This window comes from Bacillus sp. MZGC1 (genome assembly GCF_002998605.1).
Lineage (GTDB): Bacteria > Bacillota > Bacilli > Bacillales > Bacillaceae > Bacillus.
The window spans coordinates 634,385-749,727 of record NZ_PVRE01000001.1 but is presented as its reverse complement, the minus strand read 5'-3'; the positions used below and the strand labels follow the sequence as shown (position 1 = coordinate 749,727).

At 41.6% G+C, this 115,343-nt stretch carries 110 protein-coding genes, 1 other RNA gene and 1 riboswitch (2 of these 112 running past the window's edge); of the genes, 26 read left to right on the top strand and 85 right to left on the bottom strand.

What is annotated here, in order from left to right; genetic code table 11:
- Positions 1-209: the 5' end (the start) of a YusW family protein gene (locus tag C6Y06_RS03675; protein ID WP_170965972.1), read on the bottom strand. 238 nt of this gene lie to the left of the window's left edge; the window shows 209 of its 447 coding nt (coding positions 1-209); it begins with the start codon at positions 207-209; the stop codon falls past the left edge of the window.
- Between the two features lie 110 nt (positions 210-319).
- Here C6Y06_RS03675 and C6Y06_RS03670 point away from each other — a divergent pair, with 110 nt between their 5' ends.
- A complete protein-coding gene (locus tag C6Y06_RS03670) occupies positions 320-1,165 on the top strand; it encodes an oxidoreductase (protein WP_060597271.1) in 846 nt (281 codons plus the stop codon).
- Positions 1,166-1,210: 45 nt separating this feature from the next.
- Here C6Y06_RS03670 and C6Y06_RS03665 read toward each other — a convergent pair whose 3' ends face one another.
- Positions 1,211-2,581 (bottom strand): S1C family serine protease, encoded by a 1,371-nt coding sequence (locus C6Y06_RS03665; protein WP_003213179.1) that lies wholly within the window; start codon positions 2,579-2,581, stop codon positions 1,211-1,213.
- A gap of 336 nt (positions 2,582-2,917) precedes the next feature.
- On the opposite strand from C6Y06_RS03665, the gene C6Y06_RS03660 reads away from it, so the two are divergent.
- Positions 2,918-3,595 (top strand): response regulator transcription factor, encoded by a 678-nt coding sequence (locus C6Y06_RS03660; protein WP_003212732.1) that lies wholly within the window; start codon positions 2,918-2,920, stop codon positions 3,593-3,595.
- Entirely contained in the window at positions 3,592-4,923 is a 1,332-nt protein-coding gene (locus C6Y06_RS03655; protein WP_106032222.1) for a sensor histidine kinase, read from the top strand. The genes C6Y06_RS03660 and C6Y06_RS03655 overlap by 4 nt, the downstream gene beginning before the upstream one ends.
- Positions 4,924-4,943: 20 nt before the next feature.
- Here C6Y06_RS03655 and spxO read toward each other — a convergent pair whose 3' ends face one another.
- The gene (gene spxO / locus C6Y06_RS19990) at positions 4,944-5,108 is read right to left on the bottom strand and encodes an anti-adapter protein SpxO (protein ID WP_003212782.1); all 165 of its coding nucleotides are present in this window, start codon (positions 5,106-5,108) and stop codon (positions 4,944-4,946) included.
- Positions 5,109-5,300: 192 nt separating this feature from the next.
- Here spxO and C6Y06_RS03650 point away from each other — a divergent pair, with 192 nt between their 5' ends.
- Positions 5,301-6,179: a TetR/AcrR family transcriptional regulator gene (locus C6Y06_RS03650; RefSeq protein WP_050944099.1), complete on the top strand. Its 879-nt coding sequence runs from the start codon at positions 5,301-5,303 to the stop codon at positions 6,177-6,179.
- Positions 6,180-6,200: 21 nt separating this feature from the next.
- Here the strand turns inward: C6Y06_RS03650 and C6Y06_RS03645 are convergent, their stop codons facing one another.
- The 3 genes from C6Y06_RS03645 to C6Y06_RS03635 all read right to left on the bottom strand — a co-directional run bounded on the left by C6Y06_RS03645 (position 6,201) and on the right by C6Y06_RS03635 (position 8,311).
- On the bottom strand, positions 6,201-6,506 hold the full coding sequence (locus C6Y06_RS03645; protein WP_223251427.1) for a hypothetical protein: 306 nt from the start codon (positions 6,504-6,506) through the stop codon (positions 6,201-6,203).
- A gap of 153 nt (positions 6,507-6,659) precedes the next feature.
- Complete coding sequence (gene fumC, locus C6Y06_RS03640; protein ID WP_034659931.1) at positions 6,660-8,054, bottom strand: class II fumarate hydratase; 1,395 nt, start codon at positions 8,052-8,054, stop codon at positions 6,660-6,662.
- Positions 8,055-8,143: 89 nt separating this feature from the next.
- A complete protein-coding gene (locus C6Y06_RS03635; RefSeq protein ID WP_003213147.1) occupies positions 8,144-8,311 on the bottom strand; it encodes a YvzF family protein in 168 nt (55 codons plus the stop codon).
- Positions 8,312-8,424: 113 nt separating this feature from the next.
- Between C6Y06_RS03635 and C6Y06_RS03630 the strand changes: the two genes are divergently transcribed.
- From C6Y06_RS03630 to C6Y06_RS03615, 4 genes are read left to right on the top strand one after another with little or no spacing between them, the layout of a single operon-like run.
- Positions 8,425-9,849, top strand: coding sequence for a spore germination protein (locus C6Y06_RS03630; RefSeq protein WP_066030421.1), 1,425 nt, complete (start codon positions 8,425-8,427; stop codon positions 9,847-9,849).
- Positions 9,836-10,930 carry a GerAB/ArcD/ProY family transporter gene (locus C6Y06_RS03625; protein ID WP_060597275.1) on the top strand — a complete coding sequence of 365 codons (1,095 nt, stop codon included), beginning with the start codon at positions 9,836-9,838 and terminating at the stop codon, positions 10,928-10,930. Before C6Y06_RS03630 ends, C6Y06_RS03625 begins: the two co-directional genes overlap by 14 nt.
- Positions 10,927-12,045 carry a Ger(x)C family spore germination protein gene (locus C6Y06_RS03620; RefSeq protein ID WP_060597276.1) on the top strand — a complete coding sequence of 373 codons (1,119 nt, stop codon included), beginning with the start codon at positions 10,927-10,929 and terminating at the stop codon, positions 12,043-12,045. Before C6Y06_RS03625 ends, C6Y06_RS03620 begins: the two co-directional genes overlap by 4 nt.
- Positions 12,046-12,085: 40 nt before the next feature.
- Positions 12,086-12,454 carry a hypothetical protein gene (locus C6Y06_RS03615; protein WP_034659936.1) on the top strand — a complete coding sequence of 123 codons (369 nt, stop codon included), beginning with the start codon at positions 12,086-12,088 and terminating at the stop codon, positions 12,452-12,454.
- A gap of 47 nt (positions 12,455-12,501) precedes the next feature.
- Here C6Y06_RS03615 and liaR read toward each other — a convergent pair whose 3' ends face one another.
- The 20 genes from liaR to C6Y06_RS03515 all read right to left on the bottom strand — a co-directional run bounded on the left by liaR (position 12,502) and on the right by C6Y06_RS03515 (position 34,024).
- Complete coding sequence (gene liaR, locus C6Y06_RS03610; RefSeq protein WP_034659937.1) at positions 12,502-13,137, bottom strand: two-component system response regulator LiaR; 636 nt, start codon at positions 13,135-13,137, stop codon at positions 12,502-12,504.
- Complete coding sequence (gene liaS / locus C6Y06_RS03605; RefSeq protein WP_034659938.1) at positions 13,134-14,198, bottom strand: two-component system sensor histidine kinase LiaS; 1,065 nt, start codon at positions 14,196-14,198, stop codon at positions 13,134-13,136. Before liaS ends, liaR begins: the two co-directional genes overlap by 4 nt.
- Entirely contained in the window at positions 14,195-14,986 is a 792-nt protein-coding gene (gene liaF / locus C6Y06_RS03600) for a cell wall-active antibiotics response protein LiaF (RefSeq protein WP_181185435.1), read from the bottom strand. Before liaF ends, liaS begins: the two co-directional genes overlap by 4 nt.
- Positions 14,987-14,989: 3 nt before the next feature.
- The gene (gene liaG, locus C6Y06_RS03595; protein WP_060597277.1) at positions 14,990-15,859 is read right to left on the bottom strand and encodes a LiaG family protein; all 870 of its coding nucleotides are present in this window, start codon (positions 15,857-15,859) and stop codon (positions 14,990-14,992) included.
- Positions 15,860-15,970: 111 nt separating this feature from the next.
- Positions 15,971-16,633, bottom strand: coding sequence for a stress responsive protein LiaH (gene liaH, locus C6Y06_RS03590; RefSeq protein ID WP_060597278.1), 663 nt, complete (start codon positions 16,631-16,633; stop codon positions 15,971-15,973).
- Between the two features lie 15 nt (positions 16,634-16,648).
- Positions 16,649-17,041: a membrane protein gene (locus tag C6Y06_RS03585; protein ID WP_034659942.1), complete on the bottom strand. Its 393-nt coding sequence runs from the start codon at positions 17,039-17,041 to the stop codon at positions 16,649-16,651.
- 216 nt (positions 17,042-17,257) lie between these two features.
- Positions 17,258-17,830 carry a cob(I)yrinic acid a,c-diamide adenosyltransferase gene (locus tag C6Y06_RS03580; protein WP_060597279.1) on the bottom strand — a complete coding sequence of 191 codons (573 nt, stop codon included), beginning with the start codon at positions 17,828-17,830 and terminating at the stop codon, positions 17,258-17,260.
- A 123-nt stretch (positions 17,831-17,953) separates the two neighbouring features.
- Positions 17,954-19,240, bottom strand: a complete 1,287-nt coding sequence (locus C6Y06_RS03575; RefSeq protein ID WP_106036527.1) for a heme ABC transporter ATP-binding protein — start codon at positions 19,238-19,240, stop codon at positions 17,954-17,956.
- Positions 19,237-20,295, bottom strand: coding sequence for a FecCD family ABC transporter permease (locus C6Y06_RS03570; protein ID WP_106036526.1), 1,059 nt, complete (start codon positions 20,293-20,295; stop codon positions 19,237-19,239). Before C6Y06_RS03570 ends, C6Y06_RS03575 begins: the two co-directional genes overlap by 4 nt.
- On the bottom strand, positions 20,261-21,211 hold the full coding sequence (locus C6Y06_RS03565; protein ID WP_060597282.1) for an ABC transporter substrate-binding protein: 951 nt from the start codon (positions 21,209-21,211) through the stop codon (positions 20,261-20,263). The genes C6Y06_RS03570 and C6Y06_RS03565 overlap by 35 nt, the downstream gene beginning before the upstream one ends.
- 176 nt (positions 21,212-21,387) lie before the next feature.
- On the bottom strand, positions 21,388-22,776 hold the full coding sequence (locus C6Y06_RS03560) for a glycoside hydrolase family 28 protein (protein WP_060597283.1): 1,389 nt from the start codon (positions 22,774-22,776) through the stop codon (positions 21,388-21,390).
- A gap of 20 nt (positions 22,777-22,796) precedes the next feature.
- Entirely contained in the window at positions 22,797-24,290 is a 1,494-nt protein-coding gene (locus C6Y06_RS03555; protein ID WP_106036525.1) for a UxaA family hydrolase, read from the bottom strand.
- Entirely contained in the window at positions 24,287-25,744 is a 1,458-nt protein-coding gene (locus C6Y06_RS03550; protein WP_060597285.1) for a tagaturonate reductase, read from the bottom strand. The genes C6Y06_RS03555 and C6Y06_RS03550 overlap by 4 nt, the downstream gene beginning before the upstream one ends.
- A 59-nt stretch (positions 25,745-25,803) precedes the next feature.
- Positions 25,804-26,814, bottom strand: a complete 1,011-nt coding sequence (locus tag C6Y06_RS03545) for a LacI family DNA-binding transcriptional regulator (protein ID WP_060597286.1) — start codon at positions 26,812-26,814, stop codon at positions 25,804-25,806.
- Positions 26,815-26,882: 68 nt separating this feature from the next.
- Entirely contained in the window at positions 26,883-28,319 is a 1,437-nt protein-coding gene (gene uxaC / locus C6Y06_RS03540; protein WP_060597287.1) for a glucuronate isomerase, read from the bottom strand.
- Positions 28,320-28,456: 137 nt separating this feature from the next.
- On the bottom strand, positions 28,457-30,211 hold the full coding sequence (locus tag C6Y06_RS03535) for a HAMP domain-containing sensor histidine kinase (protein WP_066030418.1): 1,755 nt from the start codon (positions 30,209-30,211) through the stop codon (positions 28,457-28,459).
- A gap of 3 nt (positions 30,212-30,214) precedes the next feature.
- A complete protein-coding gene (locus C6Y06_RS03530; RefSeq protein WP_034659958.1) occupies positions 30,215-30,937 on the bottom strand; it encodes a response regulator transcription factor in 723 nt (240 codons plus the stop codon).
- Between the two features lie 176 nt (positions 30,938-31,113).
- A complete protein-coding gene (locus C6Y06_RS03525) occupies positions 31,114-31,929 on the bottom strand; it encodes an ABC transporter ATP-binding protein (protein WP_060597288.1) in 816 nt (271 codons plus the stop codon).
- Positions 31,930-31,948: 19 nt separating this feature from the next.
- Complete coding sequence (locus C6Y06_RS03520) at positions 31,949-32,971, bottom strand: FecCD family ABC transporter permease (protein ID WP_034659961.1); 1,023 nt, start codon at positions 32,969-32,971, stop codon at positions 31,949-31,951.
- On the bottom strand, positions 32,972-34,024 hold the full coding sequence (locus C6Y06_RS03515; RefSeq protein ID WP_060597289.1) for a FecCD family ABC transporter permease: 1,053 nt from the start codon (positions 34,022-34,024) through the stop codon (positions 32,972-32,974).
- Between the two features lie 259 nt (positions 34,025-34,283).
- On the opposite strand from C6Y06_RS03515, the gene C6Y06_RS03510 reads away from it, so the two are divergent.
- Complete coding sequence (locus tag C6Y06_RS03510) at positions 34,284-35,222, top strand: iron-hydroxamate ABC transporter substrate-binding protein (RefSeq protein WP_060597290.1); 939 nt, start codon at positions 34,284-34,286, stop codon at positions 35,220-35,222.
- Between the two features lie 36 nt (positions 35,223-35,258).
- Here the strand turns inward: C6Y06_RS03510 and C6Y06_RS03505 are convergent, their stop codons facing one another.
- The 3 genes from C6Y06_RS03505 to C6Y06_RS03490 form a co-directional block, all read right to left on the bottom strand.
- Positions 35,259-36,665 (bottom strand): amino acid permease, encoded by a 1,407-nt coding sequence (locus C6Y06_RS03505; protein WP_060597291.1) that lies wholly within the window; start codon positions 36,663-36,665, stop codon positions 35,259-35,261.
- 192 nt (positions 36,666-36,857) lie between these two features.
- Positions 36,858-37,036, bottom strand: a riboswitch (Lysine riboswitch).
- Positions 37,037-37,157: 121 nt separating this feature from the next.
- Entirely contained in the window at positions 37,158-37,301 is a 144-nt protein-coding gene (gene sspJ, locus C6Y06_RS03495; protein ID WP_034659969.1) for a small acid-soluble spore protein SspJ, read from the bottom strand.
- 82 nt (positions 37,302-37,383) lie between these two features.
- The gene (locus C6Y06_RS03490; RefSeq protein WP_034659971.1) at positions 37,384-37,812 is read right to left on the bottom strand and encodes a MarR family winged helix-turn-helix transcriptional regulator; all 429 of its coding nucleotides are present in this window, start codon (positions 37,810-37,812) and stop codon (positions 37,384-37,386) included.
- A gap of 171 nt (positions 37,813-37,983) precedes the next feature.
- Between C6Y06_RS03490 and C6Y06_RS03485 the strand changes: the two genes are divergently transcribed.
- From C6Y06_RS03485 to modB, 4 genes are all read left to right on the top strand, one after another.
- A complete protein-coding gene (locus C6Y06_RS03485) occupies positions 37,984-38,475 on the top strand; it encodes a metal-dependent hydrolase (RefSeq protein ID WP_060597293.1) in 492 nt (163 codons plus the stop codon).
- 125 nt (positions 38,476-38,600) lie between these two features.
- Entirely contained in the window at positions 38,601-40,451 is a 1,851-nt protein-coding gene (locus C6Y06_RS03480) for an LTA synthase family protein (protein ID WP_066030417.1), read from the top strand.
- A 151-nt stretch (positions 40,452-40,602) separates the two neighbouring features.
- Positions 40,603-41,379, top strand: a complete 777-nt coding sequence (gene modA, locus C6Y06_RS03475) for a molybdate ABC transporter substrate-binding protein (protein WP_060597294.1) — start codon at positions 40,603-40,605, stop codon at positions 41,377-41,379.
- On the top strand, positions 41,379-42,044 hold the full coding sequence (gene modB / locus C6Y06_RS03470; RefSeq protein WP_066030416.1) for a molybdate ABC transporter permease subunit: 666 nt from the start codon (positions 41,379-41,381) through the stop codon (positions 42,042-42,044). The genes modA and modB overlap by 1 nt, the downstream gene beginning before the upstream one ends.
- A 40-nt stretch (positions 42,045-42,084) precedes the next feature.
- Here the strand turns inward: modB and C6Y06_RS03465 are convergent, their stop codons facing one another.
- From C6Y06_RS03465 to C6Y06_RS03430, 7 genes are all read right to left on the bottom strand, one after another.
- Positions 42,085-42,930, bottom strand: a complete 846-nt coding sequence (locus C6Y06_RS03465; RefSeq protein WP_034659979.1) for an aldo/keto reductase — start codon at positions 42,928-42,930, stop codon at positions 42,085-42,087.
- Between the two features lie 69 nt (positions 42,931-42,999).
- The gene (locus C6Y06_RS03460) at positions 43,000-43,869 is read right to left on the bottom strand and encodes an ROK family protein (protein ID WP_060597712.1); all 870 of its coding nucleotides are present in this window, start codon (positions 43,867-43,869) and stop codon (positions 43,000-43,002) included.
- A 63-nt stretch (positions 43,870-43,932) separates the two neighbouring features.
- Positions 43,933-45,948 (bottom strand): Na+/H+ antiporter, encoded by a 2,016-nt coding sequence (locus C6Y06_RS03455; protein ID WP_034659982.1) that lies wholly within the window; start codon positions 45,946-45,948, stop codon positions 43,933-43,935.
- Positions 45,949-46,269: 321 nt separating this feature from the next.
- Complete coding sequence (locus C6Y06_RS03445) at positions 46,270-46,881, bottom strand: trimeric intracellular cation channel family protein (RefSeq protein WP_003212961.1); 612 nt, start codon at positions 46,879-46,881, stop codon at positions 46,270-46,272.
- Positions 46,882-47,027: 146 nt separating this feature from the next.
- Entirely contained in the window at positions 47,028-47,441 is a 414-nt protein-coding gene (locus C6Y06_RS03440; protein WP_060597297.1) for a disulfide oxidoreductase, read from the bottom strand.
- Complete coding sequence (locus C6Y06_RS03435; RefSeq protein ID WP_060597713.1) at positions 47,438-48,124, bottom strand: DsbA family protein; 687 nt, start codon at positions 48,122-48,124, stop codon at positions 47,438-47,440. Before C6Y06_RS03435 ends, C6Y06_RS03440 begins: the two co-directional genes overlap by 4 nt.
- 142 nt (positions 48,125-48,266) lie before the next feature.
- The gene (locus tag C6Y06_RS03430) at positions 48,267-50,366 is read right to left on the bottom strand and encodes a heavy metal translocating P-type ATPase (protein ID WP_066031734.1); all 2,100 of its coding nucleotides are present in this window, start codon (positions 50,364-50,366) and stop codon (positions 48,267-48,269) included.
- 427 nt (positions 50,367-50,793) lie between these two features.
- On the opposite strand from C6Y06_RS03430, the gene C6Y06_RS03425 reads away from it, so the two are divergent.
- The 3 genes from C6Y06_RS03425 to C6Y06_RS03415 are packed head-to-tail and all read left to right on the top strand — an operon-like array spanning position 50,794 to position 53,361.
- Positions 50,794-51,537 (top strand): metal ABC transporter ATP-binding protein, encoded by a 744-nt coding sequence (locus C6Y06_RS03425; RefSeq protein WP_060597298.1) that lies wholly within the window; start codon positions 50,794-50,796, stop codon positions 51,535-51,537.
- The gene (locus C6Y06_RS03420; RefSeq protein ID WP_066030413.1) at positions 51,537-52,409 is read left to right on the top strand and encodes a metal ABC transporter permease; all 873 of its coding nucleotides are present in this window, start codon (positions 51,537-51,539) and stop codon (positions 52,407-52,409) included. Before C6Y06_RS03425 ends, C6Y06_RS03420 begins: the two co-directional genes overlap by 1 nt.
- A gap of 13 nt (positions 52,410-52,422) precedes the next feature.
- The gene (locus tag C6Y06_RS03415) at positions 52,423-53,361 is read left to right on the top strand and encodes a metal ABC transporter substrate-binding protein (RefSeq protein WP_106036523.1); all 939 of its coding nucleotides are present in this window, start codon (positions 52,423-52,425) and stop codon (positions 53,359-53,361) included.
- A 37-nt stretch (positions 53,362-53,398) separates the two neighbouring features.
- Here the strand turns inward: C6Y06_RS03415 and C6Y06_RS03410 are convergent, their stop codons facing one another.
- A complete protein-coding gene (locus tag C6Y06_RS03410) occupies positions 53,399-53,947 on the bottom strand; it encodes a hypothetical protein (protein ID WP_106036522.1) in 549 nt (182 codons plus the stop codon).
- A gap of 89 nt (positions 53,948-54,036) precedes the next feature.
- On the opposite strand from C6Y06_RS03410, the gene C6Y06_RS03405 reads away from it, so the two are divergent.
- Entirely contained in the window at positions 54,037-54,645 is a 609-nt protein-coding gene (locus C6Y06_RS03405; protein WP_060597301.1) for a TetR/AcrR family transcriptional regulator, read from the top strand.
- A 16-nt stretch (positions 54,646-54,661) separates the two neighbouring features.
- On the opposite strand, the gene C6Y06_RS03400 is transcribed toward C6Y06_RS03405, so the two are convergent.
- From C6Y06_RS03400 to C6Y06_RS03355, 10 genes are all read right to left on the bottom strand, one after another.
- Complete coding sequence (locus C6Y06_RS03400) at positions 54,662-55,594, bottom strand: response regulator (protein WP_066030411.1); 933 nt, start codon at positions 55,592-55,594, stop codon at positions 54,662-54,664.
- A complete protein-coding gene (locus C6Y06_RS03395; RefSeq protein WP_060597303.1) occupies positions 55,591-56,907 on the bottom strand; it encodes a sensor histidine kinase in 1,317 nt (438 codons plus the stop codon). The genes C6Y06_RS03400 and C6Y06_RS03395 overlap by 4 nt, the downstream gene beginning before the upstream one ends.
- Before the next feature lie 116 nt (positions 56,908-57,023).
- Complete coding sequence (gene aspA, locus C6Y06_RS03390; RefSeq protein WP_060597304.1) at positions 57,024-58,469, bottom strand: aspartate ammonia-lyase; 1,446 nt, start codon at positions 58,467-58,469, stop codon at positions 57,024-57,026.
- 16 nt (positions 58,470-58,485) lie between these two features.
- Positions 58,486-59,763, bottom strand: coding sequence for a cation:dicarboxylate symporter family transporter (locus tag C6Y06_RS03385; protein ID WP_003213370.1), 1,278 nt, complete (start codon positions 59,761-59,763; stop codon positions 58,486-58,488).
- A 175-nt stretch (positions 59,764-59,938) separates the two neighbouring features.
- Positions 59,939-60,073: a hypothetical protein gene (locus tag C6Y06_RS20425; protein ID WP_258182048.1), complete on the bottom strand. Its 135-nt coding sequence runs from the start codon at positions 60,071-60,073 to the stop codon at positions 59,939-59,941.
- The gene (locus C6Y06_RS03375; RefSeq protein WP_106036521.1) at positions 60,070-62,505 is read right to left on the bottom strand and encodes a heavy metal translocating P-type ATPase; all 2,436 of its coding nucleotides are present in this window, start codon (positions 62,503-62,505) and stop codon (positions 60,070-60,072) included. Before C6Y06_RS03375 ends, C6Y06_RS20425 begins: the two co-directional genes overlap by 4 nt.
- A gap of 81 nt (positions 62,506-62,586) precedes the next feature.
- Positions 62,587-62,793, bottom strand: a complete 207-nt coding sequence (gene copZ, locus C6Y06_RS03370) for a copper chaperone CopZ (RefSeq protein WP_024423475.1) — start codon at positions 62,791-62,793, stop codon at positions 62,587-62,589.
- Between the two features lie 84 nt (positions 62,794-62,877).
- A complete protein-coding gene (locus C6Y06_RS03365; RefSeq protein ID WP_034659999.1) occupies positions 62,878-63,183 on the bottom strand; it encodes a metal-sensing transcriptional repressor in 306 nt (101 codons plus the stop codon).
- A 101-nt stretch (positions 63,184-63,284) separates the two neighbouring features.
- On the bottom strand, positions 63,285-63,740 hold the full coding sequence (locus C6Y06_RS03360; protein WP_106036520.1) for a DUF6376 family protein: 456 nt from the start codon (positions 63,738-63,740) through the stop codon (positions 63,285-63,287).
- A gap of 276 nt (positions 63,741-64,016) precedes the next feature.
- Complete coding sequence (locus C6Y06_RS03355; RefSeq protein ID WP_106036519.1) at positions 64,017-65,606, bottom strand: histidine kinase N-terminal 7TM domain-containing diguanylate cyclase; 1,590 nt, start codon at positions 65,604-65,606, stop codon at positions 64,017-64,019.
- Positions 65,607-65,851: 245 nt separating this feature from the next.
- On the opposite strand from C6Y06_RS03355, the gene C6Y06_RS03350 reads away from it, so the two are divergent.
- On the top strand, positions 65,852-66,106 hold the full coding sequence (locus C6Y06_RS03350) for a hypothetical protein (protein WP_106036518.1): 255 nt from the start codon (positions 65,852-65,854) through the stop codon (positions 66,104-66,106).
- Positions 66,107-66,329: 223 nt separating this feature from the next.
- On the opposite strand, the gene C6Y06_RS03345 is transcribed toward C6Y06_RS03350, so the two are convergent.
- The 13 genes from C6Y06_RS03345 to C6Y06_RS03285 form a co-directional block, all read right to left on the bottom strand.
- Entirely contained in the window at positions 66,330-69,284 is a 2,955-nt protein-coding gene (locus tag C6Y06_RS03345; RefSeq protein WP_106036517.1) for a restriction endonuclease, read from the bottom strand.
- A 12-nt stretch (positions 69,285-69,296) separates the two neighbouring features.
- Positions 69,297-71,216, bottom strand: coding sequence for a site-specific DNA-methyltransferase (locus tag C6Y06_RS03340; RefSeq protein WP_106036516.1), 1,920 nt, complete (start codon positions 71,214-71,216; stop codon positions 69,297-69,299).
- Positions 71,209-71,937, bottom strand: a complete 729-nt coding sequence (locus tag C6Y06_RS03335) for a DUF4391 domain-containing protein (protein ID WP_189288302.1) — start codon at positions 71,935-71,937, stop codon at positions 71,209-71,211. The genes C6Y06_RS03340 and C6Y06_RS03335 overlap by 8 nt, the downstream gene beginning before the upstream one ends.
- Positions 71,937-75,185, bottom strand: coding sequence for a helicase-related protein (locus tag C6Y06_RS03330; protein WP_106036514.1), 3,249 nt, complete (start codon positions 75,183-75,185; stop codon positions 71,937-71,939). Before C6Y06_RS03330 ends, C6Y06_RS03335 begins: the two co-directional genes overlap by 1 nt.
- 18 nt (positions 75,186-75,203) lie before the next feature.
- Positions 75,204-76,934 carry a DUF1998 domain-containing protein gene (gene drmB / locus C6Y06_RS03325; protein WP_106036513.1) on the bottom strand — a complete coding sequence of 577 codons (1,731 nt, stop codon included), beginning with the start codon at positions 76,932-76,934 and terminating at the stop codon, positions 75,204-75,206.
- The gene (gene drmA / locus C6Y06_RS03320; RefSeq protein ID WP_223249908.1) at positions 76,931-80,041 is read right to left on the bottom strand and encodes a DISARM system helicase DrmA; all 3,111 of its coding nucleotides are present in this window, start codon (positions 80,039-80,041) and stop codon (positions 76,931-76,933) included. Before drmA ends, drmB begins: the two co-directional genes overlap by 4 nt.
- A gap of 274 nt (positions 80,042-80,315) precedes the next feature.
- Positions 80,316-80,678, bottom strand: a transfer-messenger RNA (tmRNA) gene (gene ssrA / locus C6Y06_RS03315).
- A gap of 176 nt (positions 80,679-80,854) precedes the next feature.
- Complete coding sequence (smpB, locus tag C6Y06_RS03310) at positions 80,855-81,325, bottom strand: SsrA-binding protein SmpB (RefSeq protein WP_060597311.1); 471 nt, start codon at positions 81,323-81,325, stop codon at positions 80,855-80,857.
- Between the two features lie 139 nt (positions 81,326-81,464).
- Positions 81,465-83,807: a ribonuclease R gene (gene rnr / locus C6Y06_RS03305; RefSeq protein ID WP_106036511.1), complete on the bottom strand. Its 2,343-nt coding sequence runs from the start codon at positions 83,805-83,807 to the stop codon at positions 81,465-81,467.
- Positions 83,808-83,826: 19 nt separating this feature from the next.
- Positions 83,827-84,573, bottom strand: coding sequence for an alpha/beta hydrolase (locus C6Y06_RS03300; protein WP_034660008.1), 747 nt, complete (start codon positions 84,571-84,573; stop codon positions 83,827-83,829).
- 124 nt (positions 84,574-84,697) lie between these two features.
- Positions 84,698-84,931: a preprotein translocase subunit SecG gene (gene secG / locus C6Y06_RS03295; protein WP_003212746.1), complete on the bottom strand. Its 234-nt coding sequence runs from the start codon at positions 84,929-84,931 to the stop codon at positions 84,698-84,700.
- A 186-nt stretch (positions 84,932-85,117) separates the two neighbouring features.
- Positions 85,118-85,408, bottom strand: a complete 291-nt coding sequence (locus tag C6Y06_RS03290) for an AbrB/MazE/SpoVT family DNA-binding domain-containing protein (protein WP_003213714.1) — start codon at positions 85,406-85,408, stop codon at positions 85,118-85,120.
- A 26-nt stretch (positions 85,409-85,434) separates the two neighbouring features.
- The gene (locus C6Y06_RS03285) at positions 85,435-85,668 is read right to left on the bottom strand and encodes a helix-turn-helix domain-containing protein (protein WP_024426059.1); all 234 of its coding nucleotides are present in this window, start codon (positions 85,666-85,668) and stop codon (positions 85,435-85,437) included.
- A 152-nt stretch (positions 85,669-85,820) separates the two neighbouring features.
- Between C6Y06_RS03285 and C6Y06_RS03280 the strand changes: the two genes are divergently transcribed.
- The 3 genes from C6Y06_RS03280 to catR all read left to right on the top strand — a co-directional run bounded on the left by C6Y06_RS03280 (position 85,821) and on the right by catR (position 87,160).
- The gene (locus C6Y06_RS03280; RefSeq protein ID WP_034660010.1) at positions 85,821-86,225 is read left to right on the top strand and encodes a helix-turn-helix domain-containing protein; all 405 of its coding nucleotides are present in this window, start codon (positions 85,821-85,823) and stop codon (positions 86,223-86,225) included.
- Positions 86,226-86,355: 130 nt separating this feature from the next.
- Positions 86,356-86,757 (top strand): helix-turn-helix domain-containing protein, encoded by a 402-nt coding sequence (locus tag C6Y06_RS03275; RefSeq protein ID WP_106036510.1) that lies wholly within the window; start codon positions 86,356-86,358, stop codon positions 86,755-86,757.
- An 82-nt stretch (positions 86,758-86,839) separates the two neighbouring features.
- A complete protein-coding gene (gene catR, locus C6Y06_RS03270) occupies positions 86,840-87,160 on the top strand; it encodes a catDE operon transcriptional regulator CatR (RefSeq protein ID WP_034660013.1) in 321 nt (106 codons plus the stop codon).
- An 81-nt stretch (positions 87,161-87,241) separates the two neighbouring features.
- Here the strand turns inward: catR and C6Y06_RS03265 are convergent, their stop codons facing one another.
- The 4 genes from C6Y06_RS03265 to C6Y06_RS03250 are packed head-to-tail and all read right to left on the bottom strand — an operon-like array spanning position 87,242 to position 90,699.
- Positions 87,242-87,931, bottom strand: a complete 690-nt coding sequence (locus tag C6Y06_RS03265) for an ABC transporter permease (protein WP_034660014.1) — start codon at positions 87,929-87,931, stop codon at positions 87,242-87,244.
- 21 nt (positions 87,932-87,952) lie between these two features.
- Positions 87,953-88,870 carry an osmoprotectant ABC transporter substrate-binding protein gene (locus C6Y06_RS03260; RefSeq protein WP_034660015.1) on the bottom strand — a complete coding sequence of 306 codons (918 nt, stop codon included), beginning with the start codon at positions 88,868-88,870 and terminating at the stop codon, positions 87,953-87,955.
- Positions 88,871-88,883: 13 nt separating this feature from the next.
- Positions 88,884-89,537, bottom strand: a complete 654-nt coding sequence (locus C6Y06_RS03255) for an ABC transporter permease (RefSeq protein ID WP_003213477.1) — start codon at positions 89,535-89,537, stop codon at positions 88,884-88,886.
- Positions 89,538-89,550: 13 nt separating this feature from the next.
- Positions 89,551-90,699, bottom strand: a complete 1,149-nt coding sequence (locus C6Y06_RS03250; protein ID WP_034660016.1) for a betaine/proline/choline family ABC transporter ATP-binding protein — start codon at positions 90,697-90,699, stop codon at positions 89,551-89,553.
- A 269-nt stretch (positions 90,700-90,968) separates the two neighbouring features.
- Here C6Y06_RS03250 and C6Y06_RS03245 point away from each other — a divergent pair, with 269 nt between their 5' ends.
- A complete protein-coding gene (locus tag C6Y06_RS03245; protein WP_034660700.1) occupies positions 90,969-91,505 on the top strand; it encodes a GbsR/MarR family transcriptional regulator in 537 nt (178 codons plus the stop codon).
- 56 nt (positions 91,506-91,561) lie between these two features.
- Here C6Y06_RS03245 and C6Y06_RS03240 read toward each other — a convergent pair whose 3' ends face one another.
- On the bottom strand, positions 91,562-92,194 hold the full coding sequence (locus tag C6Y06_RS03240) for a MarC family protein (RefSeq protein WP_106036509.1): 633 nt from the start codon (positions 92,192-92,194) through the stop codon (positions 91,562-91,564).
- Positions 92,195-92,348: 154 nt separating this feature from the next.
- Between C6Y06_RS03240 and C6Y06_RS03235 the strand changes: the two genes are divergently transcribed.
- Positions 92,349-92,738 (top strand): hypothetical protein, encoded by a 390-nt coding sequence (locus C6Y06_RS03235; RefSeq protein WP_223251426.1) that lies wholly within the window; start codon positions 92,349-92,351, stop codon positions 92,736-92,738.
- Positions 92,739-92,787: 49 nt separating this feature from the next.
- Positions 92,788-93,252 (top strand): GNAT family N-acetyltransferase, encoded by a 465-nt coding sequence (locus C6Y06_RS03230; RefSeq protein ID WP_080869547.1) that lies wholly within the window; start codon positions 92,788-92,790, stop codon positions 93,250-93,252.
- A 22-nt stretch (positions 93,253-93,274) separates the two neighbouring features.
- Here C6Y06_RS03230 and C6Y06_RS03225 read toward each other — a convergent pair whose 3' ends face one another.
- From C6Y06_RS03225 to C6Y06_RS03165, 13 genes are all read right to left on the bottom strand, one after another.
- Positions 93,275-93,556: a hypothetical protein gene (locus tag C6Y06_RS03225; protein WP_034660018.1), complete on the bottom strand. Its 282-nt coding sequence runs from the start codon at positions 93,554-93,556 to the stop codon at positions 93,275-93,277.
- Complete coding sequence (locus C6Y06_RS03220; RefSeq protein WP_034660019.1) at positions 93,553-93,921, bottom strand: membrane protein; 369 nt, start codon at positions 93,919-93,921, stop codon at positions 93,553-93,555. The genes C6Y06_RS03225 and C6Y06_RS03220 overlap by 4 nt, the downstream gene beginning before the upstream one ends.
- Positions 93,918-95,315, bottom strand: coding sequence for a hypothetical protein (locus C6Y06_RS03215; protein ID WP_034660020.1), 1,398 nt, complete (start codon positions 95,313-95,315; stop codon positions 93,918-93,920). The genes C6Y06_RS03220 and C6Y06_RS03215 overlap by 4 nt, the downstream gene beginning before the upstream one ends.
- Entirely contained in the window at positions 95,287-96,054 is a 768-nt protein-coding gene (locus C6Y06_RS03210) for an ATP-binding cassette domain-containing protein (protein WP_034660021.1), read from the bottom strand. The genes C6Y06_RS03215 and C6Y06_RS03210 overlap by 29 nt, the downstream gene beginning before the upstream one ends.
- A gap of 58 nt (positions 96,055-96,112) precedes the next feature.
- Complete coding sequence (locus C6Y06_RS03205; RefSeq protein ID WP_034660022.1) at positions 96,113-96,382, bottom strand: hypothetical protein; 270 nt, start codon at positions 96,380-96,382, stop codon at positions 96,113-96,115.
- A 256-nt stretch (positions 96,383-96,638) separates the two neighbouring features.
- The gene (gene eno / locus C6Y06_RS03200; protein WP_003212752.1) at positions 96,639-97,931 is read right to left on the bottom strand and encodes a phosphopyruvate hydratase; all 1,293 of its coding nucleotides are present in this window, start codon (positions 97,929-97,931) and stop codon (positions 96,639-96,641) included.
- 29 nt (positions 97,932-97,960) lie between these two features.
- Positions 97,961-99,496 (bottom strand): 2,3-bisphosphoglycerate-independent phosphoglycerate mutase, encoded by a 1,536-nt coding sequence (gpmI, locus tag C6Y06_RS03195; RefSeq protein ID WP_034660023.1) that lies wholly within the window; start codon positions 99,494-99,496, stop codon positions 97,961-97,963.
- Positions 99,489-100,250 (bottom strand): triose-phosphate isomerase, encoded by a 762-nt coding sequence (tpiA, locus tag C6Y06_RS03190; protein WP_034660024.1) that lies wholly within the window; start codon positions 100,248-100,250, stop codon positions 99,489-99,491. The genes gpmI and tpiA overlap by 8 nt, the downstream gene beginning before the upstream one ends.
- A 30-nt stretch (positions 100,251-100,280) precedes the next feature.
- Complete coding sequence (locus tag C6Y06_RS03185) at positions 100,281-101,465, bottom strand: phosphoglycerate kinase (RefSeq protein WP_034660025.1); 1,185 nt, start codon at positions 101,463-101,465, stop codon at positions 100,281-100,283.
- Between the two features lie 213 nt (positions 101,466-101,678).
- Positions 101,679-102,686 carry a type I glyceraldehyde-3-phosphate dehydrogenase gene (gene gap, locus C6Y06_RS03180; protein ID WP_012011304.1) on the bottom strand — a complete coding sequence of 336 codons (1,008 nt, stop codon included), beginning with the start codon at positions 102,684-102,686 and terminating at the stop codon, positions 101,679-101,681.
- A gap of 31 nt (positions 102,687-102,717) precedes the next feature.
- Entirely contained in the window at positions 102,718-103,755 is a 1,038-nt protein-coding gene (locus C6Y06_RS03175) for a sugar-binding transcriptional regulator (RefSeq protein WP_106036508.1), read from the bottom strand.
- A gap of 314 nt (positions 103,756-104,069) precedes the next feature.
- Positions 104,070-105,455 carry an amino acid permease gene (locus C6Y06_RS03170; RefSeq protein WP_045210184.1) on the bottom strand — a complete coding sequence of 462 codons (1,386 nt, stop codon included), beginning with the start codon at positions 105,453-105,455 and terminating at the stop codon, positions 104,070-104,072.
- Between the two features lie 139 nt (positions 105,456-105,594).
- A complete protein-coding gene (locus C6Y06_RS03165; protein ID WP_066030356.1) occupies positions 105,595-106,788 on the bottom strand; it encodes an ornithine--oxo-acid transaminase in 1,194 nt (397 codons plus the stop codon).
- A 209-nt stretch (positions 106,789-106,997) separates the two neighbouring features.
- Here C6Y06_RS03165 and C6Y06_RS03160 point away from each other — a divergent pair, with 209 nt between their 5' ends.
- Positions 106,998-108,440 (top strand): sigma-54 interaction domain-containing protein, encoded by a 1,443-nt coding sequence (locus C6Y06_RS03160; RefSeq protein WP_095285772.1) that lies wholly within the window; start codon positions 106,998-107,000, stop codon positions 108,438-108,440.
- Between the two features lie 27 nt (positions 108,441-108,467).
- Here C6Y06_RS03160 and C6Y06_RS03155 read toward each other — a convergent pair whose 3' ends face one another.
- Both C6Y06_RS03155 and rpoN read right to left on the bottom strand, forming a co-directional pair.
- Positions 108,468-109,205, bottom strand: coding sequence for a FadR/GntR family transcriptional regulator (locus tag C6Y06_RS03155; protein ID WP_034660028.1), 738 nt, complete (start codon positions 109,203-109,205; stop codon positions 108,468-108,470).
- 172 nt (positions 109,206-109,377) lie between these two features.
- Positions 109,378-110,676: an RNA polymerase factor sigma-54 gene (gene rpoN, locus C6Y06_RS03150; protein ID WP_106036507.1), complete on the bottom strand. Its 1,299-nt coding sequence runs from the start codon at positions 110,674-110,676 to the stop codon at positions 109,378-109,380.
- Positions 110,677-110,746: 70 nt separating this feature from the next.
- On the opposite strand from rpoN, the gene yvfG reads away from it, so the two are divergent.
- Complete coding sequence (gene yvfG, locus C6Y06_RS03145; RefSeq protein ID WP_003213121.1) at positions 110,747-110,962, top strand: protein YvfG; 216 nt, start codon at positions 110,747-110,749, stop codon at positions 110,960-110,962.
- A gap of 24 nt (positions 110,963-110,986) precedes the next feature.
- Here the strand turns inward: yvfG and C6Y06_RS03140 are convergent, their stop codons facing one another.
- The 5 genes from C6Y06_RS03140 to nikB all read right to left on the bottom strand — a co-directional run.
- Complete coding sequence (locus C6Y06_RS03140) at positions 110,987-112,312, bottom strand: MATE family efflux transporter (protein WP_034660030.1); 1,326 nt, start codon at positions 112,310-112,312, stop codon at positions 110,987-110,989.
- A 62-nt stretch (positions 112,313-112,374) separates the two neighbouring features.
- Entirely contained in the window at positions 112,375-113,190 is an 816-nt protein-coding gene (gene nikE / locus C6Y06_RS03135; RefSeq protein ID WP_034660031.1) for a nickel import ATP-binding protein NikE, read from the bottom strand.
- Positions 113,191-113,203: 13 nt separating this feature from the next.
- The gene (locus tag C6Y06_RS03130; RefSeq protein ID WP_170938419.1) at positions 113,204-114,019 is read right to left on the bottom strand and encodes an ABC transporter ATP-binding protein; all 816 of its coding nucleotides are present in this window, start codon (positions 114,017-114,019) and stop codon (positions 113,204-113,206) included.
- Between the two features lie 4 nt (positions 114,020-114,023).
- Complete coding sequence (gene nikC, locus C6Y06_RS03125; protein ID WP_034660032.1) at positions 114,024-114,857, bottom strand: nickel ABC transporter permease subunit NikC; 834 nt, start codon at positions 114,855-114,857, stop codon at positions 114,024-114,026.
- Positions 114,854-115,343 carry the 3' portion of a nickel ABC transporter permease subunit NikB gene (nikB, locus tag C6Y06_RS03120; protein ID WP_095285770.1) on the bottom strand. It continues 455 nt past the right edge of the window, so 490 of the gene's 945 nt are visible here — the last part of the coding sequence; its start codon lies off the right edge, out of view; its stop codon occupies positions 114,854-114,856. Before nikB ends, nikC begins: the two co-directional genes overlap by 4 nt.

The following is a 115,343-nucleotide window of genomic DNA, read 5'->3' as shown; positions in this document are numbered from 1 at the left end:
TTCGCCTGACGATAGGTGGCTTCGTATAATTCGCTTTTCTGCCCGTATTGAACATGCAGGTGGAGATGCTCAAATGGAAGTTCCTTCATTTGAACCGCTGAGAGACTCTCTGCTTCTGCTTCCTTTGTTTGTTGCAGCGGTTCGATTGATTGGCAGCCAGACAGCATAAAAAGCAGCACTCCTATTTGTCCCGCCTTCTTCCAACACATCATGTGCTTCCTCCTATTTCTTATCATCGCTTTTTATTCTTCTCCATCCTGCTTTTCGTTATTCAATAAAACAGCGGACTATGGTAGATTGAAACAAAAAGGAGAACGAGATGATGAAAAGAACAGCCATTGTAACTGGTGCCAATAGCGGCTTCGGCAAGCTCATCACGATAGGTCTCGCCAAGCAAGGCTATACAGTGATTGCAGGGGTCAGGCAGGAAGCCAATGCAAAAAAGCTTGCCGAAGAGATCAAGCAAGCCTCTTTATCCGAAGCGATACATATTGAAGCATTAGATGTGACAGATACGCAGTCGATTCAAGCATTTCAGAAAAAGCTACATGCTTACGCCCCCATAACCTTGCTTGTCAACAATGCGGGAACAGCCTATGCGGGTTTTGCTGAAGAAGTTCCTGTTGACACGTACCGCCAGCAATTTGATGTAAACGTCTTCGGAGTCATGGAAGTGACACAAGCCGTCCTTCCGTTTATGACAAATGGTGCAAAGATATTCAATATGAGCAGCATCAGCGGATTAATGGGAATGCCCGCGCTTTCTCCATATGTATCCTCCAAGTTTGCTTTGGAGGGCTATACAGAGAGCTTGCGCATTGAACTGGCCTCGTTCGGTATACAGGCAGCCTTGATCGAGCCAGGCTCTTTCCAAACAAATATTTGGAACACGTCTATGAACGAGCACATGTTGCAGCCAGGGGAAGGATCGAAATACACAAGCATCTATCAAAAGATGATGGTTTATATCAATGCCCAGAAAACCAACTACGGTGACCCGCGTGAAGTCGCAGAGCTTGTGATTCGATTAGCCGAGAAGAAACGGCTGAAAAAGCTGAGATATCCGATTGGGAAAGGGGTGCGACTTTCATTCACAGCAAAGCAGCTCTTGCCTTGGAGCATGTGGGAAAAGATCATATTACGTACACTCTCTTCAAAAAAATAAGCATAAAAAAACAGGTAGACCTTTAACGTCCACCTGTTTTTTCATTTATTCGGTTTCAGACTGTCCAAGGGTAATGTCTAGATTTTTATTTTTCCCTTCACGAATGACAGTCATTGTCGTTTTATCGCCGACTTTTGTTTCTTTGTACAAAATTTCTTTCAGCTGAGAGCTGTTTGCCACGTTTTTCCCTTTGAATTTGATGATGACATCTCCAGATTTCAAGCCTGCTTTTTGTGCAGGTGATCCTTTTGATACATCTTTTACATAAATCCCTTTGCCGATTTGTTTATCAAATAAGCCGAGCGTATTTTCTTGATACGTTTCAGGCACTTGCTCAAGGTCAATCATTTGTACGCCAAGGTAAGGACGTTCAACCTTTCCATTTTTCAACAGCTCATCTACAATCGGTTTGACATCGTTACTTGGAATCGCAAAGCCAAGTGATTCCACACCGCTTTCGCTAATTTTTAAACTGTTGATGCCAATCACTTGACCATCTGTATTGATAAGCGGTCCCCCGCTGTTCCCGGGGTTAATCGCTGCATCTGTTTGCAGTACATTCATTTCCACCGTACCAGATGATGTGTTCGCTTCAACTGTACGATCAAGACCACTAATAATCCCTTCTGTCACAGTACCAGAGAACTGTGCACCGAGCGGGTTCCCAATTGCGATCACTTTGTCTCCAGCACGGAGCTTAGAAGAATCACCAAAGCTCGCCACTTTATCAATGCCGTCTGCATTGATTTCGACAACAGCTAAATCTGTCATCACGTCACTGCCGACAAGCTTCGCGTCTTTTGTTTTTCCGTCATAAAGTGTGACCTTCAATTTATTGGCACCCTCGACTACGTGGTTATTTGTAATAATGTACGCTTTTTTGCCATCTTTTTTAAAGATGACACCAGAACCCGTGCCAGCTTCAGCTTCTGTTGAATCACCGCTAAGGCCAAACGAATTTTGGGTAGATTGATAGTTTGAGACTCCCACAATGGTTGGCTCTAAATCTTCTACCATATCAGAGACATTCGTGGCATTGGTGATTTGTTTTGTTGAGAAATTTTCAGAGGCTGCCGGTTCACTTGACGCTGTTTGCGTTTGAGTGTTTGCTGCTGTGTTCTGTGACTGCGGCAAAAGCGGTGTAATGCCAAGCACAAGGCCTCCGCCAATAATTCCTCCAAGGATCGGACTGAGCCATGCTGCTTTCCGCTTTTTCTCCTTTTTCGACACACGGTCATCCTCCATTTGAGGAGAATGGTTTGTCACACTCTCCTGAGTGGCAGAAGCTTCGTTTTCATGAGGTTGAAAAACGAGTTCCTTTTCTTTTTCAGGTTCGTCTATTTGTTTCTCATTCTCTTGATGTACATCTTCTTGTTGATTCAACTTCTTCTCTTCATCTTCTCTTCGGAAATCCATCGCTTACACTCCTTTACATCATGTTCATGACTTGCTTGATTCATATGTGTAGATCGGACTCATGTCCTCTTAATGGCAACATCATTGAAAATACTACATGACAATATGTCAAATTATATAATACTTATTCATAGAAAAAAAGCAAGGTGCGCACATTCGTGAAAAGCACCTATTGATCTGCCTTTTGTCTATGCCCTTTTTTCCCTTGAGCTTATCATAAACAAACATTATGGGATAATAATGAGAAGAATATGTGAAATTGTGAAAAAAGCATGTGATTGTTGACATGCCGCCTTTGTATCCCGTTATAATGACGTTGAGAGGATGTGGAAGACTTTGTCGTACACCATTTATTTAGTGGAAGATGAACAAAACTTAAACGAACTTTTAACCAAATATTTAGAAAGTGAAAATTGGAATGTCTCCTCTTTTTTAACCGGAGAAGCGGCACGCGAAGCAATGAATAAACCGCCGCATCTATGGATTTTAGATATCATGCTGCCTGATACAGATGGCTACACACTGATTAAAGAAATCAAAGCCGCATCACCTGACGTACCGGTCATTTTCATTTCAGCACGCGACGCTGATATTGATCGTGTCCTCGGTTTAGAGCTGGGAAGCAGTGATTATATTGCGAAACCATTTCTTCCGCGCGAGCTGATCATTCGGGTGCAAAAGCTGCTTGAGCTTGTGTATAAAAACAGCGATACTCCGCAGCAGCAAAGTGTTACACCCGTCTCCTCCTATGTCATTCATGAGGATGTAAGAGAGGTGTATGAAGGAGATCAGCTGATTAACTTAACTTCTAAGGAATTTGACTTGCTGCTTTTATTTACACATCATCAAGGACATGCTTTTTCTCGTGAAGATATTCTCGTCAAAATTTGGGGACACGATTACTTTGGGACAGATCGTGTGGTGGATGACCTTGTCAGACGATTGCGCAAAAAAATGCCCGACTTAAAGGTCGAGACCATCTATGGATTTGGCTATAGGATGCTAAAAGGATGAAGAACAAACCACTCGCTTTTCAAATTTGGATCGTCATCTCTGGTATTTTACTCACCATCTCGATTGTTCTGATCATCCTATTTTCCAATACATTACGAAATTTTTTCACGAATGAGATTTATAAAAATATCGAAAATGAACAGCAGGTGCTCACAGAATATCCGTTGAACCGAGACGGCTCGCCAAAGTCGACACCGGAAAACCGCTCGGTGCAGCACATTCTGATTCCGTCAGATGAATTAAACCAAATGGGGCAGTTTTTCCCACACGCCTTTATTGAGAAAATCCAAGCCTTTGTGAAAAAACAAAAAAGCGCAACGAAACGCTATTCTGAAGAGGTGAATGGCCAGCACATCTTTTTTGTCATCAAAAAAGTATCAACAGGCAATACACAATATATTCTTTTGTCTTATGCGCCAGACTCTTATCGAGATGACCTGTCCTTTACGCTGTTTAAACAGCTGATCTTTATCTTGGGCACCGTTATTTTATTAAGCTGGATTCCATCGATTTGGCTTGCCCGCTACTTATCCCGTCCAATCGTTGCGTTTGAAAAACACGTGAAGCGGATTGCACAAGAGGACTGGGACGATCCTGTCATCGTTGACCGGCAAGATGAAATTGGAAAGCTTGGTCATACCATTGAAGAAATGAGACAAAAACTCATTCAAAAGGATGAAACAGAACGGACTCTTTTGCAAAATATATCACATGACTTAAAGACACCTGTCATGGTCATCCGCGGCTATACGCAGTCGATTAAAGATGGTATTTTTCCTAAGGGAGATCTTGAACAAACAGTGGAAGTCATTGAAGGTGAAGCGGAAAAGCTTGAGAAGAAAATCAAGGATTTGCTGTACTTAACAAAGCTTGATTATTTATCAAATCAACACCCTGCACATGCTTCCTTCCTACTCAGTAATACGATGCTGGAAGTGGTCGACCGAATACGCTGGTCGAAAAATGAATTACAGTGGAACGTGGACTTAGATGATGAGGCTGCTCTTGAAGGCGATCCAGAACAATGGAGCAAATTATTTGAAAATGTCCTAGAAAATCAACTTCGCTACGCAAAAAGGAAAATTGATATTCAAATGAAACAGGAAGAGGATCAAATACGCATTGTCATTCGTAATGACGGTCCTCCAATTGAAGAACATATGCTATCCAGCCTATACGAACCTTTTAGTAAGGGAAAAAAGGGCGAATTCGGTATTGGATTAAGCATTGTCAAAAAAATTCTCTCCATGCATCAAGCGTCTATATCAATTGAAAATGATGATCTAGGTGTACGTTATACGATCACGGTTCCAAAGAAGAGACTGTAGGTTTTTGACCGCAGTCTTTTTTAGATGAATGAATACCCATTGAAATCACGGTATGTGGCTTTGATTTTCTTGCCAGCTTGATACATCCATTTCTTTTCAATGGTTGTCTCTTTCGGCATTTTGACTTTTTCTACTTGAATTCCTTTTGTTCGCAAGCGTCTTATCATATCATCGATTTCTCTCATGGAACATCATCCTTTCACATTTTTTGACCAGTTGGTCACCTTACTTTATAATATAAAGAATTACACTGTAAAAAACAAGTTACAATCTGATTAATTTTTGAAAACTTTCGTCGTTTATGACCGATAAGTCACATCTCTTTGCGCACGTTTCCTAAGACATTTGTCTCTCGGTAAGAAAGGATGACATTCATATTGAAAAAGAAAGAGAAAATGATCATTGAGGCTGGCATGAAATTGTTTGCCAGTAAAGGCTACAATACAACGTCTGTTCAGGAAATTGCGGATGAATGCCACATGTCAAAGGGTGCTTTTTATCTTTATTTTAAATCAAAGGAAGCACTGCTCATTTCAATCTTACATTACTATTACGATAAGGTATTTACCCGGATCCACGAGGTTCAAACAGAGGGCGGCACACCAAAGGAAGCCTACCGCAAGCAGCTTACTGTCTACTACGATAATATTTTGCAGCAAAAGGATTTTATTAAAATGCAGCTGAGCGATCGAGCACTGCCAATGAATGAAGAAACGCAGCAGCTCGCAAAACAAATCAGACTTGCCACCATTCAGCTTCACATTGATAACATTAAGCAGGTATATGGAGATGCAGCGATTCCTTATATGGCTGATCTTTGTTTGACAATTGAGGGCATGAGCCACGTTTATTTCGAGCTTGCGATTTTATATGATTTTCAGCTGGAGGCTGAGGAGCTAGCCGCAACGATGATTCACCGTATCGATGATTTGATGGGCGGTATGATGGCGCGACATGATCTTCCGCTCATCTCTGTAGATCAAGCGAGCGATTGGTTTGGTCCTATTTATGAACGGTCATTCGACCCGCTGACAGAATCTCTTTTAAAAGAATTAAGAGAGCAAGCTGAAGCACACTATGAAGTGAAAGACGAGCCTGATTTATTTGAAGCACTCGGCATTCTAGAAAATGAATTAAACAAACAAAAACCTAGACAAGTCATCGTGAAAGGTATGCTGCATCAACTGAAATTGTTCGCACCGCTCCAATCCGTATCTGAGTCACTTTTGCGTATTTTGAAAGAGGATCATTTGTAGAACCCAAGGCAGTCCCTGGGTTTATTGTTGTGATAAAAAATCAAAATCTTTATATGTCAGTTCAGGAAGTTTGTTAGCTTGGACTCTTTTTAGCAAGTCATCTACATATCTTTGAACAGCAAGCATGTCACAAGGAAAATCAAATTCAAATTCTTCCTCTACCGACAGTGTGACCATACAATACGAACAGGTTGGTTTAAAGCCAAGCATATCGTCATTGAAACTTAAAACATCTTCATACGACTCTTCTGATAGCTCAAAATGAGAAATCAACAATATATCAATATGATTCCCACCTTCAGGTCGTCTTTGATCAATATATAACAAAAAGGCTGACTCCTCCGTCCCCTGCGACATTACTTGAAAAAATTCTACATCACGTGTCCGCAACCATCTAATAAACCTTGTCTTTAACGTTCTCACAATTATTCTCCTCAATATTTTCCCATATAAAAACCAGGGGCTGCTGCCCCTGGTTTCTTATTTTGCTTTCGGTGTCACCATTTCTTCTGGTTTCACAAACTCTTCAAACTGCTCTTCTGTTAAGAGCTCTAATTGAAGTGCTGCTTCTTTTAATGTTAAACCTTCTTTGTGAGCAAGCTTTGCAATTTTCGCTGCATTTTCATATCCGATGTGCGGGTTGAGTGCCGTCACAAGCATCAATGAATTGTTCAAGTTTTTCTCGATTGTTTCTAGGTTTGGTTCAATTCCAACTGCACACTTGTCATGGAATGAGTTCATGCCGTCAGCAAGTAATTCAACTGATTGTAAGAAGTTATAAATGATGACCGGCTTAAATACGTTCAGCTCAAAGTTTCCTTGGCTAGCGGCAAAACCGATTGTTGCATCATTCCCCATGATTTGTGCTGCAATCATTGTTAAAGCTTCACTTTGAGTTGGGTTGACTTTACCTGGCATAATTGAGCTTCCTGGTTCATTTTCAGGAATGATCAATTCACCAATTCCGCAGCGCGGACCACTTGCCAGCCATCTCACATCATTGGCAATTTTCATTAAATCAGCTGCAAGTGCTTTTAGGGCACCGTGTGCATACGTAATTTCATCATGGCTTGTCAGCGCATGGAATTTGTTTGGTGAAGAATTGAATGTTTGACCTGTCAGTTGGCTGATTTCCTCAGCGACATATTGTCCGAACTCAGGATGTGCGTTAATCCCTGTACCAACAGCTGTTCCGCCAATCGCAAGCTCTCTCATTTTTTCAGTTGATTCTAGGATCATTTCTTTTGAACGATCCAGCATGTACACCCAGCCGCTAATCTCTTGACCTACTGTCAGTGGTGTTGCGTCTTGCAAGTGCGTACGACCGATTTTAACAATCTCTTGATACGCTTTTGCTTTCTCATCAAGAGTGGCTCTTAATTGATCAATCGCCGGCAATAATTTTTTATACACAGCTAAAACAGCTGCCACGTGCATAGCAGTTGGGAATGTGTCGTTTGAGCTTTGGCTGCGGTTGACATCATCATTCGGATGAATGCTGAACTCACTATTTTTATCTTTCAAGTAAGCAGTTGCTCTATTTGCAACAACTTCGTTCATATTCATGTTACTTTGTGTTCCACTGCCTGTCTGCCATACAACAAGCGGGAAATGCTCGTCATACTTTCCGCTGATGATGTCATCACATACAGCAGCAATTGCTTCTGCTTTTTCGCTCTCAAGGTTGCCAAGACGTTCGTTGGCAATCGCTGTGCTACGTTTCAAAATTGCAAACGCATTCACAACTTCCTTTGGCATTTTCTCAGAACCGATTTTGAAATTTTCTTTGCTTCGTTGTGTTTGTGCACCCCAGAACTTGTCCTTTGGCACCTTGATTTCGCCCATTGTATCTTTTTCGATTCTAAATTCCGTCATTATGTATCCCTCCATAGCTTCTCATCACTCAACTCTATTCTATACAAAAAACCAAAATCCTTTAAGCGTTTTCAATTAAAATTTTATCTTTATTTTAATTTTAGTTCAATATAAACGCGGACATCTTTCGAATATTTGTATTTTGGGTTCGTTTTTCCGTAATCCTTTGATGTATATGTCACTTCATAATGCTTGTCAAACGACTGTAGAATACGGTCAATCTCCTCTTTTGTTCCTGCTAAACGAATTTGTGCCATCTTGTTTCCTCCAAAACCCTCATTCTTTCTTTTACCACAAAATAATGTAACACAGAATATTGTTTTTTCAAGCAGGTAATGCTAAGAAAAAGTTATTGAGGCGGGTGATCCTTTTGAATCAGACTCCATTGAAAGAGCACTTATACGATAATCTCTCCGTCATTCTCCCGCAATTAAAGGAAATGGACGATTTGGTTCATGAGAAAAAAACGCTGCCTCACGGGCAAGTCGTTTACTATTTATACATAAAAGAAATGAACGAAAAGATGGAGATTCAAACCTTTTTGAAGCTGCTTCTCCAAGATCATACGTCTCTCACAAAAGAGAAGCTGGAATCCAATTTATCGATGATGACCACACGTTCGGTGAAGACCTCTGAACAATTGGTCGATGCGATTTTTGAAGGGCATTGCGTGGTGCTCATTAATGGATTTCAGCATGCGTATATTTTAGAAACGCATGGAACGAAGAAACGCAGTTTAGGGGATGCTACCTCTGAAACAGTCGTGAGAGGACCCAAAATTGGCTTTATTGAAGATTTAAATACGAATTTAGCGCTTGTAAGACAGCGCTTGAAAAATCCTGATCTCAAAACCGTCGATATGAAGATTGGTCTACAGAAATACACCCAGGTGACCATCATGTACATCGACGGTATCGTTCAAGTGCCTGTTTTAAAGGAAGTCAAAAAACGGCTCAAGCAAGTCACCATTGATGATATACAAGACTCTGGTGTTCTTGAGGAGCTCATTGAAGACAATGTGTATTCTCCTTTTCCACAAATTCAAAACACAGAACGGCCGGATAAAGTGGCGTCTGCTTTAAATAATGGCCGGGTCGCCATCTTTGTCGATCATTCACCTTTTGTGTTAATTGTACCTGCATCCCTTGCGACAATTATGCAATCACCCGATGATTATTATGAAAGATGGATCGCCGCCTCTCTTATTCGCTTGCTGCGGTTTACCTCGATCTTTCTGACGTTATTTCTATCAGCCATTTATATTGCGCTTGTGTCGTTTCATCAAGGTCTTTTGCCAACCACTTTGGCTATTACAATCTCGAGCACAAGGGAAAATGTCCCCTTTTCACCCATTGTCGAGGCACTCATCATGGAGATGACCATTGAGCTGCTGCGGGAAGCTGGCTTAAGGCTGCCAAATCCGCTCGGTCAAACGATCGGACTTGTTGGCGGGGTTGTCATTGGACAGGCTGCCGTTCAGGCACATATTGTCAGCTCAATTATGGTGATTATCGTTAGTGTCATCGCACTTGCATCCTTTACTGTTCCTCAATATGGGATGGGCATGTCCTTTCGCGTGCTCCGCTTTGTGTCCATGTTTACTGCGGCTACCTTTGGTTTATATGGGATTGTGCTGTTTATGCTTGTACTCCTTACTCATCTCACGCGGCAAAAAAGTTTTGGCACGCCTTATTTCTCACCAGATTTTGTGTTCAGCTATAAAAACGAAGACAATTCCATTATTCGATTGCCTTTAAAAAATCAACAGAAAGGAGAACGACATGGTCAATCATAAAGAGTCGATTACCAGCTATCAGGCAAGTGCCATTATTGCCAATACAACACTAGGCGCAAGTATGATGATTCTGCCAAGATCAATGGCTCAGGCTGCGGCTACACCTGACGGCTGGATTGCACTCTTACTCATGAGTGTCATTTACATTGTGTTTATTTTTGCAAATGTCCTCATGATGAAAAAAGTCCCCTTCTCCTCTTATTATGATTATACGAACGAGGGGCTTGGAAAATGGATTGGCGCTCTTGCCAACCTCTTGATTATTATTTATTTTCTTGGCGTCGCCAGCTATGAAGTACGAGCGATGTCGGAAATGGTGAAATTCTTTTTGCTTCAAAACACGCCTGTAGCGGTGACAATGATCAGCTTTATTATAGTTGGTTTTTATCTTGTGATTGGCGGGATTGGTGATTTAGCCAGGCTTTTTCCTTTTATTTTGATTGTGACGCTCATCATCTTATTTGTCGCTTACGGACTTAGCTTGCAAGAATTTAAGTTAGATAACCTCCGGCCCGTTTTAGGAGAGGGGTTCTCCCCTGTCTTCAATTCCTTTAATGCATCAGCCATATCGTTTGTCGGCATTGAAATGATGCTGTTTATGCCTGCTTATATGAACACGCAAAAACACACTTTTGCTTATGGAACAGTCGGCTTTTTGATTCCTGCGATTATTTATATTTTCACTTATATTCTTGTGATAGGTGCGCTGACGGTCAAAGAAACGGCGACTTTGACTTGGCCGACCATTGCCTTATTCCAATCGTTTGATATTCAGGGGATTTTTATTGAACGAATTGAATCATTTTTGCTTATCGTTTGGCTGGTTCAGCTGTATACAAGCTTTGTCGGATATACATTTTTTGCCGCAATCGGGGTATCCAGACTGACCAAGTTTCCTAAAAAGGTAGTCGTCGCTCTAATGGGAATTGTCATTTACTTTGCAGCGATTTTCCCAAAGGATGTCGATACAGTGCGAGATTATTTAACCTATGTGAACAACCTCTTTTTCCTGCTGTTCGGCATTCTCCCGTTTCTCTTATTTATAATCGTTTTTTTCAAAAGGAGGCGGAAAACAGCATGAAAAAGAAGGCAGCTTGTGCTCTTTTGATGCTGGTTCTATTAAGTGGTTGCTGGGATAGTACAAATATTGAGGAGCTCAACATGGCGATTGGGTTTGCAGTAGATAAAGGGGACCAAGGACATAAATTAAAGCTGTCTATGCAAGTCCTCGTTCCTCAAAAGATCGATCAGGAAGCAAGCATCAAAGACCCTACGAAAATCATTGAAACAAGCGGGGATTCTATGCATCAAATTTTCCGCACAACGGCGCTGAAAAGCCACCGCATTTTTGCGCAGCAGCTAAGAGTGTATTTATTTTCTGAGGAGCTCATCAATGAGAATAATTTTGACCTCGTCATTAATCAATTCATTCGAGACAATGAAACGCGGAGAGGCAGCCTCGTCTTTATGACCTCTGAGAAACCTGGGGACATGCTGAAAATCAATGACGACGGACAGCCAGCCTCTTCGACCTTATACGATCTTTCAGAAAACAGAAAAACGACCATTTCCATGTTCAAGACGGTCTCATTAGGAGATATTTCTTCTGCCATGCAAAACAATGTATCCTTTGCTCTTCCGAAAGTCAGCGTCGATCAAGGAAAATTAATGATCGACGGTGCCTCTATTATTAAGAATAGACGATTTCTCACCAATATCTCTCCGTCAGCAGTGGAGTCATACAATTTGTTAACTGGGGACGGAGAAGGCGGAGTCATACAATTTGAATATGATCACAGCCTCTACTCTTTTGAGATTTTCAAAATCAAGCACCATATCAAAACCCATAAATCAGCCAGTGGAAAATATCAATTTGATGTGTCAGTGGATCTTGATGGGCGATTGTCTGAGGATTGGAATGAACGCGAAAACGCTTTTAATGAAAAGTATCTCAGAGAAATTGAAGGCGTTGTCAAGCGTCGATTAGAGAAAAACGTAAAGGATTTCATCGGAGAATTACAGCATGAGATTAAAGCAGATATTTGCGGGTTTTATCAAAAGGCGAGTATTGCCTACCCAAAGGACTTTCGAAAAGAAGCAAAACATTGGGATGAGATTTTTAGTGAATCAGATATTCGTTACAAAGCAAATGTGAAAATCCGTGACTTCGGGACTAAGGGCGCAACACAATCCTGATAGAGTATGTTAAAATGGTAAGAAAAAAAGGGTGTCAATCATGAAACGAGCTTTACTTTCGGCCGGCATTCTATTTTTGATTCTAGGAATACTCCTGTTAGTCGTTGTATTCATGCAATCAAAAGAAGATTTCTTCATTGAAGCCGACAGCTTTTCGAGCACATTTTTGATCGTGATTTATTATGGACAAACCCCTGCGCTCCTTCTTATTGGAGGCGGTTTATTCGTCGGACTTTCACAGATCATTGGTTTGCAGGAGAAAAAAGCAGCAGTGGCAAAGGAGAGCGTACAGCTATTATCCGAGATGAAGAAAGCCCTAGAAGACAAATCGGCCGAGGAGCAGGAGGCTTTTCCAGTTCCTGAGCTCCATCAACTATCCGAACGTCCGATCACAGGACAGAAGGACTAATTTTACGCATGTTCTAGCAGCTTTCATTTGAAAGCTGTTTTTTTATTTTATTGAATCAGCTTATGACGATGCGCATACACAGCCGCTTGTGTTCGATCTTCTACATCGAGTTTGGAAAGAATGTTGGTAATGTGTGTCTTCACTGTTTTAATTGTAATAAATAGTTCCTCGGCAATGACCTTATTCGATTTTCCATCCGCAATCAGCTTCAAGATTTCCATTTCTCTTGCTGTTAATGCATCATGAAGGATCGATCCATTTGAGGAATGACGGAGTTTATTCATCACCTTTCCAGCCACTTTTGATTCAAGTCTTGGTTCGCCGATACTTGCAGACCGAATGGCATCCGCAATTTCTCCTGCCTTGGATGTTTTTAATAAATAGCTTAAAGCACCTGCTTCAATCACTGGATAGACTTTATCATCGTCAATAAAGCTCGTCAGAACAATAATTCGAGCATCTTCAATTTCCTGACAAATTCTTTTCGTTGCTTCGATGCCATCCATTCCTTCCATGACAAGATCCATTAAAATCACATCTGGCTTTAATTCAACCGCAAGCTCTACACCTTTTTGTCCATCTGACGCTTCACCAATGACTTCAATATCAGCCTGCGCCTCTAAAAAGGCAGCAAGCCCCATTCTCACCATTTCGTGATCGTCGATTAAAAGTACTCGAATCATCGAACGTTCTCTCCTTTTCCTTCATCAAAAATGGGGACCTTCACATCGATTTGTGTTCCTTTTCCCTCAAATGACATAATCTCTGCGACACCGCCTACTTCACTTGTTCTTTCACGAATCGATTCAAGTCCGTAGGAAGCTGTCTTCACATGATCTGTTTGAAAACCGATCCCATTGTCGATAATCTTCAGCTGCACCTGCCGATTTCGAATGAGCAGACGTACCGTCACCTTTGTCGCCTTTGCATGCCTGAACACATTTGATAGGGCTTCCTGTACAATTCGGAAGAGGTGATCCTCTACTCCTTTAGACAGCGGAACATCATCTTCTATTTCCCAATCAATATCAATCGGCTGCTTTGCTTGAAATTCATTTAGGAGTTCAATCAAGCCTTTTTTCAAGTCTTTTCCTTCAAGGGTGATCGGTCTTAGATGAAGCAAAAGCGCACGCATTTCATTTTGTGCATCGCCAGCCATTCGTTCGACTAGGCGCATTTGCTTTAAAATCTTTTCATCCTTTTCCTTCATGCCTTCAAGAATCGCAGAGGTCATCATCGAAATCGCAAACAACTGCTGGCTAACCGCATCATGCAGTTCTCGTGCTAGACGCTGACGTTCTTCTGAAACGACGGATTTCTTCATTTGCACCTGCCATTCAGCCCGTTCATTCGAGAGCTTTTGCAAAGAAGCTACTTGCCCTTCAACTCGTTTGGCCATTTCATTTAATTGATCTGCCGCTAAGCCAATTTCATCGTCGCCAAGAGACGGCAGTCTGTATGCAAAGTTCCCATTTTCAAACTTTAAAATCGACTCTACAAGCTGATCGAGACGCTTCTTATGCTGATAGCCAAATACATGCGAGGCAGAAACCCCAATGACAAGACTAATGATCAGTAAAATACAAAAAAACGGGATGCCGAACCAGCGGGTAGAGAGGAGAATCATCGGATCAAGCTGATAATAAAAAAACATGGGCAGCATCGTCATGATGACAACACCAAGCGAGATCCCTACTCCAAGACGAATAGATTGCCACTGGATACCTAGATGGAGTTTCCTCATAAGTATCTCACATCCACATCTCCAATCAGTAAAGAGATGGAGATTTTCACTTTTCGTTTGCTCTCATCGTAATTGTTGGTCATCACATACACTTTACTGCCGAATCCGCTTCTTTTTTCATCGATAATTTTCATATCACCAATTGCAGCTGAAGCACTCACACATACTTCAATATCCTGCGGTACGTAAATATCCACATCTCCGATGAGCCCGCTAATCACGATCGTGCTCTCTTCTTCTGCGATAATGGCCTTTGATAAGTCGATTTTGACATCCCCGATAAACCCTGAAATCGTCAAATCACTTAATTGAAACGGCTTTTTCATCAGCCTGACCTCACCGATAAAAAAGTCATGCTCTTTGCGCGGCTTTGTCTGGCTCTTTGTTTTCTTTTGGTCGCCCTCTTTTTCAAGATTGACTTTCAGTGAAGGCTTTCCATCGTCCGATGCTTCCTTTTTATCGACATCAAAAACGGGTTTGTTTTTCAATAAACGATAGCCGGCATATATCAAAAAGGCCGCAAATAAATATCCTGTGAGACTAAATGTAATATTGAGCAGAAATTTTAAAAAGAGAAAGCCGGCAAAAATATAGGAAACTGAACCGAGCCAACGTTTGGATCTTGAGTGCAGCCAATAGCCAGCCAGCGCAAAAAACACAGGCCAAAACAAATCGGCTCCGATCCCAATAATTTTGAGAAATAGATTAATACCAAAAATCACGACAATGATGCCTAAAATTTGATTCCTTGAAAAACGCAGTTGACTCGCCTCCTTCCTTTCTTCCATTCATTACCGCAGCTTTAAGTTTCCACTTGTCATTTCAATATCGACTAAGTGTGTTCCTTTTCCCCGCGTGCCTGTAAAGCCTCGTCCTTCACTATCCGCTTGATCAAAGTGATAGGAGTGATCGACACTTCCACTTGTTTTTTTCACCCGGACATTGAAATCTCCTTCATCCGGTAAATTAAATTTGGCACTGCCTGATGTCATATGGAAGGAGACAGGTGACGCAATGGTATCAAAACTTGCCGTTAATCTACCGCTTGTCATGCCTAGTTGCAGCTCCCCTTTGACATCTTTAATATCGGCACGTCCCGAGGTTGCCCCAATATCACTATTTTTCGCATCGATGTGAGACACGGAGAGTCTGCCCGATGTCGCTTTGATTTCTACATTTTTTGCTGAGAAATTCTCGGCTTTGAGGTTTCCGCTTGTTGATTTGAGCGTCACATCTTGAAGAGACAGCTTCCCTTCGCCATCCATCTCGCTGACCCCGCTTCCACCCGTAATCTTCACATTTTTATGATAATCTGTTGGAATTTTGACTAAGAGTTCTCCTTTTTCAAATGAGGAGAAAAACAAGAATCCTTTATTTTCAGCACGGACGTTGAATGTACTGCCTGTTTGGTCCGCATACATTTTCCCTTTCCCATTAACGACAATCACGGAAATATCGGAACGATTTTCAGGCTTTACCTTCACGCGAAACCCAGAAAGAGAGATATCTAATTGATCAATTTCATCTTTTTTCGCTGAAGCTGTTGTGACTGCTTTTTCACGGGAGAAACTCAAATGAAAGAGATCTTCATTTTTGAAAAGCATCCCAATCATTAAAAAGACACCTACAAGTATACAAATTAGACCGATTAACCGCTTCATTCGTACCATCCTTTTATCTTCTGACCTTTTCATTATAAGTAAAAGCGAAACAGAAAGAAATCAAATATCGGAAGAAAAATCCTGCTTTTCTTCCGATCTGACATCGATTCCTTAGTTTGCTTGCTGCTCAGGCTTCTTCTCCAGCTTGAGCTTCTGCCATTCTTTTTCAACCTCATCCGCATAGTCTAGATGAGCATATGCTCCTTGATCGGCAAATTGTGCATAGCTGCCCGCTTTTGTCTCCATTTCTTCGATACGGTTCTCCATTCGAAGAAATTCCTTATATGCACTTTCACTGTCTACTTTGTTCATGGATTCGTTCATATGCTGCTTTGCCTGTGCAGCATTTGCTCTTGCAATCAGAGCCTGCTTCTTGTCTTTAATATCACGCAGCTTCGTTTCTAACTGCTGCAATTGCTCTTTCAGCTCTTTCAATTGTTTCACAGAGTGCTGATAAGCTTCCTGATATTCCTGGTGCTTTTCTTCAAAATACTTCATTTCTGTGAGCGCTTTTCGTGCAAGTTCCTCTTCTCCCGCATGATATGCCAGCTCAGCCTGCTTCTTTCTTTTATCAGCAAATGCTTCTGTCTCTTCTGCTTTGTGCAGGAAGCCTTGTTGAATCGTTTGCTGTTTGATGATCGCATGTTTCGCTTTGGCAATATCGTCCTCCATATCACGAACGTACTGATTCAGCATGACACGCGGATTCTCCAATTTATCTAAGCCTTCATTGACCGTTGCAACAAACATATCTCTTACTCTTCTGAATACCATTTGATATTCCTCCTCTTATTTTTTCTTTAAAAAGTCTTCCCATTCTTGATCAAATGACGTGTGAATAGGTTCTTCCATTTTCGGTGCCGTGTTTGGCTCCATATATGATCTGCTTGATGATTCTTTTGCCTGTTCACCATTGATCATCGTCCAGCCGAAGTAGAGAAGCCCCCCAGCCAATGCGATTCCAAGGATAAATGGCAGAGATTGCACAACAATCAGTACACCAATGACCGCTAGAATGACACCGAAGGTTTGACTGCCTTTCTCATATTTCTTTACACCTACATAGATGAGCCATGCCCCAATCAGAATCGGGATCAGCCCTCCTAGTGAACCACCGAAGAAGATGGATAGACCGACAAACATTAAAATCGAACCGATGATGGTTTTACTTGTTATTTTCATCTTCATGCCTCCTTTCTTGCTCCTTGCTTTTACTTTAGTCAAAAAAGAGAGCTGGCAAAACGTGTCGCAGATTGATCTTTCATTGCGACCAGAGTCGTAACTTCGCTCAGACTAAGCGATAGAACCTAATAAAAAAGCACTCTTCTCATTCGAAGAGTGCTTCAGATTGTTGACAAAGGGCTAAAATGATCTTTATTTTAGCCCTTTGTCTTCTTTTCAGCGTGTAGACCGAAACACGTCTGCGCTTCGTTCATATTCAACATCAGCTTCACCGAGCCGATGATTCACGACTCGTGCGGCTGCAAATAAATAGTCGGATAGACGGTTCACATAGGTGAGTGTAACCGCTGGAATCTCCTCCTGCTTCGCAAGCGTCACAATATGCCTCTCTGCTCTTCTGACGACTGTCCGCGCCACATGTAAGAGAGCTGCTCCTGCCTGGCCGCCCGGTAAAATAAACTTTGTGAGAGGCGTGGCTTCTTCTACATAGATATCCATTCTTTGTTCAAGGACTGCCACTGATGCTTCAGTTAATTTGCCTTCTTTACGTGGTTTGACTGCTGCCAAATCACCGCCGCAGTCAAAGAGCTCGTGCTGTATCACAATCAGCTCTGACAAAATGTCTTGAAACAATTCTCCATGCTGACGTAAATGTGCATGTGCGAGTCCAATGAAGCTATTCGCCTCATCTAACGTGCCGTACGCCTCGACTCTTACATCATCTTTATCGGCTCTCCCGCCGATCAAGCCTGTTTGGCCTTGATCCCCTGTTTTTGTATAAAGTTTCATCGGTGTTCCTCCTTGTCTATTGCTTTGTCCTTTTAGTATAACCTGAAGTGAAAAGGATGTATTTGTTTAACTAAAGCACTGTGATTTTCATCGCATCATAAACAAAAAAGCGAACCCTTTGGTTCACTTTTGAATGGCATTCAATGTATAAAGAAGACGGTGCACTTTCTGTTTTAATCTATCATGTAAATGCTCATCATCTTCTGTTTCCTGCATACCCGCAGCAGCGATACAAAGATGATGAATGGACATGCTCGTCTCCTGTTTAATCATGTGGACAAGCTGCCCCATGAGCTGAACAGACGATCCGTCTGATAAAGATTCTTTCAGTACAAGCCAAATGGTCAGCTCTTCTTGATGACGCATGCCGTAAAGCACCATGTCGTTTTCTGTGTCTTCAGCAGCAAATTGGTTTGGTCTACTCGTTTGGTCGTAAAACAATATTCCTTCACGATCATCCAGCTCGTCACGAAGTATCTCAGTTCCTGTTCCGAGAGATCTTTTCCAAAAGAAGCCGCCCCTTTTCTGATGTGAGGAAAGGACGCGGAGCGGCTGTTTGAGGGAAAACGTCATTCCTTCTGAGCCATACGTTTTCCAGCCATCCGCTAACTTTGCATTTGATGCTATAGAAGCCCCCGCAGGCTCAATGATCAGCTGAGGGTTTGCTCTTCGCGGGTGTTGGAGCGGTGTTACCTCTGTTTCATACACACGGTTGATTCGCTCAGGCGTCAAGACGTGATGCGGCAGTCCTATCATTTCCGTCTTTCCTTCATCAAGCAGCAGCAGCCGGTCACAATATAAACTGGCGATGTTCACATCATGAAACACGCCGATCACCGTTAGCCTAGAGGAAGTGGTCTCTTCTTTAATTAAATCAAGCAAGTCTTTTTGATAGGCCAAATCAAGAAAACTGGTTGGTTCATCCAGCAATAAATATTCAGGCTGCTGGGCTAATGCCTGTGCCAAGTACACACGCTGCTGTTCTCCCCCGCTCAACTCATGAATGGATTGATCCTTAAATTGTGCAACATCCGTTTGTTCCATTACTTTGTTTACGACCTGCATATCTTCTCGAGTAACAGATTGCAGCCATCCTTTTTGATATGGGTAACGACCGAATTGAACCGTTTCTTCCACTGTAAATGAGAAGGCTTGGTCCGTTTTCTGCGGTAGAACAGCCATTTTTTGCGCAAACGCCTTTGGACGGTAGGATTGAACCAATTGACCGCTCAGGCGTACCTCGCCACTCTCAGGTGCCAGCATCCCAGAAATCATTTTAAGCAAGGTCGACTTCCCGCTTCCATTTGGGCCAAGTATACCGAGAAATTCTCCTTGCTTTACCTCAAGACTGATGCCACGTATGACCTCTTTCTCTCCATATCCACCTCTGATTTCCTTCACTTGAATCATAGATGTGTCCCTCCTCTATATTTACGGATGAGGATGATGCCGAATACAGGGGCACCAATTAACGCAGTAATGATGCCAATCGGTAATTCAGTCGGTTCAATGATCGTACGGGATAACACATCTGCTAAGACGAGAAAGGAAGCGCCGTTCAGCATAGACAAAGGCAGGAGGTGCCGGTGGTCTGTGATGGCTAAGAGGCGAATAAAATGCGGAATCACAAGTCCCACAAATCCGATCGTCCCTGACACCGCTACCGCACTACCAGTCAGAATTGAGCCAGCAAGCAGCACTATATATTTGCTCCTTTTCACATGTACACCTAATAGCTGTGCCTTCTCCTCGCCATACGTCATGACATTCAAATCTCGTCCCATCAGCACTAATGCAAAGGTCCCCACAAGAAAGAAAGGAAGGAAAAGCGCAATATAGCGCCAGCCCCTCATGGACACACTGCCGAGAAGCCAATGAATAATCTCTTTTAGATCATCACCTGTTAAAGCAATCATCAATGATATAAGCGCACTCAAAAAAGAGCTAAAAATCACCCCTGTTAAAATTAAAGAAGAGATGCTCATCCCCCGATGAACAAGACGCGCAAAAAAGAGGACGAGACATAGGGTCACAAGCGCTGTTGTCATACTGAAAAAAGGCAGTGTGAAACTGCCGAGCAAAGGGAGCTGCAAGCTGAAAAATAGTGTCGCGACGGCTCCAACTGATGCCCCTTGAGATACACCTAGCGTATATGGGTCAGCGAGAGGATTTTTTAATAAACCTTGAAAGGCTGCACCTGATAACGCCAGCGCTGCTCCGACTAGTGCCGCTAATATCACTCTCGGCAGCCGGATATTCATCATAATATTGCGATCAATTGAATCTATTGTGCCAATCTGCACCCCGAATAGTTCATGAACAAATATACGGAGAATAGAAGGAATGGGAATCCCTAAGCTTCCAAAGGAGATTCCCATTCCAATGCTCACCACAAGAAGTAAAACACTTAGTGTGTATGCGATGATGAATTTATTTGAACGTGTCAGGATAGATGCTTTTCGCAAGAGCCTCGACTCCTTCAACCAATCGCGGTCCCGGTCTTGATGCGAGATCCGTATTCAATTGAAAGACTTGTTTTTCCTTCACTGCTTTGATCGCATTCCAGCCGTCTCTCTTTTTCAGATCAGCTAAGCTGGAACCATCAATTGTGACGATCACATCAGGATTTCGTTTGATAATCGCTTCTTCTGTCATTTGCACCCAGCCAGTTTGATCGCCAGCAGCATTTTTCGCATGGATAACAGAAAGCATTTCGTCCATAAATGTATTTGTACCTGTTGTATAGATTTCAGGCGCACCTGATACTTCGACAAAGACTGTTTTTTGTTCGTCTTTGGAGATCGCCTCTGCTTGTTTCTTGATGTCATTCAATTTTGTTTTCATCTCATCTACAAGCTTTGTTGATGCTTCTTTTACACCTGTTGCTTCACCGATCAAATTGATCGATTTGTACACATCCTTAAAGGAGGTGGCATCATTTACAGTCAGTACTTGAATTCCTGCATCTTCAAGCTGTTTAAATCCATCTTTTGATCCCATCTGCGATGCATGAGCTAATACTAGATCAGGCTTTAAGGAAATGACCTTCTCGACATTGAATTCAAGTCCGCCAATCTTCTCTACCTTTTCAACTTCCTTTGGATAATTGTCAAAATCTGATCGTCCAACCATTTTATCGCCAAGACCAAGCGCATAGGCAACCTCTGTATTACTTGGAATTAATGAAACAATACGCTTAGGCTGCTCTTTGATTTCGACTGTTTTACCAGCTGCATCTTTAATCGAGACAGGAAATGCCGCAGCCGCTGTTTCGTTATTTTGTGAACTCTTTGCTTTATGGTCTGTCTCAGCACCTGCACATCCTGCTAAAACACCCATCACAAGCAATAGCGATAGCCAAATGGCCGTTAACTTTTTCATGAATGAACCCCCTGGTTTATGTACTGCTTGACGTCATCTCTTCCGTCAATTCTTTTCTAATTTCGGGAATATTATACTACAGTGCAGATAGGTTGTATATGTGATTTCTAAAAGCGTCTTTTTCGTTCTTACTAAAAGAAAAACAGCCTCCGAAAAGACTGTTTTTCACTCATCTATCAATTGATTTGTTCCCCATTGATGACGACTTTCTGAAAAGAAGGAGATACTGCATGCTCCAAAGAAAGTGGATACGTCACATGATCTATGACACAATTTTTCATGTTGAAGTGTGTAACGGGGGAATGTGAGTAGGCGGCTATTTTCACACCATATCGTCCGCCGCTGCTTTTCAGTCCTTCTACTTCAATATGACGCACAACAGGACGATGTGGACCCGCATCCCCTTCCTCATACATCATGTCGATACAGACCACTTCATGCTTTAAGCTTTTGACTGTGTTGTTTTTAAAGTAAATATGTTCAATGGTACCGCCTCTGACAGAGTTGGTTTTAATACGCAGTGCCCGGTCAAGGTTCGGACTATCCATTACATTATTCTCTGCATATACATACCTGACCCCGCCAGAGATTTCACTCCCGATCGTCACTCCGCCGTGTCCATCACGCATCTCATTTCTACGAATGACAATGTTTTCAGATGAAACCCCTATTCTCCGCCCGTCCTCGTTTCTGCCAGATTTGATGGCAATACAATCGTCTCCATTATCAAAATAACAATCTTCAATGAGCACATTCCGGCAAGACTCCGGATTAACACCATCTGTATTTGGTCCATGCCCGATGATATGGACTCCACGGACGATGACATTTTCACTTAGCACAGGATGAATTTGCCACATCGGTGAATCCTTCACTGTCACTCCTTCAATGAGAACTTGCTGGCATTGGTAGGGCTGGATAAAGCTTGACCTTAAATAATGGCCTTCTCCAAACACTCTTTCTTCTACTGGTATCCTCTTTTCAGCCATTTCAAATAGAAGCTGCCGATCCCGGTCCTGAGACGGCTGGCCATTCGTGCCATACTTCCAAGGCCACCAATGATGTTCATCCCCTCTGCCATCAAGCGTTCCAGCTCCTGTGATGGCGATATTTTCTGCATGGTGTGCATAAATGAGAGGTGAATAATTATAAAGCTCAATCCCTTCATATCTTGTCAGTACAATCGGCAGATAATCCTTTGGATCTTGGCTGAATGCCACATAGGCTTTCTCATGCAAATGCAGCTCTACATGACTCTTCAATTCTAGAGCACCTGTCACAAACGTCCCTTCTGGAATAAGCACACGTCCCCCTTTCAAACGGTGCGCATCATCAATCGCAGACTGGATAGCATCTGTTGAAAGCTCTATCCCTTTCCCATCTGCACCATAATGAACCACATTAAATTCACGATCAGGGAACAGCGGCGCTTTTATCTGCTTTAACACTTGATCGATTCCGTTTGCTTTTTTGTCTTTCTTCTCTTGCCTTGCTAAACGCGTGAGTCCGATTCCTGTGAGTATCGTTCCTGCTGTGATATACATCAAATCCCGCATTTTAAACACGTTCTCATCCCCCAGTCGCCTTAAAGTGTGACACCTGTTTTGAAAATAGCCAGCTCTCTAAAATTGTTTTTTTCATGATTTAATAGCTTTCCGCTCGCCACATCAATGACAGTTGAAATGAATTTTTCTAATACAACATCTTCTGGTACATCTTCAAGCAGTTCTCCCGCATTAAAGTCAATCCAGTGCTTTTTTGTTTCATATAAGGCTGTATTCGTCGAGACTTTCATTGTAGGGACAAACGTACCAAATGGTGTCCCTCTGCCTGTTGTAAAAAGGACCAACTGACAGCCGGAAGCAGCAAGTGCGGATGAAGCAACCAAATCATTACCTGGCGCACTTAATAAATTCAGGCCCTTTCGCTTCAGCAATTCCCCGTATCTCAATACATCTTGAATGTCAGAAGTCCCTGCTTTTTGTGTACAGCCGAGAGATTTATCCTCTAATGTCGAAATTCCACCAGCTTTATTTCCCGGGGAAGGATTTTCATATACTGGCTGTCGATGATCCATGAAGTATTGTTTAAAGTCATTGATCATTTGCACAATATTGTCGAAAGTCGCTTCTGATTCCGCTCTCTCCATTAAAATCGTTTCAGCTCCAAACATTTCGGGCACTTCTGTTAACACTGTCGTGCCGCCTTGAGCAACAATAAAATCGGACAGCCTTCCTAAAAGCGGATTTGCGGTAATGCCGGAGAATCCATCTGATCCTCCGCACTTCAAGCCGATTTTCAGCTCAGATAACGGGATCTCTTCACGGTTATCTTCTTTCGCCGCATCATAAATTTCCTTGAGTAAAGCGACTCCCGTCTCAATCTCATCTCCTACTTCTTGGCTTCTTAAAAATTTCACTCTCTCATGGTCATATTCACCTAATGTGGACTGAAAATCTTCAATATCATTATTTTCACAACCAAGTCCAAGGACGAGCACCCCTCCAGCGTTAGGATGCTTCACGGCATTTTGTAAAATGGTTTTTGTATTTTCATGATCGTCCCCAAGCTGGGAGCATCCATAATTGTGCTTTAATACGAGAGCTGTTTCAAACGGATGGATGTTTCCGCCCATTTCAGCGGTGAATATTTGGATGATATGATCGGCAATGCCATTCACGCATCCAACGGTTGGGACAATCCAAAGCTCATTGCGAATCCCGCTTTCCCCATTTTTTCGTTTATATCCTTTAAATGTAAGATTCGTTTTTTCATAGGGGTTGTCTGTGAATGAAGGCTCGTATTCGTAATCGAGCTTTCCTGATAGATTGGTTTTGATATTATGCGTATGCACCCATTCTCCAGCAGAAATGGCAGTCGTTGCATGCCCAATGGGGTAGCCATATTTCATGATATTCTCTCTTTGCTTGATATCAGCCAAAGCAAACTTATGACCTTTGGGAACGTTCTCTTTTAAGACAACAGAGTGTCCTTGATGGTGCAGCTCATCCCCTTGCTCAAGCACTTTTAAAGCAATACCGACATTATCTGAAGGGTGAATCACAATAAAATCTTTCATGCCTTCTCCCCCTGACTTTCATATTGATGATGCAGCATTCGTTGAACAGCCGCTCTCATCCCTTGCTCCTGTATGAAGGTAAGCTGATCAGCTACAGCGTGACTCAAATCATCTACATCCGTTAAATTTTTCCCCCATAATGGCTCGCATGATAGAATCCTGGCTGCGATCGCTTCATTGGATTGGTTCTCCCCTTCCCAGGCTTCCTTCATAAATGCCATTACAGTCTCATCATCCTTTATCCTTTCTGCATATGCTCTGTAAAAATAAATGAGACTGCTGAGTGAAAACACGAGTTTCATTGGCAGCTGTTTCTTTTGCTCAACATAATCAAGCAATGACGGAAGAACTCGGGTTCGGAACTTGGATATACCATTGAGCGCAATATCGAGCAATTGATGCTTCACAAATGGATTGCAAAAACGATCCCAAACCGATTGTGTATAAAGAAGAAGCTCATCTTGAGAGAGCTCAAGCCCTGGCAGTACTTCCTCCTCCAGCATACGCCGGATGAACGGACCAACATGCTTGTCATCCACAGCTTCTTTTACAGTGTCTATACCACATGAGTAAGCGATTGGCACCATTGCTGTATGTGCACCATTTAAAATTCGTACCTTGCTCATGCGATAAGGCGCAATATCTTCTACAAAAAGGACATTTAATCCTGCTTTTTGAAAGGGAAGCTCTTTTTGTACGAAGGCAGGTGCTTCAATAACAAAGAGGTGATAATATTCTGCCGTGACAAGCAACTCGTCGATATACCCATCTTCCTTTTGGACAATTTCAGCTGCTTCCTTAGAAAACCCAGGAACAATCCGATCCACAAGCGTATTACAAAACGTGTTGGCTTCTTTGATCCATGTGATAAACGCAGGCGGCAGGTCCCACTCAGCTGCCATGTCTATCACATATTCCTTCAAACGGTCACCGTTATGTTCGACCAGTTCACATGGAAGGATGATCAGCCCTTTTTGTTCATCTCCAGTAAATGCTTTAAACCGGTGATATAAGAACGCTGTCAGCTTTCCTGGAAAACTGGCTTGCGGTCGATCCTCCAAGCGATCCTCCTTTCTGAACATAAGTCCTGCCTCTGTCGTGTTTGAGAAGACAAAGCGGAGATCGGGGTTTTCAGCTACGTATAAAAAACCATCGTAATCCGTATACGTACTGATTCCTCTGCTGATCGATTGAATGATCATGCGCTCATTCATTTCTTGCTGGTCATGATAGCCCTGTATACATAAAGTATATAAGCCATCTTGTTCATTTAAAGCCGCAACGGATCCTTTTCGCGGAGGAACAACAACAGCTCTTCCTTTAAAATCTGTGCAGTCGTTCAGCTTCTGGATGTGCCAATTAATAAATCCTCGCATAAAATTCCCTTCACCGATCTGTAAAATCGTTTCCGGATACTCAGGCGCCGGGTACATGGCTTTTGATAAACGTTTCAAATGGATTCCCCTCTCTTCGTGATATGCACACGTGAACATTTATCTTTAAAAGGTGCTGATTACTGCACCTTTTTGACTGAATCTCTGATCATCAGCTCTGTGTGGACATAGATTTTTCCCATTTGATCTTCTTCCTGCTCTTCACCGTTTATGACTGATAGGATGGCTTCTGCTCCAAGTGCACACATTTTTTCGATAGGCTTTTTTACCGTTGTCAGTGCAGGCGTGGTGTAGGATGAGAATGCTATGTCATCAAAACCGATAATAGAGATATCACCTGGACATGTCTTGCCTTTTGCATATAAAGCATTCATCGCACCAATGGCCATGTCATCGTTAGAGCAAAAAAGCGCTGTTGGCGGATGATCAAGGGTCAGGAGGGATTCCATTGATTCATAGCCGCTTTTCATGTGGTAGTCACCTGTGATCATATATTCTTTCTTCATAGGAATATGGTGATCAATTAACGCTTGAAGAAAGCCGGCTTTTCTCTCCTGAGTCGATTTAAAGCCTTCTTTTCCTTCAATGATGGCGATTTGATGATGGCCTTGCTGAATGAAATAGTGCGCTGCCTGATATGCTCCTTGACTATCATCTGCTAATATATTCATCACTTCATTACTTTCTACACGGCGATTCAGCACAATGATTGGAATGCCCTGTTTCTTGACATGATGGATAAACGCTTCATCGTGCTCGCTTTGACTCATAAGCAAAATGCCATCGTAGCGCTGTTTATGAATGGTTGTGTAATCGTGAAAGTCGTCAATTCCCCTTACAAACAGATTATAATGCTCAGTCATCACGCTATTGACGCCCTTTAACGCATCTACAAAGAAGCTTGAAGATGTGCCTTCTGTTAAACTCGTAAAAAACAGACCGATTGTAAACGATTTTTGTGATACAAGGCCTCTGGCATGGACATTCGGTGAATAATTCAGCTGTTTTGCAATCGACAAAATCTTTTGTTTTGTCTTCTCTTTAATAAAAGGACTGTTATTCAAAGCCCTTGATACCGTAGTATGAGAGACGTTTGCCAATTTTGCTATGTCTTTAATTGTGACTGTCATGCTATTCCGCCTTTTATGATTTTTTTCCATCTTATCATAAAACCGCTTTCATTTTCTCACCTTTTTCTTCATGTGATTTTACTTTGGTGATGGAGCTGCTTTGCCCGGTCAAATTGAAAATATTGCTTGGCATTTTCATAGCTGATTCCTTTCACGATCCCCCCTAACAGCTCAAGGTCATAGGGGACTTCTCCTTTTTCTACCCAATCTCCGATGATATCACAAAGCAGTCTTCGGAAATATTCATGCCTTGTATACGACAAAAAGCTTCGTGAATCAGTCAGCATCCCGATGAAACGGCTGATCAGTCCAATACTGGAAAGAGCCATCATCTGCTCTGTCATTCCTTGCTTCGTATCATTAAACCACCAGGCTGTGCCGTGCTGCATCTTCCCCGGTGTCTTCCCGTCTTGAAAGCTTCCAGCCAATGTTGATATCACCACATTGTCCCTAGGATTCAAGGAATAGAGAATGGTGTTTGGCAATGCATCTTCTTGTTCTAAACGATCTAATATTCGGCAAAGCGGCTTTGCAATGTCCTCATCATTCATCGCATCATACCCCGTATCTGGTCCGAGCCGCTCAAACATTTTCGTATTGTTGTTTCTAAGCGCATTGATATGAAGCTGCATCGCCCAGCCACGCTCACAGTATGCCTGACCTAGCATAATGAATGTCTCTGTTTTAAACTTGATCTTCTCTTCTTCCGTCAATGGATGACCAGACATTCTTTTATGAAAGATGGTCTCCACTTCTTCTTCTGACGTTTCTTCATATGTCATTTCATTTATAGCATGATCTGAGATCAAACAGCCGTGTTCATGGAAGAAATCAATTCTTGCACGGAGTGCTTTTAAGAAGTCTTGGTAGGATTGTATTGGAGTAGCTGAAACCTCTGCCAGCTCGTGAACATATTTTGCAAACAGATCATTCGCTATATCGAGTGCTTTATCAGGTCGAAACCCTGGGAGCACTTGTACAGAGAATTCCTCTTCCCGCAGTTTTTGATGATAGTGAAGCGAATCGACCGGATCATCTGTTGTCACAACGGTTTCAACGTTTGATTTCACAATGAAGTCCCTCGCACCAAATCCCTCTCCTTGCAGCTTTTCATTGACTTTCTTCCAAATAATGTCTGCGTTTTTTTCGTTTAATAGGTCTTCGACTTCAAAATATCGTCTTAGCTCTAGATGAGTCCAGTGATAGAGTGGATTTCCAATGGTCATGGGTACGGTCTTCGCCCACGCCAAAAATTTCTCATGATCTGATGCATCCCCCGTAATGTGCGTTTCAGGGATGCCATTTGTTCTCATGGCACGCCATTTGTAATGATCTCCATAAAGCCATGCTTCGGTGATATTTTGGAAGGTTTTATTTTCATAGATGTCTTTAGGACTTAAATGACAATGGTAATCTATAATTGGAAGGTCCTTTGCAAACTCATGGTATAGCTTTTCCGCCGTTGGACTGTTTAGTAAAAACTGCTCATCTAAAAAGGCTCTCATCAAATTCCCCCATCCCTCTTATCGTATGAAAAATAATTTGTTCACGTTAACAATTTAATTGTAATCGTTTACAAAGTTGATTTCAATCCTAAAACAGGAAAAAACGATCTCCTTAAGAAAGGAAAATCGTTTTTTGCCTATTTTACAGAAGGTGATTTTTTTAGGATAATCGCAATAGTTGTTCCAGCACCTAGTTCGCTTTCCACTTGAATATCACCGTCATGCAGCAAGACAAGCTCTTTTGCTATTGCCAGCCCAAGTCCTGTTCCATTCGTTGGGTCATTTGTATTTGTCCCTCTGTAGTAGCGGTTAAATAAGTGATCTACCGTTTCTTGTGCCATTCCGCATCCGTTGTCTTTCATTTCGATCCGAACTTCTTCATTTGTTTCAGATAAAACAGCTGTAATATGAGTGCCTTTTTGGTTATGCTTGACTGCATTCGCCAGCAGGTTCTCAATCACTCGTCTGAACCAGGCTTTGTCGATCTCAAACATGACACCGTTTGTTTGATCTTCAAAAGAGGATGAAAAATCCTCAGAAAAGGAGCTTCTTGAAAACTCGTCCATAATAGAGGCTAAAAATTCACCCAGCTCGACCGGCTTTCGATTAATAGGCAAGGCCCCATTTTTCAATCGGTACGTGAGGTTTAAATCCTCAATCAAGGTCGACATGTATTCTGATTTCTCACGAATCACCTGTCCCATTTCCATGACTTCTTCCTTGGACCATTGATATTGATCAGATTCAAGCATGAGCCCATAGCCGTAAATCGTACTAAGAGGTGTTTTCAAATCATGAGACAATCCTGCAATCCATTCTTCCCTTGTGGTTTGAATTTTTCTTCGGTTTGCTTCATTCTCTTTTAATGTAAGCGTGAGCTGATCCATTGTTTTTAGGATATCCTCAAATAATCGGTATTCCCGCTTAATACGACCTTTTTTATTTTTACTGATTGGAATTCCTTTTCTATTTGTTGGTTCCTGCAATTTATTTCTAGATAAGAAAATCAGCCAGCGGATAATGTGATAGATCGGCAGACCATAGCGATACGAGTACCATAATGTCATGACGATAATAATAGTGAGTGCAAGACCTGCAATCAAGATGGTTCTATATTGATTTAAAGCATCTGTCTCTTTATCATACAATTCGTCTGGGCTATATACTTTGTTTGGTACCGAAACGATCAAATATAGACTTTTATTCACTCTGATATAAGATAGGTCACTTCTAAACTCCCAAGGCTTCGATTGGTACTTAAGCAATTCAACATCTGTTACGTTATGTTTCAAATCGTTTTTGGCTCGAATGCCTTTTAAGTATTTTCCTTCTTCATTAAACAGGTGTACCGATCCATTCATTCTTTTCAAGAATTCTATCGTTTCAAGCGAATATTGAGAAAGTGCAGCCAGATTTTTCTCATGCTGCTTAAGATAATTGGCTACCTTTGTGCTGTTCGTTTTGAACCCATATAACACGATAAAGCTTTCTTGATCAATCTCAATTGGCCAGAAGTACATCTTGTAATCTTTAAATTGTCTTTTTTCAAAGATCTTGATCATTTCATCCTTTTGATAGGATGTTGGAATATTTTTAGGAAGGTGATAGCTATATACGTTATGTTTTTTTGAATCAATCACTTGCAGCCAGCCGTCACGTTTTTTCACTGCTTGCTTGAGTTGATCTTCGGCTTCCATTTTGCCATCCTCGTTAAAATAGAGCCAGCTCATGAGTGTGTCCCCATCAGCCTTTGTTAAACCAGTTTCGGTCATATTCTCATAGTATTTTTTATAATATAGATTCTCAGTAAACGTATTCCCGATCAGCAGAATCGCAATGACGATAAACATCTGTCCGACAAAGTGAAAGAAAAGTTTTGTTCGTAAATTCATGAATTAATTAAGAACCTTCACAGGGTGCGGAATAAATTTATATCCCATACCACGGATGGTCACAATATATTCAGGCTGACTTGGATCTAATTCAATTTTTTCTCTCAGCTTTCGAATATGAACCATGACGGTGTTGTTATCACCATACGACGGGACGCCCCATACTTTCTCATAGATTTGATCTTTTGAAAGAACCACATTCGGATGATCACAAAAGTACTTCAGCAAGGATAGAAGCTGAGCTGAGCATGCCGTCATCTCTCCTCTCACTTTCAGTTCGGCTGAATGAGGATGATATGAGAAATGGGCATATTCATATTGGTTTTGAGCCTCTTCTTGCTCTTCCTGTAAGGAGATATATGTTCGGTTTAAGTGAGCCTTAATTCTAGCCACAAGCTCTAGCGGATTAAATGGCTTTGTAATGTAATCATCTGCCCCCTGCGCAAAGCCGGTCAGTTTATCTACATCAGACGTTCTTGCAGTTAAATAGAAAATGGGTGCTTTCGTATATTTTCTCATTTCAGGAAGAACATCAAAGCCAGACTTACCGGGCATCATCACATCTAGAAGTAAGAGGTGGATGTCCTCGTTTTTGACAACATCTAATGCTTCATCTGCATGGTAGGCTTTATAAATATGCTTGAATCCTTCTTTTTTTAATACGCGTTCAACCATTTTTACAATTGCTTCTTCGTCATCTGCAATCAATATTTTTGCTGTTTCCACGCATCTCTTTCCTTTCTAGCTATGATCTCTAACCGTATATTACCATTGTCTAAAGTAAAAAAGTACCTCTTTTCTGCATAAAAGCGAAAAAATATCAACTGGAGAAAATGGCAGTACTAGGAAGTTTCAGAGACGCAAAAAAACTCGGCTATTCCACCGAGTTCCTTTTACTTTTATTATCCATTCACAGCTTCTAGCTTTCTTTCATGATTCATTAAGTCATATGTTAAACAGATCGGCTTATTTGTTCTAGGATCAAGTACAATTTCTGCATCAATGTGGAATACCTGACCAAGCACCTCTTTGGTCATGACCTCATGAGGCGTCCCATCTTTGATGACTTTTCCTTGATTGAGGGCAATCATGTAATGAGAAAAACGTGCCGCATGATTCAAATCATGAATGACCATCAACACAGTTCGTCCCTGCTCTCTGTTTAACCGTTCTAACAGCTGAAGAATCTCGAGCTGATGCGCAAGATCCAAATACGTCGTTGGCTCATCTAATAGAAGCAGTTCTGTTTCCTGGGCAAGTGCCATCGCAATCCATACACGCTGACGCTGTCCACCGGAAAGTGCTTCAATTGGCCGGTCATGAAAAGCGATCATGCCCGTTTCCTCAAGTGCCCATCTGATGATTCGTTTATCTTCATTTGATAAGCGACCAAATCCATTTTGATGTGGGAAACGTCCATATGACACAAGCTCATACACTGTCAGTCCGCTTGGTGCTTCGGGCGTTTGCGGTAAGATCGCCATTTGTTTTGAAATTTCTTTTGTAGGCGTTTGATGAATAGCCTGACCATTTAAGTAAACAGCTCCTTGATGGGACTTCATGATCCGGGACATTGTTTTTAAAATCGTTGATTTCCCGCATCCATTCGGCCCGATCAGTGTTGTCACCTTGCCTTTTGGGATACTGATATTTAAATCATCTACAATCAAACGGTCCTGATAACCGATACAAAGCTTTTCTGTTTCGAGCGATTTCATATGTTTTTCTCCTTCCTCATTAGTTCGTTTTCATCAATAAGTAAATGAAGTAAGGTGCGCCTAAAGCAGAAACGACAAGGCCAACTGGCACCTCTGATGGTGCAAGTATGACGCGGCCAAGTGTATCTGCCAGTAATAATAACAGTGCGCCAATCAACGCGGAGGCCGGTATCATTCCTTGATGCTTTGGCCCAACAAGCTTTCTCGCCAAGTGCGGTGCGGCTAACCCTAGGAACGAGATACTACCTGCAACAGCGACACTTGCACCTGCTAATGCAACGGCAATCAGCATCAGAAAGCTTCTTTCTTTATGAACCGAGATCCCTAAGCCATAGGACAGCTGGTCACCTAAATTCATGATATTTAGGTAGCGTGCTCTCACAAGCGCTAACACAAGGAAAATGAGCATCCATGGCAGAACAGACAGGACATACGTCCAGCTTGAGCCCCAAATGCTTCCTGATAACCACACGATGGCTTGGTTAAAGTCATTTGGGCTCATTTTTAATTGGATGACCACAATCGCTGCTGAAAACGCAGCATTAACGCCAATTCCCGTTAAAATCAATCGAACAGGTGTGATGCCTTTTTTCCACGCTAACACATAGATGAGAAATGCAGCAAAGCCTGCACCTGCAAATGCGAAAAGCGGCAGTACAAAAATCGTCAAATTACCTAAGTTCGACATCGTGCCTTGGAATGCAAAGATAAAGAGCACAACGGCAAATCCTGCGCCCGCATTCACACCAAGAATACCGGGATCAGCCAAGCCGTTTTGAGAAACACCTTGCCAGATAGCTCCTGATACAGCGATGGAAGCACCAACAAGTAAAGCGATGATCATTCTTGGAAGTCTGAATTCGAACAGCACAAGCTCATCCATTTCACTTCCGAATCCAAAAAATGTTTTCAATGTATCTATCGGAGAAATACGAATTTCTCCGGTATTTAAACTAATCAGAAATACCGCGACGATGGCTAAAAAGATCATCAGCATCGTTCGTTTATATTTCTTTTTCTTTGCCTGCTGCACCATTTCCATTTAAATTCCGCTCCTTTCACGTCTAGCTAAATATAAGAAGAAAGGAACGCCTATAATCGCAGTAATGGCACCGACTGGCGTTTCAAATGGAGCATTGACTAGCCTTGCAGCAATGTCTGCATAAATTAACAAAATGGCACCTAAAATAGCTGAGCAAGGGATAATCCATCGATAGTCCACTCCGACCAAGAATCTAGTGACATGGGGAATGACAAGCCCGATAAAACCAATTGAGCCTGCCACCGACACAGCAGCACCGGTTAAAAGAATTACGACCAATATTCCTAGCACCTTGACCGTTTTCGTATACTGCCCGAGCCCTTTAGCCAATTCATCACCTAAGCTCAGTACAGTGATCGAGCGAGCAAGGATCATCGCAATCAAAAGTCCTGCAATAGCGACTGGAATAATGACCTGAATGTTGCTCCAATTCACACCTGCAACGCCGCCCGCATACCAAAAGCTCATGTCCTGAGCGACATCAAACCGGATGGCAATTGCTGAAGAGATGGAGCTTAAAAGTGCCCCAACCGCCGTACCTGCTAGTGCGAGCTTCACTGGGGTCAGTCCTCCCTTAGACAGAGTACCGACACCAAACACAATAGATGCACCGAGTGCGGCTCCAGCAAATGACCAAAGAATTAATGTGAAAGAAGATTGACCTGGGAAAAATGCAAATGCTATCGCAATCGCAAATGCAGAGCCATTTGTCACACCCATAATTTCAGGAGACGCAAGCGCATTTCTTGTCATCCCTTGCATGATGGCACCAGATACAGCTAAAAAGGCACCGACGAGTGCAGCCCCAACTGTACGCGGCAGCCTCAATTCCCGAATGATTTGATGTGAAGTTTGTTGTGGATCAAATTGAAAAATGGCTTCCCATACCGTGTGAAGATGAATATTTGCTGCTCCTAATGATACCGATAAAAAAAGACCAAATGCTAAAGCGATAATTCCTATGATGACAACAGCTGCTGTTCCAAAGGGTTTCGTGACAATATCCATTGCATCGTCCTTGGCTGGCAGCTGTTTATTCGATTGTGAGCCCAAAACCAGTCTCTTCCTTTCCGTTCATATCTATTCCTCATTAGTGATAATGATTATCAATCTCGAAGTCTAGTATATCATTTTCTTTTCTTTTTGAAATCATTGTTCTGAACATTTTCTTTATTTTCATCAAAAAACCGGGAGAAACTTACCATTTTTCTTTAGGTCCTAAAATAGCCGATGCATTTTTCATCCCATCATGTTACGATATAATTGAAATTGAGAATCATTATCAAAAGAAAGTGAATAGGAGAGAATCTTTGTGAAAAAACGATCGGGATTTCTTTTGATTTTCTTAGCCGTTCTTATGCTTTTTACAGCTGCTTGCGGCAGCACTTCAAATAAAAAATCTGGCGCCAACCAGAATGACACAATCACCTATCAGGATGTCAAAGGTGAGGTCAAACTCCCTAAAGATCCGAAACGAATTGTGCTTCTGGCGGAAAGCTACTATGGAGACCTCGTGACACTTGGCAAGACGCCAATTGCTGCAACTGCACCCATCTTTAAAAACCCTTTCTATAAGGGAAAAACGGATGGTGTCAAAAACCTTGGACCAACCCCTTCTGTCGAAAAGGTAGCGGCTTTGAAGCCAGATATGATTATCGCTTGGGGAGAAGACGAGAAATTTGATCAATACAAAAAAATTGCTCCAACCGTTGCAATTAAATACAATCAATATTCCTTTAAAGATCAGCTAAAAGAATTCGGTAAAATGACAGGTACACCGAAAAAAGCAGCAGAATGGATCACAAAATGGGATACAAAAATAGCTGAGGTAAAGCCTAAAGTAACAAAAGCGGTCGGCAGCAAAACCGTTTCAATCGTGTCGCCTTTTGATAAAGGTATTTATATCTTTGGAAACACCTTTGCGCGCGGAGGCGAAATCATTTATGACGAGCTGAAATTACGTGCGCCAAAGGCAGTTAAAAAAGACGCTATCGACAGCGGTGTCGGCTATGCAAATATTTCCCTTGAAAAGCTGCCAGAATACGCAGGCGACTATATTTTCACTAGTCCATGGAGTGGTTCAAAAAGTAAAGGAGACCAAGTGTATGAAAGCAGCATTTGGACATCACTGCCTGCTGTACAAAATAAACACGTATTTGAAATCGATCCTGTCGGGTACTTCTTTAATGACCCAGTGTCACTAGAAGGACAGCTTGAGTTTATTGTGGACCGATTAACATCCGCATCATAAAAAAAACGTTTCTCCATTTCTGGAGAAACGTTAACCTTATTCTGTTCCTTTGGCGAATCCTTTTGACATGAATGGATAAAGCAAAATACCTACTAAGAACAGACCGATCCCAAGTCCAAATGTTTTCAAATCAGCTGTGCCTGAAATAATGACCCAAGCGGAATACCCCATCGCAACAAGCGCAATGATTCCGTCTCTTGTTCGCTTCCCTTTTTGAAGATCATACGTGTCACCTTGCATGATGACCTTAAAGCTATAGATCGAAGACACAATATACGGAATGAGATACGCAAGTGTCGCTGATGTCGTTAAAAAGGTAAAAGCTTCATTAATCGTACGGGACATCACGGAGAAAATAAACAGTTGTGACATGATATTTGTAACCGTCAAAGCAAAAACAGGACTGCCTTTTTTGTTTGTTTTTGCAAATACTGCTGGGAAATCGCCAGCCTTTGCTGCTTGATACGGTACTTCTGAACCAAGTAAGATCCAGCCAAGCATCGAGCCAAATAAACAAATGATCGCAAGCAGTGCCATGACTATTCCGCCAGCCGGTCCAATAATGAGCTGAAGCACGTCAACGAATGGTTTATCTGAGCCTTGCAACTGATCATGCGGCAGGACGCCCATTGTAATCAATGTAATAATCATGTAGATGGAAAGTGCGATTAAAAGACCTGTAATCGTTGCACGTTTCACATCGCGCTGCGAGGATGCTCTCCCTGATAAAATCACAGCTGATTCGATGCCAATAAATGCCCATAGTGTGGAAATGGCCGCATGATGAATTTGGCCTCCAAGTCCGAGCACTCCTTCGCCTTCTGCTGCAACTGGGAAGTAATAATGTTCAAATAATGCCGTTTGGAATGCAAATAATCCCGCAACAATAAAAAGGACGAATCCAAGTACCTTTGAAAAGGTCGTAATAAAGTTTAATTTACTTGCAGCACTTAAGCTTGTAATTAAGATCGTATGTGTGCCCCAAAGAAGAATGGTACATACAATAAACGTTGTCAGCTGACCAAGTGTGATCGCTTCTTTTCCAAAGGTGAAAATCTCCGTCTTCACGGTGAGAATAGGGAAAAATGTCGTTAAATAACCGGCAAGACTCGTAATAATTGCGACATTACTAATCCAGCTTGCCACCCAATATCCCCAAACCATTGTAAAACCGGCCGCTTTCCCTTTTTTCGGATCGTTAAAAAGCGCTCTTGCATAACTTTGTGGTCCAGCCGTCAGCTGCGGCTTATGAATGGACAAATGCCCAAAAACAAGTGCAATCATCAGCACACCGCCACCTGTAACAAGCCATGCCATCGTCACACCTAAAGGACTGGCATGCTGGGCAAGTGTACTTGGCAGCATAAAGATGCCTGACCCTACCATATTTCCGACGACAAAAGCCGTCAATAACCAAAAACCCCATTTTTTTGTCTGTTCCATTTCCGTACCTCCGTTATATTCACTTCGGACCAGACCCGGCAGTATCTTCATTGATATATTCGTGAAGCAATGACTTGTATTCTTTATGTTCATCATGGGTCACTTTCTTAACAGCATACCCTTATCTTAGATACTCAGAACATAAAAAAAAGCCTGAACAACAGTCCATGCTTTTCAAAACATACACCTTGATCTCCGGATAGCCCTCCACGCTTCAAAGACGTGGCAGTCCTGCATTTATTCAATGCAGACCCAGCATAAAGAAAGTTGGAGCTCTCTCTACACTTCGGCGCTGATGCCTTTTTTCTCATGATCTTCGATTCCATCTCTCCCATGAGTGACTCATCATCCGCGCAACCTCTACCTCACTGAGACATAGCGTGAGGATTTCTATTCATTTTTACTACACGAAGGTTATCAAACATTCTCACATCTGTCAAAGGGAAAAACATAGAAAAAAGGCAGAGAATCATTTCTCTGCCTATTACCTGCTTATTGATCGTTGTTTTTCTTCTTTTGTACAGCTTCCTGAAGCGGATCGCCTGCTAGCTCTTTGCTTGCTTCTTCTAACAGCTGATCAACCTGCTTGTGGTCTTGCTCGCTTTTCGCCTTTTTATCCTTTTGGAAAAATGACATCGCTGTTTCCTCCCTTTTCATAAAATGCGGTTGCCTGTTTAATTTGTGCTACAGTGCGCCTCATTATACAAGGTGGAAAGGCTCAATCATCATGGAAGGTCTGTCTCATTTTTTGCAAATACGTCAAAAAGGTCTTTAAGTCTTCCTTTGTGAAGTCTGACATCATATGCTGAATCACCTTTCCGAAAAGACGTGTATGCTTTTCATAAATCGCTACCCCTTTTTCCGTAGCTTCTAACCGGACTAGCGTGGGGTCGTCTTTGTCACGTTCTCTCTGAATATAGCCCTGCTCACATAATTTATTGAGTGCAATGGAGGCTGCACCTGGGTTTAAGGAGAGTCTTTGTTTCAGCTCTTCGGCATGTGATACTTTGCCTTGTATCAAAATAGAAAGAGCATATATCTGCGGTGGCGTGATGTCTTTTTCTAACTCAAGTAACTTGCGGTTTAATTTACGGCTGACTTCATAATGTACGAGAACAATTTCTTTTAAAATGTCTGCATTACTCATCCGAATCGCATCCTTATCGTTAGTATCAACATGACTTCCCCCTTATTATAGAATGTTTTTCCAATCAGCCAACCCTTTTGTCCTCTTTTTCTTTAGAAATAAGCCTTGCTGAATGAATTCACCCTTGATATAGTGAGTACTTGAACAAAAGATAGAACAGGAGTACGCATCATGACAGGAAAAACACACATTATGGGCGGAATCGCCGCCTCAACGGCCGTCGCCTACTACTACGGACTCGACCCAGTCATCATGGCTGCAGCTGGATCAGCAGGTGCTCTGATCCCCGATCTTTGCCATACAAAAAGTAAAATCGGCAGAAAATTCCCGTTGCTCTCGACACTAATCAGCAGCGTGTTCGGTCATCGCACGTTTACACACAGTTTATTATTTCTGCTGATCATTTATTTTCTCGCGACAACATACATTCCAAATGACAGCTTAAGTACCGGTTTACTCGTTGGAATGGCGAGCCACCTTATCCTTGATGCTGGAACAGTGAACGGCATTAAATTTTTATTTCCAGCTTCCATTAAAGTGCGTCTCCCCTTCTATGTCAAAACAGGCAGCACAGGAGAACAAGTCGTACTAGCTGCTCTCACCGTCGTCACCTGCTATTACATCGCCGTCATCTGCGGCATATCCATCCCAATCCAGTTCTAACAGAATAAAAAAAGAGTTTTGCGAAAAAGACAGGATATGAATTGATCATTCCTCATTTTTTTAGTAGGTTTAAGATAAGTGTTTTTGCCTTGCAGCTGAATACAGAATGGTGAGGAGATACATAAATGAAAGCGTTTTTCAAAAATCACTGGTTTTTAGTGTATTCCATCCTTTTCATGTGGATGAAAACATACATCATTTATCAATTCGGATTTCACATACGAACGGCCAATCTGTTTCATGAATGGCTGCTTTTGATCAATCCACTTAGCTTTTTGCTCCCTTTGTTTGGGATTGCTCTTTTTTTAAATGAAACCAACCAAAAGGTTTTTTTATTGACCGCAAATTTTATTCTAACGGCGATTCTCATCTCGAATACGATCTTTTATGGTTTTTATATTGATTTCATTACCATTCCCGTGTTATTCCAAGCGAAGAACATGGGAGATATGGGCAGCAGTATGACGGAATTATTCCACCCGCTCTTTGTGCTGATGCTCATTGATTTTGTGGTACTGGCATGGCTGCTCAAGCGCAAACCATTAGCCCCAAAAGCGTCATTCAAGACGATCAAAACGTATTATGCGGTCTGCTGCAGCTTCTTATTGTTTCATGTCAGCTCAGCTATGATGGATCACCCTCGATTTCTGACAAGCTCTTATGATCGTGAAGTCATTGTCAGAAACCTCGGGCTTTTCCAATTTCATCTGTATGACGGTGCTGCCCAAACGGCACGCATTGGACAAAAGGCCTTTGCAGATGAAGATACGCTTTCTACTGTAGCAAACTACACAAAGGCTGATTACAGCGCACCAAACGAAGAGTATTTTGGACTTGCTAAAGGCAAGAACGTTGTGTTCATTTCACTTGAATCGACGCAGCAATTTGTCATGAATCAAAAGGTGAATGGACAATCCATCACTCCCTTTTTAAATCAACTGGCTAAAAAGAGTTTTTATTTTGATGAATTTTATCAGCAGACAGAGCAGGGGAAGACGTCGGATTCAGAGTTTATTGTCGCTAATTCCCTCTACCCTTCTAGCAGCGGCGCTGTCTTTTTCACAGCGAGTGACAACGAATATGACACGTTATACAAGCAGTTGAAAAAGGAAAACTATCAATCCGTCCAATTTCATGCGAATAATAAAACGTTTTGGAATCGTGATGTGATGTATGAATCGCTTGGAATTGATCGTTTTTATGATGTCGATTCATATCATGTCAATGAACGGAATTCAACTGGCTGGGGCTTAAAAGATATCGACTTCTTTGATCAATCCATTGATCATTTAAAAAAGTTGAAGCAGCCTTATTACAGCACATTCATTACACTGACCAATCATTTTCCATTTGAAATTGACCCGAAAGATCAGTTTATTGATGAATATGATTCGTCCAGTACCATTTTAAACCGCTATGTGACGACCGTCCGCTATCAAGATGAAGCGGTTAAAATGTTTTTTGACCGTATGAAAGAAGAAGGATTGTATAACAATACGATGTTTGTCCTCATGGGTGACCACTATGGCATCTCAGAGGCACATCATGAGGCAATGGCACAGCTGCTCAATAAAGAGGAAATCACGCCGTTTGATGCGGTCAAACTGCAGCGGGTACCCTTTTTGATTTACATTCCAGGTGTCACGGATCAAGCACCGCAGACCATTTCTGAAACAGCTGGTCAAATGGACGTAAAGCCGACACTTCTTCACTTACTTGGGATTGAAACGAAGGATGCCATTCAATTCGGCAATGATTTATTTTCAAATGAACGTACGCCTTTCGCTGTACTGAGAAACGGGAACTTTATTACAGATGATTATCTCTATACAAAGAACACCTGCTATGATCAAAAAACAAAAGAACCTGTTGAACAGGATGAGGTGTGTCAGCCTTATATCGAAAAAGCCAATAAAGAGCTTTCCTTATCAGACAAAGTGATCAATGGGAATTTGCTGCGTTTTTATCAGAAGTAAACAGGATAAAACGATCCCTTTTATCTTCACGCTGAAAGTCGCCATTTGGCGGCTTTTTCTTTTCTCTTTTTACTGAAAGCCTATGAATGCTCAAATAAGTTTGCTTATAATAAAGGGAACCACATGATATTGAATGATAAGAGGTGTGAACATGAAGTATACATTCTTAGCCTTCATCTCCATATGTTTGCTCCTGAGTGGATGCCAAACAGAGATGATGCCATCTAATTCGAATAAAAAAACAGAGCTTGTGATTTCAGCAGCGGCAAGTCTTCAGGATGCACTAAAGGAAATTGAAGCCTCCTTTCACAAGCAACATCCGAATGTGACATTAACGAATAACTTCGGGTCATCCGGCGCATTGAAGCAGCAAATCGCTCAAGGAGCAAAAGCGGATCTTTTTTTCTCAGCAGCTGAGGAGCCATTCGATGAACTTGTTCAATCTGGAGACATTGATCAAGATTATATCAAGGACGCTATACAAAACGAGCTAGTCCTTATTGTGCCAAAAGATGGCTCTTCCTCTATTAAAAGCTTTCAAGACGTCCGGCACGTAAAAGGAAAGATTGCTCTTGGCACACCTGAATCGGTTCCTGCTGGTACATATGGCAAAGAGATCTTCACACAACTGAACATATGGGACCAAGTGAAAAAGAATGCTGTCTACGGCAAGGATGTGCGGCAAGTCCTAAGCTACGTCGAAACAGGAAATGTAGAAGCAGGTGTTGTGTATAAAACAGACGCCCTCGTTTCCAAAAAAGTAAAGATTGCAGCTGAGGCAAATCCGGACATGCACTCCCCGATTATGTATCCAGTAGGGATTGTAAAAGGGACAGAACATCTAACGGAAGCCAAGGTCTTTTTTCAATTTCTTCAATCTGATAAAGCCAAATCCATTTTTAAGAAATACGGCTTTCAAGTGTCGTAATGGCTATGCTGACTGAAGAATTTCTATCACCCATTTGGCTGTCCATTCAAGTGGCCATCGTCAGCGGACTGTTGGCCACTGTTTTTGGCACAACGGTCGGCTTTTGGATGACGCGAACAACTTTTAAAGGGAAAATGATTGTGGAAACGTTCCTGATGATGCCGCTCGTTCTCCCACCAACAGTCGTTGGCTTTTTATTGCTCGTCGTATTCGGAAAACATAGTGTAATAGGGGGCGCGATTGAATGGATCTTCCATCAGCCGGTCATTTTCACATGGTGGGCGGCGGTCATTGCTTCGACAGTCGTGGCATTTCCGCTCATGTATCAATCAGCAAAGGCGGGCTTTTCTACAATTGAGTCAGATATTGAAGGGGCTGCAAAAGTTGATGGTGCTCATTCATTCCAAGTCTTTGCCTATATTACGGTACCTCTTGCCCTGCCTTCCCTGCTGTCTGGCAGCGTCCTCAGCTTTGCGAGAGCCCTAGGAGAATTCGGAGCGACCTTAATGTTTGCCGGCAACATCCCAGGAAAAACTCAAACACTCCCAACCGCTATCTATGTGGCGATTGACTCTGGACGAATGGAGCTTGCTTGGGCCTGGACGATTTGTATTGTGATCTTATCTTTTATTATGCTTTTGGCTGTGCGCAGGAGCAGTACATAAAAAATCCCCTTTCTCATATGAGAAAGAGGATTTTTTTCATTTATTCAAACCCAACCGTCATCGTCTCTGGATTCGAGCCGACGCGCTCGTTATTGTTTAACGCATCGATTTTTTCCATGTCTTCTTTGGATAGTTCGAAATCAAAAATATCTGCATTTTGTTTAATGCGTTCTTCGTTGATTGATTTAGGAATCGTCACGACGCCGCTTTGCAGATCCCAGCGCAAGATGACTTGCGCAACAGATTTGTTGTAGCGTGCAGCAATGTCCTTCAATACGTCATGATCTAATAGCTTTCCTTGCATCAGCGGAGACCACGCTTCAATTTGAATGCCTTTTTCTTTTGCGTATTGACGCAGTTCGACAAGTGTCAGTTTCGGATGAAATTCAACTTGGTTCACGGCTGGAACAACCTCAGCATCTTTTAACAGCTCTTCTAAATGCTGAATGTAGAAGTTGCTGACGCCAATGGCTCTCACTTTCCCATCCTTGTAAAGCGTCTCAAGCGCACGCCATGTGTCTTTAAATGTATCTGCATTTGGGCCAGGCCAATGAATCAAATAGAGGTCTAAGTAATCAAGACCTAATCGATTCAAGCTTGCGTCAAACGCAGCCAGCGCTTTGTCATAGCCTTGATCCGTGTTCCATACTTTAGACGTAATGAACAAGTCTTCTCGTTTCACGCCAGATTCTTTAATCGCTTTGCCTACGCCTGTCTCATTTTTATAAACGGCAGCCGTATCAATACTGCGGTATCCGTTTCGTATGGCTGCTTTTACGGCATCTACCACTTGATTGCCGTCCTCCACTTTGAATACACCTAAACCAAACCAAGGCATTTCCACTCCGTTATTCAGTGTTACGGTATCATTCAAGCTTTTGACCATTTTAACAACCACCTTTTTCATAGATTCCATCTTTTTCATTATCTCACGTTGTCCATTAAAACTCTATTATCAGGCGTTTTTCTTCGCTTCGATGGCTAACAGCAAAGCACCTGTCATGCCGGCCTTGTCCTCAAGTCCAGGAGAGACAATGTATGTATCAAGCGGCGGCAGGTCTACATAATCATTGAGATAAGCAGCAAGCTTCTCTCGAATCAGTGGAAACAGCTGCTTTTGCTTCATGACACCCCCGCCCATCATGATGCGCTCTGGGCTTAAAATGAGCGAGTACTGCATCAGCGCCTGAGCCAAATAATCAGCTTCAAGTGCCCAAACTGATTCTTCCTCCGTGAGCTCTTTGGCAGATTTCCCCCACCTTTTCTCAATCGCTGGGCCAGCTGCCAGTCCTTCTAAACACGTCCCATGCGCTGGGCAGACTCCTTCAAACGGGTCTGATTCATGCTGCCTGACAAGGATGTGCCCCATCTCTGGGTGCGAATGACCGTGAAGAAGTTCGTTTTTTACAACAGCGCCAGCACCGATACCCGTACCGACCGTGATATACATACAGCTTTTCAGCCCTTTGGCTGCTCCTTTTGTTAATTCACCTAAGGCTGCCGCATTAACATCTGTTGTAAAGGATACTGGGACCCGTAATTGCTTCTCTAGCTCTGGAATGAACGGGTAATGCTTCCACTCTACTTTCGGCGTGTTCATGATATAACCGTAAGAAGGATCGTCTTTTTGAACACAGATTGGTCCAAAGGAGCCGACCCCTAATGCTTCAATGTCATGCTGCTCGAAAAATGGAATGAGCTTTTGTAATGTTTTTTCTGGGTGCTCTGTTGGAATCGTCATTTCCTCGAGAATGTCCCCATGCTCATTGCCTATTGCACAACAAAACTTTGTACCGCCAGCTTCAATTGCTCCATAATACGCCATCATTGATCTCCCCCTGCTTGTTCTCTTTCTTCATCATAAAACATAGGGGAGAAGATCACAACATTACGTATTGGTCAGGAGAACAGCTTCCATGTCATTGATATACTCCCTTAAATGATGGGCAATGTCACGATTGATTTCACCATCTTCATACAGAGTTTGAATTTCATTTCGTATTGTCTGTACAGCTTGGAAGTTAAGCTCTTTTTTCTTCCGGTCAAATGAACGGTCTTTTTGCTGAAAGAAGCTTGGACCGTGTTCACATCGATAAATGACTTGGTTGTAAAAACCAATCACTTGATGACACGTTTGTTTATTTTCATCGGTCATATGCTGTTTGATCGAGTCCACAGCAGCCTCAGCCGTTTTCTTACGGATTTGTTTGTACGAGCCCTCGTTTTCTAAAATGCCGCTGGAAACGTGCTGATTCGGCCGCCATAATTGGAGCCATTGAAGCAAGCGCAGAAACTTCACTTTTGAAAAACGGATTTTGAAGGAGTTTGAATACAGCATTTCTAGCTCATGAAATCTTTCTTGCAGCTCATAGGCTTCTTCTTTATCGATTTTCTCTTCCTCAATGAGCTGTTGCAGCTTCATCTGCTCAGCTTTGATTCCGTGCAGCCTGATCTTTCTCTCTTGTTTTCTCATCCCGAATTGATACGGTTCACGCTGGATATTGCGCAGCTTCATTCGGTAATCATTGATGAGTGCAAGAGACACTTCCCTATTGTCTTCATTCATTCCTTCTCTTAAGGTTTTAATGGCACTTCTTAGCAGCTTCCGTTTCGCATGCTGAATCTTTGTATCCAAATCCACAGCAATTTGCTTGTCTTTTTTCTCAGATAAAAGAGGCAGTAACACACTAGCTAAAATGAGTGTACATAAGATGACGCCTGCTGCGAGGAAAATAATCAAATGCCGTTCAGGAAACGGTGATCCGTCCGCAAGTGTAAATGGGATGGAGAAGGCACCGGCTAATGTCACAGCCCCACGAACACCAGAGAATGTCATGAGCATCGAGGCGCGAAGCTTCGGTTTTTTCACATTTTGCTTTTTCGTTGCACTCCAATTCCCTGCCCAGAACAGCCATACCCATAAGAACCTCAGGATCATAAGACACAGCGTGATGATTAAGATGTAACTGATGACCTGCATATTATTAAAGGCTTCATCCTGGAAAATGACCGTCGATACATCAGGAATCTGCAATCCAAGGATAACGAAAACAAGTCCGTTTAAAATAAATAAAATAATATTCCATGTGTTTGATGAAGCAATTTGCAGTTTGGCTAAATTTGCTTCCATTCGATCCTGCTCAATGGCATGTGTCACACCACCCGCTACAACCGCTAAAATTCCGGACACACCGATTTCTTCCGCTGCTAAATAGATCACAAATGGTGTAAGGATTTGCAGGATGATGTGCATCGTGACATCGTCCATTCCTAACCGGCGGAGGAAATAGCGGAAACGAATGATAAAAAAGGATAGAATAAATCCAGTCAATAGACCGCCTGCGGCAATCAGGACAAAGCTAAAGGATGCCTCAGCAATCGAAAAAGCGCCAGTCACCGTTGCAGCAATAGCAAATTTAAAAGCGACAAGTCCTGATGCATCGTTCATCAATCCCTCGCCTTCCAGCAGTCTCATGATGCCCTTTGGCATGTTCACACGGCTGGAAAGAGCACTGACTGCTACCACATCTGTCGGTGATAAAATCGCTGCAAGCGCAAATGCGGCTGGAAGCGGAATGCTTGGGATCATCCAATGGATGGTATATCCTGCTACAATGACTGTCGCAAATACTAACCCTAGGGCTAACAGAAGAATCGGCGCTCTTAATTTCCACAGCTCGTCCCTTGGGGTACGCTTCCCGTCATTAAATAACAGCGGCGCAATGAATAAAACGAAGAATAGTTCGGGATTTAAAGAAATATGTAAACCTGAAGGAAAAGCCGCCACCAATATTCCTAAGCCCACTTGAATTAACGGGACTGGAATAAAGGGGACAAAACGATTGATAATATTAGATGATGCGATGAGTGCTAGTAATACGAGCACTGCCAAAAAAATCTCCACTAGTACGTGTCCCTCCTATTTCAATTTTTTCGTCAAGTTTTGCTTACATGCAAAGATGTGTTCATTCCATGTTGATTCATCCGTCCGATCATAGGTGCTTCTTTAGTATTCCGCAAAATGTGAAACCAACACATAACAATCCATCTAGGCAAAAAAAGCTGAATCCAGATATTCAGCCAGCTGACAAAATTTTCATCACATGTATTGTTCCAATGATGAACAAAAAGACCCTGCTTTTATTTTACACGAAAACTCCATTACCTGCTGACATCCAGCTCGTATCAAACACAAAAAAAAGAGCGAAACCGCTCTTTTCTCGTTTTACCCTTTATTTAGAAAATAAGACCTAGCGGGAAGCCGCCATTTGAATAGGTAGGAACAAACCCTGCATACGACAAGGATGAGAAACAGCAAATACAAAGCAATCTCTCCTTGTGCTAAACCGAGTCCTACGAGTAAGCCGCCAAGTGCTGCCCAAACTGCGTAAATCTCCGCTTTTAGCACAAGCGGCTTTCGCCCTGCCAATAAATCACGCACAATTCCGCCTCCACTTCCAGTCAAAATGGCTGCCACAATGACCGCACTGAGCGGAAGCTCTCTTTGCACAGCAAATAATGCACCTTGAATCGCAAACGCTGCTAAACCAATCGCATCCGAGAAATTCCCCCATGTGCTCCAGTGCTTGAGCAAAAGCTTTGGAAAAAGAAACACAATCGTAATGGATACAAGAGCAATGGTAAACATTTTGCCCTGTGACCATAAAGCAGACACCGGAAGACCGATTAATAGATTTCGAATCGCTCCACCGCCAAATGCTGTCACAATCCCTAAAATGTACACACCAAGAATATCGTACTCTTCCTCCATTGCTACTATCGCACCACTAATGGCGAATGCGATAATACCAATGATACTTAAGACTTCCCATGCCATTTTCCGCTTATCTCCTTACATGATCTGATCATCTAACACTACTCCCTTAATGTATATCTGACATAAGCGAAAAGCAATACAAATTTTCTTTAAATTTTATCTTTTTGCAAAAATAAAAAATAGCCCGCTTAAAAGCAGGCTATCTCTCAATCTTCTTTTGCATTTAACAGCAGCATACTGAGGATGATCAGAATAAATGCAATAAGTGCTAACAGCGGAATGGTAATAAAACCAAACCAGTTCAGATAATCAACGGAACAAGGAATGCCGCTTAAGCAAGGACGAATCGACGCAAAGCCCGGGATCTTTTGTTCCATATAATGATAGATGGAAAAGCCAGCACCGATCACAGCCAAAGGCAGTACGTAATACTTCACTTTGACATCGCCCCGGAACGTAGCAATTCCAAGTAAGAGCACGAGCGGGTACATGAAAATGCGCTGAAACCAGCACATATCGCATGGGATAAACTTCTTTATTTCACTTAAATACAGGCTGCTCATCGTCGCAACGATAGAGACAATCCAAGCACTGTATAAGTAAATGAGCTTATTCTTCATGATTTTTTCCCTTTGAGCTCTTGATCAATTAATTCTTTGATTTCATCATAGTCATAAAAGTTTTGAACTTGTTTATTGTTAATCAAAATCGTTGGTGTTGAATTCACTTTATATTTGTTCACAAGCTGATCGTCTGTGTTCAGCTGCGGCTGATACGTTTTCTTTGATAAGTTATCTTTGAGTTTGTCCGTATCAATTTTTGTTGTCTTTTTCGCTAGTTCAGTCAGCTTAGCAGGCGTAACCCATTCCGCTTCACTATCTGGCTGTGCTTGATAGACAGCTTCATGGAATGCCCAGAAGTTTTTTGGATCTTCTTTCCACACTTCTTCAGAAGCTAGTGCTGCTAACACTGCGCCATCTCCATGAACAGGCAGTGGTAAATTAATAAATGAAAAGGATACATCGCCTTTATCTATGTAGTCTGCTTTCAGCTTTGGGAAAATGTCTGTTTCAAATGATTTACATGACGGACATTTGTAGTCCCCAAACTCAACGACTTGCACCGCTGCGTTTTTGTCCCCTATGACAGGCTGTCCTTTAATCGAAGGCTTACTGTCAACTGTTTGTGCTTCTTGGCTGTTCTTGTTCCCAATCACAACAAATAGACCGATGAGAAGAGCTGCGATGATGGTTAAAATGACAGCAAATTTAATGGATGAAGATTGATTATTTTTCTTACTCACATAAGCACCTACCTTATCTTTTTCATTCCTTAAAAAAGAAAAAGGATAATAGCTTAGAAAAATGCCATTATCCAACTTCTTCTATTTTAACAAGAGGGGGTCGATTATGAAAGATGGTATTCATGAAATTTTCCTTACAATTTTATTTCATGACCCTCATCGCATTTAAAACAGCGAGTACGGTGACACCGACATCCGAGAAGACGGCTTCCCACATGGTCGCAATACCGAATGCACCGAGTAATAGGAAAATGCCTTTGACACCAAGGGCAAATGCGATATTCTGCCATACAATCCTTCTTGTTCGTTTCGCGACAGCGATGGCTTCTGCTACCTTTGATGGCTGGTCCGTCATGATGACGATATCAGCCGCTTCGACAGCTGCATCTGATCCAAGCCCGCCCATTGCAATTCCTATGTCTGCTCTTGCTAATACAGGTGTATCATTAATGCCGTCCCCAACAAATAACAGTTTTTCTTGAGGCGCTTTTTTCTGATCAATTTCTTCTAATTTCGTTACTTTATCCTGCGGCAATAATTCTGCATGTACTTCGTCGATACCAATTTGCTTGGCGACCGCAGTTCCGACTTGCTTAGCATCACCAGTGAGCATGACGGTTTGAATACCAGACGCTTTTAGAGCAGAAACGGCCTCGATTGCATCATCCTTCAATTCATCTGCAATCAAGATCGATCCGGCAAACTCACCGTTAATCGCCATGTACACAACGGTTCCGCTTCTTTTTTCTTTTTCATACGCAATGCCTTCTCGCTCCATCAAGCGATGATTTCCCGCTAAGACATGGGAACCGCTGATGGTCGCTTTAATTCCATGTCCCGCGATATCCTCATATGCTTCAATCTGGCTTTCATCAAGCGGCGAGCTGTATGCCGCTTTAATCGATTCTGCAATAGGGTGTGAGGAATGGGCTTCTGCCAGTGCTGCAAAAGAAAGCAGCTCCTCTTCTGACCACTTGTCACTGGTTGTGACGATATTGGTCACCGTAAAGTTTCCTTTTGTGAGTGTGCCCGTCTTATCAAATACAGCATATCTCACAGAATTCAATGCTTCTAGATAGTTACTGCCTTTCACAAGGATGCCTCGTTTAGAAGCTGCCCCAATTCCCCCGAAAAATCCTAATGGAATGGACACAACAAGAGCACAAGGACAAGAGATCACGAGAAAGACAAGTGCCCGGTACACCCAGTCAGACAATTGTGCCGATGGAATGAAAAGCGGCGGCATAAAGGCAAGCAATAAGGCAAGCAAGACGACAGCCGGTGTATAATATTTTGCAAACTTTGTGATGAAATTTTCTGTCTGTGCTTTTCGGCTGCTCGCATTCTCAACCAAATCTAAAATCTTCGTCACTGCCGATTCACTTAGCTCTTTTTGCACTTCAATTTCAAGTATACCGTTTTGATTCACAAACCCTGCAAGAACTTCTTTTCCCGCTTCTACATCCCGCGGCACCGACTCCCCTGTTAATGCGGATGTATCAACAAGTGAGAAGCCTTCAATAACGAGCCCATCCAGCGGAATTTTTTCACCAGGCTTCACGACAATACGGTCACCGGCTTTTACTTCTTCTGGATTCACTTTTTTCGTTTCATTTCCGACTTTTAGATTCGCGTATTCTGGACGTATATTCATTAATTCACTAATTGATCGTCTTGAACGGTTCACTGCCGCCCCTTGGAAGAGCTCTCCAATTTGGTAAAAGAGCATGACAGCAAGCGCTTCTGGATATTGCTGAATGACAAAAGCACCAACCGTTGCAATCGTCATTAAGAAGTTCTCATCAAAGACTTGACCTCGCACAATATTTTTCAGCGCTTTAAAAACCACATCACCGCCGACTAGTAAATATGCTGCGAAGAACATAATGAACTTTAATACACCATCTTCAGGTATAAAGAAAGCTGCTGTTCCAATGACTGCACCGCCAATTAATTTCAGCACAATCGTTTTTAAATTTTTCGTCCCGTGATCATGATCGTGATGATGACCATCTTCTTTCGGTGATACACTCACATGAGGTTCAATGGACTGAACAGTTTTTTCAATTCGCTTTGACATCGTTTCTTGCTTATCTGCATGCGTCACAGTCAAGGTGCCTGTCGCAAAGTTAACAGAGCAAGCTTCCACTCCATCCATTTTGCTGACACCTGTTTCTATTTTACGTGCACAGTTGCCGCAATCAAGACCGCTTAATACGTATTCATCCTTCATCTTTTTCATGTTCTCACCTTTTTCTATATAAGTAGCCTTCCCTGATTCAATCAAACCTATCAGCTGCTGTGGATATTATATATGAGCACATATTCATATATTGAATTATCTTTATTATATGAGGAGTTCTGATCAGCTGTCAATCATTTATAAGCAAATGTTTGGTTTTTTTATGCCCAATCCTGCCACATGGATTTTCAATAATCCAAGCTCATGTCCCCCGCTCCCCGCATAACATAAAAACGATAGTTTGACCTCTGACAGAAAAAGTGCAGCTTTTCTCTTTACAAAAGAAGGACATACACTTAGAATGAAATAAAAGTTTCCCTAAGGAAACAAATTAGCATTAGAGAATCATTTCATCCTTTAGTCAAAACTATTTAATGTATGCATATATCTTTAGGAAGTGCAATGATGATTGAAAGGGGCCGCAGACATGCCAAATGCTTTAACAATCGACCGTCTTCATGTCTCATATCACGGGCAGGATGCATTAGAGAACATCTCTCTTTCCATACAGGAAGGAACGATGACAGGAATCATAGGTCCAAATGGTGCCGGTAAATCGACTTTACTCAAGGCATGTTTGGATTTAATTGAAAAAGACCAAGGGGATATTCGCTTTTTTGAACAGCCCTTTAAACAAGTCAGAAAACAGATCGCCTATGTACCACAGAGAAATGATCTAGACTGGACGTTTCCTATTCATGTGCTGGATACCGTGCTACTTGGAACATATCCGAAGCTTGGCCTGATGAAACGTCCGAAAAAAGAAGACCGGGCATATGCGTACCACTGTTTAGAAAAGGTCGGCATGCAGGACTTTGCCAAAAGACAGATTGGTGAGTTATCCGGCGGTCAGCAGCAGCGTGTCTTCCTTGCAAGAGCACTTGCGCAAAACGCACAGCTCTTCTGTTTGGATGAACCGTTTGTTGGGATTGATATGGCCAGTGAAGAAACGATGGTTCGCATTTTGCAAGAATTACGGGATGAAGGAAAAACCATTTTGGTTGTCCATCATGATTTAAGTAAAGCCGATGATTACTTCAGCCACCTCGTTCTGTTAAATAAAAAACTCATCAAAGCTGGACCTGTACACGACATCCTTCGCCCAGAGGTCATGCTGGAGGCATATGAAACGCAGCTACCATTCTTAAAATCAGCAGGAGGAGACGTGTAATGGAATTTTTAACCGGACTCTTTGAATATGCGTTTTTACAAAAAGCGTTATTTACATCCGTGATGGTAGGCATTATTTGCGGGGTCATTGGCTGCTTTATCATTTTACGGGGCATGGCATTGATGGGAGACGCCATATCGCATGCTGTGCTGCCAGGTGTCGCCATCTCTTATATGCTGGGAATTAACTTTTTCTTCGGGGCCGTCTTAACTGGCGTATTAACAGCGATTGGGATCGGATATGTGAGTCAAAACAGCCGAATTAAAAATGACTCTGCGATTGGCATTGTCTTCACCGCTTTTTTCTCAATCGGGATCATTTTGATCACATTTTTGAAAAGTTCCAGTGATTTATATCATATCTTGTTTGGAAACGTTCTAGCTGTTCGATCATCTGATATGTGGATTACACTTGGCATCGGCATTTTTATCCTGCTGGCTGTCATCGTTTTCTACAAAGAACTGCTCATTAGTTCATTTGATCCGGTCATTTCTTCGGTTTACGGTTTACCGAATCGAATGATCCATTATTTTCTCATGACGCTGTTGACCCTTGTGACCGTTGCTTCACTGCAAACTGTTGGGATTATTCTTGTTGTTGCTATGCTTATTACGCCGGCAGCCACTGCGTATCTCTTAACAGACCGGCTATGGATCATGATCTATTTATCTGCTTTTTTCGGGGCAGTTTCTGCCGTCGTCGGACTTGGGCTTAGTTTTACGTATAACTTGTCGTCTGGCGCTTCTATCGTGCTGGTCGCGACCATTTTATTCGGGAGTGCCTTTATCCTTTCACCAAAGCAAGGAATTCTATGGAGATCATTAAAATCTAAACGAAAACGAACGCAGCTAAAAAAGGAAGCGTCTATGTAAAAGGAGGACATATATGAAGAAGGTATTTGCAATCAGTTTGACCGCAGTATTCATTGCCCTTATGGTCATCACAGGCTGTTCTACTAAACAAAATAATTCCGGCAAAGATGACGGCACATTAAAAGTCGTCACGACCTACTCCATTCTTTATGACATTGTGAAGGAAGTAGGCGGAGAGCATGTCTCTATTCACAGCATTGTTCCCATTGGTACAGACCCACATGAATTTGACCCACTGCCAAAGGATGTTCAGCATACAACGGATGCAGACCTTGTTCTATATAATGGTTTAAACCTTGAAACAGGGAACGGCTGGTTTCAAAAGCTGCTCGAATCGAGTGGCAAGGACGGGGATGATGCACCTGTAGCCGAATTAAGTAAAGGCGTCAAAGTAAAACATTTATCTTCAAAAGGCCTCGAAAGCCAGCAGGACCCCCATGCTTGGCTGAATGTCGAAAATGGGGTTCTGTATGCTCAAAATGCCCGGGATGCGCTTATTGAAGCGGACCCTGAGCATCAAGAGGATTACGAAAAAAATACAGAAGCCTATATCAAAAAGCTTCAAGCGCTTCACGATGAAGCAAAAGACAAGTTTGATCAGCTGCCAAAAGACAAAAAGCTCCTTGTGACAAGTGAGGGAGCCTTCAAGTATTTTGCAGATGCCTATGGACTGAAAGCAGGCTACATTTGGGAGATCAACACAGAAAGTGAAGGAACACCTGGACAAATGAAGCGCATCATTCATTTTGTCAAAGATCATCAAGTTCCTGCGCTCTTTCTTGAAACAAGTGTCGATCAACGCAGCCTTGAAAGCTTATCTGAGGAAACCGGGGTTCCGATTAAAGGAAAAGTATTCACTGACTCCATTGGAAAGAAAGGTGAAGATGGGGACAGCTACTATAAGATGATGAAATGGAATATTGACACCATTTACAAAGGGCTTTCATCATAAGAAAAGACAGGCAGAGTGATTTCGCCTGTCTTTTTTATTAGCTGGCTATATTTTGCGGGTGTTTTTTCGGCCAGATCACATAGCTGATGCTAATGACGAAATCAATGGCTAAGACCATTCCCCATACTCTCGCTAGCTGCATCAGTGCTTCCGTTCGTTCTGGTGCTTGTATGAGATAGGATAAACCAAATAGCAGACCAGCTCCGATGACATAAGAGACGAAATGCCGCGTCCAGCTGACCATTTCATACACTGACCGTTCCTTCCCGTACTTAGGTCTTCCCTTCGGCTTAGGGCCTCCTGCAAATCGATAAGCAAACCGAGCATCTGCCCATTTCACCATTTGATGTCCAAAGGCGAGACTCACCCCAATATAAACAGCCGCAAGCCCGTGGATGACACTCGCCACAGCCCCTTGCCTTAAATCCATATAAGTAGCCGCAAGAAGGATTAGATCCAAAATCGGCGTACAGACCAGAAAGAAGGCGCCCCACTTTTTCTGTCTAAATACATAACGCAGTGTTAAACCCGCCAGAATAAACAGCCAAAAACCAATTTCACATGCCACAATCAATAACCCGACCAATTTTCACCACATCCTTTTTAACACAATTGTATTAAATAAAAAATAACACAACTGTGTTAAAAAAACAATAGCTGTGCTAAAATCAATGTATGCCAAAAATCGTCGATCACCATAAACAAAAACAAAAAGTCGCTCAAGCTGCCATGAGAGTGATTAAACAGGATGGATTGGAAAACGCTTCTGTACGAAAAGTAGCGGTAGAAGCTGGTATTTCAGCGGGCTCTATGCGTCATTATTTTTCCACACAGCAAGAGTTATTTCTTTTCTCTATGACATTGATTCAGGAAAGAGTCAAAGAGCGTATTACAGGACTTCAGCTTAACGGTTCAACGGAAGAAAATGTCCTCGCGTTATTGGAACAGGTTCTTCCACTTGATGAAGAACGAAGATTTGAAATGGAGGTGTGGCAGGCTTTTACAGTCAAGTCGCTGACTGAACCAGATTTACAGCCGCTCAATGCAAAGATGTATGACGAGCTTCTCCAAATGACCCAATATTGTTTAATGAAATTAAAAGAGGATGGGCTTTTGCTTGATCATATCGATCTTTTAGTCGAAACTGAGCGGCTTTATGCGGTCATCAACGGGCTTGCATTGAATGGAATCTTGCAGCCTCATCGTTTACCGCCTGAGCTCTTACGCTCCGTGCTGCAGATGCATCTGCAATCGATCACCAAAAAAGACATGTCTCCCTCATGAGGGAGCATGTCTTTTTTTAATCTTCCATAAAAATACGTTTTGCTTCGTAGTAGAGCACCTGCACAAATTTCTTCACATTGATACGAGTATGTTCTTCTCTACCGCTCGTCTCTTTTGTTAATTCACTCATTTTCTTTCGCACGATGGTGAAATCAAAGAATTTAGATGCATAATTTTCAAAGGTCGGATGAGAAAAATCAGTTAACCCAAGTGATGCGATGTGTTTCAAAGATTGGTTGATCGCACGTCTTACCCGCTGTTCCGCTGCCTTCGCTTCTCTTGCAATGTCTGCTGATGTGTACGGCTCATTTAATTTATCCTCCGTGATTCCGGTAAAAATGATCTTTAACGAAGGAAAGGAATCGTGATGATCGGTATGCAGCGCTACATACTGATCTGTGAAGAGAATCATATCTAATAAATCTTTAGACCCCTTCTCACCGACAATCCCAAGCTCCGCCAGCAAGAACTGACCTGCCTCTGCAAGACTTTTCCCCCGCTGCTTCGTTTTCGTCTGACCGCGCTGCTGAAACTGCATGACGGATTTGAGTGAGTGCTGAATGTTTTCAATTGAATGCTCTAAATGAAGACGTTCAATCATGAGATGGAGCACGCTTAAGACCTCTACACGATTGATTGGCTTTGTCACATAATACTCAACACCAAGCGTATACGCCTGGCCGATTAATTCCTTTGTTTCTACCTGCGACAGCATTAAGTATTTCCCATGAAACTCATCCTTAATGGCTCGAATCGTTTCAAGACCGTCTCTTTCCGGCATCAATAAATCAATACATAAGATATCAATGTGCAAATCATTTAAGTAGCTTGCCGTTAACTCTGCGCCATCCTCTGCTTCCCCTGCGACAATGCCAAGCTCTTCATCTTCAATGAGCTGAGCCAGTGAAGAACGCACGGCTTCATCATCATCAACAATAAAAAATCTCATCTCCCAATCCCCTCTTTTCTACTGACTTGATCCACTGGTATCGTTAACGTGAAAATCGTTTGTTTATTTGGGATACTCTTCATCTCAACACTTCCGCCAAGTTTCTCCGCTGTATCCTTCACATAGGAAAGCCCGATACCGCTTGATGGATTCCCAGCCTGGTCGTATTTTAAAGTAAAACCGGGTTTAAAAATCACATGATGATTACGCTCTTTAATGCCAGGCCCGTTGTCACTGATTTGAAAGATCACCTGGTTCTCTTTCTGTGAAATAGAGAGTGACACCTCTCCATCCACTGGAATGGCTTCGACAGCATTGGAAACGATATTATTTAACAAAGATAGAATGGTATACACGTGATAGGCGGGATGCTGCCCATCTTCATCATAATGAAAGACAATGTTTTTTTTAAGAGATTCTGCGTAATTTTCATGGATACGAATCACAAGCCCAGCAATATGGGCAGGACTTGCATAAGCCTGGAAATTTTCTTCATGAATCAGCTTTGATAATGCAGAAAAAATCCGCTGGTTATCCTTTTTGATCTCATGTACCTCTCCTGCAATTTGCAGGGCTGTTTTTCCGAGCTTTTTCAAATCCAATGATTCTGTATCCTTTGCGTGGTGCAGGGATTGATACAATTGATAGGATGTCGCTGTAATGTGCTCAGCATGTGCAAGTGTTTTATGAAAATATGTAGATTCCGTGTAAAGGTTAGACAGAAGCATCAGCAGATGTTCCTTTTCCTTTTTCATTTGACGCTCTCTCGCCTGCTCTTCATATAATCGAATCATTGTATAACAAGCCAACACGAAAAAGCTTCTGAAAATCGCCAAAACAAAAAGTTGAAACAGCGTCCGCATCGTTAAAATTTCATCGATGGTGCCACGAAGTGCAATCATCTCAACAACGCTCGCACACAGTTCCATGATGATGCCTGTCGCACCAATCAGCCAAGGCTGATCGCGGAAACGTCTGACCTGTAATAAATAAAAGAGCGTGCCATAGACGACATAATAAAGCAGGGAAGGAAATCTTAATGAAACCGCCTCTTCCAGCGGAAGATGACCTGTGACGGCTGTATCAAGAAGCACGCGAAACGCAAAAACAGATACCCCTGCAATAATACCGCTTGCCCATGCCGGGAATTTTTTCATTTGAAGCAGGATAAAGAAAAAGACAACGGTTCCAAAGCTGACCCGAAAGCTGTCCTCAAATGGATAAAATTTAAACTCTCCGCCAATCGGTGTCAGTACAATGAGCATCACAATTAAATAAGGCTCTGTATTCAGCCATTTTTTTAGTAGATTCAAACGCAGTCACATCCCTAATAATTGACGATAGTATACTATGTGAGCTTGAGAAAAACAAACATCCATGAAAAAGCGCACACCGGAACTTTGTCGGTGTGCGCTTCTCATGATGCCGCTTAATCTTCTAAACGATCCTTTTCTAAAAGTGATGCGCCAGCAATACCTGGTTTGGTCATTTCAAAAGGATTCAAGATGACGTCAAGCTCTTCCTCTGTTAACACATCATTTTGCAGACAAAGCTCACGTACAGATGCGCCTGTAAGAATCGCTTCTCTTGCAATTCGTGCAGCAGCTTCATAACCAATATGCGGATTCACCGCTGTCATGACACCAGCACTTCTTTCTACATATTCTTTTAATCTTGTTTCATCTGCTTTTAGATCACGCAAGCAGTTGTCCACGAAGGATTCGAATACATTTTTCATCATGCTGAGAGATTGCAGTAAGTTGAATATTAAAACTGGTTCCATGACGTTCAGTTCAAGCTGACCAGCCTCTGATGCAAGACAGATCGTGTGGTCATTTCCGATCACTTGGAATGCCACTTGGTTCATGACCTCAGGCATTACTGGGTTAACTTTCCCTGGCATGATAGATGAACCTGGCTGTCTCGGCGGCAGGTGAAGCTCACCAAAGCCTGCTCTTGGACCTGATGCCATCAAGCGAATATCATTCGCCATTTTGGACATATTCATCATACATACTTTCAGTGCAGCTGATACTTCTGTATAAGCATCCGTATTTTGCGTGGCATCGACTAAGTCTTCTGCTCCAACTAACGGTAATCCGCTAATGTCAGATAGATAGCCAACCACTTGGCGAATATATTTAGGATCAGCATTTAAGCCAGTTCCGACTGCTGTTGCTCCCATATTAACTTCATATAAATGCTGTCTAGACTGCTTGATACGTTTAATATCACGAGCAAGAACCTTTGCATAAGCACTAAACTCTTGACCAAGTCTGATTGGAACAGCGTCCTGAAGATGCGTACGCCCCATTTTAATGACATGATCGAATTCCTGCGCTTTTTCCGTCATGACTTGATGCATGTTTTCCATCGTATAAAGTAGTTTTTCAATCATATTCAATGTTGAAATATGAATCGCTGTTGGGAAAACGTCGTTTGTTGACTGCGACATGTTCACATGCGTGTTTGGACTTAGCTCAGTATAAGCGCCTTTTTCCTTTCCTAGTAGTTCAAGCGCTCTATTTGCAATGACTTCATTGGCATTCATATTCATTGAAGTGCCAGCCCCGCCTTGAATTGGATCGACAATAAATTGGTTGTTCCATTTTCCTTCAATAACCTCATCTGCGGCTTGAACAATTTTTTCTCCAAGACCAGAATATAGTCGCTTTGTATCCATATTTGCAAGTGCGGCTGCCTTTTTGACAATCCCTAATGCTTTGATGAGTTCCTCATGAACATGGTAGCCAGTAATTGGAAAGTTCTCTACTGCACGTAATGTTTGAATTCCATAATACGCTTGAGTGTCTACTTCCTTTTCACCTAGAAAGTCTCGTTCGATTCGAACTTGCTTGTCCTGTAGCTTCGTCATTTGAAAAGATCTCCTTTTACGCTGCTTTTGTTTGTTGTTTTAATTCCTCAATATACTTCTTCGATTTCTCTTGATCAAAAACTTTTTCCCACTTAGACATGACAATGGCTGCAAGTGAGTTACCAAATACGTTAACAGTTGTACGAACCATGTCAAGTATACGGTCGATCCCAACGATGAAGGCAAGTCCTTCAAGCGGCAGTCCCATTGCACCAAGTGTTGTGATGACAACAACGATTGATGCACCTGGTACACCAGCCATTCCTTTAGATGTCAGCATCAAGATTAATAGTAACGTAATTTGCTCATAGATGGAAAGCGGCATGCCGTACATTTGTGCAACAAATATGGCGGCAATGGATTGATAGATGGCACTTCCATCTAGGTTAAAGGTGTAGCCTGTTGGGATAACGAACGACGTGATCGCTTTCGGGCAGCCGAACTTCTCCATTTTATCCATAAGTCTAGGCAGTACAGCTTCTGAACTTGCTGTTGAGAATGCAAGAATGATTTCTTCTTTTAGCACTCTAAATAGTGTAAAGACGCTTGTTCCAGCTAATTTTGCGATAATGCCAAGTACGACAATGACGAAGAATGCCATTGTACCGTAAACGACAAGTACCAGTTTACCTAGCGGGAGAAGCGCTCCGACCCCGAATTTGATCACCGTCACACTGATGAGCGCGAATACACCAAATGGTGCAAACTTCATCACTTTATTGGTCACCCAGAACATGGCTTCGAGTATACCCTCAAAGAATCCTAATACTGGTTTCCCTTTGTCTCCTACTGCGGCAATTCCTAATCCGAATAAGACTGTAAAGAAGATCGTTGGTAATAGATCACCTTCTGCAATGGATTGGAAAACGTTTGTTGGCACTAGATGCACAATGGTTTCAGAGAAACTCGCTTTTTCGGAAGAAGCTTTCGATGTCTCTTCATATTTAGAGATATCGCCTTTTTCCATGTTGCTCATGTCAATTCCTGTACCAGGATGGAAGACGTTTGCTGCAAGCAGTCCCACTGCTAATGCAATCGTTGTCACAATTTCGAAGTAAAGAATCGTTTTTCCGCCGAGTCTTCCGATGGTTTTCATATCCCCTACACCAGCTACTGCTACAATCAACGCAGCAATAACAATTGGAAGAACGATCATTTTAATTAAATGGATGAATATATCGCCAATCGGCGTTAACACATTAATAACGGTTTCATTTTGATAAAACAGCGCTCCCACGATAACACCCAGAACAAGTGCAATGAGTATTTGAGAAGCTAACCCTAACTTTTTCATACGTGAACCCCCTTTTTTTGATAACGCTTTCTTTGTTGCTTAATCGCATCTTAACGATGAACCTACAAAAAACGACAAAAAGGAACAAAAAGAAGTGAATTTTTTATGAAAAATCTTTTAAAAGGTGGGTTTTTCCACAAAATTGTTAAAAAAAGACTTCGCTTTTGGCGAAGTCTTAATGATGTTGCATTTGTTCACTTGGCGGTTCTTGCTTTGGATAAAATTCATCATACATAGCATATCCAATAAGAACAAGAGCAACATAGAACAATGCACTAATCGTCCAAATCCATTTGACATTCAGCTTCATTGTGCCACTCCCTCTCTAACCGGTTTCAAACGCTGCAATCTGAGCGCATTCAATACAACCGACACGGAGCTAAAGGCCATTGCTGCTCCTGCAAGCCATGGCGCAAGAAGTCCAAAAGCAGCTATCGGTATCCCAATGCAGTTATAAGCAAGCGCCCAAAATAGATTTTGCTTGATGTTTCTCATTGTTTTTTTACTAAATTCAAGCGCATCTGCAATGGCATGGAGGTCTCCTGTCATGAGCGTGATATCTGCTGCTTCCATGGCGACATCTGTCCCTGTTCCAACTGCCATCCCAATATTCGCTGTCGCAAGAGCCGGGGCATCATTGATGCCATCTCCGACCATGGCGACTTTCTTTCCTTGTTCCTGAAGCGCCGCAATGTGAGCAGCCTTTTCCTCAGGCAGGACTTCAGCAATGACATGATCAATGCCCGCCTGTTTCGCAATCGCCTCTGCTGTCAGCTTGTTATCACCTGTCATCATCACAACGTGAATCCCTTGCTCTTTCAGACGCTTGATAGCTTGAGGTGAGGATGATTTGATCGTATCTGCGACCGCAACAATGCCGGCGACTTCGCCGTCAATCCCGACAAGCATAGCCGTTTTCCCTTGCTGCTCCAGTAACGTTACAGACGCTTCGACTTGATCATATGGGATATGATGTTTTTGTAATAGCTTACGCGTTCCAATCAAAAGCTTGCGTCCTGCGGCTTTTGCTTCAATTCCATGGCCTGGGTCTGCTTGGAACGCTTCGACCTCGACCGCTTCAAGACCTTGTTCCTTCATTCCGTCTGTGATCGCTCTGGCAAGCGGGTGTTCCGACTGCTGTTCTGCTGATCCTGCTAGCTGTAGCAGCGCATCTTCTGTCCAATTGGCATATGCCAACACATCTGTCAGACTCGGCTCCCCTTTTGTCACAGTCCCTGTTTTATCTAAAACAACCGTGTCGAGTGATTGGGTCACTTCTAAATGCTCCCCGCCTTTAAATAAAATGCCTGATTCAGCTGCACGGCCGCTGCCAGCCATTATAGAGGTTGGTGTGGCAAGACCAAGCGCACACGGACATGCGATGACGATGACTGCGATAAACGTTTCAAGGGCTGACGTCACATTTCCTGGTTCAATAAAGAAAAACCATATCAGGAAGGTGAGCACAGCAATTCCTACAACGATGGGAACGAATATCCCTGATATTTGATCTGCCATCCTTTGAATCGGCGCTTTTGAGCCCTGTGCTTGTTCTACGACTCGGATAATCTGTGAAAGGGCGGTCTCTTTCCCGACTTTTGTCGCTTTCACTTTCATAAACCCATTTTTATTGATGGTTGCCCCGATAACCGCATCACCTGCAGTTTTATCAACAGGCAGACTTTCTCCCGTAATCATGGACTCGTCAATTGCGGTTGTTCCCTCCACGATCTCTCCATCTACCGGCACTTTTTCCCCCGGTTTGACAAACACAAGATCATTCACTTTTACTTCGGAAATTGGCACGGTCATCTCTTTTCCATCTCGCTCGATGACCGCTTCTTTCGCTTGTAGGCCCATCAGCTTTTGAATCGCTTCTGATGATCTCCCTTTTGCTCTTGCTTCCATTAATTTTCCGAGCACGATCAACGTAATAAGCACAGCACTTGTTTCATAATAGAGGGCTGCCTCATGTGTGCCTTGAACCGCTGACTGAATGCTTTCGTATAAACTATAGAAAAACGCAGCTGATGTCCCAAGTGCGACAAGAACATCCATGTTGGCACTTTTATTACGTAAAGCTTTATATGCTCCTACATAGAAGGGCCAGCCGACAATGAACTGAACCGGCGCTGCTAAAGCCAGCTGAACCCATGGATTCATGAATGCTTCTGGCAGCCAAATAAAAGACGTGAAGGAAAAATGGCTGACCATTGCCCAAAGAAGCGGCAGTGACAAGATCATTGAAAATAAAAAGCGTGCCGTCTGCTTCTCTATTGCTGCTTGGCGATGATCTTTCTTTCCTTCCTCTGTTTCATCTGCAGCTGGTTCAATTAAAGAATATCCAATGGACTGAACCGCATCCTTTATATCACTTGTAGACGTTTGGCCAGGATGATACGTGACCTGAAGGGTCTCAAGTGCAAAGTTCACAGATCCGTGATCAACACCGTCCATCCGGTTAATTTTTTTCTCGATTCGGTTGGCACACGCTGCACACGTCATTCCCTCTATATCAAATTCTGCTTGCTCCATCACCACATTGTAGCCAAGGGATTGAATTTTTTGCTTCAGATCATCTGGTGTTAGTTGTTCTGTTTCATACACAATATGAGATGTTTCCAGCGCCAAATTCACATTGGCATCATCCACACCTTCCAGCTTGTTCAAACCCTTTTTAATGCGTCCTGCACAGGCAGCACAGGTCATCCCCGTAATATGAAAATCAATTTCCTTTTTCATTCATCTCACCTCTTCACATACTCCATGGGGGTATATTTTTTTGAAAAAAATACGCGCTGTCACATGCAGCACGTATATCATTTATACGACATCATATCCCTGTTCTTCAATCACATCAGAGATTCGGTGTAACGTGACTTGATCAGGATGAAAAGAAACCTCCACCTGTCCCTTGTCTAAATGGACTTTCACAGATTCAACACCTGCTAATTCTCCTACATTTCCCTCGACTGCTTTCACGCAATGTCCGCAAGACATGCCCTGCACTTGAAGTGTTGCTTGTTCCACTTCTCATCGCCTCCATCAATCATTTTCTACACCTTACTATACCCTAGTAGGGTATCGATGTAAACATAAATAATTCTTAATGTGCTACGATTTTGCCAGTTTCGTAAAGACGTTCATTAACTCTTCAATGGCTTCATCCCCGTTGCCGCTCTTAATGGCATCCGCTACGCAGTGATGTGTATGCTTTTCCATCAATTGAAGACTAACTTTTTTCAAAGCCGCATTGACAGCGGAGATTTGATTGACAACATCTATACAGTAACGATCGTTTTCAATCATTTGCTGAATCCCGCGCACTTGTCCTTCCACTCGTTTCAACCGATTGATCAATTGATCTTTATCCTTCTCGGCTCTAGGCGAAGCCATATGTCTTTCTTCATGTTCTGTCATGTAATCACCTTTTTTCTAATAAGACTTGTTTTTATTTAAATTAAAGCATATCTTCACCGGAAAAGGCAAAGATATGCTGAACACACTCTCTAGTGTTTGCCTTAGTTTGTTAATTGTTCAATGTCCTGCAATAGATTGACGGACTGCTGAAGCTGCTTGATCAACCCTTGCTGGTCCTCAAGCATAGCGGCAACGTCGATGTTGTCTGCTTTCAATTGCTGTAAATACGTCTGAATGTCCTCTGACAGCACCTTATTTTTTTCAATGATCTGCGCATGCAGGTCTTCTGCTATTTTGGGTGCTGTGATTTCATTAAATTCTTGAATGTCTGCCTTCAATGATTCTAACTGCTGGGTTAATTCTGCTTTTTTGGCGGCGTTTTTCACAGCTTCTTCTGCGAGCTGTGGAAAGTTCTCCGTAAATTGCTGAATGTCCGTCACATACTCATTTGCCTCTGTGACATATGTCGTTGTATCACTTACTTGGTCAAGCAAACCAGAGCATCCACTTAATACAAGCGTGCCGGAAAAGAGCAAAGAGATCACATATTTTTTCAAGATTGATCATCCTTTCATCTGAGGTATTGAAAGCATCATTTGTCCCGCTCCCCCCATCACACAGATGCAATAAGACCTAAAAAAGCCAGACCTTTGCCTCATGTGTGATAGGCAAAGGTCTGGCTAACATGTTCATGCCGGAATGGCCGAGAAACAACGGATGTTTCTGTAATGACGACCAAACCGTAAAAGCTACTCCCCTTTAGGAAACCGTTCAAATGTTATGTTTATCATATCGAATGTCAGGACAACCGTCAATGAGAAGCTAGCAGCAGGTTAATGCTCTTCATAAAGCATATAGTCCGCTCCAGTGGACGCATAAATCCGGTTGCGTCCTTGGCGTTTTGACATATACAAAGCTTGGTCTGCTTCAAATAGAAGAGTTTCTAATACATTTGGATCATAAGCTGTGTGAGCAATTCCAAAGCTCGCTGTCACTCGCACTTTTTCCTCATCATTCTCAAAGAAACTCATCTCAAACGAATGTCTAATTCGCTCCGCAATATGACACGCCTCTTCAAAAGAATGATGCGGCAGACAAATAGCAAACTCTTCTCCGCCATATCGTCCGAATAAATCGTCCATTTGTAAATGCTGCTGACAAATGGTGACAACATGACGCAGCGCCTCGTCTCCAATATGATGTCCGTGCGTGTCATTGATTTGTTTAAAAAAATCAATATCAAACAGCATAACAGCCGTATCCTGCGCATCCCCTTCTAGGATCATCTGCGTTCGTTCAATAAATGAAGACCGATTGAAGATATTCGTCAATCCATCAATATACGCACGGCGCTCCAGCTCTTCCTGGAGCAAACGCTGCTCTGTTACATCACTGATCACAATTTGCCTGCCCTCGATCTCTCCTCTCCTATTAAATAGGGACGATGCGGTCAAGTGATAATAGCTGGAATGACCTTTTTCCCTTTTCAACATTAAATCATATTGCGAATGATCCTGAGGAGAACGCAGCCACTGAATGAAGTCAGTATCTTTGATGATTCCTGAGAAAATATCGTCTATTTTATAGCCAATCCCCTTTTTATTAGAAAGTGCTGGAATGATCGATGCAGCAGCGGGGTTGTAATCTATGAGTGTCCGGTATCGATCTAAAATGAGAACCCCCTCAGACATATGCTCAAACACACGCTCCATCGCAATGGGAGAGAGCTTAAAGAGCTGGAACGACATAATCGCCCATAAGTAGAGTGCATTGGTTAAAAACATCACCACAGGGACAGGGTCAATATGAAGAGGTGTCACACCTAATAAATAGATAAAAGATGTCGTGATTGGCAGTAACATGCCCACTAGCAAAATGAGGATCTGCTTTAAATATTCTTTTTTTGTGACACGCAAAAACCAAACCAGCATAAAAATAGCGAGCATCGAACAGCCAAATGTAAAGACGCCATGAATGATATACCAATAGCCAATCGTAAAGTCAGCCAATAAAAATCCGTCTACCGGATTCATCGTGATGCTTCGATAAAAGAGTGAATGAAAAGAATTAGTGAACACCATAATGGTGGTGAGAGTTGGAATCAGTAAGATGAGAAGCACGCGGCGCTTTGTGAAATATTGATGGAATCCCGTAAATTGCAGCACAATCATTAGACTGAATGGCGCGATGAACGGAAGACCTATGTATTGAAAACAAACCCAGAACATGATCTGTCCAGGTGTACTTGCCAATAATTCAAACGTGTGCCCAAAGATATAAATCGCAGTTGCTCCAGACATGTACATAAACAATTGACAGCCAATATACCGGTGGCGGTTCGCATGAGCAATGATTGATAATATCACGGACAGAATGCCAGAAACACTCATGATCACAATAAAATGTAAAACAATCGAATCCATGTAAACGCCCCAATTTCAGTTATTTAGAACTAGTCTAATCCTACTATATATGAGGAAGTCGCAAATGGGAAGATGTGATTTTGATTTGGTTGGAGGTTTTTTGTAAAGTGTCGGTCGACTTTTGTTCATGAGACCTTATATTTCCGCTACTTTTTGCTTAATTTGAGGGAGAGATATGTTGCGATCGGAGAAATATCTGTACAATGTGGGATTGGGAATCAATGAAGAGGAGGCTTGCAAGGTATATGACTTTTTTGATTATCATGGCGGGGCTGTTTATGCTGATTCTTTTGGAGAAGCCATTTGAAAAGAGAAGTTCTGGATTGATATTTTTGGTGAGTTATTTACTGCTGATCGCAGTTTATGTGGTTCAAACAACGTTTGTGAAAATTGTATCGAATAGTTTGTTGATGATAATTGCGGTGATTGTGGTTTGTCCTTTGTTTGTGCGGTTTTTAGAGACTTATCCGAGGAAACATTTTAATAAAGTCGATCATTAATTGGCGAATGATATACCGATACAAATCTAATTCTAAGAATAAGCACTCCTCATGCTTATTCTTAGAATCACTAATGCGTATTAATTCCTCTTTCGACAACGTAATTCCCATTTGTGGATTATCAGTTTTGCGTGAGTTACCATGTCAAATAATAAGGTTTAATTCTTTCTTCAACCTTTTACTACTTCAAATAGTATACCGATGTAAAAAAGTCTCCTGACATTTAATAAACTTGATCTAGTTCAACTGCTCGCTTAAATGTAATACCAGTATTGATCGCAGCAAAGTGCTTTTCTCCACAACGGATTTTTTCTAATTCTGTTTTGCGTAAATCTTCGGCGGCTGTACTTCCTTTTGTCTCTACAATAAAGTACAATTTCTCTTTGCCATCTTCTTCAACAGATAATGCCCAGTCAGGGTTATAATTTCCAAGTGGCGTTTTAATTTTAAAGTCTGCAGGCAATTTAATATAAAACTTTACATTTGGATCTTTTTCACATGCTTCGGCAAAATCTCTTTCAATTTTAGAATCTACAATTACATGGTCATAAGTAGAACGATTATCTGAAACTTTCACAATGCTATCTTCATACGATTCAATTTCTTCTTGTTTGAATAAGCTTTGATCGTATACTTCTTCTGTTTCCAGTTTCTCATATTTAACGCCATCCACCATTGCTAAGCGTTTAGCTGCATTAATAATGCGCGCGGCCTCTAGCATATACATTTGTGGATTCACTTTAAAATCATGTAGAGTATCACTCTTCTTTAAAACCGCAATTAATGTTTTACGAGTTAGTTTCGTCTCTTGCTGTAACTCCGTTAAAATATCAGGAGTTTTTGTGTATTCTCGTTGAACTGTACTGAAACTTGTTTTTGTTGTTGTTTTTTCTTCGATACCACTTTCTTCGATTTTTAATTGCATTCGTTCGTATTCTAATTTCTGAATACGTACTAACAATTCATCCTTTAATTTTTTTGCCGCATCGCTAATGAACTGTTCACTATCAAATTGAATCGAATACGTCGTTTTATATTTAATGCGCTCCCACAGCTCAAGGAATGGCCCAGATAGCGCTTCTTTATTTAAATGAACCGTTTCTTTTTTTGCATGATCTTTAATTTCAATTTTCTCTGTATTAAATTTCTGCTCAATTGCAGCGATAACTTTCTCAGTCATATTAGGCGCAAGTACCGTATATTCTTCAGGTAGTTCAAATACTTGATCTTTAATTGCTATCGCTAAGGCGACAGTACCTTTCCCTTTTGAATCTATGTATTTTTGCTCCGTTAAATATTCAACTAGTTTTTTTGAATACTCATGACCTAAAGGTTTTCGATAACCTGTCAGTTCATCTTCCTCTAGCACAAGCGAACTAAATGTATCATGCTTAAAAATACCGAACTCTATACCTTCTTTTTCATACTCATGTTGTAAGCCATTTGCAAATTCATCATAGCTTTCGTTTGCCATCACTGTTAATGTATTTACTTCGAATCCGTGTACTCGCTCACCATTTTGATTAACAGCTATGCGAAGACCACGGCCGATTTTTTGGCGCTTCGTAAGTTCATCTTTCGAATCAATTAACGTACAAATTTGGAAGACGTTAGGGTTGTCCCAACCTTCCTTTAATGCTGAATGTGAGAAAATAAAACGCAACTTATGAGCTTTTTTTGTCATCCTTTTTTCTTCATCATACATCGTCAGTAAATCTTCTTTGTCTTTCATGATGATTCGGAAGGCACTTTCATCTTTTTCCCCACCATTTTTGAATTTACCTTTCTTATCGATTGAGAAGTAGCCATTATGTACTTCTTCAACAGGAATACGATAATCACGAAGCTTTTTATATTTTGGAGATTTTAATACGTCTCTATACTCTTCTTCAAAAATTTGACCGTATTTCCCTAAATAAGACTTACCTTCATCATCATATTTTCGGTAGTTTGCTACGTTATCAATAAAGAATAGACTTAACACTTTAATTCCTAAAGCATTTAGCTTTAACTCTTTATTTAAATGTTCCTCAATTGTTTTACGAATTTGACCACGCTTCACCTCTAAGTCTGCGTAATGTGCTTGACTTAAAAAAATGACAGATGGCTCGCCTGAAAACTCAATGTACTCATTGTCCTTTTCAGCTGATATATCACGAACATAACCAATCTCTTCATAAGCCGTTAGCTTTGTCTTTTTCACTAAGTCATCGTTTTTCTTTAAAGAAATAATCTTTTTCACAATGCCTGCTTTCGTTTTCACTAAAACCTCTACGGATGCTGTAACAGCAGTCTTCGTCGCTTTAATACCTATTAATCGTAAGTGAGCCATATTACCATCAATTGTGCGTTTAACTCCCGCTACTTCAATTTGTTTTACTAGCTTATTTTGATACGCTTCAACAGGTCCCAATTTATAAAGTAAGGGATAACCTTCTTCTTTATGCGTTGCAGAGAAGCGGAATACAAGCGACGGATTTAAAGCAGCAATTGCAGCCTTTGCATTAGCTGTACTATCTACACTTTGTGGCTCGTCAATCAAGACAATTGGATTCGTTTCCGCAATATAATCTTTAGGTGAAATACCATATAAGCTATCACGGTCGTTGCGGTTGAAAATATTATCTTCACTATTGAACGCTTGAATATTAATAACCATAATTTCCACATTTTCATTTGAAGCAAATGCTTGTATATTTTCTAATTTAGAACTATCGTACATAAATTCACGATAAACAATTCCTTGCATTTGCGTTTTAAAATATTCTTTCGTCATTTGTAGTGTTTTCATAACCCCTTCTTTAATCGCTACAGAAGGAACTACAATAATAAATTTAGTAAATCCAAATTTACGATTCATTTCCAAAATCGATTTTAAATAAACAAAGGTTTTTCCTGTTCCTGTTTCCATTTCGATATTGAACTGGGGAAAAGGTGATGGAATTGATTGAGCAATTGGAATACCTTGCTTAATTTGAATCTGTTGAACATTTTGTAGCAGTTTACTTTCTGATACATCAATTTTATTGCCGACACCTTTTTCACCAAATAGCTTTCCCTGTATATCTTGATCCATAATCGTAAATTCTGATTTACGAATTTGTTGCCCTTCAAATACACTCAATACAGCGCTTATCGCATCTGCTTGATACGTTAATTCATCAAATTGAATTTTCATTACCGCTCACCTCTAAATTGTTAACAAGTTATCTTCTGGATAACCTGCATCTTTTAGAATTTCAATACAGTTCAATTTATCTGAATCATCTCCAAAACCCGTATCGCTGAATATAACGCTGCTTGTTTCAGTTCCATGCTCCTCACGGCGTACAATTATTGCTTTTGCAATTTCTGGCGTAATCTCTTTTGATAAGCAAATAAATAAACTTCCAAAAGCAATGTCGTAAACTTTTTTACCGTTTACTTCAAAGGTTTCAATCGGATATGTTAATTCTAAACCTTGCTTTAACATAATTTCATACACAATATCCAGCTCTGAGCGATCTTCAACAAAAGGTGTTTCGTATAAATCAAGTTCATCTTCTAAATTAGCGAAATCGACATTCCATTCGCGAATATTCGATGCATCAAGTTTTAATACTTTAAAACCAATATCTAAGGCCTCTGGATCTACAATTTTCGCATCTAGCATACCTGCGTTTTGCTCTTTTTCTTTTAGTTCAGCTTTAATTTTCTCTCCAGCTCGACGAATTCGTTCTTCACCGATATCACAAATTGTACGATAGCCATTCTTATACGCTTCTGAATTCTCATCTAATGTTTCCGGTAATTGAACCATGATGAATTTACGGTTTCCACCATCTTCGGCATTTAATTGCATCACTGCATGAGCTGATGTTGCAGAACCCGAAAAGAAATCTAAGACGATTTCTTCTTTTGAATAATCGGTGCTAATACGTAATGCTTGTTGAATTAACTCTACTGGTTTTGGTGTCTCAAAGATTGCTAAATCATCAAACAACTTTTTGAATGCATTTTTAGCATTTTCATTAGTCGATACATCCTCGGAAAACCACATTGACTCTGGAGTCAACCCACGTTCTTTTGCATATAAATATGTTTTCACACGAGGAACTCCATTACCATCTTTTCCAAACCAAATAAGATTATTTTTTATATGCTTATCCATCTCTTCTTTTGTATACAGCCAGCATCTTCCACTAGGTAACTTGTGGATTTTTCCATTAGGTGCTACCAAATCGTAAAATTGTGACTTTGTACCATGACCAGCTTGTGCAGTAGCAGGGTCAGATTTCCACAATCCATTTGGATCATTATCAGGATTTTTATAATTTGCTAATGCCTTTTCACTCATTGGCAATTGTTTCAAAATCGGAGTTTTACTAGCTATATTTTTTGCAAAACAAACTAAATATTCATGCCTTGAAGATACTACCTTCCTATTTTCTCTATTTGTTCTTTTTTCAACTACGAAATTAGAAATATAGTTTGCCTCACCAAAAATTTCTGAAGTTATATTAAGTAAATTCATTAATTCATTATCATCAATACTAATAAAAATCAAACCATCATCTGTTAACAAATTCCTTGCTAACTTCAATCTCGCATACATCATATTCAACCAATCCGTATGGAATCGCCCATTACTTTCTGTATTCGTTGAAAGCACATTGCCTTCTGCATCCACTTGTCCTGTTTGCTGTAAATAATTCTGAACACCATCTTTAAAATTATCTTTATATACAAAATCCTTGCCCGTATTATATGGTGGATCGATGTATATCATTTTAATTTTGCCGTTATAAGATTTTTGCAATAACTTCAAAGCTTCTAAGTTATCACCTTCAATATAAAGGTTTTCCGTTGTATCAAAGTTTTTACTTTTTTCTGGAACAGGGCGTAATGTACCTTTTGAAGGCTTTTGAGTGCCTTCAATCATCTTTTTTTTGCCATGCCATGTGAACTGGTAACGTTCCTGCTCTGTTTCTACACCTTCGCCTAATACCGTTTTCAGCATATCAAAATCAATTTTTTCACCATCAGTTAAGATTTCTGGGAATAGCTCTTTTAAACGGTCAATATTTTGTGCCGTTATATCTAAGGATTCACCATTCATTTTATTAACCATTGTCTTGCTCCTTTTCTATTAATGCTTGTTTCGCAATCTTTACTTTATTTGCTGCTTGTTGTAATTCAACCCGCATGTTCAATTGTGTTTCTTTTTTAGCCCGCCTTACATAATCGTCAATTTGTGCGTCCATCACGACGAGTTTCTCCAGCAAATTATTTTTTAAGGAAATCGGTGTATAAATCTTATATCGAGATTGTAATTCTAATTGTAGTAAACGCTCAAGCCACGATTCATAAAACATTTTTAAATTTGTTTTACTAAGGTTTTCAAATTTCAATTGTTGTTCAACCTGTTGCAGACTTACGGATTCTTTTATTTCATAAATAGTATCATCTACTAAGTATCCATCTTTTTTCTTAATGTGTGTAGAGAATATCCATTTCTTATTTGAACCATCAAAGAATATAATTACTAAAGGATTCGGCATAATACTCATAAACACCTTATAAATTTGCACTGCCTTTTTTAAATTCTTTACGTTTATAGCTAAAAAAACGATTGAATCATAACGCTCTGTTTCACTTTCAAATGTATCGATATTTGTATTGCTCGCTTGGATCGTCGCTAAAATACGAATCCCTCTCGATACAACATGTTCAGATATGGCTTTTTTCTGAGCTGATGTTAGCTTGTTTTCTATTTGATTGTACGGCAATGTTTTCATAATTTGCGTTGCTTTCGGAAATCCAATCGCCTTTAATAATTGCGCTTCATTCATCATGCTTCATCCTTTACAACTAAGAATGAAATGAGTTCAATTTCATCGTCACCTAACTCCAACTGTCCTTGCAATGTATTGGAACCGAAGTTAAACAAGCTTTCAAAGCCTACCTCTTCTTGTTTATCTTTAATAATATCAATTGATTGCTTCAATAAGTCTTGATAATGCTCCAAATCCGCTGCATCGTTTGTTTGCTTATTAAACCACTCAACTGAATTTAATTCTGGCTGTTGTTTGCCAAGTGTTAATTTACGATAAACATCTAATATTTTCTTCGCATGTGTGTAATGTATAAACGCTTCGCCTTCATCTGTCACATACAATAAAATGTATGGTGCTAAGCTATTGCTTTCAACAGCTACTTCTTTATGCTGTTTGAAACAAAAAATCACACCTGATTTTGCTTCAGGCAAATCGGCATTATTTACAACCGCATACAAACCTTTTGGTGCAGCTGCAAGCTCTTTTTTATAGGACTTTAATGCGGTACTTAAATCACTTTTGAAATCGGTGTATGTTAAGTCAGTAATCGATATCACACCTGAAACATCCTCTAAGTTTAACACATCATTTTGCAGCGCTTTTAATTGATTGCGACGATATTCTAAATCATTCATTTCTTTCGATGTCGTATCTAAAATATCTTCTTCCCCAGAGGCAGAAGTATTCAATATTTTCATTCGTCCTTTCACACGTTCTTCTAAATTGATATATTCATCTAATTCCATATTCGGCCAAAAGTTGACGAGTTGAATTTCTGTATTAGTTGAACCGATACGATCAATACGTCCAAATCGTTGGATGACACGTACTGGATTCCAATGAATATCGTAGTTTATTAAGTAATCACAGTCCTGTAAGTTTTGTCCTTCAGAAATACAGTCGGTCGCAAAAAGTATATCAATTTCATCTGTACGTTTACTATCCACCTTGTAGCGTTCCTTAGATTTTGGTGAAAAGTTCATTAAAATATCATTAATGTCTTTGACACGAACGCCTTTTAAGGTACATTTATTCGCTCCACTTCCGACAACTAACGCAGAATGAAGTTGTTTATTAAGTAAACGCTCTGAAAGATTATCGTACAAGTACTTAGCCGTGTCAGCGAACGCTGAGAAAATAATAACCTTTTTATTGCCTGGATTAATTGGATTTTCAATTTTTCCTTTTATTAAATTGACTAATTGTTCAAGCTTGGCATCACGTATAGTTGAAATTTGTGTTGCTTGTTGTAATAAATCCTGTAATGTGGCTAAATCGGCACGTAAATCTCCTGCCCATTTCAACGCATCAATATCATTTAATTGAATTTGTACTTTGTCACTACCTACTGTAATCGCTTCGAGCTGTTCATCATCTAACTCCGTATCATCATATTGTTCCGAATATGTTGGCTGATTTTGAAGCTGTAATGTTTGGAGTGTATCTTCAATTCGTCTAACTAATTTTTCAAGCGTCAGTCTAAATGAATGAATAGAACTTTCTAAACGCTTGAACAAGTTCACCTTCATTAAAGCTGCTACTGCAAACTCACGGTCTGTTTGTTTAAACGTCGATTGGCCACCCTTTACTCTAGTATCATACAATTCTTCATAATACTTTCGTTTATGAGGTAAAACGTATTTCATTGGCTGATAAATACTAAAGCTCAATGACTCTAAACGCTCATTGACTTCGTTCATATTAACAAATCGGTGTTCTGTATCAACATCGGCTTTAATAGAAAGCGGCTTCAACCGAGTTGGGAAACTACCAATATCTTTGACATTATAATATTTCTCAATGTGCTTACGACTTCGAGCAATGGTTAGTAAATCAAGCAATTGGAAGTAGTCTTGCTCAACCCTATTTAAGAACTCTTCAGTCGTTCGCTTCGGTGCTGGCAAAGCTGACCAACGATTGAACGATGCTTGTGCCGCGCGTAACGTTTGCTCAATACTATCTATACCTTCTTTTTTAAGTGCCTGATCGTTATCTTCTGTTATAAAAGCAATTTGATTTTTGATATCATTCATTTTATTATTTACGGGTGTAGCCGATAATAATAGCACCTTTGTCTTTACACCTTTTTTAATAATTTCCTGCATAAGCTTTTGATAGCGTGTCAATCGACCCTTATGCGCATTGTTGTTTCGAAAGTTGTGCGATTCATCGATTACTACTAAATCATAATTTGACCAATTGATTGTATCGAGACGTATTTCACCCGTCATACCACTTTCGCGATTTAAATCGGTATGATTTAACACATCATAGTTAAAGCGGTCTTCATTTAACACATTTCGCTTATCATTTTGTGTGTAAACTGCCCAGTTATCTCGTAGCTTTTTCGGACATAAGACTAATACACGATCATTTCGCAGCTCATAGTATTTGATGACCGCGAGTGCTGAAAATGTTTTCCCTAGCCCCACACTATCCGCTAAAATGCAGCCATTATAGTTCTCCATTTTATCGATCATGCCTAGTACACCATCGCGTTGGAACGGGTACAACTTATTCCAAATAAACGTATCTTTAAAGTTCAATCCTTCTTTAAGAATATTATCCTCTGAAAGACCTTCTAAATTCTCCGTGAAAATATTATATAACGTTACAAAATAGAGCCACTCCGGCGCATTTTCTTTTTGAAAAGCATCTAGTTGCTCTAAAACTTCTGCAGTAACTTCTTTCGATTTTGTTTCATCTTTCCAAATTAGGTCAAATTCTGCAAGCAAGTTTTTTGTAACACCAAGTGTCTCTTTCATAACTGTATAGCTTGCTTGACGTTTTGAAGAAGTAATGCCTAACCCATCTGCTGTAAACTCAATTTCCGATTGAATAAAAATGTCCTCATCCATTTTGTTTTTAATCATGATTTGCTTAGGGTACGAGCTGTCACCTAAAATTGTCTTAAACTGGGCGTGTTGATTGATCCATTCGGATAACTCTCGTGCAATTTGTTTAGACTGCATTTGATTTCTTAATGGAATTTCAAACTGGTTTCCTTCTAAATCGAGCTGCTGGCCTTTTCTTTCTACTAATTTAAATTGATGATTATCATCAATTTCTTGTTGATAAAAGGTTTGCTCTGTAAAGAGAAAGCGAAAAGATTCCCCTTTCGCTAACGTTTTTTTTAATTCTTTAAAAATATTCATACTCAATTTTGCAGAGGCCACTGCAATTTCCGATCCGTTTTTTATTTCACCTTTCATTACATGAACGAGTGTGTTATTCCCTTTATTATCGACTAAATCTATTTTCAAAATTCAGCACCTCTTACATTACATTTCTAATAATTGATCAAAGTAACCGTCTTTCTCATTCGGATTAATGTTGATTAATGTTCGACGATCAAGCAATAAATTTCCCCATTCACACGAAGTTTCGGAAACAAATGTACATGCATGACAGGCCGCGCCATTTGCTGACGTATGATATTCAAATTCCCCATCCGAACAGATTGGATCAGATGAACAATAGCTCATCTTTTCTAATGCACGAATAATTATGGGTAATAACTTTTCGCTTTGAGCCAAGTTTGTTAATCCACCTAAACTTCCTTCTGAATCTCCAGAGGCAGTGTATATAAATGCACCATACATGTCATCGTTTGCATAAATACGCTCTTTTAAAGACGTCGTTGTATAGCCGCAATGTGCAGCTAGTTCCTGCAACAAAGCATGGCTAAATGTATGCAACAAAATTTGGCGTGGCAGAATATCTAATGGTGACTTTTTAAATTCTTCACGCTGGGTATTATATGCTCTTACAATAGCACTCGTAATTTGCTCAGTTTGTTCCCATTGGAGCAATTTTTCTAAATTAAATTGGAAGAAAATACCTTCACCGTAATTTCGCACAGCTGGTAACCATTTCGGTTCGCTTGTTATAACAACCGGCTGTGTTTTCGATTCTTCATCTGTAAATCGGTCAATGTAGTCTAATCGAGTAAATTCTTTTAAAACTTGTACTTCAGGTACAGAATCCACACGGAAAACCCCATCAAAATACGGCACTAACGTTGGCGCAATATCAACCTTCTTAGATGAAAAACGTTCTTCGTTTATTTCATCCTGAATTAGCGTGTTCCACTCTTGCTTTTTAATTGATTCATAGGTAGAACTTTCTGAAAGCGTTATTGAACCATCTAAATACTGCTTAATAGCAGGTATAAAAGAAGAAGGGATATTTTTGAAATTACATGCCATTTCAAGACCTGCTTCACCCATACTTAGATATGCTTTACTAAAATTTTCTTTATCTTTTTCTACTAAATATAGAACCTCAAATTCTGAGCTAGATGCTGTTAAAGGCACTTGTAAAAAACTCATAACAGAAGGTGAATAAACATTAGATGCGCCACGCAACGTCGTTTTCATTTTACAATTACATTTCTGTTTAGCAGTATTACTAATCCATGGTCGTTCCCCATGACAATCAAATAAACTATGATTCTCCCTTTCTTCAGACTTCATAATACTTCCTAAACTTTCTTTATGATTACAATGCCTGCAAATCACGTGTAAATCAGATAGAGATCCACTTGAGTCACAGGTTTTTAGCATTAGTCGTGGATTTTTAGAATGTTCTGTACAAGGTTTATTTCGATGTACCCATTCTTCATACGGAAAATCTGATAAGTGACCGTTCTCACATGCTAATACAAAACGGCTTGCATAAAGCTCCTGAATGTCTTTTTCATTTTTCAGCGCACAATAATAACAATTAGCATCACCATAATTCGTCATATTATGGCATTTCGGACAGATTTTCCATTTAGGAAACTCGACTGCTTTTATTTTTTGTTTATCGGGATTTTCATTTAAAATGCGTACATGGTCAACCCCTAAAAAGGATGTGATTCGTATGTCTTTTTCTTGAGGCGCCCTTCTTGATTGCCACTGGTCTGCTGATTTCACGATAACACTTTGAGATAAAAGTTCAACAATTGCTCCTGGTCCTGATTGGTATATTAGTTGCGAAGGTCTGATTGTTTCATTTTGTTGATTCATGATTTTAACACCTCAATTTCAATGACTGCTTCTACATTTCTTAATGACATCATTGCTGGACGAGCATCTTTTACATTCACTTCTTCATTAAAGTTTTTTAATAAGTAAGCTTTAACATATTTTGATTCTTTGTAAGCTAATGTGTCTTCAGCGTGCTTCCAAGCTAATTCTCGCCACCATTCTAATAAATCCTTTACTTCGTTTTCAATGGTTGCACCATTAGCATTTTGAACTCTTTCTAAAAATTGAACGCTCGCTGTATCTACTTTATTTTGTAGTTGTACTATTTTTTTCGGACTTTGCTCAGCGTTGATTTCCATAATCGTTTGACGCATAAATCCAATAAACGTACCTGTTAACCCTTTATATAAAGCACCTTTTGCAAAAGGTGTTACACTCATCGTTTCTACATGACGGTAGAGTGCTTGATGGTATGCTTTAAAACGCTCAAAATGCGATAAATCTCTAGACCGTAGTGAATTAAGAAGAACAAATACAACGCCTGGATATTTACGTCCAACACGGCTCGTCGCTTGAATATATTCGGAAGTCGTTTTCGGTTGCCCTTGTACAAACATTGTCCCAAGTCGATCCACATCGACACCTACTGAAATCATATTCGTTGCAAGGACGGCATCAAGAACACCTGCTTCATCTAAAGTTTTCTCCATTTGTGTTAGTAGCTGTGGAATTTCTTGTGCTTTTTTGCGGCTCGTTAATTCTTCAACGGCTAGATCATGTTCAAATTTATTTGTTGGATCTAGCATATTTAATCTTGAGTTTACTTCATCTTTAAAAGTAGTAACCATGCTTGCCAATTCTTTAACCGTATTAAAATAGCCTAGCATTGTATAATATGGATCTACTTTAAACTTTGGCTCACTTCTTGTTATCGTTGCATATGCACTATATGTTTGAATCGCTTGAATTTTATTACTAACTCCCGGTGCACAAATTCCTACATAGCATCGCCCTGGCTTTTCAGAAGTTGGCACCTCTTTTGAAACAAAATTATCATTTGCTTTTTGAACAGCTAATGGGAACTGCTGCATTTCCCGACCGTATAAAGCTCGAATTTGCTCATCCGCACCACTAATTGTTGCTGTTGAAGCAATTACTTTAGCTGGTCTTCCGTTATTTCTTGTTAATAGATCAGTTGCTACCTCATATAAACCTGTTAAAGAGCCTAATGGTCCTGAAATCAAATGAAGCTCATCTTGAATAATTAATTCAGGTGGTTTCAAACGATTAATACGACTGTATCCCCTTGGGATAGAATTAGTATATTTAAATCCTAACTCACGATGATACACGTTTTTATTACCAAAGAGTTCATGCATATCTTGTTTCCAAGGTAACTGAGCAATTTTATCTACCGTACCAATTAGCAATGTTGGTAACTTCAGATATATTGCCTCATCAACTGTATAAACAGGAATTCCGTGTTTAAATGCACATGCTTTATTAGAACAACAAATTTTCTGTGAATTTTTGTTAATTTCATACTGATCCGGCCCTAGTTCCGCCCCACACCACGGACAATTTATTAGTTGAATAGGATTGCCCGTCTTAACTTCTTTACCGTCTCGTAATTGTTCAAGCTTATCCATTGCATCTGCAAATTTATTAGGAGATGAATCCTGTCCAATCCAAAGCCCTATACTAAATGGCTCTTCTCCAAATAAATTTGCATTTGGTTTACGCAGAACTTCTGCAGCACAAATTAAAGCTGCAGCTCGTTGGAATTGTTGCGTTGTTAACAAACGCAATGTGTAACGCATAAAAACTGTAATTCCAGCATACTTGTCTACTTGTTTTGGGGCTAATAATCGGCGATATGCCATGACATAAGCTGCCACACCTAAATAAGCCTCTGTTTTACCGCCCCCAGTTGGGAACCAAATTAAATCAACAATTTCTCGATCTATATGCTGTTCATCAGATATACCGGCAACATTCATAAGTAAAAATATTAATTGGAATAAACGCCATTCTCCATCTAATGTAGGTTTTATTCTCTCTCCGGTAGTACGATACGTTTGAGCCACACCTGATTGCGCTCGTTGCAAAAGCATCGCACGGTTTGCAAATTGAAACGCCAAATAATATAAGGAATTATTACTTTTTGTAACTAATGAAATTCCTTCTTCTAGACGTTCGATTGTATTTTTTACTTTTAAAATATTTTGTTCTGCTTCACTCTTTAAATAATCAGGTAGCTCATTAACTATTTTCGTTTCATGATTCAACCATAATTTATATGCTGATGGTATAACACTTAATTTTTCTTTTAAAATGTCTACAGGATATTCACTTAAATCCTTCATCTTAAATGACTGATTTTCGATCTTACAATGTTCTACATTCGGCAATTCAAAACGTGGCATCCATGTTGAATAAATCGTTGTAATATTTCCGGCTGTTTTCCAATCAACCCCCACGCCATGACCGATTGCTATTTCTTCTTTGTCACGATAAAGAAGTTCATTTTGGACATGATACTGATCAGCTTTAGATGTAAATTTAGCAACATGAATTGTAGGTATATGTACTTTTAAAGAGCTTTGAAACATCACTTCATCTTGTTCAGGATATTGATTTTCTCTCTTTAAACTATTCATTAAAAAAATATTTACGTGATATAAGTTATTTCTATAATTAACGGTATAACGCACTTTTCCATACTTAGATTCATTTAAATTTTCTAATGTGCCTGTTCTCTGATTTGAAAGATCAATTTTCCAATTTTCCGCTTGTGGTAAACGCTTATGTTCTTTGTCCTCATAAATAGCCCAAGAAGCTTCAATTTCAACAGTTGTTAATTTTTTAAGTTTAAAACTAATGCCCATAGTAGATGAGCGAAACAGTTTTTTTAATGTAAGTTGTTCATCTATCTTTTCTTCACTGACTTGCACATGTGTTTCTATTGCATTATCACGTTCATTTATAACATCTGATGTTGAACCAAACGGAACTAACTTCCCTGTTAAATAAAATTGCATTGGGCGTATATTCTTTCCAAGAATCTCATCTTGCATTCGTGGACCAATTAAATATGTTTCTAATTCATGAATTAATCCTTTTCGCAAAAATGTATATTGCTTCATTTGAAAATTCACCCTTCCTCTTTAGATAATTTCATTGTAGCACCTTGCATTTCTGGGTAGGTAATATTTCCCGATAAAATTTTAAGTTTAATATTAAAATTAATTCATTCCTTTTAATTTTTATTTATCCCTTAGTTAAACCACTCAAAAGCAAAAATTAGAATTTTTAATCAATTAAACTTTTATCAACTATACAAAATAAAGACATAAAAAAAGCGCCTAAACGTTGTTATCCAACGTTTATGGCACTAAGTGAAATGCAAACCATTTCTATGTATGGAGACGGTGGGAGTCGAACCCACGTCCAGAGACATCGATTACTTAAGCGTCTACGAGCGTAGTCAACATATTTCGTGTTCACTCATCCGCATGCCTGCTGACGGGCGCTTGGAGAGCTAGTCTGATGGATCTCTTCTTACGTCCTCAGACGGAAACGTAAGCGTAGCCTACTTCATTGGGCTCCTCACAGACACATAGGCGATGTCAGGAAGAGCTCGCTGCACTTATTAGGCAGCTAGTGCTAAGTTTTGGTTAAAACTTTTAGTTTTGCCAGTTACATTTAAGTGCGTGTTAACGAGATCGCCTCTCGGCTCGCAGCCTAAGCTCGAACCATCCCTGTCGAATCCGTAACGTCCCCTTGTAAAAGGGATATACGGGATGGAAACGTTCAGCTTAACTGCTTCCGTATATAACTATTATAACAATCTCTTCGCTTGAAACAACTGGTGGTTTCTGTAAGAAAAGCAATGATTGTTTACTGCATAACATATTGTAGCATAATGCTTCCGCTCTCAGCAAGACATCTGCATGAATCTAGAATTGCTTTTGGCGATCACGGAAAGCACGCTCGATTTCACGTTTTGCATCTTTTTTCTTCAGATCGTCACGTTTATCATATTTCTTTTTCCCTTTACCAATTCCGATCAGCACTTTGGCAAAGCCATTTTTTAAATAGAGTTTCAGAGGCACGAGTGAGTAGCCCTCTTCCTTTGTCGCACCAATCAATTTGCTGATTTGCTTGCGATGAAGCAGCAGCTTTCTCGTTCTCAGCGGATCATGGTTATAACGGTTCCCCTGCTCGTATGGGCTCACGTGCATGTTGTGAAGAAACACTTCTCCTCGCTCGATTTTGGCAAAGGAATCTTTTAAATTCACTTTTCCTGCACGAATCGATTTGATTTCAGTTCCTTGTAACACAAGGCCGGCTTCATACGTTTCTTCTATAAAATAGTCATGATTTGCTTTTTTGTTTTGGGAAACAACCTTTCCCTCTCCCTTTGGCATTGGCGTACACCCTCCTTTTGACACAAACACGGTCCAAATCGTACGGATTATTTTATCAAACAATCCAGCTTTCGACAATGCTGACGCCATATGGTCAAAAAGCAAATAGAGCGTGACGCCCTATTTGCTTTTTGGCACGTTACTTTTTCTTTTTACGCTTTTGTTTTGGCGCGTTATCAAATACGCGTTTTTTCTTTTTTTTCTTCTTACTGCCTGTGAACCAGTCACTTCCGCCTTTATCTTCCTTTGGTTTATCCCCAGAGGTATTTTGACCTCCGCGTCCTTTTTTCGCTGGTGAATCTGTCCGTTTTTTGAACTTAAAATCTTTTGGCGATTTACGGCGGGTGCCTTTCATACCGACGATTTCAAAATCAATGGAGTGCTCATCTTTATTGACACTAACCACTTTGACAGTGATTTCGTCACCGATACGGTAGACATTTCCTGTCCGCTCACCGATCATGGCAAAGTGCTGTTCATCAAAGCGATAGTAGTCGTCTGTCATGTAGCTGACATGGACAAGACCTTCAATTGTATTCGGCAGTTCAACAAATAGTCCGAAGTTCGTCACGGAACTAATCATGCCATCAAACTCTTCACCGATTTTATCAAGCATAAATTCTGCCTTCTTGAGGTCATCTGTTTCACGCTCTGCATCGACTGAACGGCGCTCCATAGTAGACGCATGATCTGCGATTTCAGGCAGCAGCTGGCCCCACTTTTCTAAGGTTGCTTCGTCTGTTTTTTTCTGAATCAAATAGGTTCTGATCAGTCTATGCACGATTAAATCCGGATAACGGCGGATCGGTGATGTAAAGTGCGTATAGAATTCCGTTGATAACCCAAAATGGCCGATGCTTTCTGGATCATATTTCGCCTGTTTCATCGAACGAAGCATCACGGTTTGTATCACAACTTCTTCTGGTTGATCCCTCACAGCATCAAGTACACTTTGAAGGGCACGCGGGTGGATGTTTGTCGACGTTCCTTTCACAATGTAACCAAACGTTGTCACGAACTCTAAAAAGCGCTGAAGCTTCTCAGGATTTGGTTCTTCGTGAATTCGATATATGAAAGGTACATTCAACCAGTGGAAATGCTCTGCAACCGTTTCGTTTGCAACAAGCATGAATTCTTCAATTAATTTCTCTGCGACAGATCGCTCACGAATGACAACGTCTTTCGCCGCTCCTTCATCATCTACAAGCACTTTTGCTTCCTTGAAATCAAAGTCTACTGCTCCGCGCTCCATTCGTTTGTCGCGAAGAATCTCTGCAAGCTTCTCCATCTCTTGGAACATTGGCACAAGCGGCTCATATTTGTCTAAAAGCTCTTCGTCTTGGTCGACTAAAATCTTATTCACATCAGAATAGGTCATTCTTTCCGTCGTTTTGATCACACTTTGGAAAATCTCATGTTTGACGACCTTCCCATTTCGATCGATGACCATTTCACAAGACAGGGTGAGACGATCGACCTTCGGATTCAATGAGCAAATACCGTTTGACAGGCGGTGCGGGATCATCGGAATGACGCGGTCTACGAGATACACACTCGTTCCACGCTCATAAGCTTCCTGATCAATCGGGGAGTTCTCTGTGACATAATGAGAGACATCTGCAATATGCACCCCTAGCTTATATTTGCCATCATCCAGCTTTTGCACCGTAACGGCATCATCTAAGTCCTTCGCATCTGCTCCGTCAATTGTTACAATCGTTTCGTTGCGCAAGTCACGTCTGCCTTCCAGGTCTTTTTGATCAATCGTTTCAGGTGTGTCTACTGCCTGCTGAAGCGCTTCTTCTGGGAACTCACCTGGCAGGCCGTGTTTATGAATGATCGATAAAATATCAATGCCAGGGTCATTTTTATGACCGAGGATTTCAGTCACTTCGCCCTCTGCACTCATTCTTCCTTCTGGGTAGCTTGTCAGCGTCACGACCACTTTATGCCCTTCGACCGCTCCATTTTTAGCGGATTTCGGGATGAAGATATCGGTTGTGATTTTTTTATCATCAGGAATGACAAAGCCAAAGCTTTTCGTTTCTGTGTAGGTACCGACAACCGTCTGAGTATTACGCTCCAGAATTCGGATGACAGTTCCTTCTTTTTTTGTGCCGTTTGATTTGTGGCTGACACGAACCATGACCGTATCACCATTCATCGCTGTGCCTAGCTCATTAGGCGGAATGAAAATATCATCCTGTCCAAACTCTTCTGGTGTCACAAATGCAAAGCCTTTTGCATGAGCAGACAGCTTTCCTTTTACCAAGTTCATTTTTTCTGGTACACCGTAGCGATCGCTGCGCGTGCGAACGATGAGTCCTTGATCTTCCAGCATCACAAGTGCTTTGACGAGCTCTTTATAATCATCAGGATTGGTAATCTCCATCATCACTTCCAGCTCTTGAACGGTTAACGGTTTATAAGCTTCATCTTTCATAAAAGCGAGTAATTCATCCATAAATTCTTCTTTTTGCACACTCTAACCCCCTATATATTTAAATTGACCAATTAAGTGATTCTAAGAATGCATATACATCCTGATGAACCTTCTCGCGCTCTTTATCAAGCGTGATCACATGGCCTGATTCTTCATACCATTTCAAATGCTTTTGATCTGTCTCTACTTCGTTATAAATGATATTCGCACTGTCTGTATTAATCATATGATCATGACGTGCCTGAACAACAAAAGTAGGTGAATAAATCATGTCGACATTGTTTCTGACATCTGCAATCAGTTCTTGCAGGCTCCTCAGTGTACCCATTGGCGTTTTCTTGAACTCTTCCATTTCCTGTTCAATCTGCTCCTCTGACTTACCCTCGAATTTCTTATAGTTACGGGCATATTCTAGTACACCCTGGTACATGACTTCTTCACTTTTTATGTACATAGGTGCACACATAGGTACAATTCCCTTTACAGGTACAGTGTAACCTAATTTCAATGAAAAAACTCCTCCGAGGGATAGTCCGCAAACCGCAATTTCCTCATAGCCTTCATCTTTTAAGAATTGATAGCCCTCTTCTACATCTTTCCACCAGTCAGCCGGGCCAGATTGGACAAGCTCTTCTGGCGGCACACCGTGGCCTTTATATTGAGGTGCATGGCATGTATACCCTCTTTCGTTCAAATAACGGCCTAGCATTCGAACATCGGCTGTATTCCCAGTAAAACCGTGAAGAAGAAGCACCGCCTTTTCTCCACCTTTAAACGTAAATGGTTTCGGTGTAACAACTTTCATGATGTGACTTCCTTTCCTTCTGATATGGTTTATATTTTCCACTTGTATGTATGAAACAAACACAAAAGAGTGCTGATAATAAAAAAAGGTCTGAAAAAAGATCAGACCTTCTGTTACTCGCGCCTTACACGCCTAGATATGCCAATGCAAGTGTTAAGATGAAGAAAAGCACTGACAAAATAACCGTTAATCGGTGAAGTATCAAGTCAAGGCCTCTCGCTTTTTGCTTACCGAAAAGCTGCTCGGCTCCACCTGAAATAGCGCCTGACAGTCCAGCACTTTTACTTGATTGTAACAATACAACGATGATAAGTGCGATACTGACAATTACGAGTAATGTGATAACAAATGCGTGCATGAAAACACCTCCAGACAAACTGGTACACATAACTTTATTTTACATGAAAACAAGGTGCATGTCACGAAACATCAAAATAAAGATTCCCTCTATATTGTCGACTTTATTCGTTATTTTGATTCAATTTCATTCCAAAGAGTAGTATGCAGCATTTTTTATATGCAATTTTCGGTTAAAAACACGTTTTTAACGGGTTGCTTCTTCTTTCAATAGCTGTTTTAATTCTACTAACAAACGTTCAGCTCCTTCAGGACTCAGCATCACTTTCCCATTTCCATAGCTTTTGTTGTACTTCGTCACTTGTCCAGTTAACAGGCAGCTCTTATCTGCATCATATTTTTTTAGCATAATGGTTTGATCTTCAATGAAAATTTCTAACAGCTGCTCTTCTTTAATATTGAGTACCTTGCGCATTTCTGAAGGCAGAACAATTCTGCCTAGTGAATCAATATGTCTGACCATCCCAGTTCTTTTCAACGACATTGCCTCCTTGATCATTTCATTCATTGACTTTTGTCAATATCTTCATAGTAAAATAGATCTTCAAATTTTTTATCAAAGTAATGAATCATTTTGCCAATGACAAGCTGGCCTGGTTTCCGATGACCATTTAATACCCTGCTGAGTGTGGCAGGAGAAATGCCAATTTCATCAGCGAGCTGATTTAAAGACATATCGTTTTCGATCATATACTGCATGACAAAAGCCCGCCTGATCTGAATCTTTTCGACCATCATTACAACCTCCTATGGAATCAATATGTACAAAATGCAGGTGCTCACTTGAAACAGACCATTAACTTAAGTCAACACTTTTACCCCTCTGCTATTTCCTTTGGTCAATGATCATACTAAAATAAGTCATATACTGAAATGTGAGGTTCGATGTCATGAATCACTTTGGTGAACAATTACGCATTTTAAGAGAAAATAGAAAAATGTCTGTCAATCAACTCGCCATGTATTCAGGTGTAAGCGCTGCTGGAATTTCTCGTATTGAAAATGGAAAGCGCGGTGTGCCAAAACCTTTGACTATCAAAAAATTAGCACATGCCTTGAAGGTGCCTTATGAGGATTTAATGCTGCTTGCCGGTCATATTGAACAGGAGCAAGTTCATGAAATGAAACCAAAATATGAATCCATGTTGAAAATCTATCAAACGGCGCTTCAAAAGGATGTAGAACATCTTCCCATTTTTGATGGGGACAAATGGGAAAGGCTCTCCGCACAAGACATCAGCCAGCTGAATGAATACTTTCTCACGCTCATCAACCAAAAAAAGGCGAACAAATAGCGGGGCATAAACCTAATGTACATCCACTATTAACTAATGTCAATATTTTCATGGTATACTTGTTGCCAATAGTCAACAAATCGGGTAAAATAGACATATCTAATCTATAACCATGTGAGGTTTTGCCTTGATGAACTTTGGTGCATATTTAAGAGCATTACGTGAGGAAAAGAAGCTGTCAGTGAACCAATTAGCGATGTATTCAGAGGTCAGCGCTGCTGGTATTTCTCGTATTGAAAACGGGAAACGCGGTATTCCAAAGCCTCCTACGATTAAAAAACTAGCCGGTGCATTAAAGGTCCCTTATGAGGAAATGATGCAGGCTGCGGGCTATATTGAGGAAGCCTCTTCTGTCCATCAGTTGAAGGAAGAGGAAATAGCATTATCCAAAATAAAGGAAGCTGCAGCGCAATATGAACTTGGTGATCTCGAAATATTTGATGGAGACATTTGGTCAACTCTTTCGAAAAAAGAAATAGAGGATCTTAACCGCTATCTGTTATTTATGTTAAACAGCCGTTCGTCATCATAGAATGTTTTGAGCATTGACAAGCTTTTCGAGCTGATTTATGACAGATTTACGGTATAATGAGTTCAGATTGGAGTGAAGAAAGATGAATCAATCTGACATGTGCCCGCGGTTTGAAAAAGCAGTTGAGTTATTGAGTAAACGCTGGGTCGCACTGATTGTTTTTCAGCTTCTCTCAGGTCCGCAGCGCTTTAGTGAAATTGAGGCCGCTCTGACAAATTTAAGCGGAAGAGTATTATCTGAGAGATTAAAAGAGCTGGAAGCAGCAGGCATTGTAAAACGGGAGGTTTTTGCTGAAACACCCGTGCGCATTGAGTATTCTTTAACTGATATGGGGCGTTCCCTTGCACCCGTTTTTGAGGAAATTTCGAAGTGGTCCTCTGAATGGATCACGCTTGAATCATAAAATACCTGCATGTGAACCCGCCTGATCATCATAAAACAACCTCCCTTACAGATGTAAGGGAGGTTTTGTCTTTTTAACCGCTTAAGCAGATGTGATGTTTTTTGCAGCTAATGCTTTTCTTTCTTTTTTCTTGTTCGTTGGGCTTAAATAGCGTTCGAGCCAGCCCATGACTAGGTCAGCGATAATGGCCATGAGCGCAGTTGGAATAGCACCTGCTAAAATGATGGCTGTTCCGTTTGTGGCGTTTGATCCTCTGATGATGATATCACCTAGACCTCCCGCACCAACAAATGTCCCAATCGCTGTAATGCCGATGGCGATGACAAGGGCGGTTCTTAAACCAGCCATAATGACCGATAAAGCAAGCGGTAATTCAACCATTCTCAGCACTTGCCATTTCGTCATGCCCATCGCTTTACCCGATTCTAAATAAGCATGTTCAATGCTGACAATCCCTGTATACGTGTTGCGGATGATCGGCAGAAGCGAATACAGAAAGAGTGATAAGATGACTGTATTTGCGCCAAGTCCTAATACAAGCATCAGCACGGAAAGCATCGCTAACGCCGGTATGGTTTGTATAACATTGGTAATGGCGAAGATCCAATTGCTCAGCTTACGGTAATGCGCCACAAAGATGCCTACTGGAATTCCGACAATCGCCGCAAACAGCACCCCATACGCTGACATGAGAAAATGCCGATAAAATTCTTCTAACACATATGAACCGTTCTGCTGATAATACGTCCATAATTGCTGCAGTGTGTCCATCAGCCGTGACACCTCCCCATCTTACTCAAAGTAATTGTGCTTTTTTAGGAAATTTTTCGCAACGGTGGCTGGTTCTTGAAGCTCCCCGTCGACTTGATAGTTAAGCTCTTGCATTTGCTCTGTATCGATTTTTCCGATCAGCCTGTTGATCACCTTATCAAGCCCTGGGTTCTCTTTTAGGACTTTTTCCGGGACAACTGGCGATGCATCATATGGCGGGAAAAACCGCTTATCATCTTTTAAAATTTTGAGGTCATAGGCTTTAATTCGTCCATCTGTTGAATAGGCAAGCACAATATCCATTTTTTCATTTTTTAATGCATCATAGACTAAACCAATCTGCATTGGATACGTGCTTCCAAATTCAATTCCGTATGTTTTCACGAATCCTTCGTAACCGTCGCCTTTCTTTTTGAGCCAAATATTATCGACACCGAACCGGTAATTTTTCGCATTCTTTTTCAAGTCAGAGACGGTTTCTAACTTGTTTTCCTTCGCCATCTTTTGCGTCACGGCAAAGGCATACGTATTATCAAAGCCATAGGAATCAAACCATTTGTAATCATAGCGTTTCTTAAATTCTTTTTGGACGATCTCCATCGCACGCTCCGGGTCTTTTTCCGCATCCATTCCAAGCGTACTTGTCAAATCTGTCCCTGTATACCTTGTGGCAGAAATGTCGATATCTCCGTTTTCCATTGCTTTCTGCTGTACGGTATTAGAGCCTAGGTTTTTCACAATGGTTGTCTTTTTATCTGTGTAATGTTCGATGATATCGCTAACCATGTAGGCCATAATTTCTGATTCGGTAAAGTTTTGTGCTCCAATTCGCAGCGTATTGCCTGAGGAGCCGGCTAGTCCAGGAAGTGAACAGCCGCTTATCAATAGCAAGCATCCGGCAAGCAGTGCACTGATCCATCTTGTTTTTCGATTCTTCACATAAGCCAACTCCTTATGAAACTTCCTTCAATCCTTTTAAGCCTTCTGGTGTTACTTTTTTCTCCAGCTTCATCAATGTAAAGTCAATGATGACCGCTAAAATAGTGACTGGGATGGCACCCGCAATAATGTATTCCGGCTGATATAACTGAAGTCCAATTAAAATGTAGTCACCAAGACCTCCCCCACCGATAAAAGCAGCAAGTGTTGTCCAGCCGATTAAATAAATCGTTGACGTTCGGACGCCTGCCATAATGATCGGTACAGCAAGCGGGAGCTCAACAAGACGAATTTGCTCCCATGTGGTCATACCGATCCCTTTACCGGATTCAAGCAAGTTTTTGTTTACACCTTGGACGCCGGCATACGTATTTCTCAAAATAGGCAATACCGAATAGAAAAAGAGCGCAACGATTGCAGGTATTTTCCCCACCCCCAAAATAGGAATAAAAAATGCAAGAATCGCTAAACTAGGGAGTGTTTGAAAGATATTCACGACACCGATGACAAAACCTGCGCCTCGTTTCATTCGTGTGAGAACGACGCCTAAAGGAACGGCAACGATAATTCCTAGCACGACGGCAATTAAGGAAATATATAAATGCTCCCACATTTTTGTGAGGAGTTCCCCACCATTTTTCTCTAGAAAATCGATGATTTGATCCATGTGTCCACCTCCCTTAGTTCATTTCAATGGCAGACGCCGGCGTATCGTCTCCCCAAATAGAGTCGTACACAACATCTACAAGACTTGCCCGTGTTACAATGCCTTTTAAATGCCCTTTGGCATCCACAACCGGTACATATTTAATACCGCGTATTAAGATTTTCCGAACGGTGTCTCTTAGAAGTGCGCCTTCTTGTACAGTATAGAACTCTGTATTTAAGATCTCACCAACGAAAGCCGCTTTTCTGCGGTTCGCATCGATTGTTTCAATATCGATATAGCCTTTTAGCACATGATGTTCATCTACTACAAGCAAAGAATCGACACGCTTTTCTCTCATGATGTAGATGGCATCAGTCAACGTTTGTTCGACTGTAATGGTGACTGGTGACGTGTTCATCATTTGTTCTACACGTTCCATATTCGGATTTGATTGAAGCAGGCGTTCTTTTCCGATGAATTCTTCTACGAACTCGTTGGCGGGGTTACGCAAAATATCTTCAGGTGTGCCTACTTGGACAATCTCTCCATCTTTTAAAATCACAATTCGGTCAGCGAGTTTAATGGCTTCATCCATGTCATGTGTGACGAATACGATGGTTTTATTTAACGTTTTTTGCAGTTTCTTAAATTCTTCCTGCAATGTATCTCGTGTAATTGGATCAAGTGCACCAAATGGTTCATCCATGAGGATCAGAGGGGGTTCTGCTGCCAGTGCGCGAAGAACTCCGATGCGCTGCTGCTGTCCTCCACTGAGTTCATGAGGATAGCGCTCTAAAAATTCCGGGCCCATGTCGACGAGCTTCAGCAGTTCGCGAGCTCGTTCCTTCCGTTTTTCTTCCGGCCATTTTAAGAGCTTCGGCACAAGTGAGATGTTTTGCGCGATGGTCATATGGGGGAACAGTCCAATTTGCTGAATCACATAACCGATTTCTCTTCTTAATTGAACTGGATCTTTTTTCATAATATTTTCTCCCTCGATGAAAATGTTTCCTGAGGAAGGTTCAATGAGTCGGTTGATCATCTTCATGGTTGTTGTCTTACCACAGCCACTCGGTCCAATAAAACAAATAAATTCTCCTTTTGCTATTTCTAAATCAATATTTTTGACAGCTTTTTTTCCGCCTTTATACGTCTTAGATACATTCTCTAGTTTCAGCAAATGAGACACCTCCAATTAGTTGGATCTATATATTCAGAAAATTTACACCTTATTCATTATAGTGCAAACTTTATAAAATAAAAAGTTTATGATGTGTTTGTATTGCATAAGATTTATATAAAATTTTCAGTTAACGCTGTAATATCTAGAGATCTCTCCTTTTTCCTTCAAATTACTAGCAATTACTCAATATTTATTGTTTTCATCAACAAACAGGTATATGATATATTGTGTTACAAATTGTCAGTCGTGAAGGGATGAAGCGGGGAGTGGACAAGCAAGCGTTAGGCGCCATTCAAAAAGCACAGGATCATTATATTGAAAAAGCTGCGGAGAACATGAATGCCTTTGGTCTTTCTTCTACAGTGGGTAGAGTGCTTGGTATCATTCACATGAACCGTAAACCAATGACGCTGGAAGAGCTATCAGAGGCGACCGGCATGAGCAAAACGAGGATGAGTCAAGTCGTTCGAGAAATGCTCGATTTGAATATTGCGGAAAAGGTTTATGAAAAAGGAATACGTAAAGATCTTTATGAAGTTGAGCAAGATCAATACCAAACGTTTATTTCATTGTTTGCAGCCAATTGGTCCCGAGTTGTCAGCAAAAACCGTAAAGCACATAAGAAAACGTGCAAGGAATTGCAAGAGCTGCTTGAACAGGACGACTTACCTGAAGAAACAGAGGATAAAATCAATCTGCTTCTTTCAGAAATCAAGGAAAGTCTTGATTACTATGATTGGATTAGCCGCTTAATTGAATTCTTTGAAAGTGAAGAAGTATTTAAGCATGTGCCGAAACCTTAAAAAAAGCTGTTTTATTTTACATCATTGTAGAAAAAAAACAGCTTTTTTATATACACTTATGACATAAACATCGGAAACATCCCTTTTAAGCCTGCGCCGATCATCTCAACTGCCACTACAGCAAGAATTAATCCCATCAAACGCGTCACAACATTCATCTCTGTTTTCCCCATTTTCCGCATAATGAAACTGGAATAATGAAAGGCATAATACGTCATGGCAAGAACAATGATAATGCCGATTAGAATCGAAAACATGTGGAGCATCCCTTGACTTCCCGGGGTTAAACTCATTACTGTAGCGATTGTACCGGGCCCAGCGATGATCGGGATTGCCAGCGGCGTAACGGAGATATCTGCCTTCTCTTTGCTTTCTGCCTTTTCCTCCGAATGAGGATTTTGGACGTGTGATTCTTTTGCATTCAGCAAATTGTAAGCGATACCAAAAATAAAAATACCTCCGGCGATGCGGAGTGCATGAATATCGATCCCAAACAATTTGAATATGAGCCTGCCTGCCAATAGAAAGGCAATCAAAATAATGAAAGAGACCACGATGGCTTTTTTGGCTGTCTGAGCGCGTTCTTTCTCTGTATAGCCTTCTGTTAAGGTGATGAAAAGAGGCACGTTTCCAATGGGGTTTGATACAGCAAATAATGAGACTACAACATGAATCATAAAGGCAATCAACAGACACCCTCCTTTTTTCATAGTGTCTGCCAATCTGATGTGAATATTCCCTTTGATGTTAAAACCTGTTTATCTTTAACCGATGGTAATAGAGGTTTAAAGAAAGGGGTTCACACTTGAAAAAACCATTACGATCATTCTTCTGTCTGTTGCGGTGTTAGGCGCAGCTGGCTGGATTGTTTGGCAGCAGACTAACAAAGCAGCAAAAGAAAAACATCAGCAAGAAAGCAGAACGAACGATCAGCAGCTTTCCCAGTTAAAATCAGATCAAACGGATATGAAACATGAAAACGATGAACAAAAAAAGCAAATAGCCACCGTCACAAAAAAGCTCAAAAAAGAAAAGAAAGCCTATGAAAAAGAGGTCAAACAGCGTAAAGCGCTTGAGGTGAAAGTCGACCAGCTTCAAAAAGAGCTGGCAGCAGCAAAAACTGCTGCTCAAGCGAATAAGCAGACCGCACAGGCTACAAGAAAACCAACTGACAAAAAAGACCCGAATGTCACTCATCACCCTCCCTCTCAGGTGGGTACAGGACCAATATGATTGGGGCGTGAAACAAGGGTATATGAAAGAATAGAAAGGATGAAAAAATGTGATACAAATTCGGCCATTGTCTCGTGATCAATCTCTCCCTATGGATCTTTTACTATTAGCTGACCCTTCAAAGGAAAAGGTTCTCGCTTATGTGCAATCCGGCTCTTGTTATGCCGCCTTTCATGAAGAGGATGTGATTGGTGTTTATGTTCTATCATCGCTATCTCAGCATACAGTCGAAATCATGAATGTTGCTGTGAAGGAGTCATGGCAAGGAAGGGGAATTGGGAAGCAGCTGATCCGCCATGCGATCGCTGAAGCGAAAGCCGCTGGTTTCCATACGATTGAAATCGGCACAGGCAACTCGAGTATTCAGCAGCTCGCACTTTATCAAAAATGCGGCTTCCGCCTGACTTCGATCGATCGCAATTTCTTCCTTAAGCATTATGATGAACCGATTTATGAAAACGGGATTCAATGTATGGATATGGTACGGCTGTCTCTCACTTTTCAAGCAGACTGACTATTTGCTCAGCCTGCTTTTTTTATGCTCTTCGCTTTTTCACAGCTTGAATCACATATTGAATGAAAAAGTAGAGCACAGCGCCAGCTAAAAAGCAGACAACGCATCCAAAAAGCGTCGCCTCTGAGCTGAATTGATACTCTTCAATTTTCATGATATAAAATGGCATGCCAAACAGTGTCGGACTTGATTCAACATGATTGACTTCTAGCAGCATTAAAAAGACAGGGGTCATAAACACAGCAAATATATACAGCATCGCAAGTGTTAAGCCGCTAGAAAACGAATGAAATACTTTGATCATCTTTTTCTCTCCTTCATCTCTTTTAAACTGGCTGTGATATTTTTCCCGTCTGGGCAAGCTGGATGCAACATCACAGTGTTCAGTAAAGAAAAAAACAGCAGCTGATGACTCACCGGATGCTTCCACATCAAAAAAAGCACAATCGAGCAGAGCACCGGAAACAGCGGACCCGCAAGTGCTACCATCAGATTAAAGCTCGGCCGGTCAAATGTCTCATGGACGATCGCCACTTGCTTCCAATCAATCATCATCACAAAATCAAAAAGGGGTCTTTTTTCGAATTTGTTACACACCATGACCATCAGCATATGACCGAGTTCGTGAATTAACACAACAGCTAGTAAACTAATGACAAGCCCCATCATCGCAATACAGGCCTTTTTAACATCGCAGCATATATACAACTGAAAAAGGCAAGTGAACCAAGCAGATAAGCGGTGGCGAGAAGAGACACATCATATGAAAGCCATTCTAATAAAAGCATATCGATAAAGCTGAATACAGCAATCATCAACACGATCACAAACAGCTTATTAAAATCACTGATTTTCACGACAAACCCTGTACAGGCCGCCATGGCGGTAATCAATAAAATGGACAAACTCGCCAATCCATGACCTTCACTTTCAATACCGATCACCAAATAGGCAAGCCCAATATACACAAAATATGTCAGCAGATTAATGGTGTAATAAAATAACATTCTCGACATTAAATAAGCGCCCTTTGATGTATTTAACATAAAGATGGCCCTTTGATTGATATGATATTCCCTGCCAATCATCAGCGGAAGCATGATCAATATTTCCTTTAACGCAAACTGCACAATAAAGGCATACAGCCAGCCAGTTTCTGCCGGTGTAAAAACAAATGGCAGCCCCACCGTCAAACAAATGAGAAAGAGAAACAAAATGCCTTGCTCTTTAAAAACAGCTGATCGGCTGAAATAGACCAATTCCTGCCGCAGATGTGTCAGAAAGGAAGAGTGCGTTCTGATTTTCTGGTAGGAAAACGACTTCACCTCTGTTTTCAGCTGCAAAAACATCTGATGAACATAGCAAGCTGCTAAACCCTTCACCCATAGCCATCCAGCGCTTAGGATGATGACAAGTAACAACAGATAGACAGCCGGCCATACATGGATCATCTCCACCGCTTTTTGAAAAAGGAGAAATATTAGTACATGAAGCGCCCCAAAGCCGATCGTTTGAAGCAGCAAATGCTCTTTTGTTTTTGATACGAAATGGCTCACACCGATCCGCAGCAGCATCCAAGAAGCGAGCGTATACAGCGCCAATATGCAGCAAGTGATGCAAACAACGATGATCCAATACAGAGATGGGGTGACACCCGTGATCAAAAGACCTAATACAATCGGTAAAAAAAGCAGTCCAGCCATGAGGAAGCAAAAGAGCACTGGAAAGAAATACACGCAAAGGATAAATGGCACACTCTGAATCGCACTGTTTAAAAAGTAGAATTGATATTCTTGGCGCTTCAATTTATTGCGGGATAACACAATACCTGCCCCTAATAGTAAGAGCGACATTTTGACAAATTGGAGGTATAGCGCAGCTGGCTCGTTTTCACCTGCCTGCATGAAAAAGCGCAGGCTAATGACGACGTATATCGCATAGATCAGTAAGAGAAAAACGGCAGCTGCGAGAAGCTGTAAAGGATATTTTTTTCCAAGCTGTTTTCCTTTCGTTGTCAGCATGCCCCATTCTAGTTTATGAAGAACGTGTCGTGTCCAAATCATTGAGTAACCTCTCCACCTGCATATAGTAATCTCGATTCACTTCTTTATAAATCTCTTCAAGTGCCTGATGAGGAAATGTCTGAGTCGTTTCTTGGCGGGACATATTCAGCTTGACGTCACCATTTCTTAAGATCATGAGATGGTCATATAATGTATCACCAAAGCTCAAATGATGAGTTGATATAAGAATGCCAGCGCCTTGATCTCTCAGCTTCATGAGCACCTTTTTTAAGATGATCATCATATCTGGATCAAGTCCGTTTGTTGGCTCGTCGAACACATAATAATCACATGGTCTGAGGAGCTGCGAAATGATCTGTGTTTTCTTTTGATTGCCATGGGACAACTGTGCGATTGGCTGATCCATATATGGACTCAGCTCAAACAAATCGGTGAATGTCTCTTCTCGTGTGACATCTTGCTCATTTGGCAGCTGAAGTAATTGAAAGTATTCCCTCGGTGTTAAATAATCGAACAACGCATGATCGTCAGGAATATAGGAAACATGTTTTTTCAAAAGGGAAATATGAGCTGAGGATTGAAGGTTCAGCTGTTCGCCATGTAAGGAAACGTACCCAGTAAATGGCGTCAGCCCAAACATGGCTTGGATCATCGTTGTCTTTCCTGCACCATTATGCCCTAAAAGAAGCATCGTCCGGCCTTTCTCCACGTTCATTTGAATATTGCGGAGAGAGAAGGTACGGCTATACGTTTTTTCTTGTAATTGTAATGTCAGCATCATATCCCTCCGTTTGTTTCAGATGGAACAGATGACCTTGCATCTGTTCTCATCCCTGTTAGAACCCGCATTGGATTTTAACGTACATGCCTAATAATTTGAACTCTCCTAAAAATTTGGAGCCCTTTCCAAAGGTCTTACATGCCCAAATCAATGCTCCAAGTGAAATAATGCCCAATATAGCGGCAAGGACATAAATCCAAAATGCGTTTTTCTGTACATTCTTAGAAGTCAGAATTCGTTGCTTCCTTTCATCATATGCCGCCAATAGGTGAAGGACATACATATACACACCTACTGGAAAACGAAGGCTAAAAGGATTCAGCATCTCATCACCCCCTAATATATGTAAAATGATACCACCCCCTTACAGAAAGCATAAGTTCATTTCAGATCATATTTTTAGTCGATTTTTCATGATTTAGTGCTTATAAATGGAGGGGATTTTGACTTCTTCTCTAACTGAAGGAGGATTTTTTACAAAAATAGGATAAGACAAATGAATTAGCTATCGGATTTCGCTCAACAAAAAAAACGCTGCGTCCCGCTCTCATGAAAGAGCGGGACGCAGCGAGTAGCTGGCATTATTTATTCAAGTTATAGAATGTTGCAATGCCGTGATATTGTGCTGTTTCAGCCAATTGATCTTCGATGCGAAGTAATTGGTTGTATTTCGCCACACGGTCCGTACGAGACGGAGCACCTGTTTTGATTTGTCCAGCGTTTGTTGCAACAGCGATGTCTGCAATTGTGCTGTCTTCTGTTTCACCAGAGCGGTGAGAGATGACTGCTGTGTATCCTGCACGTTTTGCCATTTCGATTGCATCAAATGTTTCAGTTAATGTACCGATTTGGTTTACTTTGATCAGGATAGAGTTACCGACACCATTTTTAATACCTTCAGAAAGCTTCTTCGTGTTTGTAACGAATAAGTCATCTCCTACTAGCTGAACCTTGCTGCCAAGGCGTTCAGTTAATAGTTTGTGACCTTCCCAGTCGTTTTCATCAAGGCCGTCTTCGATAGAGATGATAGGGTATTTCGATACCATATCTTCATACCAGTCAACCATTTCAGCAGATGTTTTCACAACACCTTCGCCTGATAAATGATATTTACCGTCTTCTTTGTTGTAGAACTCAGAAGATGCAGCATCCATTGCAAGTTTCACTTCTTCACCTGGTTTGAAACCAGCTTTTTCAATCGCTTCTACGATTGTTTGAAGTGCTTCTTCGTTAGAACCAAGGTTTGGAGCGAATCCGCCTTCGTCACCTACAGCTGTGTTTAAGCCTTTTGCACTTAATACAGATTTCAGGCTATGGAAGATTTGTGCGCCCATGCGAAGTGCTTCACGGAAGTTCGGTGCACCTACAGGCATAATCATGAATTCTTGAATGTCTACGTTGTTATCCGCATGCTCTCCGCCGTTGACGATGTTCATCATTGGCACTGGAAGCGTTTTGGAGTTGAATCCACCAAGGTATTGGTAAAGTGGAATTTGTAAGAAATCAGCAGCCGCACGTGCTACAGCGATAGATACGCCAAGGATTGCGTTTGCGCCTAATTTCCCTTTGTTTTCTGTTCCATCAAGTTCGATTAACATTTTGTCAATCGCTACTTGTTCTGTTACATCAAAGCCTAAAAGTTCTGGTGCAATGATTTCATTTACGTTGTTTACAGCTGTCAGAACACCTTTTCCAAGGTAACGGTCTTTGTCTCCGTCACGTAGTTCTACTGCTTCATATTCACCAGTAGAAGCACCACTTGGTACTAATGCACGGCCAAAGCCGCCAGATTCTGTGTAAACTTCTACTTCAACTGTTGGATTACCGCGAGAGTCTAATACTTCGCGTGCATATACGTCAACAATGTATGGCATCGTTATTTCTCTCCTTTTGAATCAATTTGTTATTTCTGAATCAATGATGTTCCTGTCATCTCTTTTGGTTTTTCAAGACCAAGTAAGTCTAAAAGCGTTGGAGATAGATCGGCTAGAATGCCGCCTTCTCTAAGCGTTGCATCTTTTTTCGTTACGATGACTGGAACAGGGTTTGTCGTATGTGCAGTATGCGGCTTTCCTTCTTCGGTAATCAGCACGTCTGCGTTACCGTGGTCTGCCGTGATGATGGCATGTCCGCCTTTTGCTAGGATTGCGTCGACAACAGCTCCTAAGCACTCATCTACTGCTTCAATGGCTTTGATTGTTGGCTCGAGCATACCTGAATGACCAACCATATCCGGGTTAGCAAAGTTCAGGATGATCGCATCATGCTTGTCAGCATTGATGTCTGCAACAAGTGCATCCTTTACCTCATAAGCGCTCATTTCTGGCTTGAGGTCATAGGTTGCCACATCTGGCGAATTGATCAAGATGCGGTCTTCACCAGGAAATTCTTCTTCACGTCCACCGCTCATAAAGAACGTCACATGAGGATATTTCTCTGTTTCAGCAATCCGCAGCTGTTTCAATCCATTTTGCGCTAGCACTTCTCCTACTGTGTTATCCAAATTCACTGGTTTGAAGGCAACATAGCCATCAACCGTTTCACTGAAGTGTGTAAAGCAGACGAAGTGTAAATCCTTCGGATGTGCTTCCCCGCGGTCAAATGAGCGGAAATCTTCATTTGTGAAGGTGTTCGAAATTTGGATCGCACGGTCTGGACGGAAGTTATAGAAAATCACAGAGTCTCCGTCGTTTACTTTTGCAACTGGCTCACCATTTTCTCTCGTGATGACAGATGGAATAACGAATTCATCGTAGATTCCATTTTCATAGGAGTCATCAACGACATCATAAATGTTTGGATAACTTGGGCCTTCACCATACGCCATCGCGCGATATGCTTTCTCCACACGATCCCAGCGTTTGTCACGGTCCATTGAGTAATAGCGTCCAGAAAGTGTTGCCACTTCTCCGACACCGATTTCTTTGATTTGTTCTTCAAGCTGTTTTAAGTACACTTTGGCTGTCTTTTGACCAACATCACGTCCGTCTAAGAAGCCATGAATGTATACCTTTGTTAAGCCTTCTTTTTTCGCCAGCTTCAGCAGGGCAAAGAGATGCTGGATGTGGCTGTGCACACCGCCGTCTGACAAGAGACCGAATAAATGAAGGGCCTTGTCGTTCTCTTTTGCATAAGTCATTGCCTCTAGGAACGTTTCGTTTTTCTCAAATTCCCCTTCACGAATGGCAACATTCACTCTTGTTAAGCTTTGATACACAATGCGTCCTGCACCGATGTTCAAATGCCCAACTTCAGAGTTCCCCATTTGACCTTGCGGGAGGCCTACTGCCTCACCTGAAGCCGTTAAGGTTTGATGCGGGAATTCATTCCAGTAGCGGTCGAAGTTCGGTTTCTTTGCTTGGGCAACAGCGTTACCGACTGTTTCGCCTCTTAAACCGAATCCATCTAAGATGATTAATGCAGCTGGTTTCTTACTCATATTGACCTTCCTCCAATAATTGAACGAAAGACTGAGGTTCTAAGCTTGCGCCGCCTACCAAAGCACCGTCAATATCGGATTCTGCCATATATTCTTTAATATTCGCCGGCTTCACGCTTCCGCCATATTGAATGCGAAGGCTGTCTGCCGCTTCTTGACCATATTCGCTTGCAACGGTTTGACGGATATGCGCGCAAACGTCGTTTGCATCTTTCGCTGTAGAAGATTTCCCTGTACCGATCGCCCAGATTGGCTCATATGCAATGACAGATTCAGCGACTTGCTGAGTCGTTAAACCAGCTAGTGCTTTCTTCACTTGATCAGCGACAAGTTCATTTGTTTTGCCAGCTTCACGCTCTTCAAGCGTTTCACCTACGCAGATAATTGGAACGATCCCATGCTTGAATGCAGCATGTGCTTTTTTGTTCACTGTTTCATCTGTTTCAGCGAAGAATTCACGGCGCTCTGAATGACCGATCACTGAGTAGCCGATGCCAAGATCTTTTAGCGCAGCAGGGCTGATTTCACCAGTGAATGCACCATTTTCTTCAAAGTGCATGTTTTGTGCACCAATTTTAAGGTCTGTTCCGTTAGAAAGGCTGTTTAGCTTTTCAAGGAAAAGTGCTGGCGCACAGACAATTGCTTCCACTTTGTCAGGAGATGGAATGGATGACTTGACTTCTTCAACGAAGCTAACTGCTTCGCCAAGTGTTTTGTTCATTTTCCAGTTCCCAGCTATAATTGGTTTTCTCATGATTGACACTTCCTTATAGCAGTTTTGGTCTTATTTATCGTTTAATGCAGTAACACCTGGAAGCTCTTTGCCTTCCATAAATTCAAGTGAAGCGCCGCCGCCTGTAGAAATATGGCTCATCTGATCAGCAAGACCAAATTTCTCAACAGCTGCTGCTGAATCTCCACCGCCAATGACAGAATATGTATCTTTTGCTTCTGCCAGTGCTTCTGCGATTGCTTTTGTTCCTTTAGCGAATGCGTCGATTTCAAATACACCCATTGGTCCGTTCCAAACAACAAGTTTGCTGTTTTTAATAACATCAGCGTACTTCTCTCTTGTCTCTGTTCCAATATCAAGTGCTTCTAGATCACTTGGAATTTCAGAGATTGGCACAATGCTTGTATTCGCATCATTTGAAAAGTCGTCGGCTACCAGAACATCTGTTGGAATCAGGAAGTTCACGCCTTTTTCTTTTGCACGGTCCATAAAGGATTTCGCTAAATCGACTTTGTCTTCTTCTAATAAAGATTTTCCTACTTCGTGGCCTAGTGCTTTCACAAATGTGTAAGCAAGTCCGCCGCCGATGATGAGGTTGTCCACTTTATCAAGAAGACTTTCAATCACACCGATTTTATCCTTTACTTTTGCGCCACCAATAATCGCTGTAAATGGGCGATCAGGGTTTGAAATGGCTTTTCCTAGAACCTCAAGCTCTTTTTGCATGAGGAAGCCCGAAACAGCCGGAAGATATGCTGCAATACCAGCAGTGGATGCATGTGCACGGTGTGCAGCACCGAACGCATCATTGACATACACATCGGCTAAATCAGCAAATGCTTTTGATAGTTCAGGATCGTTCTTTTCTTCACCAGGATAGAAACGAACGTTTTCAAGCACTAGCACATCTCCTTCTTTTAAGTCAGAGATTTGCTTTTTCACGTTGTCACCGTAAGCTTCATCCGCTTTTTTCACTTCTTGTCCAAGAAGCTCTTGCAGACGTTTTGCTACAGGTGTCAGACGCAATTCTTCAGTAACTTGACCCTTCGGACGACCCAAATGACTAGCTAGCAGTACCTTTGCGCCTTGTCCTGTTAAATACTCAATCGTTGGTAATGCTGCGCGAATACGAGTATCATCCGTCACTTCTCCGTCTTTCATTGGAACGTTAAAATCTACGCGGCAGAACACAACTTTACCTTTTACGTCAATGTCTTTTACTGATTTCTTATTCATGCTCGTCAGGAGATCCTCCTTTATTCTGGTTTCCTTACGCATTGGACAAGTCTCTCTTTATCCTTTTCCCATTTTGCCCTCATCAAAACGAGAAATCGTGCAGAACGGATAAAAACAGAGAAAAAGGGAAAGGGATGCTTCCCCTTCCCTTGTCCGTCTTCATTATATCGTGTCTCTAGGAAAGAACCAAGTGAGTTCCTTCAGTGTGACAAATTAAAGACCTTGTTTTGCAATGTAAGCTGCAAGGTCAACAACGCGGTGAGAATATCCACTCTCGTTATCGTACCAAGAAATGACTTTCACCATGCTGCCTTCCATCACCATTGTAGAAAGAGCATCGATTGTTGAAGAGTTTGCATTACCATTGTAGTCACCAGATACTAATGGCTCTTCGCTGTAGCCAAGGATTCCATTAAGTTCTCCTTCAGCTGCTTCTTTAAGTGCTGCATTTACATCTTCAGCTGTTACATCTTGGTTTAATTCAGCCACAAGGTCAACTAAAGAAACGTTAGGTGTTGGAACACGCATAGCGCCACCGTTTAATTTACCTTTAAGTTCAGGCAATACAAGTGAAACAGCTTTCGCAGCACCTGTAGAAGTTGGGATGATGTTTTCCGCAGCTGCACGAGCACGACGGTAGTCTTTGTGCGGAAGATCAAGAATTTGTTGGTCATTTGTGTATGAGTGAACAGTTGTCATCATACCGCGTTTGATACCAAATTTATCGTTAAGTACTTTTGCAAATGGAGCTAAGCAGTTTGTTGTACAAGATGCATTAGAGATGACATCGTGGCTAGCTGCATCGTATTTGTCTTCGTTTACACCCATAACGATTGTGATATCTTCTTCGTTAGCAGGAGCAGAGATGATGACTTTTTTAGCGCCAGCTTCTAAGTGTTTTGCAGCGTCTGCACGTTTTGTGAAGAATCCAGTAGATTCAACAACGATTTCTACGCCTTGTTTACCCCAGCTTAATTTCGCAGGGTCACGCTCAGCTGATACTTCGATTGTTTTACCGTTCACTACTAAGTTTGTACCGTCTACAGAAACCTCTGCATCTAGTTTTCCGTGAACAGAGTCATATTGTAAAAGGTGTGCAAGCATGTTAGCGTCTGTTAGATCGTTAACCGCTACTACCTCAACTTCAGGATTGTTTAATGCTGCACGAAATACGTTACGTCCAATACGTCCAAATCCGTTAATACCGACTTTTACTGCCATGATGTTTCCTCCTTTTATAGGTCACAATGTTTTATATTGAGGGATCAATTGACTCCCTTAATAACTCTTTTGCGGCTCCTTCGTCTGTGACGAGAACCGTTCGGCGGGGTTTTTTGAAATAAGCTTCAATGGCCCCTGCCTTTGATGATCCACCTGCAACAGCAATGATGTGTGGAATGCTTTCTAAATCATCTAGCTGCATGCCGACGGAGTGCACTTTGTGGACGACCTCACCATCACGATTAAAGTAATAGCCAAAGGCCTCTGTCACTGCGTCATGCTCATCAATCTTTTTTAAATCTTCAGCTGGTGTATTTCGTCTCATCGCCATTGTTTTTGCTTCACCGATCCCATGAATGAGCATCGTGGATGATTTAATCGTGTGAAGCACTTCTTTGACTGACGGCTCTTCAATAATAGAAGAGTAAGCACCTTCTGACAGCTGCCCTGGAACAAACAGCAGTTTGTAAGTACCGGAAGCTTTTTCAGCCATGTGGGCACAAATGGTGTTTGCCTGATTTTTTACATTCTCCCCAAGACCGCCTCTCGCAGGGACAAACATCATGTCTCTGTTTTTGGCATCAGGGGTCATCATTTCGGCAACGGCTTCCATCGTCGTTCCGCCAGTGACGGCGACGATATTATTTCCAGTAAACCTTTTTTTCATACATTGGACAGCAGCTCTTCCCATTTCTTGCTTCACCCACGGGGATTCGTCACTGTCACCAGAAACGATGATGACTTCTTCTAGGCCTAACTTCCTCTTTAATGTATTTTCCAAAAAGGTTAAACCTAAAACGTCCTTCATCATTCCTTCAAGCATTTCAAGCAAAGCGTGGCCTTCACTCGTCAGCATCATGCCGCTCGTTTTGACATCCAGCAGGTTTTGTTCTTTTAGAAACTGAACTTCAGCTCTTAAGATGCGCTCACTGAGACCTAGGCTCGTCGCAAGGCTTCTGCGGCCGATTGGTTCAGCTAACCTGATGTATTGCAAAATGTCGTAGCGTTTTTGCATAACGATGAGAAGATCTGGCAATAATTTTTTTTGAGCTTCCAATAAACGATTCATGGCTAACGACCCTTTCTTTTCACGTTGGACTAAAAACGTCCCACTGTGACAAAAAACGTCCCGCCACAGCCAAAAAAAATCAATCCCTGCTTTCTTTAATTATTTTAACAGGATAATCTTGCATTTTCAACTCTTACAAACACATTTAGACAAAAAATAGACACATTTTCACCGATAACCTGCTTGTCATCAAGGTTCTTGCTATGATATTTCTTTTCAAAATATTTATTTTCTTCTATATTCAATGAATTCACCATTGAAAATGTGCATGCGTGTGAGATCCGCATGCACATTTTGTTGATATAGTTGGTCTTTTATGTTTTTGGGATGGTTCCTTCCTCTTCGGCGAAACGCTTTGCCTCTTCCTTCGGTTTGATTTTGAAATAATAAATGATGTAGCAGACAGCCATGAACGGAACGCCGCAATAAAGGCCAATCCGCTGATCCTCAATAAAGAATAGGCTGATGAGAACGATGCCAAATGCGATGAAGCCTGCCAATGGCACAAATGGATAGAGCGGTGTACGGAAGACGAGATCCTTTACATCTCCACCCGCTATTATGAATTGTTTTCTAAAGAAATACTGAGACAAACAAATGGACATCCACACCACAACTAGAACCATTCCGGAAATCGAAATGAGCCACACATACACCGTTTTTGGTGCCACAACACTTGTGAGCAGGGATAAAGCGGATACACCCATTGTCACCAATAATGCATTGATCGGGATTTTACGCTTGGACAGCTTTTTCGTAAAGCCAGGTCCTTTCCCGTCCTTTGAAAGCGACCAAAGCATACGTGATGATGCATATAATCCAGAGTTTGCTACAGATAAGACAGCTGTGATGATAATAAAATTCATGATATCTGCAGCATATGGGATGCCGACCTTGTCCAGCACGACCACAAACGGACTGTCAACAGTGCCTGCTGTCTGCCATGGAAGAAGCGCGGCAAGAACCGCAATTGATAAAACGAAAAAGACCATCGTTCTCCAAATAATATTCCGTATCGATCGAGGCAATGTTTTTTCAGGGCTTTCACTCTCACCTGCTGCAATCCCTACAAGTTCTGTTCCTTGAAAGGAGAAATTGACCGTGACCATGGTTAATAAAATAGCAAAAACACCATTAGGAAATAGTCCGCCATGATCCGTCAAATGACGAAATAAAGGGGCTGGTTCTCCGCCTTTTAAATGAATCATTCCGAAAATTGCGCCAATTCCGATGATAATAAACAATAGGATGGCTGCAACCTTAATGGCTGAAAACCAAAATTCTGTTTCAGCGAAGCTGCGAGCTGAGATGGCATTCACGGCAAATAATATCACGCTAAATGCTAGGCACCAGAGCCAAACCGGGATATCTGGGAACCACCTTTGGAGCAATATGCCTGCTGACGTAAACTCCAGTCCAATCGTACACGCCCAGCTAAACCAATACAGCCAGCCGATCATAAAGCCTGTGGATGGACCTATATATTTGGTTGCATACTCCTGAAAGGACCCGGCTGTCGGCATCGCCACTGCTAATTCTCCAAGACACAGCATGACCAAATACATTAACAGTCCGCCAATGATAAACGATAGAATGGCTCCGCCAGGTCCTGCCTGATGGATAATCAATCCTGATCCAAGGAAAAGGCCCGTACCGATGACGCCGCCTAAGGCAATCATAAAGAGATGTCTGCTTTTCATGGAACGCTCTAGTTCATTATGCTGTTCTTGCTTCAAATCCACTTCCCCACTTTCCTTCTTCTATTCATCATCCTTTGACAAAATTCGCTGTTCGTTGAAAAAGAAAGGGAGAAAGTGAAGGTTCCTCCCCCTTTGGCATTTAGGCTTGAAACAGTGCTTCAATATGACCAATTGCCCAGTCTAAATCTTCTTTTGAAATGGTCAGCGGCGGTGCAAAACGGATAACTGTCTCATGTGTTTCTTTACATAACAATCCTGCTTGCTTCAGCTTTTCACAATAAGGTCTAGCTGCCTCTGTCAGCTCCATTCCTATAAATAATCCGCGGCCGCGCACTTCCTTAATCACAGGGCTTTGAATGCGTGATAGTTTGTCTTTGAAGTATTCGCCAAGCTCCATGGAACGTGCTGCAAGCTTTTCGTCGATTAAAACATCCAGTGCAGCAAGCGACACCGCACACGCAAGAGGATTTCCTCCGAAGGTAGACCCATGAGAACCAGGGTTAAACACGCCTAATATATCGCGGTTTGCTACGACACACGAGATTGGAAAGACGCCGCCGCCTAAAGCTTTCCCGAGGATCAGCATATCTGGCTCAATGTCTTCCCAGTCACACGCAAACATCTTACCTGTTCGTGCTAACCCCACTTGAATCTCATCCGCAATGAACAGCACATGTTCTTTCTCACAAAGCGCCTTGGCATCTTTCAAGAAGCCTTCTGGCGGCATGACAATTCCCGCTTCTCCTTGAATCGGTTCTATGAGGAAAGCCGCTGTCTGTGGTGTGATAGCTTCACGTAACGCTTCAATATCTCCGTAAGGAATCAGTTTGATTCCGGGAAGCATTGGACCGAAGCCTCTTTGGTATTCTGCTTCAGAGGAAAGAGACACAGCCGTCATCGTTCTCCCATGGAAATTGCCAACACACGCAATGATTTCTGCACGATTCTCTTCGATTCCCTTAACATCATAGCCCCAGCGTCTTGCTGCTTTTACAGCGGTTTCTACAGCCTCAGCACCAGTATTCATTGGCAGTGCCATGTCTTTATTCGTCAGTTTGCAAATTTTTTCATACCAAGGACCAAGCTGATCATTATGAAAAGCTCTCGAGGTGAGTGTCACACGGTCTGCCTGTTTTTTGAGCGCTTCAATAATGCGGGGATGGCGATGTCCTTGGTTCACTGCGGAATACGCACTGAGCATATCCATATATCGATTGCCTTCAGGGTCTGTCACCCACACTCCCTCAGCCTCTGAAATCACAATTGGCAGCGGATGATAGTTTGCCGCTCCATATTGTTCTGTTTGTTGAATCAATTCATTTGTCTGTGTCATCATCTATTCCTCCTTCTGTAAGGTAGCTTCTTTCAATTGGGTTCATCTTCATCCATATGTTATGCAAGGATCGTGCCAACTTTCTGACCGCTTGATCATGAGGGTCTACCTCATTATTTACGCAAAATTTCTTTGCGCATGCCAAATTTTTTAGAGGAAACCGCAAAATTTTTCATGTAAAATAGAGGTAACGTCAGGAGGTGGCACAAGTGAAAAAAGATCTGCATGCCGCAAAGCTTGAAAATGAGATTGATTTATATAAACAAATGCTCGATTTAATTGATGTCGGGGTTCATGCAATTGACGAGAATGGCCATACGGTTGTTTATAATAAAAAAATGATGGAGATTGAGTCTTTAAAACGCTCTGATGTTCTCCATAAAAATGTACTCGACTTCTTCACCTTTCAAGATGAGATGCACAGTACACTTGTCCAAGCGCTTCGTACCGGGAAACAAACCGTTCATGCCAAGCAGACGTATCATAATTACAACGGAAAAGAAATCACAACGATTAACCATACATACCCGCTCGTTCGAGACGGCCTCATTCAAGGGGCAGTTGAAATTTCAAATGATGTGACCAAGCTGGAACGGCTGATTCATCACAATATGAAGAAAAAAGGAAGCACACGCTTTACCTTTGATTCCATTATTGGACAAAGCCCTGCATTTTTAGAGGTGATTGAACATGCGAAACGAGCGACACGCACCTCTTCCTATGTGCTCATTGTTGGCGAAACAGGGACTGGGAAAGAACTGTTTGCTCAAAGCATTCATAACGGCAGCAGCCGGTCATCTGGACCATTTATTACCCAAAATTGTGCGGCACTGCCTGATAATCTGATTGAAAGTCTGCTCTTTGGTACACAAAAAGGGGCTTTTACGGGAGCAACTGATCAGCCTGGTTTATTTGAACAGGCGCAAGGAGGAACATTGCTTTTAGATGAGATCAACTCATTAAATCCTCCTCTTCAAGCAAAACTGCTGCGCGTCTTACAGGAGAAACGCGTGAGAAGGCTAGGCAGCACAAAAGAAATCGCTGTTGATGTAAGAGTCATTGCCAATATGAATGAGGACCCTGTGGATGCGATCGCAGGTGGACGCATGCGCAAGGATTTATTTTATCGGCTCGGTATTGTCACCTTATTTATCCCGCCGCTTTCTGAGCGAAAAGAGGACATTCCTACGTTTGTGAATCATTTTATTCAAAAATATAATGAGCTGTTTCAAATGAAGGTGAAGACGGCTGACGAAGAGGTACTTGCCCTTTTCCAAGCGTATCATTGGCCAGGCAATGTAAGAGAACTGGAGCATGTGATTGAGGCGGGGATGAATATGATGATGGATGAAGACGACTTAAGCATGCATCACCTACCCTATCATTTTAGATTTAAGCACGGGGAAGGCCCTCCTAAGGCGCAATTGCAAACAAATTCTCTGCAGCAAACCGCAGCTGCTGACACCTTTGTCTATACAAGCCCAGAACAGACGACTGATTTCCAAACCCAAATGGAGCGATTCGAAAAACAATACATCGTCCATTACTTAGAAAAAATGGACGATAATATTTCACAGACTGCAAAGTTATTGGGCATGAGCAGGCAAAGTCTGCAATATCGAATGAAAAAGCTACATATTTCTCGTCAATAATAGAGCTGTGCCATCATTCGGCACAGCTTATTGTGTATCTGACTGTTCTGCTGGTTCTTGCAGCACATCACCCAGCAGATTTTCTACATTTTTCAAATGCGTAAGCATCGCTTTCTCTGCTTCTTCTGGCTGCCTTGCCATGACGGCTTTGTAAATTTGTTCATGTTCTTCGTAAAGCTGCCGAATGGAGGCTTTCGTTGAGAATAATACGACTTTTCTCGTTTCCCGCATCGTTTCTACTAACAAGGTTGAGACTTGATTCATTAACACCTTTAATACATCATTCTTCGAGGCTTTGGCTAAGGCGAGATGGAAGGTGAGATCTGCCTCTTCACCAATTTCTTCATGTGCTTCTGCCAGCTTCATTTGTTCGAGTGCATCACGCAGCTGATGAAGGTCATCGTCCGTCCGAAGCAGCGCCGCCTTTTTAACAGCACCTGTTTCAATGATGGTTCTCACTTCAAGGAGCTGCCTGACATCATGCTGCTTCATTAAAAATGCAGGAGATAAAGAAAATGCGAGCTGTTCAGGATCGAACTGCTTCACATATGTGCCTTCCCCTTGCTTCATCTCTATTAATCCGATCGCTTTGAGAGCAGACAGCGCCTCTCTTACAGCGGAACGGCTGACTTGAAAGCTTTCTGAGAGCGCTTGAACCGAATCTAATTTTTCCCCCGGAAGAAGCTCACCTGTACGAATGAATTCGATTAATGCATCCGCAATTTCTTCATATATTTTTTTGGTTTTGATTTGTTTATATTTCAATTGGTCTCACCTCATCACTGTTGTCTATCCTTATCGGCTCATGCCCTATCTTATACTTTACCCCAAAATTTCCGTTCAGACGTCTCCCCGATTTAATTTCCAAAAAATCTTCTGTGTGCCTTGCTTTCAACAAAAAAGAAGCACCTGCCTTGTTTCTGGCAAGTACTTCTTTTCAATCATAGCGCTTCCGCAGTGTAGATGATGGAAGATTCATTTGTTCACGATATTTCGCAATGGTTCTGCGCGACACACGGATACCAAAGGTTTGCTGAAGCTGCGTCATCATTTGCTGATCCGAATACGGTTTTTTCTTATTTTCCGTTTGGATCAGCTCTGCGATGTGCGTCTTGACTGTGTAGCTGGACGCCTCTTCCAGCGAAGGTCCTTCTAGTTTTGCTTGGAAAAATTGTTTCATTTCCATGAGACCATAAGGGGTTTGCACCATTTTCCCTTTCACCGTTCGGCTGACTGTTGACTCATGCACTTGCAATATATCTGCGATCCGCTTCATCGTAAGCGGTTTCATTTTATGTTTCCCTGTAAGGAAAAAATCTGTCTGATGGAAGATAATCTCACGAACGACATGGGTCATCGTTTGTTTTCTTTGCTTCAGCGCTTGGACAAGCCAATTGTATTGCTGCTCTTTTTCCTTTAGATACACATATGCTTCATGCCGCTTCTGGTCTTGAATCATGGCGAAGTATCCTTCATTCATTTCAACGTCTGGAAAAGCGCGCTGATTCAGCTCAAATGTGATGTAGTCCTGCACGACAGTAATCGTCACATCTGGCTCTATATACACAGGGTCCTCTTCATATGAGAAATGTATGCCCGGTCTTGGTTCCAGCTGCGACACCTCATCTTGTACCGCTTGAAGTGTTTTCATTGAAACGCCTGTTTTCGCCGCGATTTCCTTCCAAGCCTTTCTTGCAAAGAGAAAGAAGTGCTCGTCGATGATCAGCTCGGCTTCATACCAGCGCTCCTTTTTTCTTCTCAGCTGAAGCAGAATGCATTCTTGTAATGATCTTGCGCCAATACCGGCAGGCTCTAGCGATTGAAGCTGATGAAGGACGGCTTCTACTTCTTCAGCTGGCACCTCTAAGACAGCTGCCATCTCGTCAACCGGTTCATTTAAATAGCCATTGGAATCAATGGACTCGATCATAAAGTCAAAGATCCTTTGATTCTTTTCACTTAGATTCAAATCAATAGCTTGTTTCTTTAAATACATTTGCAGGCTTTCTTTTTGATGCGTTCGATACGGCTCTGTCATTCGATCTTGAGATTTTTTATGATAAACTGGTTGATAGCTGTCCGTGTCTTTCCGCTCAATCAGAGGGTTCTCAAGCGCTAACTGGTCAAGATACTCGCCAAGCTCAGCGCTATTCAGCTGGAGCAGCGTAATGGCCTGCCTGAGTTCTTGTGTGAGCACCTGCTTTAATACTTGTTCTTGCTGCAGATTAAGGCTCATTGTCTCCCCTCCCTCTCATCATTTTACATGAAGATTGACGGACCGTATATACGAAATAGGAGTGATTCCCATGTCTGAACTTTTTTCCGTTCCATACTTTGTTGACAACTTGAAACAGCACATCGCCATGAATCAAAATGAAGACAAGATTCATGCCATGAATGCCTATTACCGCTCAGTGGTGTCCACGCTTGTACAAGACCAGCTGACCAAAAACGCTGTGGTCTTGAAGCGTATTCAGCATCTTGATGAAGCATATCAAAAAGTGAAAAAAGAAAGCGAATGAATGAACGAAAAAGAGCACCCTCTGTCATGATGGCAAAGGGTGCTTTTCATTTGCGAAAAGCTTCTGATCCAGCCTTGATTTGTACATCATCAAAAAGCCAGACCGTCCGACAGTATAGATGATAAAGGCAAACCATAGTCCGTGATTGTGCCAAATAGGCGTGACCGCTGCTTGAACAACGATAAACAAGATCATCGCAAACAGCATCGAATTTCTGACAGGGGCAATTTCTGTCGCACCTGTAAATACGCCGTATATGACCAAACCGAAACAAGCGGCAAACGGATAGAGAACGAGCCAGTCTGCATAGCCTAATGTCACATCAAGAAGCCGGGGAAGATTTGTAAACAAGCTCAAGATCGGCTCTTTTAAGAGAAAATAAACCGACGCAATGGCGCATGCCATGACAAGTGCCCACTGTCTCGAAAGAGTTAAAGTTCTTTCATAAAGGGTACGGTCATTTGCACCAACTGATCTGCCCACAAGGATGCTGGATGCATTGGCAAAACCATCGAACAAATAAGCCATGATGTAGTGAATTTGAAATAAGATGGCATTGGCCGCCAGCATCTCTGTTCCAAAAGAAGCACCTTTTGCTGTAAACATGTTAATCACCACTAGCAGACAAATCGTCCGAATAAACAAATCTTTATTCACATGAAACATTTTCTGAACTGCCTGTGTATCCATGATTTTCTTAAGAGAAGGCATCTGGAACCCGTTTTTTGAATGCTTCATGATGATCCATGCGCCTAGCACAAAGGCGGTTAATTCAGATATCAATGTCGCAGCCGCCACCCCTTTGACTGCAAACGAAAACACATGAACAAGCAGAAGGGCAAGGACCATATTCATGACATTGATCAAGATTTGTAAAGAGAGGGCTTCTTTCATTTTTGCCATTCCCATCAGCCACCCTAATATCACATAATTCATCAAGGTAAACGGGGCACCCCAAATACGAATATGAAAATAATCTGCTGCAAATTGCCGGACATCCGCAGCGGGAGAAATCACTAGAAAAGCAGATTGAATAATTGGCCATTGCAGGGCAATAAAACAAAGGCCGACAATGATGGCGATTAAAAAAGGTCTTAGAAAAGCAAGTACGCCCTGCTCCTCACTCTGCGCCCCGTTTGCCTGGGCGGCAAAAGCAGATGTACTCACCCGCAAAAAACCAAAGAGCCAATATAGTGTACTGAAAATGAGACTGCCAACCGCGACGCCTCCAATATAAGCGGGATTGGCGAGCTGACCGACAACTGCTGTATCAACAGCTCCAAGTAATGGAGTGGTCATCGTTGAGATGGTTAAAGGAATGGCCAAAGCTAAATACGCTCGATGGTTCACGATGCCACCTGCCTTTCATGAAAAATAGCCTCTTCTAAAAGAGGCGTTGATGAAATGAAGATTTACCGAACCGGTCTGCCAATTGTTCGGGACAAAGGATGGTCTGCGAGCATTGCATCTCTCATTTTCTGCACCGCTGTCTCTTCTGATGAAAAGAAATCATCCTTTGATTGAAATTGAGCAACAAGTTCACCTTGATCCAATATCGCCAATTGATCACTTACATGATAGGCTGCCGTCATATCATGTGTAATAAATAAGTAAGCGACACCCAGTTCCTTCTTTAATTCTACTAATAAATCTAAAATGACAGCCTGTGTAACCATGTCTAAGCTGCTGACGGATTCATCCAGTACGACGAGCTTTGGCTGCAGCAATAAGGCTCTTGCGATGTTGATCCTTTGCAGCTGGCCGCCGCTGAATTGATGCGGATATTTAGACAAGTCCTTTTCACTGAGCCCGACTCTTTCCAGCCAGTGAATCAACACGTTTTTGCGTTCTTGTCGGCTCATAGCTTCATAGTTTTCAAGCGGCTCGGATAAAATTTGTTCGACTGTCCACCTTGGATTCACCGCCGAATATGAATCTTGAAACACCGCTTGCACATGCCGGCGATAATGTTTGCGTGTTCGCTGATCTGCACAATATATATCCTGCCCTTCAAAAAGGACCTGACCGGCTCTTGGTTTCTCTAGACCAAGTATGATGCGGCCTAGTGTACTTTTCCCTGCGCCGCTTTGCCCCAGCAATCCGAGGCATGTGCCTTCTTCAATGATTAAATTGACGCCGCTTAAGACTTGGTCTGCGCCTTTTTTTCTCATCAGAAACGACCGGCTGTTGTATGAATGACTAACTGCTTTCACTTCTAATAAATGCAAGGGCCTTCTCACCTCAAATCGGGCAAACAGCTGGGATGGATGGACGAGCTGCTAATAGTTTCTTTGTATAATCATGCTTGGGGTTTTCAAAAAGCTCAAGCACTTCTGCCTTTTCAACCATTTCTCCTTGTCTCATGACGACAACCTGATCTGCCATTTCTGCAATGACGCCAAGATCGTGAGTAATGAGCAAAATGGCAGTTCCATACTCATGACGAATTTGGTTTAGGTGCTCAAGCACCAGCTTCTGCGTGTGTACATCTAAAGCAGTTGTTGGTTCATCTGCTATGAGAAGAGGCGGGTGCATGCAGGCAGCCATGGCAATCATGACACGCTGCAGCATACCGCCACTTAGTTCAAAGGGATACTTGTTTAACAGCTTATCTGGCTGCGGCAGATTCATCTGCGCTAACGCATCCATTGCCTTCGCTTGTGCCTGCCTTTTACTGACAGCGGTATGCCGGCGGATGGTTTCAATCAGCTGATGACCGATCGACCATACTGGTGTAAAGCTGTTCATTGGATTTTGCATAATATATGAGATGTCTTTGCCCCGAATAGAGCGCATATCCTTTTCACTCATACCGATCAATTCTCGTCCTTGTAATGTGATGCTGCCAGTGACTTCCGTTGTTTTCCGGTCAAGCATATGTAAGATCGACATACTTGTCACCGTTTTCCCGCAGCCGCTCTCACCTATTAATCCAACGATTTGACCACGCCCTACTTCAAACGATACGTCCTGAATAAGAGAGGTTGTCCCATGAGGCGTTTTCGTCTGCACATGGAGGTTCTCTATTTGTAAAATGGACTCTTGCACATCGATCATTCCTTTACACACGGCGTTTGATACCATATTTCTCTGAGAGGGCCTCTCCTAGTAAATTAAAGAGGACCACGACAGCCATGATCACAAGACCTGGGTACAGCATCAACTGAGGATTCGTTTGAATGTACGACTTCCCTTCATGGATCATCGCTCCCCATTCAGGCATAGGAGGCTGAACGCCTAATCCGAGAAAGGACATCGCAGAAATGTCCATAATCGCCCAGCCCATTTCGAGTGTACCTATGACCGCGAGTGGCGGCAGGACATTTGGAATCATATGCTTTCTCATGATGTTCCAGTGGGACGTCCCGCTGATTTTTGCGGCAGCAATAAAGTTCTGTTCTTTTAAACTCAGCACCATTCCTCGAAAGACGCGAGCATAGTATACCCATTGTACCAGCATCAAGGCAAGCACTACTTGAGAAAGTCCAGGACCGAAGATGCCGACTAATCCAAGAATCAGCACCAGGTTCGGGAATGCCATGATCCCGTCACAGATTCTCATCAAGACGTGATCGATCCAGCCGCCTTTATAACCTGACAACAAACCAACGATTAACCCAATCAATAAAGAAGAGAGAAAGATTAATAACGCACAGCCTAGTGAAACACGTGCACCATATAAAATTCGAGATAAATTGCATCGGCCTAATTGATCTGTCCCAAGAGGATACTCCCACGAAGACCCCTTTAGCTTCATCGCTAGATTGACAGCCGCCGGATCATGTGGAGCGATCCACGGTGCACATACTGTCACAATCAGCAATAGACCAAGGAGCACCACACAGATCGAGATCATCTTTTGATGAGAGAAGAGATATTTTCCTTTTGTCATCATGGGTGGCGGCCTTCCTTTCTGGAAATACGGGGGTCAATGATCAGCTGGAGCAAGTCCACAATCAAGCTGCTCAAGATAAAGATACATGCTGCCATGAGGACATAGAATTGAATGACCGGCAGATCCCGGTTAAAGATCGCTTCAATAAAGAAGCGCCCAAACCCCGGCCATGAAAAAACCGCCTCTACGATAATGGTTCCTGTCAGCAGCTTGCCAAGATTCACCCCAAGCCCTGTCAGCATTGGCGATATAGCGATTCTCAATACATGCTTGAACATGATCGACCGTTCCTTTAATCCTCTGATTCTCGCATATTGAACAAAAGGCTCTTGAAGCGCCTCACTCACACTTGATCGTAATAGCCTTGTATACGTAGCAATTAAAGGGACGGCCAGTGTGATCGACGGCAGGATGAGATGCTCCCATGTTCCGACCCCTTCAACTGGTAAAAGATCGAGCTTCACTGAAAAAAAGAAGATGAGCAAA

What these genes read in the sequence shown, in the direction of transcription:
- C6Y06_RS03670 (WP_060597271.1), top strand. Translation starts at nt 320, where the DNA reads ATGATGAAAAGAACAGCCATTGTAACTGGTGCCAATAGCGGCTTCGGC.
- C6Y06_RS03665 (WP_003213179.1), bottom strand. Translation starts at nt 2,581, where the DNA reads ATGGATTTCCGAAGAGAAGATGAAGAGAAGAAGTTGAATCAACAAGAA.
- C6Y06_RS03655 (WP_106032222.1), top strand. Translation starts at nt 3,592, where the DNA reads ATGAAGAACAAACCACTCGCTTTTCAAATTTGGATCGTCATCTCTGGT.
- spxO (WP_003212782.1), bottom strand. Translation starts at nt 5,108, where the DNA reads ATGAGAGAAATCGATGATATGATAAGACGCTTGCGAACAAAAGGAATT.
- fumC (WP_034659931.1), bottom strand. Translation starts at nt 8,054, where the DNA reads ATGACGGAATTTAGAATCGAAAAAGATACAATGGGCGAAATCAAGGTG.
- C6Y06_RS03635 (WP_003213147.1), bottom strand. Translation starts at nt 8,311, where the DNA reads ATGGCACAAATTCGTTTAGCAGGAACAAAAGAGGAGATTGACCGTATT.
- C6Y06_RS03625 (WP_060597275.1), top strand. Translation starts at nt 9,836, where the DNA reads ATGGTCAATCATAAAGAGTCGATTACCAGCTATCAGGCAAGTGCCATT.
- C6Y06_RS03620 (WP_060597276.1), top strand. Translation starts at nt 10,927, where the DNA reads ATGAAAAAGAAGGCAGCTTGTGCTCTTTTGATGCTGGTTCTATTAAGT.
- C6Y06_RS03615 (WP_034659936.1), top strand. Translation starts at nt 12,086, where the DNA reads ATGAAACGAGCTTTACTTTCGGCCGGCATTCTATTTTTGATTCTAGGA.
- liaR (WP_034659937.1), bottom strand. Translation starts at nt 13,137, where the DNA reads ATGATTCGAGTACTTTTAATCGACGATCACGAAATGGTGAGAATGGGG.
- liaS (WP_034659938.1), bottom strand. Translation starts at nt 14,198, where the DNA reads ATGAGGAAACTCCATCTAGGTATCCAGTGGCAATCTATTCGTCTTGGA.
- liaF (WP_181185435.1), bottom strand. Translation starts at nt 14,986, where the DNA reads ATGGAAGAAAGGAAGGAGGCGAGTCAACTGCGTTTTTCAAGGAATCAA.
- liaG (WP_060597277.1), bottom strand. Translation starts at nt 15,859, where the DNA reads ATGAAGCGGTTAATCGGTCTAATTTGTATACTTGTAGGTGTCTTTTTA.
- liaH (WP_060597278.1), bottom strand. Translation starts at nt 16,633, where the DNA reads ATGGTATTCAGAAGAGTAAGAGATATGTTTGTTGCAACGGTCAATGAA.
- C6Y06_RS03585 (WP_034659942.1), bottom strand. Translation starts at nt 17,041, where the DNA reads ATGAAAATAACAAGTAAAACCATCATCGGTTCGATTTTAATGTTTGTC.
- C6Y06_RS03580 (WP_060597279.1), bottom strand. Translation starts at nt 17,830, where the DNA reads ATGAAACTTTATACAAAAACAGGGGATCAAGGCCAAACAGGCTTGATC.
- C6Y06_RS03575 (WP_106036527.1), bottom strand. Translation starts at nt 19,240, where the DNA reads ATGATTCAAGTGAAGGAAATCAGAGGTGGATATGGAGAGAAAGAGGTC.
- C6Y06_RS03565 (WP_060597282.1), bottom strand. Translation starts at nt 21,211, where the DNA reads ATGAAAAAGTTAACGGCCATTTGGCTATCGCTATTGCTTGTGATGGGT.
- C6Y06_RS03555 (WP_106036525.1), bottom strand. Translation starts at nt 24,290, where the DNA reads ATGAAAGATTTTATTGTGATTCACCCTTCAGATAATGTCGGTATTGCT.
- C6Y06_RS03545 (WP_060597286.1), bottom strand. Translation starts at nt 26,814, where the DNA reads ATGACAGTCACAATTAAAGACATAGCAAAATTGGCAAACGTCTCTCAT.
- uxaC (WP_060597287.1), bottom strand. Translation starts at nt 28,319, where the DNA reads ATGAGAGCCTTTTTAGATGAGCAGTTTTTACTAAACAGTCCAACGGCG.
- C6Y06_RS03535 (WP_066030418.1), bottom strand. Translation starts at nt 30,211, where the DNA reads ATGAATTTACGAACAAAACTTTTCTTTCACTTTGTCGGACAGATGTTT.
- C6Y06_RS03525 (WP_060597288.1), bottom strand. Translation starts at nt 31,929, where the DNA reads ATGAAATCGCTCGAAACAGAAAAGCTTTGTATCGGTTATCAGGACCGT.
- C6Y06_RS03520 (WP_034659961.1), bottom strand. Translation starts at nt 32,971, where the DNA reads ATGGAAATGGTGCAGCAGGCAAAGAAAAAGAAATATAAACGAACGATG.
- C6Y06_RS03505 (WP_060597291.1), bottom strand. Translation starts at nt 36,665, where the DNA reads ATGGAACAGACAAAAAAATGGGGTTTTTGGTTATTGACGGCTTTTGTC.
- sspJ (WP_034659969.1), bottom strand. Translation starts at nt 37,301, where the DNA reads ATGTCATTTTTCCAAAAGGATAAAAAGGCGAAAAGCGAGCAAGACCAC.
- C6Y06_RS03490 (WP_034659971.1), bottom strand. Translation starts at nt 37,812, where the DNA reads ATGAGTAATGCAGACATTTTAAAAGAAATTGTTCTCGTACATTATGAA.
- C6Y06_RS03485 (WP_060597293.1), top strand. Translation starts at nt 37,984, where the DNA reads ATGACAGGAAAAACACACATTATGGGCGGAATCGCCGCCTCAACGGCC.
- C6Y06_RS03480 (WP_066030417.1), top strand. Translation starts at nt 38,601, where the DNA reads ATGAAAGCGTTTTTCAAAAATCACTGGTTTTTAGTGTATTCCATCCTT.
- modA (WP_060597294.1), top strand. Translation starts at nt 40,603, where the DNA reads ATGAAGTATACATTCTTAGCCTTCATCTCCATATGTTTGCTCCTGAGT.
- modB (WP_066030416.1), top strand. Translation starts at nt 41,379, where the DNA reads ATGGCTATGCTGACTGAAGAATTTCTATCACCCATTTGGCTGTCCATT.
- C6Y06_RS03465 (WP_034659979.1), bottom strand. Translation starts at nt 42,930, where the DNA reads ATGGTCAAAAGCTTGAATGATACCGTAACACTGAATAACGGAGTGGAA.
- C6Y06_RS03460 (WP_060597712.1), bottom strand. Translation starts at nt 43,869, where the DNA reads ATGGCGTATTATGGAGCAATTGAAGCTGGCGGTACAAAGTTTTGTTGT.
- C6Y06_RS03445 (WP_003212961.1), bottom strand. Translation starts at nt 46,881, where the DNA reads ATGGCATGGGAAGTCTTAAGTATCATTGGTATTATCGCATTCGCCATT.
- C6Y06_RS03440 (WP_060597297.1), bottom strand. Translation starts at nt 47,441, where the DNA reads ATGAAGAATAAGCTCATTTACTTATACAGTGCTTGGATTGTCTCTATC.
- C6Y06_RS03430 (WP_066031734.1), bottom strand. Translation starts at nt 50,366, where the DNA reads ATGAAAAAGATGAAGGATGAATACGTATTAAGCGGTCTTGATTGCGGC.
- C6Y06_RS03425 (WP_060597298.1), top strand. Translation starts at nt 50,794, where the DNA reads ATGCCAAATGCTTTAACAATCGACCGTCTTCATGTCTCATATCACGGG.
- C6Y06_RS03420 (WP_066030413.1), top strand. Translation starts at nt 51,537, where the DNA reads ATGGAATTTTTAACCGGACTCTTTGAATATGCGTTTTTACAAAAAGCG.
- C6Y06_RS03415 (WP_106036523.1), top strand. Translation starts at nt 52,423, where the DNA reads ATGAAGAAGGTATTTGCAATCAGTTTGACCGCAGTATTCATTGCCCTT.
- C6Y06_RS03405 (WP_060597301.1), top strand. Translation starts at nt 54,037, where the DNA reads ATGCCAAAAATCGTCGATCACCATAAACAAAAACAAAAAGTCGCTCAA.
- C6Y06_RS03400 (WP_066030411.1), bottom strand. Translation starts at nt 55,594, where the DNA reads ATGAGATTTTTTATTGTTGATGATGATGAAGCCGTGCGTTCTTCACTG.
- aspA (WP_060597304.1), bottom strand. Translation starts at nt 58,469, where the DNA reads ATGACGAAGCTACAGGACAAGCAAGTTCGAATCGAACGAGACTTTCTA.
- C6Y06_RS03385 (WP_003213370.1), bottom strand. Translation starts at nt 59,763, where the DNA reads ATGAAAAAGTTAGGGTTAGCTTCTCAAATACTCATTGCACTTGTTCTG.
- C6Y06_RS20425 (WP_258182048.1), bottom strand. Translation starts at nt 60,073, where the DNA reads ATGAAGCTGAATGTCAAATGGATTTGGACGATTAGTGCATTGTTCTAT.
- C6Y06_RS03375 (WP_106036521.1), bottom strand. Translation starts at nt 62,505, where the DNA reads ATGAAAAAGGAAATTGATTTTCATATTACGGGGATGACCTGTGCTGCC.
- C6Y06_RS03365 (WP_034659999.1), bottom strand. Translation starts at nt 63,183, where the DNA reads ATGACAGAACATGAAGAAAGACATATGGCTTCGCCTAGAGCCGAGAAG.
- C6Y06_RS03355 (WP_106036519.1), bottom strand. Translation starts at nt 65,606, where the DNA reads ATGGATTCGATTGTTTTACATTTTATTGTGATCATGAGTGTTTCTGGC.
- C6Y06_RS03350 (WP_106036518.1), top strand. Translation starts at nt 65,852, where the DNA reads ATGACTTTTTTGATTATCATGGCGGGGCTGTTTATGCTGATTCTTTTG.
- C6Y06_RS03345 (WP_106036517.1), bottom strand. Translation starts at nt 69,284, where the DNA reads ATGAAAATTCAATTTGATGAATTAACGTATCAAGCAGATGCGATAAGC.
- C6Y06_RS03340 (WP_106036516.1), bottom strand. Translation starts at nt 71,216, where the DNA reads ATGGTTAATAAAATGAATGGTGAATCCTTAGATATAACGGCACAAAAT.
- C6Y06_RS03335 (WP_189288302.1), bottom strand. Translation starts at nt 71,937, where the DNA reads ATGAATGAAGCGCAATTATTAAAGGCGATTGGATTTCCGAAAGCAACG.
- drmB (WP_106036513.1), bottom strand. Translation starts at nt 76,934, where the DNA reads ATGAATCAACAAAATGAAACAATCAGACCTTCGCAACTAATATACCAA.
- drmA (WP_223249908.1), bottom strand. Translation starts at nt 80,041, where the DNA reads ATGAAGCAATATACATTTTTGCGAAAAGGATTAATTCATGAATTAGAA.
- smpB (WP_060597311.1), bottom strand. Translation starts at nt 81,325, where the DNA reads ATGCCAAAGGGAGAGGGAAAGGTTGTTTCCCAAAACAAAAAAGCAAAT.
- C6Y06_RS03300 (WP_034660008.1), bottom strand. Translation starts at nt 84,573, where the DNA reads ATGAAAGTTGTTACACCGAAACCATTTACGTTTAAAGGTGGAGAAAAG.
- secG (WP_003212746.1), bottom strand. Translation starts at nt 84,931, where the DNA reads ATGCACGCATTTGTTATCACATTACTCGTAATTGTCAGTATCGCACTT.
- C6Y06_RS03285 (WP_024426059.1), bottom strand. Translation starts at nt 85,668, where the DNA reads ATGATGGTCGAAAAGATTCAGATCAGGCGGGCTTTTGTCATGCAGTAT.
- C6Y06_RS03280 (WP_034660010.1), top strand. Translation starts at nt 85,821, where the DNA reads ATGAATCACTTTGGTGAACAATTACGCATTTTAAGAGAAAATAGAAAA.
- C6Y06_RS03275 (WP_106036510.1), top strand. Translation starts at nt 86,356, where the DNA reads ATGAACTTTGGTGCATATTTAAGAGCATTACGTGAGGAAAAGAAGCTG.
- catR (WP_034660013.1), top strand. Translation starts at nt 86,840, where the DNA reads ATGAATCAATCTGACATGTGCCCGCGGTTTGAAAAAGCAGTTGAGTTA.
- C6Y06_RS03265 (WP_034660014.1), bottom strand. Translation starts at nt 87,931, where the DNA reads ATGGACACACTGCAGCAATTATGGACGTATTATCAGCAGAACGGTTCA.
- C6Y06_RS03255 (WP_003213477.1), bottom strand. Translation starts at nt 89,537, where the DNA reads ATGGATCAAATCATCGATTTTCTAGAGAAAAATGGTGGGGAACTCCTC.
- C6Y06_RS03225 (WP_034660018.1), bottom strand. Translation starts at nt 93,556, where the DNA reads ATGATCAAAGTATTTCATTCGTTTTCTAGCGGCTTAACACTTGCGATG.
- C6Y06_RS03220 (WP_034660019.1), bottom strand. Translation starts at nt 93,921, where the DNA reads ATGATGGGGCTTGTCATTAGTTTACTAGCTGTTGTGTTAATTCACGAA.
- C6Y06_RS03215 (WP_034660020.1), bottom strand. Translation starts at nt 95,315, where the DNA reads ATGATTTGGACACGACACGTTCTTCATAAACTAGAATGGGGCATGCTG.
- C6Y06_RS03210 (WP_034660021.1), bottom strand. Translation starts at nt 96,054, where the DNA reads ATGCTGACATTACAATTACAAGAAAAAACGTATAGCCGTACCTTCTCT.
- C6Y06_RS03205 (WP_034660022.1), bottom strand. Translation starts at nt 96,382, where the DNA reads ATGCTGAATCCTTTTAGCCTTCGTTTTCCAGTAGGTGTGTATATGTAT.
- eno (WP_003212752.1), bottom strand. Translation starts at nt 97,931, where the DNA reads ATGCCATACATTGTTGACGTATATGCACGCGAAGTATTAGACTCTCGC.
- gpmI (WP_034660023.1), bottom strand. Translation starts at nt 99,496, where the DNA reads ATGAGTAAGAAACCAGCTGCATTAATCATCTTAGATGGATTCGGTTTA.
- tpiA (WP_034660024.1), bottom strand. Translation starts at nt 100,250, where the DNA reads ATGAGAAAACCAATTATAGCTGGGAACTGGAAAATGAACAAAACACTT.
- C6Y06_RS03185 (WP_034660025.1), bottom strand. Translation starts at nt 101,465, where the DNA reads ATGAATAAGAAATCAGTAAAAGACATTGACGTAAAAGGTAAAGTTGTG.
- gap (WP_012011304.1), bottom strand. Translation starts at nt 102,686, where the DNA reads ATGGCAGTAAAAGTCGGTATTAACGGATTTGGACGTATTGGACGTAAC.
- C6Y06_RS03175 (WP_106036508.1), bottom strand. Translation starts at nt 103,755, where the DNA reads ATGAATCGTTTATTGGAAGCTCAAAAAAAATTATTGCCAGATCTTCTC.
- C6Y06_RS03170 (WP_045210184.1), bottom strand. Translation starts at nt 105,455, where the DNA reads ATGAAAAGCAGACATCTCTTTATGATTGCCTTAGGCGGCGTCATCGGT.
- C6Y06_RS03165 (WP_066030356.1), bottom strand. Translation starts at nt 106,788, where the DNA reads ATGACACAGACAAATGAATTGATTCAACAAACAGAACAATATGGAGCG.
- rpoN (WP_106036507.1), bottom strand. Translation starts at nt 110,676, where the DNA reads ATGAGCCTTAATCTGCAGCAAGAACAAGTATTAAAGCAGGTGCTCACA.
- yvfG (WP_003213121.1), top strand. Translation starts at nt 110,747, where the DNA reads ATGTCTGAACTTTTTTCCGTTCCATACTTTGTTGACAACTTGAAACAG.
- C6Y06_RS03130 (WP_170938419.1), bottom strand. Translation starts at nt 114,019, where the DNA reads ATGATCGATGTGCAAGAGTCCATTTTACAAATAGAGAACCTCCATGTG.
- nikC (WP_034660032.1), bottom strand. Translation starts at nt 114,857, where the DNA reads ATGATGACAAAAGGAAAATATCTCTTCTCTCATCAAAAGATGATCTCG.